The following is a 115,343-nucleotide window of genomic DNA, read 5'->3' on the forward strand; positions in this document are numbered from 1 at the left end:
CCTTCGATGAGCTATTTGAAATTCTGTGCTGGATGCAGATTGGTATTCATCAGAAGCCTATAGGGCTGCTGAATGTTCGAGGTTATTTTAATCCACTGCAAGCCCTGATCTCACATAGTGTGGCTGAAGGTTTTGCACCAAAAACTGCACTTCAAATGCTGCATATGAACTCAGAACCCGAATATCTGCTTGAACTGATGAGAGGGCGAGTGGATCATAATAATGATGAGAAGGGGAAAGCAAGGTTCCCGTCTCAGCGCTAGATTCAAGGTTTCCACTGCTCTAAGGTGCGAATAATTGGTTTAGCACGCTATTCAAAATAAGGACGCAAACACTTCACGGTGTCTACGTTCTTATTTTTTTTCTTTTTGTAAAATCATTTAGTAATAGGGGGAAGGCTTATGATTCGAAAATTAGGCTTTGCGGCTGACGACCGTCTGTTAATAATTAATGCCGACGATTTCGGAATAACTAAAGGAACTAATGAAGCTATTGTTAACTTATTTGAAGGACAAGCTATAACATCCACATCTATTATGATGCCTTGCCCAGACTCAAATGACGCTATAAAGATAATTAATTGGAAAGGAATAAAGAATATTGGAATTCATCTAACGCTAACGAGTGGCGAGAAATATCCGTATCAACCAGTATTCAAAGAAAAAATCTTGAGTAGCTTAATTACGGGGGAAGGGTATTTTCATCAAGATGCCACTCTTCTGGAAAGAAACGCTGCTGATGACGAGATTAGATTAGAGTTAGAATCGCAAATCCAAAGTGCAATCGTACAAGACATTGATCCAACTCATCTGGATAGTCATGGGGGGAGTATCATGGGGTTATACACTGGGCGAGATTTTATAGAAATAATATTTGATTTGTGTGAAAAGTACCGCCTGCCCTTTAATTTACCTATTAGGATATTAGAACAACCCTTTTTTAATAATGATCAGTTGAGATTGTTTCAAAAAAGAATTTCTTCAGCAAAAGAAAGGGGGATTTTATTAATCGATGATATAATTTCTCTTCCTTACTGTTTTTACCCTGCTGCGGAATATAGCAAAATGAAAATGAGATTAACTGAATTGTTAAAGAATTTAAAACCTGGAATAACACAGTTAACTATACATCCATCTAAAATAACAGATCAATTAATAGCAATAACGAAATGTTATACAGAAAGAGAATTGGAATATCGTCTTCTAAATGATATTGAAATTAAGGAATTGATTATTAATAAGGAGATTAAACTTATTTCGTGGAAAGACATACGTGATTTACAAAGATGTATTTAGCATATTCTAAAAGCTGCACTTTTTCATTTTTTAATATGAATCTGATAAAACTGTTTAAACTTTGGAGAAGCTGGGTAAATAAGCCGTAAGTAACCAAGCAGAAATGCAAATTTCAGGAACATCACGGAAGGAGGTTGAAATCCAATGAATGTGATCGTACATAATCTTATGGCTTACAATCATCAGTTTTTTAGACCTCAGCCCGTGGTCAATCCCAAGCAAGGAAAAGCAGACAAGAAGAGAATGAGTTTCCAGGAAGTTCTGAATGAGAAAATGAAAGCGTACAGCACCTACAACAAAAATTAAAGATGAAAGCTATACCCTATGTCTGTTAAAGAAAGCCGGAACGTGATGATCCTAGAGATCATTGCATTCCGGCTTTCTTTAGGGTCTGACCTCAAAAAATTCGCAGCTCTTGCGTGAGTAGTAAGTCAGATCACTAACTCTAGATTGAATAACAACATCGAAATCAGTGAAGCGGACAACGGTTGCTCCTGAATTTACTAAATGATCGTCCTGAAATACACGAACAGGTAATTTGCGGTCAACGGCTTCTTGGAAATCGCTGTCGCTTAGCAGCGGGCGGTTAATGGGCATGGGTAATAACTCCTTTGATCATGTAATGAAGTAAGAAATAAAAATAGTATACCTGCGGAAGCACAAGAAATCCAATTTAAGATGAAGTACACGTATTCTGTGAGGAACATATTTGGACGAAATTTTATACTCCCTCCTTAGACATAACATAGATATGAATGGTTTCGTAATTATTTCCACCATAAATCGGAAGTTTACCTCCTCAAAAAAAGAATTTAAACCCTGTACACTAATTCTTGTAAGAGAAACCTTTGAAAGGGGTACAGGGGAATGAATAAAGTAAAACACTTGGCGCTATCGTTAGTCGCTATCATGCTCGTAGGTTCACTGGCAGCATGCGGAGGCAACAACGCCGAGAACAACAACACATCAAACAAAAATGCAGGTAACAACGCAGCAAGCACAAGTGAACCTACTAAGGATGAGGGAACAGAACCGGCTGAGAAAATCGAACTTTCTTTCTGGACACTGGGCAACGTGAACTACGAGGATTTAGCGAAGGAGTACACTAAGGAACATCCAAACATTACGATCAAAGTGCAAAATACCGGTGACCAAACCGCTCACCATAATAATTTGACCACTGCTTTGTCGGCTGGATCGGGTGCGCCTGATATTTTCCAACTTGAAATCGGTTTCATGGAACGTTTCATCAACGCTCAGGACAAGTTCTATAACCTGAATGATCTGGGTGCCAAAGATATTCAAGCCAACTATCTGGATTGGAAATGGAAACAAGCTTCTTCCGTAGATGGCAGCTTCCAGCTAGGTCTTCCAACAGATATCGGTCCAACGGTTGTATATTACCGCACAGATTTGGCTGAAGAAGCTGGACTGCCAAGTGATTCAGAAGGATTCGGCGCTGCTATTGATACTTGGGATAAGTTCGCAGCTGTTGCCAAAGCTTTCAAAGAGAAAACAGGCAAACCATTTGTAGACCTTACGGATCTTACCTTTAATGCTTTGCGTGATCAATCTGCTGATGAAATCTATTTCAGCAAAGCTGATGGCAGCTTTATCGGAGATACCAATCCGCAAGTCAAAAAAGCTTATGATTTCACGGTTAAAGGTATTCAAGAAGGCTGGATCAGCAATGTTATGCTCTGGTCTCCTGAATGGGGTCAAGGCATGAACGACGGTTCATTTGCAGTAGTTATGGGACCGGCTTGGATGGCAGGAAATGTTAAGAGTAATGCTCCAGACTCCTCTGGCAAATGGAAAATTGCTCAGCTCCCTGAAGGTGCTGGTAACTGGGGTGGCTCGTTCCTGACGCTGCCAAAAGAAGGCAAACACTCGAAAGAAGCTTATGACTTTATCGCATGGATGGATAACAAGGAAAACCAACTGGAATCTTTCAAAACAAAAGGACTTATGCCTTCTATTCCTGCCCTGTATGAAGATCCTGCATTCGTAGACTTCAAAGATGATTTCTTCGGTGGACAACAAACCGCTGTAGAATTCGGTAAAGCAGCAAACCGGGTAAAACCTGTATACTACGGACCGCTTCATGACCAAACCGATACTTTCTTCAAAAACGCATTGAAAAATGTGTTGGAGAAAAAAGCAGATCCGACCAAAGAATGGAACGAAGCAGTAAAACAAGCGAAAACATTGGCTGAACGCAGCTAAGATTTCAAGCTTATGAAATTCAATTTCTAGAAGGTCCGGATTCATAGAGTGAAACATTCTCTGTGAATTCGGATTTGCACGTTAGATTACCTGGAGGTGTGACATGGCACAACCTGTTATTTCAAGTCCGCATGCCGAGAGCAAGCGCCGCTTTTTAACTGAACAAAGAAGGAGCCGCATCACTGCTTACACGTTTATTTCGCCCTTTTTTATTCTGTTCTCGATATTTGGACTATATCCGATCTTTTTCACGATCTATCTCTCGTTCTTTAAATGGGATGCCCTGAATCCTATGAAATTTGTAGGGTGGAAAAACTATGATCTGGTCACAAGTGATCCGACCTTTTGGATTTCTTTTAGCAACACGTTAATTATGGGGCTTATGGGTACTGTTCCACAGATATTACTAGCTCTATTGATTGCTGTTTTATTGAATTCGGCGATGACTCGCTTTAAGAAGACGTTCCGGGTTTTATTTTTTATGCCTAATATTACGTCTATCGTTGCGGTTACGCTCGTGTTCAGCACACTGTTTGGCAACAACGGAATGATCAACTGGATTCTAAACGGCTTGGGACTGGATAGTATGGCCTTCAACTCTGGCTGGTGGGGCGTTAAAATCGCCATTTCTACGATGGTAATGTGGCGCTGGACGGGATATAATGCCATTATTTTTCTATCAGGCTTGCAAAGTATCCCTACGGATCTATATGAAGCGGCACGTATTGACGGTGCGAACAGAAGACAACAGCTAACCTTTATAACGTTACCGCTATTGAAGCCATTCATTGTATTTGTTACCTTGCTTTCAACTATAGGTGCCTTGCAGTTGTTCACTGAGCCTTATGTATTTTTGGGCCAAGCGGGAACTGGATCTACACGTCAGGAAGGAATCACTATGGTTACTTATTTGTATAGCGAAGCATTCCGCAACGGATTTTTTGGTACGGCAGCAGCTACGGCAGTCTTGCTGTTCCTGGTCACGATTATTTTCTCTGTCCTCAATATGCTGGTCTCAAATCGCATGGGTGGAGATACGGGAGGGGGTAAAGCGTGAGTACGCTGCGTGTATTTAAAAAAGATCCGGATGATCTAGGGATCATCGGCAAGTTAGGATTTTATCTGCTGCTGGTTGTTGGTGCGCTCGTGTCCATCTTTCCTTTTTATTGGATGTTTGTAGTTGGCACTAATGACAGAGGCGCAGTATTCCATGTGCCACCTTTGCTTACGGTTGGAGACCAGTTTTTTGAGAATTTCCAGCGGGTACTGGACAAAACAGACTTCTTTCAAGCCTTGGGCAACTCTTTATTTGTCTCATCTATGGTTACAATATCAGTCGTGTTTTTCTGTACACTGGCAGGTTATGCCTTTGCCAAATATGAATTTCCGTTTAAAAATTTTCTGTTCTACTTTGTAATTGCTACATTATTTGTGCCACAGCAGCTTGGTGTATTACCTACTTACGTAATTATGGCCAAGCTCCACTGGATAGACTCTTTCAAGGCACTTATTGTTCCGGCGATGGTTAATGCCTTCGGGATCTTCTGGATGCGGCAGTATATCACTACAGCTGTACATACGGAATTGATTGAAGCAGGTCGGATCGATGGCGGCGGACATTTCCGGATCTTCTGGAACATCGCTATCCCGGTCATTACTCCAGCTATGGCTACACTAGGTATACTGAATTTTATGACCGTTTGGAATGACTTCTTCTGGCCTTTAGTGGTACTGAAGAATCAAGAGCATTTCACAATTCAAATTGCGCTCCAGCAGCTGTTCTCCAATCGCGATGGTCTAGACTACGGAATGATCATGTCAGCAACATTTACGGCAACCTTGCCACTGCTGATTGTATTCCTGTTATTTAGCCGCTGGGTGATTGCTGGACTTACTTCAGGAGCTATTAAGAGCTGATCTTACTTTTTGATCTTTACAGGGAATAGGCGGTTTTGTGAAGAATACTAGAGGACAGAGACAGCAGGGGGAAGGGGAATATCATGAAACTCCGCCGTAAAATCTTGTTCGCTATTATTCTTCTCGTCTTTATTCCGGTTATTCTGATGGGGATCGTCACTTACGTTAATTTTTCTAATGCAATGGAGAAAAAATCAAGCAACTTCTACTGGATTTCACTGCTTGAAACGGATCGAAAGCTTAAATTTGCGCTTAGTGAAATCACCTCGATCACGAATTCAAAAATTACGCAGCCGGTTGTTCAGCAATCACTGAAGCAGAAGAACTTTGTAATCACTTATGATCGAAAGCAGGAGCTTAGCAGTTATCTCATTGATCATCCAATGATTACTTCATTTAGTTTTTATAGTAAAGATCGTTTAATTTATCAATACAATGCATCGATGTCTTTTGAGGACTTGAAGAGACAAAGCTGGTTTGACGCGATGGAAGGCGCCGAAGGGCGGCCTGTGTGGTCAGGACCGGGAGAAAATGGCTCGGAGATCTCCGGCAATCCGGTACTTGTACAAGCAAGAGTAATCAAAGATTCATATTCTCTCGAAGATATCGGATATCTGGTTGTTAATGTAAAACCTGATTTATTGGATCAGATTTTCTGGGAAGCAGCAACCCTTAAGAAGGGGGATATTTTGCTGGTCAACAAGCTAGGAAATATCGTTTTTAATAAATCCGGTGAACATATTGGACAACGCACAGATTTCCCCTTTTTACAAAATGATTATGCTAAGGAACATGACTATTACATCGACAACTATCAGGGGGAAAAATCACTCATAACCTTCCTACCTTCTCATAATGCAGCCTGGTATTTAGTAGCCATTACACCTATGAATCTCATCTCGTCAGAATCTGTATCCATCCGGAATATTGCGATTATTTTAAGTACAGTTTCGCTGTTATCCGCCATTTTGTTCGACCGCTATTTCGTACGGAGGCTCGTTCATAGTATTAATAGTGCGGTTAACGGGATGAAGCGGGTGAAGCAGGGGATATTTACGCCGATCACTACACCCTATCGTGCTGATGATGAAAGTGATTTGCTGATTGATGGCTTTAATCGGATGAGCACGCAGATCAATGAGCTGCTTGTGCAGGTGGAGACTGAGCAGGGACGTAAGAAGGAAGCAGAAATGCAAGCGCTAATGGCGCAGATTAACCCTCATTTTATTTATAATTCACTCGAATCGATTAATTCGATGGCCGTGCTGCAAGGCAATAAAGATATTAGCAAAATGGTCATCTCACTCGGCAAGCTGCTGCGAATCAGCATCAGTCAGAATCAGGAGCTGATTCCGCTGCATATGGAGTTCGAGCATGTCCGTCATTATTTGGATATCCAGAAGTTTCGTTTTGAAGACAAATTCTCGTATATCATAGATCTTTCGGATGGTCTTAGGACGTTCATGACACAAAAGCTGATCGTTCAGCCGATTGTTGAGAATGCGCTGTATCATGCGATTGAGCAGATGGAGGACCCAGGGGTCATTGAGATTACGGCCTATGAAATGGGCATGGATATGATCATTATCGTAAAAGATAACGGCCCCGGCTTTGACCTTGCCAAGATGATGAGTCTTTGGGATAACGAGGGAAGTGCTCAGAAGAAATACAGTGATAGCGGCGTGGGGCTTAAAAATGTGCATGAACGCTTGAATATTCGGTTCGGCAGTCCATACGGCATACTAGTGTGTTCATCCCCCGGCTTTGGTTCAACCATCCGAATCCGAATACCAAAAATACTGCCGTAATCGACCGTACGGAAAGAAAGGGGGAGAATGTTATCAAAAAATGGTTATTGAAATGGGGCTGGATGTGGTTATATCTAGTGCTGATTTCGGGTGCGGTTTTATTTATAACTTTAGGAAAGCAAGAACCCATTGAAGATGATTCACCCGAGAAAATCACATTAACTTTCCGTCATTTCTGGATTAAAGAGCATGATCGGCCACTGTTGACTATTTATGAAGATATCGTGGACAAATACCAGTTAGAGCATCCAAATGTGAAAGTTAACTTTGAAGGTGTGGATCAGACGTTGCACCGTGATCAAAAGCTGAAGAACGAGATGGTTACTGGCACCCCGCCAGATATGTTTGTTTTGTTCGGTGGAGCGGAAATTGAGCCCTATGTGCGCTCTAAGCGTCTGATTGATCTGACGGATTTCGTCCGGGAGAATGCGCTAACCAATCAATTCAAGGATCTGGATCTCTGGACCTTTGACAACCATATTTATGGCTTGCCCATTGAAGGGAATGCTGAACCTTTATATTTTAATAAAACCATATTCGAAAAGCTCGGTTTGAAGCCGCCAGAAACGCTGCAAGAGCTTGATGCTGCCATACTAAAGCTGAAGTCGGCAGGATATATTCCATTTGCACTTGGCAACGAGGATCGTTGGCCCGCAGGAATTTTTGCACATTATTTAATGGATCGTTATGCCGGCGCCGACTTGATCGAGAAGCTGATCACTGGTGAAGATCAAGACAGCTTTCAGAATGAGGCGTATTTAAAGGCTTTTCAGCACTTGGAGCAATGGATCAAAGAAGGTGCCTTCAGTACGAAATCGAATGCGTTATCCACAGAAAATGCGGTGGGACTATTTACGAGCGGCAAGGCTGCGATGTATCTGAACGGAAACTGGGATATCAATTTATTTGCTGGAACAGCAGCTCCTACGGATTTTCAAAATGAGGTAGGTGTTATTCCGTTTCCCACATTGAAGAAGGGGGAACAACCTTCGATTGCCGGCGGTTATACATTTGGCATCGGTCTTTCCTCCGAACTAAGCGGAGCGAAGCGGGAGGCTGCACTCGATCTCATGAAAGCTTTTTACACCCAGGAGGTTCAGACTCGGATTGTATATGAAGGGTTGAGAATTCCGTCCATGCGCATCGCCTTTGATCCTGAGAAGACAGGACCCGTATTCGCGCAAGTTATGAATATGATGGAAGTTAACCGCAAGAGCTTTGTCCCTTATGATAATGTATTGTCACCAGAAGTGAAAAAAACGTTCCTGAGTGTTATAGAACAGATGATTAACGGAGAAATGTCTGCTGAGCAAGCGTTAAAGCAAGTGCAGGCATCCTCCATTCAATATTGGAATTTGATCCAAAGCTCAAGTGTACAATGATGCTGGAGGTGCAGGGAATGGATGAGTTACAAGAGAAATATAAAGTAATAATCGTGGATGATGAGCCGATTATTCTTCGTAGCTTAAAAGCAGCCATTCCATGGAATGATCTTCAGATGGAGATTGTGGGAGAGGCCCGAAATGGAGAATTAGCTCTCCGCTTGATAGAAGACACTTCACCACATATCGTGATTAGTGATATTCGCATGCCCGTAATTGACGGGATTACGTTGATGAAGGAAGTATTGTCTAAAAACCCGAAGCTGGTGTTTATTTTTATAAGCGGTTACGGAGAGTTCGAATATGCAAGAGAAGCATTACGTCAAGGCGCTTTTGATTATTTATTGAAGCCGATCGATCATGATGAACTGGTTGAAATGCTAAACCGCGCCAGAACCAAGCTGGATGAACAGAAGCAAAATGATCAGCTGATTCATTCTGTGCAGATGCTGTCACTGCTTGCACGTGAACGTCTGTTTGCAGAAATCACTTTGGGAAATGCAAGGCCGCTTGAGCATCTGAAATGGCTGGAGAACAGTGAACTGGAGAGCGGATATTTTATGGCTGTTGTCCAGTTAGATGACTACACCACACTGAGCAGTCAATGGAGTGTAGAAGAAAAACGGCTATGGCTGTTTGCAATCCGCAATATTGTGGAAGAATGGTCACTGGAGCATGGCGTGCTGACGGTTTTCCCGTTTCATAATGGAGAGTGGATACTACTGTTCCCTGGATCTTTAAGCGCCAGCAGGAGAGAACTTGGTGAACATTTGATAGCGGGAATCAAGAGATACTCCAAGCAGTCTTGTTCCGTAGGCATCAGCCGCACCACACAAGGCATTGATCAATTAAGTACGGTTTACCCTCTGGCCGCGAAGGCCTTATATCAACGGTTCTATTCGGGGCTTGCCGGGGTCTTTATTGATGAAGAGATATCGTTCCCAAGCAGTAAAGAGGTGAAATACCCAAAAGAGCTGGAAACCGCGCTGATTGAAAGTATACGTACCTTAAATAGAGACCGGATGTGGTCTTTATTTGATGAGCTTGCTTTATTTATTGAGTCACAAGCTGTTCCTAAGGATATGGCTGAACGTCTTCTTGTTGAATTGATCGTTGTGTTGTACAGAAATTATGAGTATTTGAATATAAATTCAGATTGGTCCTTGCATGGATTACTTAGCAAGATGCACAATCTCGGCACTTTAAATGAAGTGATCTCTGCTCTGAAAGAAGAGTTTGGTGTGCGATTGGAGCAAGGGAACAAGCCTGTGAACCGCGAGGATACGCGTAGCGCCATCGAGAAAGCGAAACGTTATATTGAGAGTAATTACCATAAAGATTTAAGTATTGAGGAAGTAGCGGAGCTGGCTGATCTCAGCATCAGTCATTTCTGCACTTTATATAAGCAAATAACGGGATATACCTTTTTGGAGTATGTTACACACTGCCGGATGGAGAGGGCAAAGTATATTTTGCAGAGCAGCAACGTAAAAGTGTATCAGATAGCTCCTCTTGTCGGTTATCAGGACCCGCGTTATTTTACACAGGTTTTTAAAAAGGCTAGTGGTCAAACACCAACAGAATACCGAGAAGAGCATACTAAGCAGAGCCATTAACGAGGAGGTAAGGGATGGAATTTCATTTGGAGATGATTGTTAAGTGTTTAACGAACCACAAGCTGCAGAAATATTGGAAAGGGTTCGAGGCTGTTTCTTTTGCATTTTATAATAAGGATAACGTGTATCTGTACAATCATCCCAAATTCAAAACGGTAGGATATCATCCACATTTGCTTTCTTGGAGTAATGAATTCTCAGGAGATACCATCATCTTATATGAGGATCACCCTACAGCCATCGTTAATCTGGAATTACATGAAGAATTCGAAGACTTGTACGCCATTTGTGTACACGAATTATTTCACGGTTATCAATTCCTGATGGGAGAAGAACGTTATGCAGATGAATTATTGATGATTACCTACCCTTTATCCCTCGAAAATATGGAATTGCGGATTCAAGAAAGACATCATTTATATCTTAGTGTAATGGCAGCTACTATTGAAGAGCGTAATCACGCAATGTACAGATTTATTGCCATCCGTCAACAAAGAGAACAACTGCTTGGGGAGTACGTGCTAAATGAATATCTTATCGAAACGCTGGAAGGACCCGCTTGGTATGTTGAACTAAATGCCTATGCCGAAAAATCCACCCTACCTAATGAGGAAGTATTGCACAAATTCAGTTCGTATTTAATAGATGAACTTGAATCTTCGGCTAATATCAGAAGAAGCTGCTACGGTTCTGGTCTGTTTATATGTTTGCTGCTGGATGAGCTTCGCTCCGATTGGAAAGAAGAGTTTATGAAGTCGGAGTTAAGTTTATATGCGTTTTTTAAGCAATTTGTGGATCAAGTCGTCATTCCCTTCGAGGAGATATCCATCAGCAAAGAAACGGAAGATATTATGCAATCGGTCAAAACAATCAGGGAGAAGGAATTCATTGATTTTATTAGCCTTGAAGGGTACCACCTGTATATTGAAGGAGATATAAAATCTACGGGTTTTAATCCTATGGGTATTATTGGTGGAGATGAGAAATGCATTCATAAGAATAATTTACGAATCCAAATCAATGATGCGGAGTATTTTCTGGAAAAGCCAGTGATTAGCTACTATACAGCTGACCTTCGAAATATTAATAAACTCCACCTCGTACTAGATGAACCTCCAACTTTTAATAAAGATTCGTTAATCCTTAATGGAATTGGTGAGATCAAAGGTCAATACGAAGTGAAGGAAGATGGATGTTGGCTGCAATGCTAACGTAATTTAAATGAGAAGGAGAGTATGACATTTGTCATACTCTCTACTTGATGTTTATGACTTATAGGATGACACTTCATCACCTATACTTAGAGTAGATGAAAAGATCCTTAGCCGGACACATCAAGGAGGAAACGATATAGATGACTACAAAACAGACATCACAGCTCTCCAGCCTTAAAAAGAGTGTAGCCCCTTACGAGAAAAATGACCGCAACGCAAGTATAAGACAGCTCATCAATACTTTAGGACCACTTGTGCTGTTATGGGGCGGAGCTTATTTCTCTTTATCCGTTTCCTATTGGCTCACCCTTCTGTTAGCTATTCCTGCAGCAGGATTTGTAATTCGAACCTTTATTATTTTTCATGATTGCACACATGGATCGTTTTTTAAGAATCGTAAAGCGAATGATATTATCGGAACGATCACAGGTGTACTGACACTGGTTCCTTATCGGCAGTGGAAACATAGTCATTCCATTCACCACGCCAGCTCCAGTAATCTCGATAAAAGAGGGATCGGCGATATTTGGATTATGACGGTCGAGGAATACGCAGCGGCTTCCTTCTGGAAACGTCTATATTACCGGATTTACCGCAATCCCATCGTGATGTTTGGTCTTGGACCGATTGCTGTTTTTATGATTCAGTATCGTTTCAATGTTAAAGGTGCTAGACGCAAAGAGCGGATGAATACCTATTTGACGAATATTTCAATCGCAGCGCTTTATGGCTTGCTAATATGGGCGATTGGCTGGCAGGCATTTCTTATGGTGCAGTTGCCTGTAGCATTTGTATCAGGGTTTCTCGGCATATGGTTGTTCTACGTACAACATCAGTTTGAAGACTCTTATTTCGAGAATGAATCTGAATGGAGTTATGTGATGGCCGCGGTTGAAGGTAGCTCATATTATAAGCTGCCGAAGGTGCTGCAATGGATTACGGGCAATATCGGCTTCCACCATGTGCATCATTTAAGTCCAAAGGTGCCAAACTATAATTTGGAAAAAGCGCATAACGCGACGCCACCGCTACAAAAAGCAACAACGATTACGATTGGTACCAGCCTGAAGGCCCTTAATTTCCGTCTTTGGGATGAGGAAAATAAACGATTCATTAGCTTCAAAGAGATGAAGTCCATATTAAATAAACCGAAAACTGCAGGCGAGGTCCTGCAAGTTCATAAGCCCAGACTCCAGGGAGAATAATAGCTAATTGTAATCAAATAGCAGCAAAATGGAAGGTTAGAGCCGGAGAACTCATTCGCGCTCTAATCTTTTTTCTCTTTATTGTTGTGGTTCACCGGATTTTACCGGATTTATGCTAGAATAAGGTGAGTGGCATATGGCAAAAAGGAGAGCGAACATGCAGAAGTGGCATCATATTTTTCATAAAAGTACAGGTCTTAGCCCTTATGTATGGGTCGTATTTTATATTCTACCGTTTTATTTCATCTTTCGGTCCTCTTCTCCCTACCAGGTAGTTTCGGGAATCTTGATGATCGCTGTGTTTTTTGTTTGTTATGTGCTTTCTTTTGTCTCCAAGGGTTGGTTAGTTTATTTTTGGACGAGCGTGCAGATACTGGTCTCTATAACGATGACGTTGTTGTTCGGATATATGTATTTTGCGCTTTTTTTAGCCTTTTTCATTGGGAATATCCAGAACCGAGTTGGGTTCTTCACCCTGTACTCCATTCATTTGCTGACTACGATTATTACGATCAATTATGAGCTGCTGTCGCGTAATCCCGTATTTATCAGCCAGCTTCCCTTTGTGCTTGTCAGTATGATTGCAGTGATCCTGCTGCCAATCAGTACCTATAACCGGAATAATCAAGGGAAGCTGCAAGACCAATTGGAGGATGCTAATAAGCGTATTTCAGAATTGGTTAAGCTCGAGGAACGCCAGCGGATTTCACGTGATCTTCACGATACATTAGGTCAGAAGCTTTCGTTAATTGGTCTGAAAAGTGATTTGGCAGGAAAGCTTATCGACAGTAATCCGACGCAAGCAAAAGCCGAGATCAATGATGTACGCCAGACGGCAAGAAGTGCGCTGAAAGAGGTCCGGGAGATGATTACGCGAATGCGCGGCATTCGGCTTGAGGACGAACTCGTTCATATTCAGCAGCTTCTTGCGGCTGCGGAGATCGACTATGTTTTGCAAGGCAATCCTAAACTGTCTAACACTTCATTGATTACGGAGAATGTGCTCAGCATGTGTATTAAGGAAGCTGTCACAAATGTTGTGAAGCATAGTAATGCACAATCTTGCGCAATTATCATTGAACCCACACGCACAGATCTCATCATTAAAGTGAAAGATGATGGAACTGGCATCCCGGGCAATGATCTTTATTTTAAAGGACATGGGCTGCAAGGTATGCGGGAACGTCTTGAATTTGTAAATGGCTGTATGGATATCGTGCGAGATGAGGGGACTACGATAGTGATTAAGGTCCCAAATGCATTTAAGCATCCGGAACAGGAGGTAACCGTATAATGATTAAGATTGTAATCGCTGAGGATCAGCGAATGCTCCTTGGAGCGTTGGCATCTTTGTTGGATTTAGAAGAGGATATGAAGGTCGTGGGCCGGGCAAGCAACGGGGAAGAAGCTGTAGCGATGGTTCAGCAGCATAAGCCGGATATCTGTATTATGGATATTGAGATGCCAGCGATGAGTGGTCTCGACGCTGCGGAAGCGCTGAAGAATAGCGGCTGCAAAACGATGATATTAACCACCTTTGCCCGTGCGGGATATTTCGAACGTGCGCTCAAGGCGGGAGTTCATGCTTATCTGCTGAAAGACAGTCCTAGCGAAGAACTGGCACTTTCGATACGTAATGTGATGGCAGGCCGACGCATGTATGCACCGGAGCTAATGGATGAAGCCTACAGCGGTGAAGTAAATCCTCTGACTCAGCGGGAGAAGGAAGTACTTGGACTCATTGCCGACGGTAAAAATACAAAAGAGATCGCCAGCCAGTTGTACATTACCACGGGAACAGTCCGGAATTACATCTCAGTTATACTAGATAAGCTGGATGTAGGTAACCGCATCGAGGCAATCACTCGATTTAAGGAAAAAGGTTGGTTTAAGTGAGCGGGGGTAAGAAACGATTAGTTGGTTGAAGCAGCTTGTAAACGCTAATCGCTGATCGCAGAGCGCTGATTGCTAATCGCTGATTGCTGATCGCTAATCGCTGAACGCTAATCGCTGAACGCTAATCGCTGAACGCTAATCGCTGAACGCTAATCGCTGATTGCTAATCGCTAATCGCTGAACGCTGATCGCAGATTCCTGATTTATGCTCACCAATCGCAAATAGATGTATTTCCTACAACTATATGCTATAAAATGCTCTGCAGATGCGATTTAGTTGTATTTCTTACATCTAAAAGTTCACTTAGAGGGCATTTCCATTATTTTTCGGGGAAATAGTTGTAGAGAATGCAGTTAAAGAGTTGTCTAAGCAGAAAATATACTTATAATTGTACTGAGTGCAGCTATTTCCTTCATTAGTATTAGTGAAATTCAATATAATCCGCTAAAAATAAAATTTTTAATGTTATTTTGATGTTAACACTCGCCAAATGTTCCCGCGCCGTATATCATTAATTATCGGCCTATTATTCACAATAGGACAGTTAATCAAAAGGAAGTGTATTTTCTGATGTCAAGAAAGCTAAGAGCCGGCATAGTTGGCGGCACAGGTATGGTAGGACAACGTTTTATTGCCCTTTTAGAGAATCATCCTTGGTTTGAAGTAACTGCGATTGCTGCCAGTGCTAGATCTGCTGGAAAAACGTATGAAGAATCGGCCAAGGGCAGATGGAAGTTATCTACTCCAATGCCTGAGAACGTAAAGAATATTATGGTCCAAGATGCTTCTAAGGTAGAAGAAGTTGCTGCGGACGTGGATTTGATTTTTTGTGCTGTAGACATGAAAAAAGATGAGATTAAAGCGCTCGAAGAGGCTTATGCTCGCACCGGAACACCAGTAATCTCCAATAACTCAGCGCATCGCTGGACGCCTGACGTGCCTATGGTCATTCCTGAGATTAATCCGGAGCATCTTGAGGTTATTGCACAGCAAAGAAAACGTCTGGGAACAGAGACAGGTTTCATTGCGGTTAAACCTAACTGCTCCATTCAAAGTTATGTGCCTGCACTTCATGCGCTCAAAGACTTCAATCCATCTAAAGTGGTGGTCACCACCTACCAAGCCATTTCTGGTGCAGGAAAGACTTTTGCAGACTGGCCAGAAATGCTGGACAACGTGATTCCTTACATCGGTGGCGAAGAAGAGAAAAGCGAGCAAGAGCCTTTGCGGATCTGGGGAAGCGTTGAAGAAGAGGGTATCGTAAAGAGTGAAGCGCCAACGATTACTTCGCAGTGTATACGTGTGCCTGTAGCGGATGGACATATGGCTGCTGTATTTGTTTCTTTTGAGAAGAAACCGTCCAAAGAAGAGATTCTGAATCTCTGGAAGAGCTTTAAAGGACGTCCTCAGGAGCTTGAACTGCCTAGCGCACCTAAACAGTTCATTACCTATTTTGAAGAGGACAATCGTCCACAGACTAAGCTGGATCGTGATATCGAGAACGGAATGGGCGTATCGACGGGCAGACTTCGGGAAGATGCCCTCTATGATTACAAATTCGTAGGTCTCTCCCATAACACCCTGCGCGGAGCAGCTGGCGGTGCTGTGTTGATCGCTGAGCTTCTGAAAGCAGAAGGTTATATTCAACCGAAATAAGTCCATGCATGAGCTGCAAAGCTGATGTGAATAGACACCTCATCAAAGCTTAGTCTTTGGTGGGGTGTTTTTTAATGGATTGATTTGGTAAAATAAGTTATCATCTGAGAAGGAGGAATTTAATTGAAGAAGTACTTATTTACTTTTATTTTGTTGTCATTATCAATCTTTGTAACTGGATGTACATCATCAACTCAAGAGGTACAAGAGTATGGAGTATGTTCCATTAATGCTGAAATTCCTATTCCTAAAAAAGCCAAAGAAATCGAAGTGACAACAACTTCAAGTAACCCCAATATAAAAATAGGTGTAAAGTACGAATTGGATAATATAGGAGGAGAACAAGGTCTTTATCGGCCTGACGGCTATTTTAATAAATTAAACGATGTTGGATGGATAGAGCTGGAGGACAAGCGGTTAGGACATGTGCAATTTTTTGAAAAAAAGGACACCGTCATCGCCATCGAAATACATCAGGATACCTTTGATATTCATGAAATGAATAAAGATGCTAAATTCTAAACAGTGGCTAGTTAGATGAAGCATTTGTTATTACTTAAACAGAAAGGTTGAGAGTGTGGTAAGATAGGTAAAGTGTATAAACTATACGAATTCTGAATGACTGACGGAGTGATATGATGGGTGCAAAAAGTAAAGGTGGCGGCACAGGCAGAGGTACGGGGAGTAAAGGCTGGACACGCTGGAACAAAACAGCAAAACCAGTTAAACCTGCTAAAAGTGATCCAACGACGGGTCCAGGTGCTAAAGGTGCAAGTGGAAGCAAGGGCAGTAACGTGAAAAAAAGCGGAAGCACCAAATAGCTCCCTTAAACTGGGTTATTCCTGAAGGTTAACATCTGATTTTGATCGTTAAAATCAGGTGTTTTTTTATGACTAGAGGTAAGGTAAGTATATAGAATGAAAGTAGGATCAGCAGTGAGAATCGATAAATATATAAGCGAAACAGGCTTTTGTTCCAGAAGGGAAACCAAACGATTAATTGCAGCAGGTCGAATCGCTGTAAACGGTATTGTCTGTGAGGCGAACATTCTTATAGAGCCAGAGGATATCGTATGGATCGATGGGGAGCCGATAACAAGCAGTAAAGGGGAGCCAGTGTATCTCGCTTTGAATAAGCCGATAGGCATTACCTGTACAGCAGCCCCACATGTGGCTGGGAACATTATTGATTTTGTAGGGTATCCTTCACGGATCTTTGCGATTGGCAGATTAGACAAAAACTCGGAAGGCCTCATTTTGTTAACCAACGATGGAGAGATTGTAAATAAAATGATGCGTTCCGAGAATGGGCATGAAAAAGAATATGTAGTTCATGTAGACAAACCGGTTACGTCAGAATTCTTACAAGAGATGTCTAGCGGCGTGAACATTCTGGGAGTCACAACGAAACCTTGTGAGGTCTATCGGATCACAGAATGTCAGTTTAGAATTATCCTAACTCAAGGTCTTAATCTGCAAATACGCAGAATGTGCAAGGAGTTAGGATATAGAGTACTAAAGCTGGAGCGCATAAGAATTATGAATATTACATTAGACGGCTTGGAGCTGGGACAATGGCGGCATTTAAGCAGTGAAGAGCTGTATGAGCTTATGTTCCGCTTAAACTGACTTTGTCAACAAAGCCTCTGGCAGTTGTGGTAATATCTTCAGCTCCGGCAATCGCTGAGATAACAGAAATCCCATCCGCACCAGCTGTTAATACTGATGCAACATTTTGCAGCGTGATTCCCCCAATGCCAACCAATGGGATGGTAATGCCTTTATTTCTTAGTTCTTCAATCATCGCAGTGCCTTGAACAGCTTTGGCATCCTCCTTGGATGACGTAGGATAAATGGGACCCACGCCCAGATAGTCGGCTCCATCGGCAATCGCCTGCTGAGCTTCAGCGAAGGAGTGAGCGGATACACCAATGATTTTATTCTCTCCAAGTAGCTGGCGGATCGCCAATGCAGGTGTATCCTCCTGTCCTACATGAATTCCGTCCGCATCAAGTGCGATCGCTAAATCAATGTCGTCATTCACGATAAAGGGCACGCCATTGGTATGACAGATCTTTTGAAGTCGTCTGCCAAGATTAAGTCGTGCCTTATCGCTTAAGGACCCGGTACCCTTCTCACGGAATTGAAACATGGTTATGCCTCCAACAACCGCTTCCTGCAGCACCTTAACAGGAGCTTTACGGCAATTTACGCTGCCCATAATGAAATAGACTTTTAATAGATCTCGCAGATGTTCACTGTTCATTCGTTGCATTGTTTATCCCTCGCAGTCTGTTCTGATAAGCAAAATGATTGGTTGGTCCATGCCCAGCCCCTATGCCCAACTCGTCCTCAATCGCCGCTTGTATAAATGCTTTGGCAGTTTGAATGGCCTCAGCTACGGATTTGCCTTTGGCTAGCTCGGCGGTGACCGCTGCTGAATAGGTGCAGCCTGTACCATGCGTATGTCTGGTCTGAATCCGGCTACTCTCCAATAAGGTATATTCCTGACCATCATATAGAAGATCGGTTACGGCTGTGGTTGAGGTATCATGCCCCCCTTTTAGCACTACATATTTGGAGCCCATGCCATGAATGATTTTGGCTGCTTTTTTGCGTTCTTCGATGGTGGAGATCGTCATCTTTGTGATCATTTCGGCTTCGGGAATATTGGGTGTCGTCACCAATGCTAAGGGCAGCAGATGGCTGATTAAGGATTGAACCGCCTCCTGCAGCAGCAGTGTGGACCCTCCTTTAGCGACCATCACAGGATCAATTACAAGATTAGACCAGCCGTAATACTTAATTTTATCTGCCACAATGCGGATGATGTCGCTGTTAAATAACATCCCTGTCTTTACGGCATCTGGTTGCAGGTCAAGTCCTATAGAATCAAGCTGCTGAATTATGGCGTCCAGAGTCACTGGATAAACCCCTTGGACACCCAGCGTATTCTGCGCTGTCACAGCTGTGAGGACGGACATGCCATAGACAGAAAGCTCTTGAAAGGTTTTTAGATCGGCCTGAATGCCAGCACCACCGCCGCTATCGGAGCCGGCAATGGTTAGAGCTTTGGATATAATCATCGATTTCACTCCTTTGAGGGTCATTAACTGAGCTGTTTGATACTAGATCTTTCTAGGAAGACTTCTGGCGTGACCCATGTCAGTTGATTTAGAAACTCAACCTGAAAGCTTCCTGGCCCTTGACCAGTTGTTAGTTCAGCGGCGATTTCAGCGGCTACTCCATAGAAGGAGAGGGCTTCCACTGCAGCCTCCAACGAGGCACCTCCACTTACCGCGAGAAATGCACCCACAACAGCGCTGAGTAAGCAGCCAGTTCCTGTAACCTTCGTGAGAATAGGGTGACCGTTGCTGGCAATATAAGTGTTTTTTCCATTCGTGATCACATCGTCTTTTCCAGTTATGATGACCACACAGCTTAACTTCCTCGCAGCAGCTTCAGCCAAAAGGACTACATCGCCTTCGCCTTCGCCAGCATCCACCCCTTTAATGGACCAACTCTCTCCAATGACATTAGCGACTTCAGCTACATTCCCCCGCAGTGCGGTGATTTGCATCTCATTCACTAGCTTTTGAGTGACAGCGGTCCGATAAGAAGTTGCGCCTGCACCTACCGGGTCAAGCACTAGGGGAACCCCGTGTTTATTAGCGGATTTACCAGCGAGCAACATAGATTGAATGGCGTAGTCATTGAGTGTGCCTATATTTAGAACTACAGCAGACGACATAGCGGCGATGTCGATCACTTCTTCGTGGGCATCCGCCATAAAGGGAGAGGCACCCAGCGCCAACAGACCGTTGGCTGAGAAATTGGCTACTACAATATTAGTGATGTTGTGGATCAAGGGGTTGGATTCCCGTACTTTGGCTAAGTAACTCATCATAATTCCTCCTCAAGCTTGTATGAATAACTAACTAAACGTTACAGATTGATAAAAGCTTCCTGTGCTTTAATATCTTCTGGTAGAAGATCGTTGGTGGATAACCACAGCTGAACCTTTTCCCAAGATGTCGGGTCTTGATAACCAAAAGATTGATCGCCAGCATTCATCAGTGGCAGTAGAATCTCAAGACTTTTTTTCTCAATCTCCTTGTCGAGCGGTGAAGTTGCATCTTCATGTGCAACCAGTAAATCCAGGGCTTGTTCAGGATTCTGCTCCACAAATTCCTGTCCTTTTGTTATGGCATTTAGAAATTTTTTAAAGTAGGCTTCAGAATTTTGCAATCCTTGTTCGCTGGCCACCAGCACAAGCTCATAATAGTCAGGTACTCCGTAATCCGTTGGATTAAGCGAGGTGACCGGATGTCCCTCTTTTTCAAGGATCAGTTGTTCATGGTTGATGAACCCGCCCATTATTGCGTCCACTTGTCCTGTAGAGATCGCAGGGATAAGGTCAAAACCTACGTCAATTAGCTTGGCGGATGAAGGATCGCCTCCATCACTCTGGATCATTGTCCGAATCATTGCTTCATAGAGCGGAATGGAGGAATAGCCGATTTGTTTTCCTGCGAGCTCTTTGGGACTATGAATACTGCCTGCCTGAGGAACCATCAGATGATTCAGTGGATGCCGCACGATAGCTGCAATCGAACGTACAGGAATTTTCTCGCCGCGTGCCATAAGTACCTGAGGCTGATAGCTGAGCGCTAGATCAATTTGATTTGCTGCTACAAGCTTTAGGGCGTCATTGCTGTCCGCAGGCATTTTGATCTCGACATCCAAACCTTCCTCTTGGAAAAAACCTTGCTGTTGCGCAGCGTATAGAAAGGAATGAACGGCATTGGGATACCAATCAAGCATAATCGTCAGCTTGTGTGACTGCTTATTTTCGGTGTTGGAGGAACCAGTTTGGGAGTTGTTATTTAGCTTGTCTGCCTTCCCGCAGCTGCTTAAGAGCAAAAGTGTGCATACTAGAAATACAGAAATAAGTCCTCGTTGTGGTGATTTTAAATGATTCATTGGTTAGATCCTCTTTTCTTTAAAAATAATTGTTCGAGTAAAGCTATCGCCAGAAAAAGCACAACACCAAGCGCGGACAGCAGAAATACAGCCGCGAACATTTCATCGCTCTGCATATTTCCGGCCATTCTGCGGCTGAAGTAACCGAGTCCTTTACTGCCGCCGAGCCATTCCCCGATAGTAGCTCCGATGACGCAGTATACAATGGACAGCTTTAAGCCAGAGAAAAAAGCAGGCAGCGCCAGTGGAATTTGGGTTTTGACAAGCAGCTGCCAGCGGTTTGCACCAAATGTTAATAATAAGTCCTTGTAAGTCTGGCCACTTGTACGAAGTCCATCATATGTACTCACTACAACTGGAAAAAAAGCCGTCAAAAACACCACAGCCACTTTGCTCCACAGCGAATATCCGAACCACATAATAAAAATGGGCGATAGCGCAATTAATGGGACCGTCTGGCTAATGATAAGGAAGGGATAGATGGCCTTTTCTACGGGGCGAAACAGGAACATTCCAATACCCAGCAATACACCAAAAATCACAGAAAGGACAAAACCTATCAGTATCTCCTGCAACGTCGCTAATAAATGCTGTCCAAATAATAATTGCCTGTGCTCGATCAATGCGATGCCAATAGATGAAGGTGCAGGGAGAATAAAGGCTGGAATCAAGTGAAGGCGAACAGCTGACTCCCAGATTACAAGAATGAGCAGTACCAGAAGAAGGAAGGGACCATAGTTGTCTAGATGTTTTTTAAAAGGTATAGGTTGCATGCAATCTTCGCTCCAACTCTGCCCGTAGTGCTATAAACCGGGGTTCATAGTTCATCTTATAATGTCTTGGTTTTGGTAGATCGACAATGATCTCCTGTAATTCGCTGTGCGCACCGCCAGATAATAAATAAATCCGGTCACTGAGCAATAGTGCTTCTTCCAGATCATGAGTGATGAGCATAATCGTCTGATTCAGTTCACCCCATAACTCCAACAGCCAACGGTGTATCTCACGTTTGGTCATGGCATCGAGAGCGCCAAAGGGCTCATCCAGCAGCATAAGGCCACTTCCGCCTCCAGCCACTAAGGTGCGCAGAAATGCGACTCGCTGTTTCATTCCTCCCGAAAGTTCATGGGGATAAGCCTTCTCTACATCTGTTAAGCCGAAGCGGGCCAACATTTCCCGAATCTGAGTGATTGTTTCCTGTTTACTAAATCTGGGCATGATCTCCCAGGGCAAAAGGCAGTTGTCGAGCACTGTTCTCCAAGGCAGCAATAAATCCTGCTGAGGCATATAAGCGATCTGACCTAAACGACTAGCGGTTGAGGGGAGCGTAGGGAGTTTTATTTTTCCATGAGTAGGTTCGAGTAAACCGGCAACCGTTTTGAAAAATGTGCTTTTCCCGCATCCGCTAGCACCTACTACGGAGACGAATTCCCCTTGCCTGATATCCATGGATAGTTTTGCGAATACAGGGGGTTGTTCAGTTTCCGGAAAAGAGTAGGTTAGGCCTTGAATAGATAAAATGGTCGTGATGATCTAACCTCCTAATATTTTTGTGGAGCGCCTAAACAAATAAAGACCCATCCATTTCCAGAGGAAATGAATGGGTCAAAAAGTTCATTCTGCATAATAACACTTAACATGCTTGATGAAAATTCTGCTCCACTTCCCTCCGCTGGTATGATCCAGATCAGGTTCCAAGGGTCCGGAGCTTAAAGCTCCGTCTCAGTCGGCCGACTCCCCTAGTGAAATAACAGGTCCATATTAATTTGTTTATAAATATACCATATCTTTCTGAGAAGTAAAGAGAGAAAGAAGTGAAGGATTAATCCAAGATTGGGTAAGATATAAGTAGAAATCTAGTTAATATTACAATTCCGATGTACATAATCGGAAAAAAGTATTGACGATCATGTGATGGCAGTGTACTATTCAATTTACCGGAAAAAAACCGGATAGAGAGAGGGGATTTAATAATGAAAAAATGGAGTTTAACTATTATATTGGCGTTAACCGTGGTCCTTGTAGCGGCTTGCGGCAATAATTCGAATACCAATACGGCTGCTGAACCAACAGCTGGAACGAATGGTGGAGCAGCATCTTCAGCGCAAAACAGTTTGGAGGCTGTGAAGGCCAGCGGCAAATTGCGGATAGGTACAGAAGGGACTTATGCACCTTTTACTTATCATGACACTGCGGGGAAATTGACGGGTTTTGACGTGGAAATTGCCGAAGAAGTAGCCAAACGTTTAGGTGTTGAAGCAGAATTTTTTGAAACTCAGTGGGATGGTATTTTTGCTGGGATGGATGCGAAACGGTTTGATGTCATTTTTAATGAAGTTTCCATTAACGAAGATCGCAAAGTGAAATATGATTTCTCTGAACCCTATATTGTATCCAAGGCAGTATTGATCGTGAGCGAAAACAATGAGGATATTAAGACCTTTGCTGATCTAAAGGGTAAAAAAGCCGGACAATCCCTGACCAGTAACTTATCCGACATCGCTCGTGAGAACGGTGCTGAAATCGTAGCTACGGACGGTTTCAATCAAGCGATGGATCTGCTGACTTCGGGACGTATTGATGCAACTGTGAATGATGGCTTGTCTTATCTGGATCTGAAAAAACAAAAACCAGATGCAAAAATTAAAGTGGTTGATGAGATTCCTGAAGGCTCACAAAGTGCTGCGGTATTCCTGAAAGGCAATGATGAGCTGGTGAATGCGGTCAGTGATGCGATTAAAGAGATGAAAAGTGATGGAACGTACTTGAAAATTTCCGAGAAATACTTTGGAGCTGACGTTTCAAAATAATACAAGGCTAGCAAGGCTAATTAAGCCTAGAAGCTAAAAAGGATGTCTGAATAATGGATGACCGCAAAATACAAATTTTCTTAGATACACTGCTACCCCTGCTTAAAGCCGGGGTGGCTTTTACCATTCCGTTGGCGCTACTTTCCTTTGTGCTTGGATTGATTTTGGCGATCCTAACCGCGTTGGCACGTCTTTCACCGTGGGTAATTCCGAAGCTAATCGCCCGTTTTTATGTATGGGTCATTCGGGGAACCCCGTTGTTAGTGCAGCTATTTATTATATTTTATGGTTTGCCGGCTGTTGGTATTGTACTCGACCCTTTCATTGCCGCCACCATTGGATTTACCCTTAGCGTAGGGGCTTATTCATCGGAAATCGTACGCGCTGCTATCCTGTCGATACATAAAGGCCAGTGGGAAGCTGCCTTCTCAGTCGGGATGACTCGTGGGCAGGCTCTGCGCCGCGTAATTCTGCCACAAGCTGCACGCGTTTCTGTACCGCCGTTATCCAATTCTTTTATTAGCTTGGTCAAAGATACATCGCTTGCAGCGATCATCACCTATACGGAGATGTTTAGAACTGCTCAGCAGGTAGCCTCTACCACTTATGAGCCTCTGTTGGTATACTCCGAAGCAGGATTGTTTTATTTAGTGTTCTGTTCTGTGCTGTCGGTGCTGCAAAATTACTTGGAGAAACGACTCGATCGTTACTCTGCGACCTAAAGGAGAGATACTTGTGATTGAAATCATTAATTTGCATAAATCCTTCGGCGCACTCCAAGTGTTAAAGGGTATTGATCTGAAAATGGAGCATGGAAAGGTACTTGTCATTATTGGGCCATCCGGCTCCGGAAAGACCACACTGCTGCGCTGTTTTAATCTGTTGGAAATCCCGGATCAAGGCAGCCTGTCACTCGGGGATATCACCATCAATTTTACAGATCATAAGAAAATTCCTCAGAATTCCGTATTGGCCCTTCGGCAGAAAACAGGGATGGTCTTTCAATCGTATAATTTATTCCCGCATATGACTGCGCTTGGCAATGTGATGGAGGGACAGGTAACTGTCCTGAAGCGATCCAAGGAAGAAGCGCGTAAGCGGGGGCTTCAGCTGCTGACTAAGGTGGGTTTGGCTGATAAAGCTGATAACTATCCACATCAGCTGTCAGGTGGACAACAGCAGAGAGTGGCCATCGCCCGGGCTATGGCAGTAGATCCAGAAGTGTTACTGTTTGATGAGCCCACTTCGGCGCTCGATCCCGAGCTGGTAGGGGAAGTGCTCAAGGTTATCAAACAATTAGCAGCAGAAGGTATGACTATGGTGATTGTGACCCACGAGATGAAATTTGCCGCCGATGTAGCGGACCGGATCATTTTGATGGATGGCGGTCATATCTTAGAGCATGGAACTCCGCAAGAAGTGCTGGAGCATCCGAAGAATCCCCGGGCTCTGCAATTTCTGAATAGACTGAATGGTGAAGAAGAGTAGAAAGACAATATACAAGAAAAAGCAGCTCGGGAATCATCCGGAGCTGCTTTTTCTTGTGTAGATTATTCAAATGAGAAGAGTAACTGAAATTTGGCTTATCCTCCAGTTTTCAGGAACTCCAAAGCGTTGTAGAGCATAATCGCTGCTTCGGCACGGGTGAGTTCGCTTTTTGGATTAAACTTTCCGTTAGCGTCTAGAGTATTGATCTTGTATTTCAGGGAGCGCTGAATACTGCCTTGATATGCAGGGGTCAGTGACGCTTCATCGGCGATATCTACTGGAACGATATTGATCATCGGCAGATTACCAACGCCTTCGATCGCTTGCACTAGATAGTTAGTGAATTGCTCTTTGGTCATAATTAGGCTAGGATCAATGTCTTTTGGAAGCTTAACTTGATTGTAATAAGCATTGATAAAGGCTTCAGCGTACCAGGCTTTGTCTTTTACTTTTGTGAACAAGCCGCTGGCAACAGGAGCTTTGTTAAAGTCAATGGCTGCGAGGCTGAGCTGGAGACCGCCGGAGATAAACTGAATCCCTTGGGCTGTAGTTACCTTAGAGCCAGGGAGAAATTGAGATTCGCTGACACCTTTAATTAACCCTTGATTTTTTAAAGAAATGATTTTTTCTTTGCCGTTTATGTTATCAATATCCTTAAAGGTGTTCCCAGCTGCAAACATCTGACCACCCAAAGAAAAGGAGAAAATGGCTACGGTTGTGATCGCTGCTAGTGTGCTCTTTTTCATGTTCATGTCTTTTCACCTCGTTGTATGGATAGGCTCCTTAGCCTTTGTCACTCCTTTAACGTTGTAAATTATGGAAAGGTTGCGGTCTAATCTGTATTATTTCACGAAAAAGTAGATTTTAATAGAAATATGGGCCAGATTGGGGTGTAGTACTTTGGATAAGTGGCATGAAATGATATAATGATGTCAGGCTCTTTTCATTCGTGGTTAATTTTGTTATGATTATATCGTAACGATTACTATTTATGGTTTGTCTTAACTGCATAAATAGGAGCGTCTCAGAGGGTACGGATGTTAAATCGTTCCGGGAAGGTAGGAGACCAAATGGATCAAATATCAAATATCAGTCAATTGTTTGCGGCGCAAAAATATAAATTAACGCCTCAGCGTGAAGCTATAGTGAACGTTCTGCTCGACAATGAGAAGGATCATTTAAGCGTAGAAGAAGTATATATGCTTGTTAAGAACAGCTATCCACATCTGGGCCTGGCAACGGTATACCGTACACTTGAGCTTTTATGTGAGCTACACATTGTAGAGAAGATGAACTTCGGAGACGGAGTTGCCCGTTACGATTTGCGCGGGAACGATCATTCGCATATGCATCATCATTTGATATGCAGCGTATGCGGTCGGTTGGAGGAAATTAAGGACGACTGGCTTGTGGAGCTGGAGAGAAGAGTGGAACGTGAATATGGCTTTAACGTCACGGATCACCGCCTTGACTTCAAGGGTACTTATGGAACATGTAAACGTACTGGCTGCAAAAAAGCAAAAGCAGAAGCAGATAAAGCAGTCTCGTAAGATTGCTTTCTAACCTAAAGACACAGGCTTTCTCTAAGCCTGTGTCTTTTTTGATTACTGCGTTCTAGGAAGTCTAGCTTCGAGTAGGTACAAAGGATTTGATCCACGTTCCGAAACTGCCAGGGTTACGGCTCTGAACGAGAATTACACCTTCTCCACGGAAGCGGCAGACAAGTGCTTCACCACTAGTTATGCTGTTAAGCCAGCCAGAGGCTGCCTTTTCCACCTTGTAGTCCATATAGTCTGGCCATGCTACGAGGTGTCCGTTATCGATAATCATTTCTTCACCAGGTCCTAAATTTATTGCATGGATAGCACCGAAGGAAGACAGGAACACCGTTCCTCTGCCACTGATTTCTACAATGAAGAAGCCTTCACCGGAGAAGAGCCCTCTGGTTAAATTCTGCATTTTAGTATTTACTTGAATGCCTTCAGTTCCGGCGAGAAATCCGTCTTTTTGAACTAACAGTTTATACGATCCGTCTAATTCTATCGCCTGAATATCGCCGAGTGATCCAGGCGACAGCAATACCTCACTTTGACCACGGGTCGCTTTAAGTTCTTGAAAGAAGAATTTCTCACCGCTCAGCATTCTCCCGAGACCGCGCATTAAACCACCATCCACGGTTCCTTTTAATTCTACGTTAGGTGACATCGCGACCATTGCGCCCATTTCAGCCTTTACGCTTTCACCGGGATTTAATTGGACCTTTAACATAGCAAAAGCACCTTCATACAAAACCTGGTAATTCATCCTTTAAACCTCCGCATCTATTTAGATAAGATAGAATACTAGCTTTGCTCTAAGTGTAACGGAATTCTTGCTTCGCTCATAGTCTGGAATATGTTAAAATGAAGTTGTCTTATAGATGTAAGATCTATAATCATTCACCCATGAATAGGAGAGTGGTGTCACATGGCACGAACCAAGACACAAAAAGCCTTGCGTAAGGCAGAGCGCTCCGGAGCCTGGTGCGCAGCACAGAGTCGTAGATTGAATAGTGATTATGGAGCCATTTCACAGCATGTACGATTAACACCAAGCAAGCAGGAACAATTGAATAAGAATAGATATAAGGGGCAGATCTTCCAAGATGATGCTCCTTTTTTATTGGCTATTTGATAAGAGAACATCGCTCAGCGTATAGTAATTGAAGAAATAATATATAGGAGATGTATCCCTGATGAAACAAAATAAATATGACGATTCGAATTTCTTCTCCGCCTACCAGCAAATGCCCCGTTCTATTGGAGGGCTTGCAGCAGCAGGAGAATGGCATGTATTAAAGGCGCTTCTTCCAGACTTACATAATAAAAGTGTGCTTGATCTGGGCTGCGGCTTTGGCTGGCATTGCCTATACGCCCGTGAGCAGCAGGCGAGTTCAGTTATAGGTGTGGATATCTCTGAAAAAATGCTGCAACAGGCGCGTGAAAAAACGAACGATCCTGCTATAACTTATATCCAGCTGCCGATTGAGGACATTGATTTTGCGAGCGAGCAATTTGATGTGGTTCTCAGTTCATTGGCTTTCCACTATATTGAATCTTTTGCAGCCATCTGCCGAAAGGTGCATTCGTTTCTTAAGCCTGGCGGGAGTTTTATTTTTTCAGTGGAGCATCCAATCTTTACTTCACGTGAAGAGCAAGACTGGTATGCCGATGAGCAAGGAAACCGCCTGCATTGGCCCGTAGATCATTATCAATCAGAAGGACTTCGTGAAACTAAATTCTTAACAGAAAATGTGATTAAATACCATCGCACGATTTCCACCTACTTTAATGACCTGATTGAAGCTGGCTTTACTATTAAAGCGGTTAAAGAACCAAAGCCTTCAGCAGAAATGAGTAATGATCCATGGATGAAGGATGAGGAACGTAGACCGATGTTCCTGATCATTTCGGCTGTAAAAGAATAATCTCATGCTCACGAGTTATGTTCGAATATAGAAGCAGGGGTTGTCCTAAAAGTAGCTTTTTCTACTAAGGGACAACCCTTTTGCAATGAAACGGGCTTTCTTCATTTACACCTGTTCTCTGCTGTGCACACGATATTCTCTTGGTGACATCCCGAAACGACTTCGGAAGACCCGGTGAAAATAGGTGTAGTTCGCAAAACCACAAGTTTCTGCTACTTGCTCCAGCGGCATGGGACTGAAGGTTATCCGTTCTCTGGCCATTTCCAGTCGGACATCGTTTACATATTTAATAATACTGGTCCCAAAGGCTTCCTTAAATAAATGAACGGCCCGCGAGACGGATATACCCACAAAACCTGCTACATCTTCCAATAGAAAGGGTAGGGTTGCGTGCTCCTCAACATATTGCTTCATTCGGTATGCCAGATAACCTTTTGGAGTAATAGCTGGCTGGTCTGTAATTAGCCGGTCGATTTCCATACATAGAATTTGCAGATAGCAGGCAGATATTTCTGGAGAGAAGTCGGAAAGTCGACGGTGCTCCAGAATCAATTGGCGAAACAAGCCAAGAAAATTCTCACTAAGCGGCACACTTAGGCGAGTGGGTCTTTGTGAACGTTGCCACCATTCATCAATCCATGTTCCTCCGCAAAAGATATGATAATCTCCGCTTTCAATTCGTGGCTTGCCTACAGGGTACTCTTCTTTATCTATGATCAAATAGTAAGGATCATTTGGAGCGAATAACATAATATCCCCGCTTTCCACAGGTGACATTACACCATCGATCAATGCACGGCTTCTTCCTTCTGTTTGCAGACGTATAAGAAAGTTCTGGTTCCCTTGACTTTGAGACATATGAAAAGGCTTGCGATGAAAAGAAAATCCGGCTGATAATACGTGACAGGTAGCAGAATGTGTCATAGGTCCTCCTGGGTGTATTGAAATGATAAGCAGATTGTTCATGTTTTAATCATATTATTCATTTTAATATATACGCTTTCATATTACTATGTAGCTAAGCAATAAAGAAAGAAATCGACCATCAACGCTAGAAACAGTCGGTATTAGCTGTGCTTACAAGAATGACAGTTTAAGGAAACTGATGAGAATCAGATTAGTCAATTCTGTTACAGCATTATTGTTCAAGTGATTGTCACTACAGAAAGCCAACTTTAAATCCAATTGGAGTGATTCGAAAATGCTGAAGATAGGCCTGCAATTGTATACGCTCAGAGAAGAACTGGAACAGGATTTTGAAGGGACACTGCGTAAAGTAGCAGCCCTTGGTTATAAAGGTGTGGAGTTTTTCCATTACTTCGGCCGTAGCGCAGCAGAAGTCAAACAATTGCTTGATGAACTTGGACTAGTAGCGCTGGGCGCACACCGTCCCTATGACGCGTTGTTGAATGATACAGAGGCAGAGATCGCGTACAACCTGGAGATTGGAAATCATCATCTAATTGTGCCGTATCTGTCAGAAGAACAACGTAACTATGAAGAAGTTGCTGCGAATCTGAAGATTATTGGAGAAAAGTGTAAGGCGCGTGGAGCGGTTCTTTTGTACCATAATCATGACTTTGAGCTAACTGATCGATATGGTGACCGTACAGCGTTTGACGGTTTGTTTGAAGAGGTGCCGGCTGATTTGCTGCAAGTTGAAATGGATACATGCTGGGTACATCACGCAGGTTATGATGCCGTAGAATATATCAACAAATACGCTGGCCGGTTGCCAATCATCCATCTTAAAGATTTGAAGAAACATGAGGATGGTTCACCGGAAACGGTTGTTCTAGGCGAAGGAGAAGTAAACCTTACAGCAATTCTTGATGCGGCTGTACAGGCAAAGGTAGAGTGGGCGGTAGTGGAGCAGGATTATTGCAGCCGTTCACCATTAGGAAGTGTAGAAGATAGTTTGAAATGGGTAAAAGCATACGCTAATCAAGGGGGAAATGTTCATGTCTAAAAAGTTGAGAATTGCTATTGTCGGTTGCGGTGGAATTGCTAATGGAAAACATATGCCAAGTTTGTCACGTCAAGCAGATGCTGAAATGGTAGCCTTCTGTGATATCGTCGAAGAACGTGCACAGGAAGCAGCAAAAACCTATGGTGCTGAAGGCGCGGCTGTATATACAGATTATCAAGAGCTTTTGAAAGCCGGAGGATTCGATATCGTGCATGTATGTACACCGAATGACAGTCACTCCGTGATCACAATCGCAGCATTGGAAGCTGGCAATCATGTAATGTGTGAGAAGCCAATGGCGAAGACTACAGCTCAAGCACAGGAAATGTTAGAGGCTGCCAAACGTACAGGCATGAAATTGTCTGTAGCTTATCAGAACCGTTATCGTGCGGATAGTGAATATCTTAAAGACGTTTGTGAAAACGGTGAGCTTGGTGAGATCTATTATGCAAAAGCGATTGCCGTTCGTCGTCGTGCGGTTCCTACATGGGGCGTATTCCTGGATGAAGAAAAGCAAGGCGGCGGTCCGCTGATCGATATCGGTACGCATGCGCTTGATCTAACATTATGGATGATGGACAATTATAAACCGCGTAGTGTTATGGGCTCGACTTTCCATAAGCTTGGTAACCGTAAAAACGGCGGAAATGCTTTTGGTCCATGGGACCCTGAACAATTTAAAGTAGAAGATTCAGCATTTGGATTTATTACCATGGAAAATGGTGCTACAATTGTACTGGAATCAAGCTGGGCTCTTAATGTATCTGAATTTGGAGAAGCGAAGACGCTCCTAGCAGGTACAGAGGGTGGCGCAGATATGAAGGACGGGTTACGCTTAAATGGTGACCGTGGTGGCCGTCTATACGAGACTAAAATTGACTTGTCCGCAGGGGGAGTAGCTTTCTTTAACGGAGGACAAGAGAGTGAATCCGATCGTGAAGCTCGCTTGTGGCTTGAAGCAGTTCGGGAAGATAAAGAACCAGTAGTTAAACCTGAACAAGCCCTTGTCGTTACCCAAATTTTGGAGGCTATTTACGAATCTTCCCGTACAGGTCGTGCTGTGTATTTTGACGGAACATCAGATAACTAAACGAGAAGCAGGTGTGAAGTTCATGAGTTCAAACAGACATTCTGTAGTCATTGTTGGTTTTGGAGGAATGGGAAGTTATCACGCAGGATTGATAAAAGAGACCTCTACCTTAATCGTAGTTGGAACGTACGATGTGCTTGAAGCACGTCGTACCAATTCCAACGACGCTGGCTACAAGGCGTACCAAAGTTATGAAGAAGTATTGGCAGATTCTTCGGTCGAAATTATTCTAATTGCCACACCGAACGATGTGCACAAAGAAATTGCGATTCGTGCATTACAAGCTGGCAAACATGTCATTTGTGAGAAGCCAGTTGCTCTATCTAAGGTTGAATTTCAAGAAATACTGGCGGCGGCTGATCAAGCTGGACGTGTGTTTATGGTGCATCAGAACAGACGTTGGGATGAAGATTTTTTAACCATCAAAAAAATGTACGACGAGGAGACGATTGGATCCCTATTCCAGATCGAATCCCGCGTGCACGGAGCGAACGGAATTCCTGGTGACTGGCGTCATGTTAAGGCACAAGGCGGAGGGATGCTGCTGGATTGGGGCGTTCACTTATTGGACCAGCTATTATTCATGATTGATAGCAAAATTACCAGTGTGAGCAGTAGTCTAAGCTTTATTTTAGGAAACGATGTCGATGATGGTTTTGAAGCTATTCTGCAATTTGAGAATGGAATTAAAGCGATCGTAGAGGTTGGGACGACTAACTTTATTACATTGCCAAGATGGTATGTGAAGGGTATCGAAGGCACTGGAATTATTGAAGACTGGTCTTTAACTGGAAGATTGGTGACCAGAAATAACGCAGGTGAAAAAATCGAACCGAAGCCGATTCGTGCAGGTGTAGGACTAACTAAAACTATGGCACCTCCATCGGAGGGGGCAACGATCACTGAGGAATTACCTCAGCCGTCGGAGTTAAGCTCTAGCTTTTATGATAATTTCGCTGCTGTCATTGAGGGAACTGCAGAACCTATCGTTAAGAACGCTGAGGTTATGCGGGTACAGAATTTGATTGAAGTTATTTTTGAAGCTGCTGAGAGTAATCAAGTGGTGAAGAATTTTGATATCTACGATAAATAATAAGTAAACTATTTCCTAGAGGAGGTGGCCTACAATGAAACTTGGAGTATTTATGGTCTTGTTTGGAGGTCGTAAGCTGGAGGATGCTCTTGATTACGTAGTATCCAAAGGGCTAAAGGCGGTAGAAATCGGTACGGGAGGCAATCCTGGCAACAGCCACTGCGACCCTAGAATGCTGCTGGAGAATGAAACAGCCTTACAAGAATTCAAACATGCCGTGGAATCTCGCGGACTTACAATCAGTGCTTTGAGCTGCCACGGTAACCCATTGCACCCGCAAAAAGAACTTGCTCAAAAGGATCATGAGGATTTCGTAAACTCGGTCAAATTGGCGCAGAAGCTAGGGGTTCCGGTTGTGAATACCTTCTCTGGATGTCCTGGAGATCATGAGGGTGCTAAATATCCGAACTGGCCTGTAGCTCCATGGCCCAATGATTATCAAGAAATTCTGGACTGGCAATGGGAGAACAAGGTTATTCCTTATTGGAAAGAATGGGGTGCCTTTGCCGCTCAGCATGATGTAAAGGTAGGTCTTGAGCTGCATGGCGGATTCTCTGTACACACACCAGGTACTCTGCTGCGGCTGAGAGAAGCAGCAGGTGAAGTGATCGGTGCGAACCTTGATCCGAGTCACATGTGGTGGCAAGGAATTGATCCTGTGCAAGCGATTCATATTTTGGGACGCCAAGGTGCAATCCATCACTTCCATGCGAAGGATACCGTTATTGATCCTGTGAATGTCAATATGCACGGATTAACTGATATGCAGTCGTATACCAAGATGCTTGACCGTGCTTGGCAGTTCCGTTCTGTCGGCTTTGGACATGATCTTAAGACTTGGGCTGACATTATTAGTGCACTTCGTTTGGTTGGGTATGACTATGTGGTTAGTATTGAGCATGAAGATGGGCTGATGTCTATTGAAGAAGGTTTCTCCAAAGCTGTAAGTAACCTTCAACAAGTATTGATTGAGGAGCCACTGACAGAAATGTGGTGGGTTTAAACGAAATGGAGAGCTTCACGAAAGTTAAATTAAATGATGAACAGCTGGATATTTTGGTGAAAGCGGTTTTCGGTTCAGAAACTGCGGTTAACCTTAGTTCAGAACTTACGGGAGGCTTTTTTAATACAGCCTATGATTTGGAACTCAGCACTGGGAAATCTGTCATTCTAAAGGTTGCCCCTGCTGTAGAGACAGATACGTTAAGTTATGAGAAGAACATTATGCGAACTGAAGTGGAAGCTCTCCGTATGGTTGCAGATAAGGGTGTTGTGCCCGTGCCTGCCGTCTACCATTATGATGAAAGTCTGCTGCTTATTCCTATTCCGTATTTCTTTATGGAGAAGGTGGAGGGCCAGCCCTACAGTGATGTAAAGGAGAGTCTTTCGCTTCCGGAGAGAGACGCTATCGAAACTGAGCTGGGGCGTTACAATCGCATAATCAATGAGATACGCGGAGAACGTTTTGGCATTTTTGGAACGGATTCAGAGGAGCCAAGAGCCTCGTGGAGAGAGACCTTTTCATGCCTGATGGAAAGTGTACTTGCTGATGCCAAGAGGCTGAATGCACAGCTCCCTGCGTCCAGTGAAGAGATTATGCAGGAGGTTTCCAAGTATCTCCCTGCATTAGATGCCGTAACCGAGCCACGACTGGTGCATTGGGATTTATGGAATGGGAATGTATTTGTGAAGGATGGAGTCATCGTATCGCTGATTGACTGGGAGAGAGCCCTATGGGGCGATGTGCTGATGGAGTATTATTTTAGGCATTTTGAGAATTCTGCCAGTTTCTATAAGGGGTACGGAACAACCTACGACAGTCCGAACGAGATTCAGCGGAAGAAGCTTTATGATCTTTATCTTGATCTTATTCTTGCTATCGAATGTTATTCACGCAAATATGCAGACGAAGGTTATGTCCGTTGGACGCATGATAACTTGACTGAGGGTTGGAACCGTTTTAAAGGCAGCAGTGAATAAAGGTTATAGGTGTGAAAAATGACGTGCGAAAGCACGTCATTTTCCTGTATCTAATTAGATTGGAGGATTACCATGCAGCCGTTAAAAATACCGAGAGAACATAAGCTTCAGATTACAGCTAGTATTCAAGAATATTTTGACACAGAGCTGTCCAGTGAAATTGGGCAATTAGCCAGCGAGAACCTTCTCGATTTTATGCTCAAAGAACTTTCGCCTTATATTTACAATCAAGCGTTGGCAGATGCACGAAAAATGATTGAGCAAAAGATGATTTCTCTGGAAGAGGAGATTTATGCTCTCGAACAACCCTTATCCTCAGGCAGAAGATAATCCAAAAACACGATTAATTTTAGCGCAGATTTATAACAGTTACGTCTGGATCAGTATCAGCTTCGTAATCTACACCTTCAGTCTCGAATCCAAATAGCTGGAAGAATTCCTGTTTATAGCTATGCAGATCCGTTAGGTCGTAGATATTGTCTGAAGTAAGCTGGTCCCAGATTTCTATAACTTCTTGCTGGACTGCCGGAGACAATTCCCAATCATCTATACGGATACGCCCTTCTTCATCCACAGGAGTTCCTTTCGCTGCGTAGAGATGTTCAGCAAACAACCGATAGGTTTGCTCAATACAACCTTCATGAAGACCGTGCTCTTTCATGACTTTGTAAAGGGCGGAAATATAGAGGGGCACGACAGGAATCGCCGAGCTGGACTGTGTGACAAGACCTTTTGTGACCGCTACATAAGCTCTACCGTGAGTAACAGATAACGCTTCGTTAAGTGTTCTTGCCGTAGCTTCGAGATGGTCTTTAGCAAGTCCAATCGTTCCCTGGCGATATACGGCTTGAGTAAGCTCTGATCCGATATACGAATAAGCAATAGTGGTTGCGTGATCAGCTAATACTCCGGCTTGCTGGAGTGCTTCTATCCATAACTGCCAATCATCACCGCCCATCACCCGTACGGTATCATGAACTTCCTTATCGGTCGCGGGTTCGATGGAGATTTGAGTGACTTCACCCGTATGAAAATTTACAGTTTTGTTGGTAAAGGTGTCGCCAATAGGTTTGAGAACAGAGTTATATACTTCACCTGTCTCCGGGTCTGTACGGCGCCCAGAAGCAACACTGTAGATGACCAAATCGACTTGTCCTAATTCGCTGCGGATCAGCTGAATCGTTCTTTCTTTGGTCTCTTTGGAGTAAGCATCTCCCGTAACGCTGTAGGATTGCAGGCCTGCAGACTCCGCAAGTTGTTCGAAGGCGGCGGAATTGTACCACCCAGCAGAGGCTGTACGGGCTCCATTGCTGCTGCTCGGCCGATATACGCCTACTGTGCTGGCTCCAGCCCCAAAGGCGGCTGTAACCCGTGAGGCGAGGCCGTAGCCTGTGGATGCGCCAATGACAAGTACCTTCCGGGGTCCTTTGATCGCGGGTTGTGCCTTAATATACTCAATTTGCCGCTCGACTTGACGAGCGCAGCCTTGCGGATGTGCGGTTGTACATATAAAGCCACGTGTTCTAGGTTTTATGATCATAATAATAGTTTCCTCTCTTTCATGAAAAGCAGCTAATGATACGTGTTATTTCTAATTTTAACAATTTTCATTCCAATGGAGAAGGATTGTTTATCTTTCTTATATCAAATACAATGAATCCCGGGCTTTTATGAGGTTGGATTTTTGCATTTTTACTTAACTCTGTATGGTGGTGAAGTCTTGGAAAGTCAGACTAAAACAAAATTGACGGTTGAGCAGCAGGACATCCTGGTGGGTGCTGCTTTTGGAAGCCATGTGAAAATCATTCAAAGTACGGAATTGACGGGAGGTTATTTCAACGCAGCTTATGACCTCCTATTGTCAGATGGCAGAGCTACGATCCTTAAAATATCGCCATCCGATGAGACAGACACGCTAAGTTACGAGCACGATATCATGGCTACAGAGGTTGCGGCAATGCAGCTAATGAAGTCTAAAGGAACGGTACCTGTGCCTGAGGTATACGCTTATGATAACAGCAGAAATTTAATATCTAGTGACTTTTTTTTCATGGAGAAAATAATCGGCCAGCCCTATAATGAAATTAAGGAAGAGCTTAGTCCGCAGCAAAGAAGTTGTATTGAGGAAGAATTAGGTCGTTATAGCCGGATTATCAATGAGATTCAAGGGGATCATTTCGGATTATTTAATGTATCCTCGAAGATAAAGGGGACTTCTTGGCGGGAAACCTTTCAAAATTTGATTGGCAACCTCCTTGATGATGCTCGGCGCTTAGAGGCAAAGATGCCCATTCCTTTAGAAAAGATTGAGGCGGAGATCAACAGCCGTATACATGTGATGGATGTGGTCACTGAGCCACGTTTAGTTCACTGGGATCTATGGGATGGGAATGTGTTTGTGCGAGAGGGAAGCATTGTTGCCTTAATCGATTGGGAACGGGCGTTATGGGGCGATCACCTTATGGAATATTATTTTCGCTATATTGAGGATTCTGAGCATTTCTGTAGAGGTTATGGGGACAGCTTTGATAGCCCTAATGAATGTGTACGCAAAAAGCTCTACGACTTATATATCGATTTAATTTATTTCATTGAGTGTTATTCGCGTAAATACGATAGCCAAGGCCATTTCCAGTGGGCACAGGATAATCTGCTGGAAGGTTGGGAACGTTTCATGGGTTAGGACATTTTCAGCAAGATTACAACATAAGAAGGTAAGGAGGCTGAGCAGGAGAAGGGAGAGGATTCTCATGTTTGAGTGGCTAAGTGTACATATAGATATCGTAAGTTTGCTGTGGCTGTTGCCGATCCTATTTATGTTTCATGATTTTGAAGAAATATTAACGATTGAAGCATGGGGGGCAAAGTATAGAACCAGGTTAGAGGACGCTATTCCTTCGTTTATGCGCAAGACGTATCATTCGATGTTACAAATGACTACACGTAATTTTGCAATGGACGTATTATTCGTGTATATTTTTATAGTGACGGTAACTTGTATTGCAGTATTCTTTTCTAATTACTTATTGTACTTGGCAGTGCTTGCGGTATTTTTCTTACATGTATTTACTCATCTAGGACAGACGATATATTTAAAGATATATACACCAGGGGTAGTTACAGCAGTACTAGTAGTTCTTCCCTATTCTCTTTATGCGTATTATCGACTATTGAATGACAACTTGGTATCCCTTGGAGATATCGGATGGTCTCTGCTGTTAGTTCTTTTGCTGCTTCCGCCAATATTGTGGTTGTTAGTGAAGAATAGAACTCGCATTAAACAGAACTAGTACATAAGGCTGCTGCTGGCCATATCTTTTTCAGAAAAATCTTGACTAGAACCCTTAGAACTAGATAAAATAATACTTATTGCTTACAACTTGGTGAGAATCATTATCATAATTGACGAGGAAATGAGAGGGTGACAAGATGGAGCGCCTTTTAGAGGTAAAAGATCTAGCGATATCATTCAAAACACACGGTGGAGAAGTACAAGCGATCCGTGGTGTTAGCTTCCATGTAGATAAAGGTGAAACTCTAGCGATAGTTGGGGAATCCGGTTCCGGTAAAAGTGTAACTTCACAAGCGGTAATGAAGTTAGTTCCAACGCCGCCAGGAGAATATAAACGTGGACAAATTTTATTTGATGGACAAGATTTGATCGGTAAGTCTGAGAAGCAAATGCAGAAGATTCGTGGTAAAGAGATCGGTATGATTTTTCAGGATCCGATGACTTCCTTGAACCCGATGATGAAGGTCGGCAGACAAATTACTGAAGTACTGCACAAACATGAGAAAATCTCCAAAGAAGCTGCCAATAAACGTGGGGTTGAACTGCTTACGCTAGTAGGTATTCCTTCACCAGAGCGCCGCTTCAATCAATATCCGCATGAGTTCAGTGGCGGTATGCGTCAACGTGTCGTTATCGCAATGGCACTTGCAGCAAACCCTAAGCTTCTGATTGCGGATGAGCCAACTACAGCGCTCGACGTTACCATTCAGGCACAGATTCTTGACCTGATGAAGGAATTGCAGAAGAAGATTGATACGGCGATTATTTTTATCACCCATGATCTTGGTGTTGTAGCAAGAATGGCGGATCGTGTAGCAGTAATGTATGCCGGACAAATTGTTGAAATGGGAACTGCAGAAGAGATCTTCTACGATCCAAGACATCCTTACACTTGGGGATTGCTTGCGTCCATGCCAAGTTTAGAGAGCAAAGGTTCTTTGCTTACCGCTATTCCTGGTACCCCTCCAGATTTGATCAAACCGCCTAAGGGTGATGCCTTCGCACTTCGCAGCACCTATGCTATGCAAATCGATATGGAGAAAGAGCCTCCAATGTATAAGGTTTCGGATACCCATATGGTGAAGTCTTGGTTAATGCATCCGATGGCACCTAAGGTGGAACCACCAACAGTCGTTAAGAATAGACAACGTATACTTAAGAACGCTTATCCAGAGCCAGTTTTAGTGCAAGAAGGCGCTAAGTAAGCAACTTGTTTTAACTAAATAATAAGAGGAAACGCTAGGCCATTTAGTTGGCTTAGCGTTTTTTTTATTTTCTACAATGTTCACTATTATTTAAATAAATATGAATTAATACGAACTTAATTAAATAAAAGGGTTGACTATTTATCGTTTTCATCTCAAAATGAAAAGGCATACATAGGGGGTATAACGATGAAGAAGATAATTATTACTACTTTACTTAGTGTTTCATTATTAGCTGTAACCGCGTGCAACAACGACACGGCTAATTCTGGCAACATAAACAGCGGACCTGAGCCTGTTCAGCCTGTCTTCAAGAATGTTTCTGTACATGATCCTTCCATTATTTTGGCTGATAATAAGTACTATGTGTTTGGCTCGCATTTGGCTTCTGCTAAATCCGACGACCTGATGTCCTGGACTCAATTGTCCTCAGGAGTTGTTGATGGAAACGTACTCATCCCGAATGTCAAAGAGGAATTAAAAGAGGCCTTGACCTGGGGAAAGACGGACACTTTATGGGCACCGGATGTCATTCAATTGGCGGATGGCAAATATTATATGTATTACAACGCGTGTAAAGGTGATTCCCCATTATCAGCACTTGGTATAGCCGTGTCAGACCAGATTGAAGGTCCTTATAAGAACAAAGGGATCTTCTTAAAGTCCGGTATGGTGGGCGTAGGCGATGACGGAGAAACTTATGATGCCACACAAAAGCCGAATGTTGTAGATCCGGATGTGTTCTTTGATAAAGAAGGAAGATTGTGGATGGTGTATGGTTCTTATTCCGGTGGTATTTTTATTATGGAACTGGATACAAGCACAGGATTCCCACTGCCAGATCAAGGTTATGGCAAAAAGCTTCTAGGCGCAAATCATGCGCGGATAGAAGCTCCCTATATGCTGTACAGTCCTGAGACGGATTACTACTACCTGTTCCTATCCTACGGGGGGCTGGCTGCTGATGGCGGATATAACATCCGTGTAGCTCGCTCGAAGACACCTGATGGACCATTTGAAGATTCTGAGGGCCAGGATATGATCGATTCACAGGGCACAGCTGGCGTATTGTTTGATGATCCTGCTTATGCTCCTTACGGAGTTAAACTCATGGGGAATTTCGAATTCCTGAATAATGACGATGAGCTCCCAGTAAGTGGGGAAGGATATGTATCACCAGGACATAACTCCGCATTTTACGATGAAGAGACTGGCAAGTATTATTTGATCTTCCATACACGGTTCCCGAATCGTGGTGAAAAGCATGAGGTTAGAGTACACCAGATGTTCATGAACGCTGATGGCTGGCCGGTGGTCGCACCACACCGTTATGGTGGCGAGACCATTGATAAATATACGAAAGAGCAAATCGCAGGCGAATACAAATATGTGAATCATAATAAAGAAATTACGGCAGATATCGTGCAATCGGAGCTAATTCAATTGACGAAGAGTGGTAAAATCAAAGGCGCAGTAAAGGGCAAGTGGAAGCTTATCGACGATCATACTGCAGAGTTAACGATAGGTGGTTCTACTTATAAGGGTGTGTTCCTGAAAGAGTGGAATGAAGCTACAGCCAGTAATGTTATGACGTTCACCGCGGTTTCTAATGAAGGGATCTCTATCTGGGGAAGTCATGTATCACCTTCGGAATAAGATAGTTTAAAAGGATTAACAGCAGAAGGGGTTTCAACTAGTCATGTGTAATGGCTAAGTTGAAACCCCTTTTATAATGTAGGATTAGTCTACGAACTTTCGGATCACAATAACAGCATTATGGCCGCCGAAGCCAAATGAATTGGAGATGCCTATTTCGAGATTAGCTTTTCGTGCATTGTTAGGTACGTAATCTAAATCACAGATGGAATCAGGCGTGCCCTGATTGATGGTAGGAGGAATGATCCCTTCTTGGATACTCTTAACTAAAGCGATGGCTTCTAAGCCGCCAGCGGCCCCTAAAGCATGTCCAGTCATGGACTTATTAGCGGTTACGGGGATGTGGTAGGCATGCTCGCCAAATAATTTTTTAATCGCTAGGGTTTCAGAATGGTCTCCTACTACTGTACTTGTCGCATGCGCACTGATTACATCTACGTTGTGGGGCTGGAGATTAGCTTCATTTAGCGCTAACTTCATAGCTTGATAGGCACCAATCCCCTCTGGATGAGTGGCAACCATATGATAAGCATCAGAGCTAGCACCATACCCGATCACTTCACCGTGAATCTTGGCGTTTCTACGCTGAGCATGGGAGAGTGACTCAAGAATGACTATGCCGCCACCTTCACCGATTACAAAGCCATCCCGTCCTCCATCGAAAGGGCGGCTCGCTTTAGTAGGCTCTTCATTTCGTGTAGATAAAGAGGTGGCATTCCCGAAGCTGGCCAACGAGATTTCAGTAATAGCAGCTTCAGAACCCCCGGCTATAACAATGTCCGCACCGCCATAACGAATTAAACGGAAGGCCTCACCAATCGCAGTATTTCCAATAGAACAAGCTGTTACTGGAGACATGGTCGGGCCGAGAGCTCCAAATTTAATGCTGATCATCGCCGCAGCCATATTGGAGATCATCATGGGAATTAAGGTAGGGCTGACTCGATCAGGTCCACGCTCTTTCAGGACCGTACCTTGATCCATCAAGGTCTGAATTCCTCCAACACCAGATCCTACATAAACGCCAAGTCTCTCCTTGTCAATCTTATCAAGCTGGAGGCCAGAATGTTTCCAAGCCTCTTCAGTAGCTGCGAGGGCAAACTGACTGAATCTGTCCATTCGCCGTGCCTCTTTACGCCCAAATCTGCCCTCTGCATCGAAATCACGTACTTCGCCGGCAATTCTCGTCTTAAAACCTGTTGTATCAAATGAAGTGATCGGGGATATACCCGATTCACCAGAAATTAGCCGATCCCAAAATTGTTCGATTGTATTTCCAAGTGGTGAGATTAAGCCCATGCCTGTAATCACTACGCGTTCCATAATGAACCTCCTCAGCTAGTGTATACTAGTATTTTTCCACTTTATTTATCCTATTACAAGTTATCGTTTATCCTAGTATAATTTGTACTATACTAAAGGAACAGAAATCCCAAAGTGGAGGTAGCTTATGGCTAATCAAACAAGATTACAAGCATTATCCGATTTTTTGAAAGCACGTCGTGCGGCAATTTCACCAAGCTCTGTAGGCTTGCCAGAAGGCACACGCAGAAGAACGCCAGGACTCCGCAGGGAAGAGGTTGCACAGCTTGCAGGGGTAAGCAGTACCTGGTATACGTGGCTTGAACAAGGCAGAGATATAAAAGTCTCGTCCTCTGTTTTGGACTGTATTGCCACTGCACTTAGGCTGACTAAAGATGAGCGGAAGTATCTTTTTGCACTGGCTTTAGAAACTGGAACCGGAACCACACCCTATCCGCAAGATGAATCTTCCGTAATTAGTCCTTCGCTGCAGAAAATTTTACAGGAACTTAAATATTGTCCTACGATTATTTCTGATAGACGTTGCGGAATCGTCGGTTGGAATGAAGCTGCCGCCCATGTTTTTCTTGATTTCTCAAAGCTGCCTATCGAAGAGCGGAATATGATCCGATTGTTATTTGTTCGTAAGGAGTTTAGGCGCTTAGCAGTGAATTGGGAACAATTCGTCAGCGGTTATCTTTCTATCTTCAGAGCGTATTACGGACAGTATGTAGAGGATCATTGGTATGATGAATTTATAGAGGAATTGAAAGAATTGCATCCGGCTTTTAATGAGATGTGGGAGCAAAGTCGGGTTAGCTCGGCCCCGGATGTGTTACTAGAATTCAGACATGCCAAGGCGGGAAAAATGTTATTTCATCTAACCTCTTTGCAGGTTCATGGCAGTGCAGATTTACGCTGCAGCATCTATACTCCTGCGGGAGATTCGAATACTGAAACCAAGCTGAAGCAGCTTATGGAGCAGCATACAATAGAAGGATTAAGCTAGATTCACATAGAGAAGCATCCCTAGCTGAACTTCCAGCTAGAGATGCTTAATGCTACACTATTAGAAATCTGATGTTGAAATTTCAATAGTTCCGAATGTGGTGCCAGCAGGAGTACTTAAGAGTGCAGCTACCAAAAGGGCATGAACTGCAAGCGTAAGGCTATTGAATGCTGGAATCGTGTATGTGATAACTGGAGCATTCACACGAGTGATTACTAAATCTACTGGGAAGTTGGAGTTGTTGTTCACAGTAACAGCAGCGTTAATTCCACCTGCAAGGTTTTCATAATAAGATTTACCAATGACAGGGGCTAAATTGAAATATTGAAGCGGTAATACGATGGCCATAGTAACGACCTCCTTTTCGTTTGATAGGATATTCTATGTTGAAAATCTATTAATGCTAGAGCGAATGCCATGGTGAATTAGCACTTTTTAATAGAAAAAACCGGGGATGTCCAATAGCCACTTAGAAAGCGGCTGGGACATCCCCGGTTTATTTTCGTACGCTTATTCCGTTTTTTTACGATAAATCAGATACAGTATCAATCCGAATAGCATGCCGACAAACGACATTGCGGAGATCGTTAAGTAAAGAGCTTTACCCCCAAAGGCATCATATAATGCCCCACCAGCATAAGAAGCCAGGATACCTGATACACCGAAGAACAATAGTGCAAGGACGGTTTGCCCTGTAGCACGCCATTCCTCGGGTACAATGCTGTAGAGGTATTGAATAGCAGCCGAGTAGAACACAGGGAAGGTAAGAATTTGCAGAATCTGCAAATACGCTAACAAGTGTGGATCAATGATCCAAGCTGAAATCAAGAAACGAAGGAAATAGAAGGCTCCGGAAATCGATATGATAATCAGTTCTTTTCCTTTTCGCAACCACCAGAAGCTTAATGCAAAGACAATGATTTCACTTATTGCCGCGAGGAAAAATGATTGGCCTACCAGTTGAGGACTGCCACCAAGCTCACGAATATAAACTCCAATAAATGTATCGTTCATTCGTGCGGGTACAGAGCTAATAAATATGAGCACCAGAAACATCAATGTCTTTTTGTTGCCAAAAAAGTGCTTGAGGCTATCCAGCGTGACCGGCTTACCTGTGACGGGGGCATCTGGCATGTTCCAGCTTACTATAAAGCTTATAAGGCAAATGGCAACAAACAGAAGAGCTATTCCATGAGAGCCGAAAAAACCAAGCACATAGCCAGTAATCAGAGCCATTACACCATAACCTAGCGCACCATATGTACGGATAGAACCATAGCTAATTCCAGCCGCCTCAGAGACTCGGAAATTCAAGCTTTCTGTCAGCGGATCAATGGGCATCAAGAAGAAATACAGCAGCATAGCAAAAAGAATGAGAACAACGTAACTGCTGGAATCGAACAAAAAGTATCCGGTTACCGCTGAGCATAACAGCAGAGCTAACAGCACTTTGCGGATGGTTTTTGTTTTATCACTGATCATCCCCCATAAAGGCTGGGCAACGATGGTAACAAAACCACCAGTTCCAATAATGAAGCCGATTTGCGATGGGCTTAGACCTTGTTCACTTAGATAGACTGGCAGAAAGGGAATAAACATGGCTAGCAGAGCAAAATACAAAAAGTTAAACCCTCGTAAAAGATTTGGTGCATTCATAAGTTTTTTTACCTCACGTGTTAGAAAATTTGTATAGAGTCAATTTTGCTATTGTATCATGGATAATAAATGATTAGGATATAAATCTATTCGCGGAACTGCTCAAGATGACCCTAACCCTCTATAAATTTCTGGCCGTAATATGATAAACTGGTTACTATTAAAGCAAAATGCAAGGAGAAACGTTAATGATAAAGTTGGTATCATGGAATGTGAATGGTCTTCGGGCCTGTGTGAAAAAAGGGTTTGATGATTATTTTAAGGAAGTAGAAGCAGATATTTTCTGTGTTCAGGAGACGAAGCTGCAAGAAGGGCAGATTGTTCTGGAACAGGGTGAAGAATACTATCAATATTGGAATTATGCAGTGAAAAAAGGGTATTCAGGCACAGCTATATTCACCAAAATCAAGCCGATCTCTGTGAGATACGGAATGGAAGAGGATGAAGAAGCGGAAGGCCGGATTATTACGCTGGAGTTCGAACATTTTTATCTAGTGAATGTGTATACACCAAATGCCAAACGAGATCTGGCTAGATTGGATTACAGAATGGAATGGGAGGACCGTTTCCGCAATTACCTTCTGGAACTGGACAAGCTAAAACCAGTCGTTGTATGCGGCGATATGAACGTAGCCCATCAGGATATTGATATCAAAAATGCTAAAGCTAACCGCGGAAACTCTGGCTTTACCGATGAAGAAAGAGGAAAAATGAGTACGCTGCTGGAGTCCGGCTTCATAGATACCTTTAGATATTTTCATCCAGAGCTTGAAGGTGTTTATTCATGGTGGTCTTATATGCCCAAGGTGAGAGAACGGAATGTAGGCTGGCGGATTGATTATTTCCTAGCTTCTTCTAGACTTGCACCTAATCTGCTGGATGCCCAAATCGATTGCCACATTATGGGGAGCGATCATTGTCCGGTCATCCTCAAGCTTGCTGATTTCACAGATTAGAATCGAATATTTAAAAGGCCGCTAAGTCTCTTTAAAGGACGAAGCGGTCTTTTGTATTCATTAAGAATTATAGTCTGCCAATGATCTCAGGGAATTCAGTCGGTCCCATATTCACATTAAACTTTTGTTTAAGAATTAGCTGATTCTCTAGTAAGATTATTTCAAGAGTTATGCAGAAAGGCATTTCAATAAACAATAAAGTAAGCTGTAGCTGATCATCAGCAACCCAAGTAAAGCTGGACATGATTCGGTTCAAGGAAGCATCAATGACCTGTGCGAAGCTTTCGAGCCATTTCCCTCGACCAAGACAGATCACAGAATCCTCTCCAGTCTTAAATTGTAAAGTAACTGCAGCTTCGTTGTTATTGAAAGAGATAGAGAAGGTGTCCAAGGCAAATTGGTTGTCATCGAGCTTATAGGTTAAGCCGTTTATTCGTTCTTCTTGTGATGAAGAGGGCTGCAGTTGTGGCGGTTGGATAGATAAATTCTTTAATTGTTCAACCAAGTGGGCAGAAGCAGCCGGCTCTAATGGCAAGGGAGCTGGCTTCATCGCGGGAAGCAGATGTTCCCACACAGCATTCAACATTCCTTGTATACTGTCTGATGCAGCAGTAGTAATAATTACGGCATCTTGCTCCGGAAGCACAACACAGAGTTGACCGAAGGCGCCATCTGCCCGGTAGCCACCGTGCTGGCATTGCCAGAACTGATACCCATATCCCATTGCCCAGTCATGATCACCTTCGCCATTGGAAATATGTTTGGAAGTAGCCTCATTAATCCACTTTTCAGGCAGAACCCGTTGATTATTCCAGATTCCTTTTTGTAAGTATAGCTGGCCGAATTTAGCGATATCCTCGGTTGTAATGTTTAAGCCAAATCCCCCTGTGTTAATTCCACGTGGACAAGACTCCCACGTTGCACCGTGAATGCCCAGAGGAACGAAGAGGCGCGGTTCTAAATATTCTAGCAGTGTTTGGCCAGTAACCCGTTGAAGGATCGCGGCCAGCATGTAAGTAGCACCGGTATTATATAGGAAATGTGTACCCGGTTGTTTCTCGACGGGGACGGAGAAGAAAGCTTTCACCCAATTCCCGTCGGTACTTTTGCGAAGGGTGTCCATAGTATCCACGACATGCCCGGTACCCATCATCAATAGATGTCTGATTGTCATATTGGATAGATTCTCCGTGATAGTCGAAGGAGCCTCTTCAGGGAAAAAGGAGAGGACAGAATCATCGAGGGTGACAAGTTTCTCAGTAACAGCAAACCCGATTGCGGTTGAGGTGAAGCTTTTGCTTAGGGAAAATAACATATGCGGAAGAACGGACCTGTAAGGAGCCCACCAGCCTTCAGAGACCACATAACCATGTCGTAATAGCATAAAGCTGTGCAGGCCTAAATTTTGTTCTTCTACTGCACTAATAAAGTTGGATATTGCGGTTGATGAAATCCCCTGTTCTTCTGGAAGACTTCTAGATAACTGCAAGCTGCTTGTGGTTTCCATACGCTCATCTCCTAAATTTTGAGAATGCTCACCTCCTAATTCTATAATAATTTCCAATGTAAAAATACCATTTAAATAATAACTAGTTTAGCTTTCTACAGGGCTGTTGCTGGATACATCAGATTGGAGCCGTTTCTCTGGCCAAGAAATAACATGAGAAGTTCGACTTAGTTTCTCATATATTAGCTGAGTTTCTTTTTTGAATATACTAATGACTAAATGAATAAAGAAAGCCAAGTCTATCAATAGAACAAACAGATGAATAAGCATATTCCATACGGAGGAAAGATGCCCTAGAAGGGCGGAATCAAGCAAAAGAGCGTGAATCCCAAGCAGCACCCAATATAGCAGGCCATATCTGATCATCAGAGCCCAGAAAAAAGCATGATTCCCGCTGCTCTTCACCCGAATCCGCACCATCCATTTCCCTAAGGTCCGTCCGCCCGTGAGAGCCGGAACAAGCATGAAGTAAATACCAGTTACAATCCAGAAGGCAGCTTTTATATCGAATCCGAAGAGTACCCCAAACCCGATGCTCCACACCATACTATCGATTAGAAAAGCTATTCCTCTGCGGGTATAGGAGACTCTTTTGGCAGAGCGGTCAATGTTTGTATCCAGTTGTTCTATACGTGGCAATAGCCCGGAGATCCAAATGGAAATTCGAAATCCAAAAATCCCTCCGATTGTGTTGGTAATGAGATCATCGACATCAAAAAGACGGTAAGGATGATCGAAGAAACCATAAATTCCTGTAATCTGCGTGATCTCAAAGGACAAGGAAAAGGCAAAGGATAGTAGAATGCACACGACCCAGCGTGTACGAAAATAATAGCCCAAAAACATTCCAAACGGTACGGTCAATGCAACGTTAAAAATGACCTGTAAAAATGCAGGCTCACGCAGTAATGACCAGTAGGTCGAGATTTGATCAGAGATGATTGACGATCCATCCACAATATCCTGAATAAACTGAAGGGGAATGAATTGGACGATACTCCCAGAAGGTGCTGCATTGTGCCGGGAGGATGGAAAAGGAAGCAAGACAAGAAAATAAGCGTTCATCAGATAGAGCAGCAGCAGATATAGGATTAAAGCTCTAAGCTTATGTATATAGCCATGTCTGCGGTATTGCACGATAAGAAAAGGTAGTGTGAAGACCAGCGCTGCTATTGGAAACATCATGAACGCATACGAAATTGGAAAAAAGTACGAATGAAACATAAGTCACCTGCCGTGGAATTGTTTTTATAAGAAATTTGACTCTACTTGGAAATAAGCTATCCCCGGCTCATTATAAGTTTTTATGATAGGGAACTCAACTAATTTATCGAACGTTTCCGGCATACATATGTCTATGAAGGAGCGTGAAGTGGATGGAGAAAAAGGTTCAGCAGTATTATCGGCTCAAGCAAAAGCAAAAGGATATTGAAAAAGAATTGGCCGAGCTTCGTCAGGATATTTTAAATTATTGTAGTCAGCAGGAAACTAACGAGACTGAAATTGGCAGCTATAAAGTGAAGCTGGTCGTGCAAAACCGCAAAGAATATGATGATGCAAAGTTATATGAGACCTTATCAGACCCCGAAGTGTGGCGTTTGCTCTCCAAATCAGATCCGGCAAAGGTGGCAAGCTTGACCAAGTTGAATGTAATTTCAGAGGATAAAATCATGCATACTTATGCTTTGAAGACAGTGACACTGTTACAGGTGGATAAAAAATAGGGATTGAAGTGAGCGGTTCCTCGCGGGAGCCGCTTTATTTGGCTCATAACTGTCCAGATTAAGGAAATATGTTACAGTATTAGGGTGGAAGGGAGGTTGAATAGTGAAAAAAATAATCATCGGGGGCGTCATGGGCTTAACGATTTTACTTTTTTTCTTCTTTATTTTGCGGCATAATAATCAATCACTTGAGGTGAAACCGGATATTATGTTCCCAACAACGGAATACAGGGTGACTGATAGTAGTGCTCCAGGATTACCTATACTTATAACTGCTGAAGGGGCGGATGTTATTAAGATACAGGCTACATCCGGCAATTTATTGTTATGGAACCCCCCTGACTACAAGGTGCATAACAAAGGTCTTGAGCTGAAAATCAAATCTGGAGATCAAATTTATTGGAGTCCAATGGATGGGGAGAATAAGCAAATAGATGAACCTCAGGATACCAAGATCACAGTGATGGCTTACCACAATAACAAGCAGATCGGAACGTCCATTGTAGAGATTCATAAGAATGATCTAGGTGTCTATACAGGCGAAATACCTGAAGTGAAGTAGCTGAGAATCTAAATCGAATCGCAACTATCCTCGTTTTGCGTTAAAATAAGAAGTGAAGCTGACCGAGTGCTTATAGCAACCCTAGAGATGGAGGAAGAGAATTCATGAAAGATTTTGAAGTAATGCTGGAGAAATATGCGAACCTAGTTGTAAAAGTAGGAGTAAATGTACAGCCTGGACAAGTCCTTATGGTACATGCACCGATAGAAACCGCAGAACTTACTCGCTTGATTGTAGCGAAAGCCTATGAAGCGGGAGCTAAATATGTAATTGTTGACTGGGACGATGAAGCAACTACACGGATCCGTTATGAAAAAGCCCCAGAGGATTCTTTCGATTACTATCCACAGTGGCAGGCTGAGATGATGGAGAAATTCGCGGAAGAGAATGGTGCCATCTTACATATTAAAGTACCTGATCCTGAACTGTTTAATGGCATTGATTCTTCTAAGGTATCTAGAGCAGTCAAAGCAGCGGCTGTTGCTCGCAAGAACTACTCCAAATATACTCGGAACAGCAAAATCAGCTGGTCTCTGGTCAAAGCGCCAACACGTGCTTGGGCGAACAAGGTTTTTGCCGATCTTCCTGAAGAAGAGCGGGTAGAGGCGATGTGGGAAGCTGTATTCCAGATGAATCGTGTGGGCAGCAATGATCCGGTAGCTGCTTGGAGAGAGCATATTGGTCAGTTGAAAGAAAGTCAGGACAGAATGAACGCTAAACGTTATAAAAGCTTACATTACCGTGCTCCGGGAACGGATCTGCATGTAGAGCTTCCGGAAGGCCATTTATGGCGCGGGGGTGGCGGTGAGAATGATAAAGGCGTATATTTTGTAGCTAATATGCCAACGGAAGAGATTTATTCCATGCCCCATCGTACTGGCGTTAATGGCACAGTTAGAAGCACGCTCCCTCTTAATTTGAATGGACGGTTGGTTGAAGGACTTTCATTCACTTTTGAAAAAGGGAAAGTCGTAGCTTATGAAGCTGAATCCGGACGCGAACATTTAACCTCACTGCTGGCAACGGATGAAGGTGCATCTTATCTAGGAGAAGTAGCCTTAGTGCAGCATGATTCTCCAATCTCTCGCTTGAACCGCATTTTTTACAATACAGGGATTGATGAGAATGCCTCCTGCCATTTCGCGCTAGGAAGTGCTTATCCTGTAAATATTGAAGGCGGCACAAAGCTTACGAACGAAGAGCTTGTGGCTAGAGGAGCTAATGTCAGCTTAACTCATGTCGATTTTATGATCGGTTCAGCAGAGCTGGATATTGACGGAGAGCTGGCGGACGGCACGATTGAACCCGTATTCCGTAAAGGAAATTGGGTGTTGTAAGGAGAAGAAAAAAGCCGGATCTCTTCCAATGAGATTCCGGCTTTTTTTGAGTGCCTATACTGGTCATTTTTAGATTGAAAAATAGTTAAGACACATAGCCTCACGTATTTCGGCCATTGTTTCTTGAGCAATGCTGCGGGCATGCTGTGTTCCAGAGATTAAGATTTCCTGCACAAGCTTGGGCTTAGTAGCATAATAGGAACGACGCTCTCGCATCGGTTCTATAAGCTGATCTAGAGCTGTCGAAATCAACTGTTTGCAAGCAGAACAACCCATGGTACCCCGCTCACAGCCTTCACGAATTTCGGTTACCCCCGCTGAGCGAAAAGCACCATGATAAGCAAAAATAGGACAGATATCTGGATGTCCAGGATCATTTTTATGCACACGCGCTGGATCGGTTGTGGCTTTTCGTATCTTAAAGATAATCTCTTCCTTAGTGGAGTCCAGCTCGATGGCATTGCCAAGGCTTTTACTCATTTTAGCGTTGCCATCCGTACCCACAAGCCTCGGAGTCTCACTGATCAGCGCTCTGGGTTCCACCAGTATCGGGCTGTACAGCTCGTTGAATCTGCGGACGATTTTACGGGTTAATTCCAGATGAGGGAGTTGGTCTTCCCCTACAGGAATTATCGTTGCTTTACAAAATGTTATGTCAGCAGTCTGACTAACTGGATAACCAAGAAAACCGTAATACAATTCATCTAAGCTCGAATTTTTCGATTCGGCTTTAATCGTGGGATTATGCCGTAAAGAATTCACAGTAACAAACATAGAGAACAAGAGGGTCAGCTCTGCGATTTCAGGGATCATCGATTGAATAAATATAGTTGTTTTCTCCGGATTTATACCCGCAGATAAATAGTCCAGTGTGATCTCATGCAGATGTTGACCCAGCAGCTGTGGACGATCAAAATGGGTCGTTAGGGCTTGAATATCCGCTAAAAACACAAAAGTTTCATATTGCTCCTGAAGGGCTACTCGGGTCTGCAAGCTGCCGGCGTAATGGCCAAGGTGAAGCTTTCCAGTCACTCGATCTCCAGTTAAGACACGTTCGTTCATCATATAAATTCCTCCTGTTATTTAGCATTTGGTTACACTCGAGTCGCCACCACCAGCCATCATCCATGGCCATCACCTCCTTTAAATGACAAAAAAACCTCATCCAATAAGGACGAAGTTGTCGTGGTACCACCTTAAATGATCGTGTCACCTTACGATTCTTGGCTTTCGATCTTCTCTTACCTGTACGGAGAGGTTGAATTTATTCTCGATACAGGTCCCTTGATAACGGCGGGAACCCCGGTTTTCCCTACTGCATCCATTAGATAGTTCGGAAAAACAACTATAAAGGCCATTCGAGCATACGCTGGTCACCGGTTCGCACCTACCACCGGCTCTCTGAAGACCATGTTCGTCTGTCTACTTACCCTTTGTCATCGTTGTTCATGATATGTGAATTATTGTAATGCTGAACAGGGGTGTTGTCAATGAGTAGAAATCGTATGGTGATTGACGAGGTATCTAGGTTTATATGATCTAGCAAAGTATACCTTAAATGTATATAATCATCAGGAATTAAGTCCAATCTATCATTGTGGATTCACAATATACTACTCTATAACCTTGAAATGGAGTGATGATAAATGGCGACAATAATAAGTTATGGGTCACAGGCAAAAATCCCGTTAGATCCGTTTACTACTGCTATAACGGTTGCAGGGATTCCTGGAGCTGGAGCGGGTTTAGCTACAGCGCAAGTAAATATTAGTCCGGCTAATCCGGCTTCTTTCTCCAGTAGAGTCGAGTTAAATGGAAGTTTTAGTCTTACTGCACTTGCTAATAGCCAATTTCTTGTTATCATCCGACGAGCTGGAGTCGATATTTATAGATCCTTTTATCGTTTTACTACAATTACTGATATTCAATTAAGTGCTCAGTGGGTCGATGGTGCTTATATTGGAGTCCACAACTATGAATTGGTAATTCAGAATGATAGCAACTTGCCTATCAATCTATTTGGACCCATATCATTCACAGCAACTGCTATTGGAGGAGAGGGCGTAATTTAAGTTATGTCTCTGTGCGCCATTTAAGGGACGGGTGAATCAAAGCTTTGGACAGTTGAATCGATCTGATTCAGCTGTCCTTTTTTCGTGGGCATATAATTGAAGTACAACTCTCACAGCATAAATCTCCAACCATTTCCTTGATATAGCGGTTTATTTATTTAAGATGTTATCCTCTAAAACAGCGTATTTATCACCGTATTGCTTAATGATATGTTGTTCTCCCCAATTACATAATGCAGTCAAAATATCGCTTAAACTATCCCCATATTCACTAAGCTCGTATTCTACTTTTGGTGGAACCTGATTATAAACAATTCGGTTGATGATTCCGTCTGCCTCAAGCTCGCGTAGCTGCTGGGTTAACATTTTTTGAGTAATGCCGGGCATCAACTGTTTTAACTCGGAGGTGCGTTTTTTGCCATGAGTTAAATGACATAGAATTACGCATTTCCATTTCCCTCCGATGACCTCTAGTGTGGCTTCAACAGAAATATTGTATTTTTTCTTGACAGTTGTTGTAGATGTTGTTGTCATGATAACCTCCAAGGTATGGGTACTTTTTAGCACCTATGGCACTTTTGAGTGCGTACTATTAATTATGTCCAATTTAACTCATCATAACATTTTTCGTTCAATTTTTATAGAATGCTATAATTTAGAGAGCTTTGGGCGAAAAAAAGTTAAGTGAAATAAAAACCGTTTCTATACCTCCCCCGTCTTAATCTATGAAAGGTTGAAGAGAGGAGGCTAAGGAAGGACATGACGATGACTAATGCAGAAATGAAAAAAGTAACGATTCTTGATACTCGGAGCGAGACGGATTTTTACGATTCGATATTGGTACATAGAGAACAATTGTACAGTATTGCTTATAGTTACTTGCGGAACCGAAACGATGCGCTGGAAGCGATGCAGGAAATGACTTGCCGGGCTTGGATTAAAAGAAAAACTTTAAAGGACCCCAAAGCATTCAAATCATGGATTATTCGCATTCTAATTTATGTCTGTATAGATGAACAAAGACGAAGAAAACGTTCCATGCCGCTGGTAGATGAAAGAATAGGAGAACAGGTCACACACATTGGCCATCATCGGATGGAAATGCTGTGGGCACTCGAGCAGGTTAAGCCCAAGTATCGCCATGTGCTGCTGCTAAAATACTACAACGATATGACCTTGACTGAGATCGCTAACATTATGAATAAACCCGAGGGGACGGTTAAGACTTGGCAGCATAAGGGGCTGAAGCAGTTGCGAACCATCATAAAGAATCGGGGTGAATGGAACAATGAGTAGTCAAGAGGAGCTTGCCATGTTAAGCGATGCCGAACGTATCCCACAAGAACAAAAAATAGAGAATGCAGCCGCTCAAATCTATGCGATCCAAGCAGGTTTGGAATTAGGCAAGAAACGTGGCAGAAGGTTAATGTTCACAAAAAGTGCGATGTCTGTGCTGGCGGCTGCAGTGATGATAGCGGGCTTGCTGTTCTTCAATCCAACCCAGTTGTTGCCACAGCAAGGGACTTCGAGTGTTGAAACGTTCGATTGGGGCGTATTGGAGCCTTTTAAAACATTGGCTGCAGCTGATATTGATGCTCTTACACTAGAGTCTGCAATCCGGAATGATTATGTACAAATCGTTAATAAGAGTGCTGAATCAAATGGATATAAAATTACTCTAAATGCTGTGCTTGCTGATGAAAATAAAATCATGCTGCTGTATACAGGGACAACAAGTGATGGTCAGGAAGTGTACAGTGTAAATAGTGTGAAGCTGACAGATGCTGAAACTGGACGAGACGTAATGGAGGAGAATGGGAATAGGGGCGGAATGGGAGCACACGCAGAGGGAACCATATATACTTGGCTCGGTAAAACTGTATTCTCACTGGACCGAAATAAACCAAGGCCAACAGATGTAGTGGCGGATTTTCAGATTGCCTCTGTAGACCCGGGAATGTTAAGTAAACCGAAAACAGGAACGGTTTTATCCGACATGCGGTATTCTGATCGTTTAAAAGTGAACTTCTCTATTGATCCTAAGTTTTGGGAGCAGAAGACGGAGACATTAGTTGTAGACCACCCCTTCATAATTGACGGACAGGAAGTAAAACTAGCCGAAGTCGAGCTTTCTCCGTTAAGCATAGCGCTCAAATTTACGATAAATGAGGAATTGCAAACGGATTGGATCGTCCGAAATGAACTGTTTCAAAAGCTCCCCTATGAGTTAACCGCGCAGGTTGGGAAGCGCGACATTAAAATTAATCCGAATTCTGGTAGTGGATCTGATGATGGATTTATAAGTTACTTCAGCAGTAATGTGTTGGATCACCCGAAGTCACTGCGACTGAAACTTAATGCGGGGGCAGATCGAGAGAAAGAAGAGTATATTGGTATTCTGAAAAAATGAGCGGTAAGCGATATTAGTGAATATGCGTTGGGAGTTGTAATATAGAAAAAGGCCGCAGGTTGCGGCCTTTTTGTTATTGTTGGGACATTATACTAACTTTGCGAGTTACCTTGTAACACCAAACACGCCACTTGTTAAATGAGAACAAACTCCTGATGCTCCTATCGGGACTGTATGTGCATAATGCTCCTCACGGGGTCTATAGGCGCTTAATGTTCCTCAGGCTTCTCATGTTCCTCACGTTTCTCATGTTCCTCAGGCACCTCATGTTTCTCACGCTTCTCACGTTTCACAGGCTCCTCACGTTTCTCAGGTTTCTCATGTTCCTCACGCGCGTAACACTCCTAACGGACCATATTGCAGCTATTTTCGCTTTTTGGACCAATTTGCTTAGTTTTCGGACTGCATAGCTCTTATTGGTCTAAATCCACACCAAAATTGAGCATATTGGGTTGAATAGCTGCATCTGTGTCCGATAGCACTGCGAAATGCCCGGATTCTTCGAAATAAGGGCTGCTGAGTCCGAACCATCTGGCCTCGTAAATACTGCACTGTAAAATCGTCATCTGAGCGTCTTAGCTATTTCGGGTGTACAAAAGTGGCGTTAGTGTGTCATTAGTGCGGTACAAATGAGTTGCTAATGTGGCAACTAAGTTAATAACGCTCATCAGGTTTCTCATGCTCCTCACGTTTCTCATGCTCCTCATGTTCCTCACGCGCGTAACACTCCTAACGGACTGTATTGCAACTATTTTGGCTTTTTTGACCATTTTGCTGAGTTTTCGGACTGCATAGCTCTTATTGGTCTAAATCCACACCCAAAATGAGCATATTGGGATGAATAGCTGCATCTGAGTCCGATAGCACTGCGAAATGCCCGGATTCTTCGAAATAAGGGCTCCTGAGTCCGAACCATCTGGCCTCGTAAATACTGCACAGTAAACTCACCATCTGACCTCGTAAATACTGCACTTTAAACTGTAAATCACCGTCTGAGCGTCTGAGTAATTTCGGCGTACAAAAGTGGTGCTAATGTGGTCCTAATATGGCGTTAATATGGCGCTAGTAGCACTAATATGGCACTAATTTGGTGCAAAGGTGACGCTAGTGTGGCAACTACTAAGTCAGTAACTTTTCTCGTTGTAGTTATGGGAGTATGTGTTCAGTAATTAGTTAGTCGAGTTAGTTGCTGTAATTTGTTTTCAACCATTCCTTGTTTGACCAGGACAATTTGCCTGCCCCTGAGCCGTCAACAGCGGTAAGTCTAGATTTTAGACTAGCTGGGTCATCTGAAGTGTAGCTGTAAGGTAGTGTTGTGAATCCGTTCCATGCAAATGCTTTAACGGCAGCGGGTGCAGGGGAGAGAGGGCTGTTCTTTGCTGTACTGTCTCCTCTGAATGTTGCTCCATCAAGTGAATAGATCGTATCTAAAGCTGCGATTGCACCCGTATATTTGCTATTATTTGCATCCGCTTGATTGTTGCGAAGAGGATACACTACATCAATGATTACAGAACTTTCAAGTAATACAGCTCCTCCTTCTGTCGAGATGGCTCCGTTACTTGTAACCCCGAAATGATACCCCTTGCTTGAGATCGCTTTTTCCATAGCGGAGGTTAGACGTTTTTTAGCCAATCTGGTATCTTCGTTGTCCATTACAATGTTATAGGCATGCGCATTACCACTACGAAGGCGGGGCATGCGGTCTTGTATATCTTTATAGTAGTTGTGATGGAGCGTTACAGAAAGAAGCGCATTATCAGCTGCAAACTCTGTTGCGCCTATTAAGTGGCCCTTTTTTTGACTAGCGGCAATCGCAATGATGTCGTCTTTACTTAGGCCAACTGAGCTGCTTCTTAAATAAGCGTACATGGGATAGGCAGCCTTGTTGGCTTCCATAGCATTAATTTGCTGAGTAACCCAGCTGTGTGCGTTTCTATCATCCCCTAAGAAGGATGACCATGAAATGGTGACGCCGTTGCTGCCTTTTTTAACATCGACAACTCCGTCATAAGATTTATTGAAAGTGCAGTGGTCGATCCATACGTTGTTGCTGTTTTCAATGGTGATGTAGTCCCAGTCGTTTTTATCGTAATTCCCTTTGGTTGCTTCATCCCATTCCCACAGCTCATCAAATTCAAGGTTGCGGATGATGACGTTAGAGCTTCTTTTAAAGGTAAAAGCGGCATGTTTAATGGTTGCACCCTTAGCAGAGAAAATGGTCAAACCGTCGAAGTTGTCCATAGACACTTTGCTGACACCAGTCTCTATTAATACGGGATGTGTTAAAGCATTGTTATGAGCGCTAAATGGGGAGATCTTTGCTGCATCAGAAATTTCATTCCATCCCAGATCCAAGTCGTTCATAATTTCAATAACCTTTATTTTGGATCCTTTTCTCAGTGCAGTGGCAAGATCTTCTGCGGTATATACCTTTTTATAGAGTGGACTGGTTTCTTGGATATTTCCACCACCTGTTGTTCCTGTGGCAAACCCAGCCAAATCATATTCACTAACCTGAACCGGTGTCGACGTTGGTGAAGCAGTCGGTGTCGGTATAGCAGTAGACGTTGGTGAAGCAGTCGGTAATGGCGTAGCAGTAGGCGTTGGTGAAGAAGTCGGTGTCGGCATGTCAGTTGGTGTTGGTGAAGCAGTCGGTATCGGCGTAGCAGTTGGTGTTGGTGAAGCAGTCGGTATCGGTGTAGCAGTAGGTGTCGGTGAAGCAGTAGGCGTTGGTGAAGAAGTCGGTATCGGTGTAACAGTCGGTGTCGGTGTAACCGTCGGTGTTGGTGTAGCAGTAGGTAATGGCGTAGCAGTAGGTGTTGGTGAAGCAGTCGGTAATGGTGTAGCAGTAGGTGTTGGTGTCGGCGTAGTGCCAATGGTATCAGAAACGGTCACATTGTCGAACATCGTAATTGTCTTAAAGGTAACGAGCCCTGCTGCACCTTTTTTTAATTTGGAATCGGAAGCTGAGAGCTCCAGCGTATCATTTACATACATGTTGATGGTATTTCCGCTCATTTCGAGTTTTACATTATACCAAACTCCTGTTTGCAGAGCGTAAGGTTTGCTGGACAAAGTTGAAGTAGATCCAGAAACTTTCTTTCTGATTTCCAGCATGCCATCATTATTATTATACAAAGAAGCTGCATAAAAATTATTTCCATCTATGTATCTGCCTGCAACATAAGTTCTGTTTGAGCCATTAAAATCAACAACTTTTACATCCGCTTCCACAGTGTAATCGCTCCAGGCTGGATCACCTGCAGAAGTACGTCCTTCTTTTGTGGCAGACTGGTAATATACGCTGTTGCCTTCGTCCTCAACAATAGTCCAATTCCCACTAGTGGATGTCCATAGATTATCGCCCTCTTCAAAACGGTCTTGGAAGAAGGTAGAAGCACTTGCCGGATACACAATAAAAAGAGAAAAGAGCAGGGTAATGCACATAATAACACTAGCATTTTTCTTGAATGATTTTAGCAAACTCATTGTAATCCTCCTTATGTATTTATAAATTTATATTAATATAAATACATATATCGGAAATAAATATAAGTAATAATATGATTATAAAGTCCTTTTTTTAATTAGTGCTATAATAGCTTTTTGGGTATTCAACGATGAATTCTGATCTATACGAACTAGGAGTGATAGACTTGAGCGTAATCCGAATGGAGAACGTAACTAAGAAATATGAGAATACATTGATCTTTCGAGATATTTATTTTCGTGTGAGCAAGGGCGAACGTATTGGCTTAATCGGACGAAATGGAGCAGGTAAATCTACTGTTTTTAAGCTAATCATGGGAAAAGAGGAGCCAACGGCAGGAAAAGTAGAATTAGATCCCAATGTGAAGATCAGCTACTTCTCTCAATTTTCGGAGCTTTCCGGGTCTTTGTCTGTACAACAAGAGTTAGAACTTTGCTTCGAAGAGGTAGCACGCATTGAACAGGAGCTTAACCAAATAGGAGAACAGCTTGGGCAGGTGTCGGATGATGTCCAGATGAATGCACTTTTAGAGCGCCAAGCTGAGCTTTTTGAACAAATGGAGCATTTGGATGGCTGGAATGTATCTGTAGAAATCAATACGGTGCTGACTAAATTAGGATTTGATGAGAGATCGCGGCATCAACCTGTAGAGGAGTTATCCGGAGGCTGGAGGAACCGCGCGGCACTGGCTAAAGTCTTAATTGAAGCGCCCGATGTTGTATTGCTCGATGAGCCTACTAATTTTTTGGATATGGAAGGGATCGTATGGTTGGAGCAGTGGTTGCACCGTTTCAATGGGGCGATGCTTCTGGTTTCTCATGATCGGCAATTTATTGACAGAGTGGTCACGCGGACGATAGAAATCGAGAACTATCATTTTCAGGAATATGAAGGCAATTATACCGATTACGTTCGTAAAAAGAAGATGCGTAAAAAAGTGCTCGATCGGCAATTTGAGTGGGAAGAAGAACTTCTCCTTATGGAGTCCGAGGCCATTGAAAACCGTGGTAGTAAGAAGTCTTCTAAGGATCGTCTATCCCGTAAGCTAACGGATATGAAAAAACGAGTGGAACCTCATCCAGTTAACGTATTAATCACTGATATTTATAGTAATTTACGTTTTCCTGACAAGCTGGGGGAAGTGAAGCGGATTGGACAAAGTTATGATGGCCGCTCCATTTTCCAGAACATTAGCTTCGATATTCAAAAGGAAGACCGGATAGCTATCGTAGGTCCGAACGGCAGCGGAAAATCGACACTAATCAAAGTACTGACTGGACAAGAAGCACCGGAATCGGGGGAAGTGACTTGGGAACGCGGGGTCGGTTATGCGTACTTTAATCAGATGTGGGATGAGCTGGATCATAAAGATACCGTCAGCCATGCCGTAAATGTTTATGGACTGGGACTGGACGCACCGCGGAAAAAGGTGAATAAATTTCTAGCGATGCTGCAATTCTCGGAAATGGATCTGAGTAAAACGATTGGCAGCCTTTCAGGCGGACAGCAGGCCAGAGTGGCTTTAGCGAAATGCCTTCTCTCCGGAGCTGCTGTCATTATTTTAGATGAGCCCACTAACCATTTGGATTTAACCAGTATTCAGGTGATGGAGCAGGCGTTGATTCATTTTCCTGGCGCTGTAGTAACAGTTAGTCATGATCGGTTTTTTATTGATAAAATAGCGACGAAAATGCTCACCTTTGATCCTGAATTAGGCATTACTGAGCAAAATGTTTAGGATTACGCGGGAAGTCGGATGATCACTGTCGTTCCTTCACCTACGTGACTGGAAATTTCAATTCCATATTTTTCGCCAAAATGAAATTGAATACGATCATGAACATTTTTAATGCCAATATGTTCTTCATCTAAGGTATCTGAGGGTTGAGAGAGACGGAAACGCAGCTGTTTAAGTTTCTCTTCCTCGATGCCAATGCCGTTATCTTTAACGATAATCAGCATATCCTCCCCCGATATCACCGAGGATACCTCAAGCAGACCTGGTTCACTGCGGCTTTCTAGGCCGTGTACGATAGCATTCTCTACGATGGGCTGCAAGGAGAAGTGCATGACCTTAACGATTTCGCATTGCGGATCTAGCTGCTCCATGTACTGTAATTTATCCCCAAAACGCAACTGCTGAATCTTCACATATAGCCGGACATGCTCAAGTTCTTCGCGCAGGGTAACGGTGATTTTTCCAGTCTGGATATGAATCCGAAACAATCTGCCCACGATCCCCACCATCTCGCCAATCTCTCTTTGCCCATTGATGATGGCTTTCATTTGAATAGATTCAAGGACATTTGCCAGAAAATGCGGATTGATTTGGCTTTTGAGCGCACCATACTGGGCTACTTTTTGTTGAGCCTTGGCCATCGAAGATCGCTCAATATAGTTTTGCAAATCTTTTACCATCTTACGAATTCCATTATATAGAACCCCAAATTCATCTTGACGATTACTATACAAATCTACATCGAAATTCCCCATCCCCACCAGCTTCACCTTCCGGCTTAACAGAATAATAGGTTTGGTTACGCGTTCCGAGAGGATATACATAAATAAGAGTGCAGTGACAAGCGATAAGAGCGCCAAGGTTAAAATGATTTTGCCAAGAAAAGAAGCCTGCTTAGTCATCTCTTTTTCATCAATATATTGAATGACCTTCCAGTTGGAGTAAGGAGAGGTAACAAAATTAATGTACGAATCCTTGTCATCAAAAGTACCATATAAGCTCCCGGCGTCATTGTTCATAAAAGTGTTAAGCGCCTGTTTGTCGATAGGGACTGGCTCTAAAGGACTCGTCTCCAATGAATCTGAGCTGTAAACGTTGCCCCCCTTATCGTCTAAAATAATAAATTTCCGCTTGCTATTCTCGGACAGCTTTAAGATTTCCCGTAATGAATCCAGCCGGATATCGATTAACATGACACCTAAGGGCTGTTTGCTTCCTTTTTTATTAATGACTCTGGCGATGGAGATGACGGATTGTTTGGAATTGGTGCGATAGAAGGGGAGATGACTTCCAAACAGGATTACGCCCCCCTTTTTTTGCTGCGTCTGTAAATACCAATCCTCTTGGGTGTAGTCCTTCACATCATAATCCGCACGATTGAAATTGGCGGAGTAGAATACACGTGACCCCGCGAAAATCTGCACACTGTCGACATTTTTAATCGTCATTTCAATCCCGCTGATGAACTGTTCAATCGTGTTTCCATACTGAATACTTAGATCATTCCCGATATTATCTTTGTTGATAGTCCAATGCTCGAGAGCGGTTTGTAATTGACTATCTACCTGGGCATTAAGGGTCCCTTTTTCAATACTTTGCAGATACTGGTCGATGTTGAAAGAAAGATTATTAAGGATGAGATTAGAGCTGCTTTGATATTCATTTTTGACGGCTTGATTTGAAAAAATATAGATAATCGCGGATATAATCAGCAAAGGAATGGTAATGGTCAGGATCATCAGCACAAAAATCTGCCGATTGACATGCCGCATCCGATAGCTTTTTTTTGGCTGGTTTATTTGCATCATTTTGCTTACCACCCCGATTGTTTTCTATAGTCTGATGGGGTCATGTTGGTGAAGAGCCGGAACGTTTTAACGAAATGCTTATAGCTCTTGTAACCACACATTGTGCAGACATCGGTCACTAGAATTTCCGGTTTTTTTAAGCATTCCTGCGCGTATTCCATACGGATTTCGGTTACAAATCGCATATAGTTCTTATCGAGTTTTCTTTTGAACAGACGGCTTAAATAAGAAGGGTTATAGAAAAAGCGATCCGCTACCATTTGTAGAGTAATATCTTGATCAATATTAGCTCTAATGAAGGATTTAATATGTTCAAAGATAATCACATCCTGCTGATGGTTATCCGTCAGACCTTCGGTATATATGTTCCCCAGATGAACCATCCAATTCCCTAGCCACTCGAACATGACCTCAAGGGAGTGAAAATCCTCAACAAAAGTAAGGTTTAATAGTTTATCACTGTACACACCCTCCCTATGAATGTGGTTTTTATTAGCGAAGCGGATAATGACACTTATGATTTCTTGTACATACGCAAGCCATAGATCAGGTGAAGGGCCATCTGCTTTATGCAAAATATCTTGTGCCAATCGTTGCATTAATTGTAGAATTTCTTGTTTATTGGCGTTTTCGATGCAGGAGATTATTCGTTTCTTATCGTTGTCATCTAGTTGGATAAGCATTGGTTTAGTAGCTGTGGCGCCTGCCTTTATGGAAGAGATATGGAATATATTCTGTTCATTCTGATAGAAGCGTTGATATAACAGCTTTTCAGACTCGTGAAGTAATGAAGTGATTTGAGACAGTTCGTTCGTCACTGTACCTATGGCAAGATAAAGGGCAAGATGATGTTCTAACGTAAGCTTGTTCAAATGCTGATCGAGTTCAGTAAGTACTTGGGTCTCAAAAGGGACAATGCTCGTTGCAGTCTGTGATCCCATGACTATTAGCCCGTATAGTTTGGATTTAGCAGCATATGTAAAAATAGATCGTGGCAGACTTGCCGGGAGATAGGCCTCCGTTGCAAGATGTATGAACTTAGTCGCCTGTTCTCGCATCCACCTTGTGGATGGTGAAGGTGTTTCTCTGATAGGGAAACCTGCCAAAACAAAAGGGAGATACAGATAATGTTTACTTTTGAAAATACATAATTCAGCGATTAAATTAGTGTCAATTGCAGGTTGTTCTTCTTCGAGTATTAGCTTTATAAGTTGTGAGCCTTCCAGAGTAGAACGTTTCCTTTGTTCTTGTTGTTTAAGTTGCAGCTTGTTCATGCATTCTTGAATCACGGTTAGGCTTTCTTCATATTCCAGAGGTTTGAGTAAAAAAGCATGCACACTCCCAAGTTTGATGGCTCGTTGAGCGTATTCGAAATCATTAAATCCTGTCAAAATAATAAACAAAGTATCAGGAAGGAATTGGCGAAGCTCTTCTATCATCTGTAGACCATCCATTTCGGGCATGCGAATATCAGTGATCACTAAATCTGGCTGCTCACGTAGTGCGGTAGCGACGCCTTCTTTTCCATTCTCCGCTTCAACAATACTCTGAACACCAAGCTCCTGCCACGAAAAGTAATGTTTTAATCCCGTCCGTATTAACGGTTCATCCTCTACAATCATAAGCTTGTACATGAAATCCCTCCGGAAGACTAGATTTATAGTGGATTTTTCAACAACGATATCATCAAATGTAAGTTATAAGCTAAAAATTAAAATAATTATAGGTGAAATATGTAATGTATTATAACATTGAAGAGGGGCTGAAAGAAGGTATAGGTCAGAATACGACCCTAAATGTAAAAGGAGTGGGATTCTCCTGAATTTATAATTGATTTATGATTAGCGCAAGGAATGAGAAAGCATTCTATTCCACAAAAATAATAGGGGGTAGCACATGAGAGCAATGAAAAAAGGGCTAATGAGCATTGTTGGTGTCGCACTTTTAGGTACACAGTTAGTTGCATGCGGAAATACGAATACAGCGAATTCCGCCAATGAACCAAGTAATAATACTGATAAGAGTGAGCCCGCGGCCACTGAGACTGCTGCTAAACCAGTAGAAATAACATGGTGGAATTTTCCGAGCTTTCAAGCTTTAGATGGTGAAGTTGGCAAATATGAGAAGGAAATCATTGCAGCTTTTAATGAGAAGAATCCGGAAATTAAAGTCAACCTTGAGATGATCACCTTTGAAGGCGGCCCTGAAAAACTGAATGTGGCAATTGCTTCGAATACCGCACCTGATGTAATTTATGATGCTCCTGGACGGATTATTGACTGGGGTAAAAAGGACTTATTAGCACCTCTTAATGATATGGTGACCGATGAAGTGAAAAATGATATTTCGGAAGCCTTTTGGAAACAGTCTAGTGTTGGCGAAGAGATCTTTATGTACCCGATCAATACAGCTCCTTTTATGATGGCGGTAAACAAGACTGTTTTTGAGAAGATTGGCGCGCTAGATTTGCTTCCTCTGGATAAGGAAGACCGAACTTGGACGTTTGAAGAATATAAGAAAGCGCTGGAAGCTGTTAAAGAAAAAGCACCTGATGTTATTCCTACCGGATTCTTCGCGAAGAGCCAGGCTGGAGATCAAGGAACTCGTGCATATCTTGCTAACTTAGGTGTATCCAGATTTCTAAATGAAGATAATTCCGCAGTCGCTATCAATACTGATAATGCTGCAAAAGCGTTGGATTGGATCGTTCAAGCTACAAAAGATAAACTTAGCGTTTCTGGTGCGGCTTCCCTTGCGGCTGCTGACGTGAACGACTTATTTTTACAAGGGAAATTAGCCTTTACACTCAACTATTCTGCAGTACTTAAAGCTCAGAACGTATCTAAAAAAATGGTTGAATTCGAAGATGTTCTGCTTCCATTCCCTACTTTAGATGGATCGGAACCTAAGCTTGAACCTTACCTCGGCGGTATGGCTGTATTCAATAATGGTGATGAAGCTAAGATTGCAGCTTCTAAGAAGCTGATTGATTTTATTGCTAATGATCCTGTATGGGGGAAGAAAAACTTGATTCAAACAGGTGGTTTGTCTGTTCGTAATTCGATTACAGGCCTCTATGATGATGCAGAGTACAAATACGCTGAGTATGCTCGTAAATTCACAACAGATGCACCTACCATTGCCGATGGATATGCTGATATTCGTACTTTCTGGTTCCCTGAATTACAACGTGCTTTAACTGGAGGAGCAACCGGTAAAGAAGCTTTGGACAGCTTTGCTGCAAAAGCAAACGAAGCGATTACGAAAGCAAAGGCTGCAATGAAATAAAAAAAGTGAATGGTGTCCAAAAGAATAGAGTGCGGGAAGCACTCTTTTCTTTTTAAATCATCGAAGAAATGGGGAAGGACTGTGGGGACAACGGTTCGCAAAATAAAAGGTTATGTGATTCGTGACTGGATGATGAGTTATCTCTTTTTAGTGCCGGCATTTGGGTTTTTCCTGCTTTTTGTAGCTTATCCGATGGTGAAAGGGGTCTATATTAGTTTCTTTGATTACTCCTTGAGAGATTTCAGCTTTATTGGCCTCGATAATTATATCTCCTTAATAAAAGATGATAACTTCAGGAAGTCGATGGGAAATACATTATTGCTTGTACTCATCACCGTACCCATCGTTATTATTTTCTCGTTATTTATCTCTATGAATATTTATAAGAAAAAAGAGTTTGCCAGATCGTTTTTCCGTGGAGTGTTCTATTTGCCGGCTGTATCCTCGGTTGTAAGCATCACAGTCGTTTGGGGCTGGATTTATCATCCGAACTATGGGATTCTAAATTATTTAACCAGCTTTTTGGGAATGGAGCCTATATCCTGGTTAGGAGATACGAGGACTGCACTGCTTGCAATTATCGTGGTTCTGATAACGACCTCTGTAGGGCAGCCGATCATTTTATATGTGGCATCTATTGGGAACATTCCTACTTCTTACATAGAAGCAGCTGAGATTGATCGAGCGACGCCTTGGCAGATTTTCCGGAAAATATTATGGCCAATGCTAATGCCAACGAACTTATATATTATCGTGATTACCACGATCAACACCTTTCAATGTTTTGCACTAATTCAGTTGCTCACCTCGGGTGGACCTGTGTATAGCACATCGACTGTTATGTATGGCGTTTACGAACAAGCCTTTATGCTCGGTCATTTTGGATATGCCTCGGCGATGGGTGTCATCCTTGCGATTGTGATCGGGATCATTTCTATCATTCAATTCAAATACTTTGGCAGTGATGTTGAGTATTAAGGAGGGGACATCATGAATTCTACGAATCCGTTAGAACTGAGAGCACCTATTGGCCAATCTAAGAAAGTAAGCAAATGGAAAAAAGAATTGACGATTCCAAAAATATTAGCGACCATCCTGTTGATTCTAGCAACGTTGTTTTTTATCTTCCCTTTTTATTGGGTGGTTTCAGGGGCATTTAAGCTTCAGACTGTAGCAACAACGATTCCCCCGGAATGGTTTCCGGCTAAGCCGACTCTGCAAAACTGGACCGAGTTATTTAAGAATCCCGTTGAGCGCTGGATGTTTAACAGTTTCATCATTGCTTTTTGTGAAATGGCAGCGATTTGTATCGTTTCTTCCTGTGCTGGATATGTGCTAGCCAAAAAGTCTTTTCCTGGCCGAGGGATTATCTTTACGATGTTTGTTGCCGCTATGGCATTGCCTAAGCAAGTTATTCTTGTCCCGCTGTTTACGATGCTTGCAGATTTTGGGTGGGTCAACACGTATAAAGGGCTTATTTTACCAGCGATTGGCTGGCCATTTGGAGTCTTCCTAATGAAGCAGTTCGCGCAGACGATTCCAGGAGAATTAATTGAAGCAGCCAAAATAGATGGCAGCTCTGAGATTCGTTTGTTCGGAACCATCATTTTACCTTTGTTAAAGCCCGCAATAGGGGCACTGGCAATCTTTACCTTCATCACTTCTTGGAATGATTATTTCAGTCAGCTGATCATGACCAGATCGACTTCAATGATGACATTACCACTTGGGGTAGCGACTCTTCGGGGTGAATTCACAACAAACTATGGATTGCTTATGGCGGGTGCTGCGTTAGCCTCTATTCCTATGATTGCAATTTTTCTAATGTTCCAAAAAGCCTTTACCCAAGGGATTACTATGGGGGCTGTAAAAGGCTAATTATTCTTATAACAACGAAAATTAATAGTAATGAATTAAACGATGGAGGCTGTAATTTATGAAATCATATGATCTTGAATCCTTTAAAGGCATTATTATTGCTATGTACTCCAGTTATGATGCTGAGGGGGAAATCGATAAAGAAGCAGCCCGAAAATTAGCTCGTCAGTATGCTTCTACGGGAGTAAAAGGTCTTTATATTGGCGGAAGCTCTGGCGAAGGTATGCTGCAATCTGTAGAAGAACGCAAACAAATGCTCGAGGCAGTTATAGCAGAGGTTGGAAAAGAGCTTACAATCATTGCTCACGTGGGTGCCCCATCTACAAGAGACAGTGTTGAACTAGCTATCCATGCTGAGAAAGTTGGCGCACATGCCGTATCGGCTGTTCCAGCGATCTATTATCGTCTGTCTCCGGACAGTGTTGAAAGTCATTGGCAGGCGATTATTGATAGTACGGCGCTTCCATTTATTATCTATCACATCCCACAAACTACAGGCTTTCAATTATCGAAAAGCTTGCTGATTAAGATGGCAGCTCAGGATAAAGTAATCGGGGTGAAAATTTCGGTGGAGAGCACGTTTGAGCTTCAGCAATTTAAAGCCGCAGGGGGGAAGGATTTTCTAGTCTTAAATGGACCTGATGAGCAGTATTTGGCGGGCCGCAGTATTGGGGCAGATGGCGGGATTGGTGGAACTTATGGGGTGATGCCAGAGTTATTCCTAAAAGTGGAACAATGTTATGTGCAAGGAGAGATGGCTGAGGCGCAGAAATGGCAGTTTATCATCAATGATCTCATTGTTGAATTGCTATCCTTTCCTTCATTATATGGTGCGTGTAAAGCGATCCTTAGTGTGCGCGGATTTGAAACAGGTCAGCCAAGAATGCCACTTTTACCGATTAAGGATTCCGATCAGGAGCGGGTGGAAGCTCTGAACAATAGAATATTAGATTATATTCTTGAAGCGAAGGGATAGGGTTAATAATGACTCGAATAAGTGATATCTTTCCGGTGAAAGGTCTGATTGTTTCCTGTCAGGCACTTGAGCATGAGCCGCTTCATGGTGGGGATACAATGGCTAAAATGGCAAGAGCAGCGGTTCAATCAGGAGCTATAGGAATCCGGACAAATGGTGTTCCAGATATTGTAGCTATCAAAAAAGAAGTAAATGTACCGGTCATTGGACTTATTAAACGGGATATTCCCGGATCAGCCATATTTATAACACCAACCTTAGATGAAGTGAAGGCGATTGTTTCTGCAAAAGCAGAGATTGTTGCGCTTGATGTAACGAATCGGGAAGAACGCTTAGAGTCAGTAAAGCCATTAATAGAATATGCACATCTGAGAGGTGTGCTGGTTATGGCGGATATTTCGACATTTGAGGAAGGGCTTGCCGCTGAGAAATTAGGTGTGGATTTCATCGGTACCACGCTTTCAGGCTACACCCCATACAGTACACAGCAGGAAGGACCGGACCTTGTCTTAATTCAACAATTAAGCAAATTAGTGAACATTCCTGTTGTTGCGGAAGGACGGATATGGACACCGGAAGACGCAGCAAAAGCTAAGAATGCGGGGGCATCCTATGTTGTTGTAGGAAGTGCAATTACTAGGCCACAATTGATCACTTCGAGATATGTTAAGGCCGTGAGCAATTTCAATGACTGACGGAGGTGAGTCCGCGATGGAAGGGTATGATCCTCATATAGAATATGCGATCGGAGTAGATATTGGCGGCACGAAAATTAATGCCGGACTCGTCTCTTCACAAGGGGACGTTTTACATACTGTAAGCCTAAGCACATTGACAGGACAGACGAAAACAATGGATCGTATTATACTAGCTATTCGGACATTAATGGATGAAATAACAGCACAACAAGCGGGAATTCAGCTCCAAGGAATTGGCGTAGGATCAGCAGGGCAAATGGATTGGGAGGCGGGGCGTGTCCGCTCCGCTTCGGAGCTTATTCCAGGCTATGCTGGCACAGCTTTGAAGGAGTTGCTTCAGACACAGTTTCAACTTCCGGTAATCGTTGATAATGACGTGAATGTATTAGCAATAACAGAGAAATATTTAGGTTCAGGCAAAGTGGTAAAAGATTTTATCTGTCTTGCCCTTGGTACGGGCGTGGGTGGAGCGATAGTCGTAGACGGCCATCTTGTCCACGGTTCTTGGGGTGGGGCTGGAGAGTTAGGCCATATGTCCGTAGATTTCAAAGGGCCTGCATGCGTTTGTGGTGGAACAGGCTGCTTGGAGCAGTATGCTTCAGGCACAAGTATCGCACGTCGCATGCGCGACAAGCTTTTATTACATAACCAGTCCCCAGAGAACGTAGACTCACGGGAAGTGATAGCGAGATGGCGGGCAGGTGACTCTCTGGCTACAGCGTTAATGGAAGACACGATTGCTGCGCTCGGATCCGCGATTGCTTCATTAATCCATATTTTTAACCCTAAAGTCATCGTCATTGGCGGTGGAGTTGCTGAAGCAGGCGAACTTTTGTTTGAAGGCATTAGAAGGGAAGTAAAGGGCAGAGTAATGCCATCGATGCTGGAAAATGTTCGTATTGAAGCAGCCTATTATGGTAATTTATGTGGAATGATCGGTGCGGGGCTGCAGATGTGGGAGTATAGTCCCGATAAAGTAAAGAGAGCAGAGTTATAAGGGGCTATTCACCATCTATCTGTATAGAAAATCACGGGGAGCAATACGTAGAAGCGAGTTTAATTGTACATCGTACAACTATATTTCTCGAATCCCTCCAGCCGATGGGTATAAGTGTATTTTGTACAGCTATTTTCTTGATTTACAGCCTTAGTGGTGGCTTCTCGTGTTTTTAGTTGTAGAAAATGCAACTAAAGTCAAAATGATTGCATTTGCCTACGAAATAACTGTATAGAATACATTTATTCTATTTCTCAGATTCCCCTGAGATCCGGTGTAATTGAGCCATTGAAGATTGATTAGTGTTTTGGGATGGTTAAATTTTAAAATAATTTAGTTAGAACCACATGTGAATAATACTCCATGTGGTTTCTTTTATTAGTTATAGCCCGCCCCAGTACCCAATGCCGAATGAACCCTTCTTCGTTCAACCATCAACACAACTAACCCATGTTATGGGAAGTAGTTTTTCGCTTTTTACGTTGAATTTATGATGGTGATTCATTAATGTGAGCATATCACACGATATCGCTACGACGAATTCAATGTGTCCAAAGACTCGGGGAAATTCGACCTTAACTGGTCCGGCTCGGATAACTTGTTTGACCAAACCAGCCTAGCTAAGATTTTAATTAGGCTTAAGAAATACAAGATATCCAGTTTGTATCCCTTAACTTATATAACAAAGGATGGGAAAATTATGGTCGGTTATAATAACAACGAAGGAATAGGCGGTTTTCAACAAGGTAGCTATCGTCCATTAGCCATTCATCCCATTGAGGCGAATTGGACCAGACAATCCCGATTCAGAGCTCCAACATCGCTTTCAGTTTTGAAGCGAGTTGTTGACTCGGGGCGACCGGATTTTTCATATGGATTAAGCTCGTTTACAGTGGATGAACAAGGGAGAGCCATTTTAGCTGTGGGGCAGGGTGATTTCGAGCTTAATCATCAATACGGCAAACTGTTTCGGGTTTGCTTTGAATCTGACACTGTGGAGCTGCTATTGGAGACTAAGGCATCCCTTATGTCTCCCCTGCTGATCAGCCCAGCCTCCATTTTGGTTGCGACCAATAGCATTCGAGATAATCAGCTCATTTCGGTTAACGAAAACGGCCGGATAAATTGGAAGACTGCAGTGGATGGTGTGCCGTATGGCCGGCCGGTGGTAAGCAGCGAAGGGTATATTTACCTGTGTACATATGAAGATGAGTCACAAATTATTGGGAGACTCTATGCTTTTGATGCGGATGGAACCATAAGATGGGTTTACAAGTGCTCGTCCATATTTTGGTGCGATCCGGTTATTTCCCGTGAAGGAATCATATATATTGGTCAAAATGTGAATTCCAAACTTTATGCTTTTAGTCCTGATGGAGAGTTGTTGTGGGAGAAACCGATGGGTCAAGGAGAAGGGCACCGTCCCCCTGTCATAGATCAGGATGGGGTTATGTATGGGTGTCTTTCTAGCCAGTTATATGCCATTGCTCCGGATGGCGAAGTGAAATGGATATACCAACCGGAGGAAAGCTACGTTGACACCAGCCCTTCCCTGGGCGCAGACGGTAATTTATACGTAAATTTGACCGGCGGGGAATTCATTTGTTTAACGCGAGACGGTGAACAGCTATGGAGAGCGGAAACTAAAGGTTTTGCAATAACTCAGCCAATTCTCGGCCGATGCGGCAACGTTATTCAAAGTCGCTTAATGGATAACTCGATTGAAAGCTACTCCGTTGTTGATATTTTTTTCCAAAAAGGAGTGCATTTAGCGGAGACCGCAATCAAAGGTTCCATTCATTCGGTGATTTTGGCAAATGATGACGTGATTTACGTCCTGTCCTCCTATTGGACGGCTAAGATGGAGCCTAAATGGGAACTTCATTTGCAAATCTCCATCGGGCAGTCCCAAGGTTGGACAACAGTACTGGGGGAGAAATTCAACTGGGAAACGATTGGTGAAAGCGCCAGATCTTTGTCTAACTTGATCTCTTCCCTTGTACTTGCTATAGGATACTTTGATGATGATGTGCGGGAGAGTGTAGAGCAACTGGAGACTATTGTACCTGCTCCGCTTATTCTGAAATATGACTGGGTAGAGGACGATGAGTCGCTTGGTCGGAGATTTGCTCCGGCACAGTGAATTATATAGTCCTAATTAGAAAAGTGTTTTTTTATAAAATGCTATAGATATGGTGGAAGAGCAAAAGCTCTGCCTATCAAATTCCCTTGATTTAATAGAATAATTTACCGATAATGTTAATGGGGGAACCCAGAATCAAATCCGTCATGAAGCAGGAGGCACTATCGGACAATGATGACTTTAATGAACATGGTGCGGGGAACGGAGAACGATCTTCCTGCTAAAGAGATGATTAAGTATTGGAATCATGAGCCTGGAACCTTAAAGATGGTAAGGGCCAGCAGCAATTTTATTTATACCTTTCAGTGGAATGGTAACCGCTTTTATTTAAGGTTTACTCATGAAGAGGATAATTCTCCAGACAATATCCAGGCAGAGCTGGATTTTATGATGTATTTATTAGAACAAGGTTATGAGACTGTCTCTCCAGTGCGTTCTAAGTCTGGCAATTGGATTGAAACGTTGTTAACGGATCACGGGCGATACCACGGGGTAGTTTTTGAACAGGCCCAGGGTGAATATGTTTCACTTGATGAGATGAAGGAACCTCATTTTTATCAATGGGGCCAATCGCTTGCACGTCTGCATAATTTTTCGGAAACCTATGCACCGAGCACACCTTATCGCAAAAGCTGGGTCGATTCATTGAATTTTATTTATTCCGTATTGAGCAGGCATCCTGAGGAGCATAAGGCGCTTAAGGAATATGAGCGGATTGAAGCTTGGCTATCAGAGCTTCCTTTTGGAGTAGGGCATACTGGGCTCGTGCATTATGATTTTGAGATGGATAATATCTTTTATATGCAAGAAGAATCCCGCTACAGTGCCATCGATTTTGATGACTCTATGTATCACTGGTTTGCGATGGATATTACATCGGCGTTAAGAGACCTGACGGAATCGGATGATAATGAGAGTAGAAGAAACATTGACCATTTTATTAGTGGATATAGATCGGTTAAGCAGCTAGATGATGAGTATATGAAGTTGATACCTGAATTTCAAAGATTTGCAGACTTATACAGTTTTGCTAGATTACTTCGGTGTATGGAGAATACGGATGATTCTATTTTCCCGGATTGGGCGAAACAGCTTAAACTGAAATTAGAAAGAGTTTGTGACCGATTACGAACCGGCTTTCAACCACATATAGTGCTGAAGGATATTACTGAAAAAAACTGGTACGCTTGTACTCAATTAGAAGTATCGGATGAGCAAAAGGCTATTTTTCCTGTACCGGTGGTCTATTGGTTAGCAGAAGCAGCTTATTGTGGTATGACCCCGCTCGCTTTATACGCAGATGAAGAATTGGTAGGTTTCTCTGTGTATAGCGTAGATCCTGAGGATGGAAGTTATTGGATTATGGCTTTTATGATTGACCAGAAATATCAGAACAGGGGTTTAGGCAGAACGGGTATGGATACCTTAATTCGTTATATTAAAGCAGAACATCATTGCGACAAAATCGTTATTGGCCATCGGATCGAAAACGAACGTGCTACGAATTTATATACATCACTCGGGTTCGTTGAAGTCAGTAGGGACGAGTTTGAAGTTATACGAGGGTTGGTAGTGTAAAAAGGGAAAAGCCGCCAAGGGTTTGGCGGCTCTTTTTTATATTAGGAAATAAATTAATCTACAGAGCCGGTTGTCAGCAGCTGATCAAAAGAGACAGGGAATAGTGGCTCAATTAGCGATAAAATTGCTTTTGCATACTCCTGAATTTCTTTCTGAGCGTCATGCTCCAGTCTTTGATTTAAAAAATGGGCTACAGATTGAACTGAAGCTGTCCAGTACCAACGAACGAATAATCCATAAGCAGGTAGAAACAGTCTTGCTTGTTCAGCACATATACCATCTGCTAAAGCTGCTTCATACTTAGATAATCCTAACTCGGTGTATTCTTGAAGCTCACGGGTGTATTTTTCACCAAGCTCCCATGCAATGATGTCACCACTGCCTTGTTTGGAATTCTCTGGTTTGGATCTCCATTCTCCCGCAGCAGGTTGATAAAAAACGGGTTCTTCTGTTATGTATCTTCGGCTGGATTCGTTCCAGGCTTCCAAGCTATCTCCAGTACCTTCGTAATGGGCAGAACCGACTACGTATTTCCACCACTGTCTCGCAACCATTAATGGGGCATAAACCTCAAATTGAGTGATGGCATGGCGGAAAGGAGAGGTATGTCCTTCACGGGCAAGGAATTTTATTAGTTTAATATCCCGATCACTAAGCTCAAAAGATTGTTTTGCATAAGAAACACGCGCAGCGTTAGCAACCGTTAAATCTGAGCCCATATGATCTACTAATCTTACATAACCTTCATTTAAAACTTTGATTGTTGTCAATTTAATGTAGCCTCCTTTTCCAAAGCAGAGTAAATGAGTTCGTCACACCATTGTTGATTGCAAAATCTAGTCTCTCTGAGGATTCCATCCCTAATCATTCCTGCTCTAATCATAACTTTTTCAGATTGAAGATTCTCTGCATTGGCATAGGCAACGACTCTATGGGCATTAAGAGAGCTAAAGGCGTAGCCTATCAGTGTTTTGACGGCTTCTGTCGCATAGCCCATTTTCCAGTATTCCGGCAGTAGGACCCAGCCAATCTCCCACTCTCTGATCTCTTCCCAATTTAACTTTATACTTACGTTGCCTATGGGGGTTCTATTTTGCTTTGTACATACTGCTAGATCATAATGCTCACGCGGATCGCTGGTAGTCTGAGTCAGAATCGAAAGGAAGTTCTCTTTAATTTGTTTTGCATCTGGTGCGGTGTTTTCATATTTGTGAGACAAAGGATTAAGTTCCAGTTCTTCATAAAAAGAAAAATCATCGCTTGTATAATCTCTTAATATCAATCTGTCGGCTATTATTTCCATGAGTTAATACCTCCTAATCCATGATTATAATGGAAGACTCTGTAATTATCACGGAGTAAATTCACTAGAAATACAAAAAAAAATTTCTGTAAATTTTTCTCTAGTAAAATTGTGGAATTGTGATACAGTAATTAAGGTTTATATATTTAGAGGGGGATGTAAGGGAAATGAAAGCTATTAAATGGAGCATCACTGCAGCGTTAGCAGTATCTATGTTGGGTCCAATACATACAGTGAAGGCGGCAGATACGCGTAACGTCGATTACGATCAAGGTAGTATTTTACGGAGTGCCCGTTCAGTTTCGTCATCATACAATGAAGGCAATCCGCAGGTTGAAGATTTGATTTTTCAGATGGATGCGACCGAAATCACTGTTGGGGACAATGTTCCGGTACAAATCTATGCTAAAGATGCCGATGGCATATCTGAACGCGTTCCGTTAGCTCAAGCAAATGTCGTAATTGAAAAACCTTATTTGCTGCAAAAGCAAGCCGATGGCACAATGAAAGCCTTAGCGGTAGGAGAAACGAACGTAACGGTCATTTCAGGATCAGATTCCAAAACAATAAAAGTTTCGATCAGTGCGGACCATGATATTGATCAAGGTGCATTTGTTAATGGAACAATGTATTTGCCGGTTCAATCGGTTTTTCAAACGTTGGGAGCAACAGTCCAAGTTAATACAGCAACTAAAATCTTTAGCATTCGCCTAGGAGATTTACCAATACAGCTTCAACTCGAAAGCGATATTGCAATGGTGAATGGTGCGAAGGTCAAAATGAGTGGTAACGTGCAAAAGATCGACGGATCTACAGTTTTTCCTGCCACGCTTTTAAAAACTGCACTGTCAGCAGAGTTAATTTGGGATGGAAATTATCAGACGATGGAGATCTACTTCGGCAAAGCAGAGTTGTTCGCCTATACGAAACAAACCGCGCAGATTTTTAAGAAGGAAGAACAAGGAAACCTCGTTAAGTTCATTGGAAAAACATATTGGCTCAATCAATTCGACTCCGATTATAAGTTCCAAAAAGTCACTATTGTAGATATTTTACCTGATTATGAAGGTGAATTCGCCATTTCATTTAAGGTTTTATCAACGGGGCAAATTCTTAACTCTTATACAATGTCGGGGGATGAGTTGATCCGTACATTAGGAAATAAAGAATATTTCTTAACAACGGATCCATTTAAGACCTATAAGTGGTCGGATGCGATTTGGAGTAAGATTAAAAAGAGCATAGTTGCTACTGGGATGACCAAGCAGCAAGTGGAGTTTAGTTGGGGTAAGCCTATAAGTAAATCCACATTATCAGGTAGTGGCATTCAAGTGGAGACCTGGCAGTATGGTAATTATAACTATGTTACCTTTACGAACGGTGTTGTCTCCATGATTTATACGAATTAATTCTTCCTAACTTCTGCGTTACTTTAGTCATAGAGCCTGTCTTTGCGACATATCATTTTGGAGAAGCACTTTCAGAATTAAAGTGTTGACTATTGTTGGCCGAAATGAGGGGTTTATTCATGGCAAAGTCAAAACGTGGACATGCACTTTGGAATTTACCATCAAGGGGCAGGGGGACTTGTCCAATCTGTCAGAACACCCGTATTAAGCTGCTTTATCCCAAGAAAAAAACGGATGGAGCAGTCGTTAAGGTCTGTAAACGCTGTGACAAGGCTCCGCAGACGAAAGTGGATGCCGTGTTGATTTAAAAAGAGTACACAAAAAGAGGCTGTCTCAAAAGTGGATTTTTCTACGTATGAGGCAGCCCTTCTCATGAATAAAACAAAGAAGCACTTCTCTAATAAGAGAGGCGCTTCTTTTAAATTTTACAGAGATTTAGTACGTATATGATTATTTCGTTATCCGATTAATGACCTGTTCGCGTCTAGGACCCACGGAAATCGTAGTAATACGCGTGCCAATAGAGGTTTCAATAAAATCAATGTAAAGCTTAGCTTGTTCTGGCAGATCTTCGAAGTCGGTGATCTGAGAGATATCGCAGTTCCAGCCAGATAAATGCGTGAATATCGGTTTTGCAGAGTTCAGTTTATTCGTAGCCGGGAACTTGTCGGTGATCTCTCCATTTTCAAGCTCATAAGCCACACAAACTGGAATCTCTTCCAAATAACCAAGCACGTCAAGATTAGTCAACACGACTTCAGTGGCACCCTGCATTTGGCAACCGTAACGAGTAGCTACAGCATCAAACCAGCCCATACGTCTAGGACGGCCAGTCGTAGCCCCGAATTCCCCGGCATCGCCACCTCTTGTACGAAGTTCATCCGCAACGGGCCCTTCTAATTCTGTAACAAAAGGTCCAGCGCCGACACAACTGGAATAGGCCTTGGTTACAGCGATGACATTCGTGATAGCTGCTGCAGGAAGACCGGCACCGACAGGTGCAAACCCGGCAAGTGTTGAAGAGGAGGTGGAGTAAGGATAAATACCGTGATCAGGATCACGCAGAGCCCCAAGCTGACCTTCAAGTAAGATAGTCTCTCCCTTAGCATAAGCCTCTTGTAGCAAGTCTGTTGTATTGGCTACATAAGGCGCTAGCTGTACAGCTTCTTCTTGCAGCTGAATCATTAATTCCGAGATTTGGATCGGCGCTTTCTTATATAAATGCTCAAGTAAAATATTTTTGGAAGCGAGTAATTGTTCAAGACGTTTCTCAAGTCGGGCGGTATCAAATAAATCCGCTACCTGTATGCCTAGCTTTGCATATTTATCTGCGTAAAATGGTGCAATTCCCCGTTTTGTTGAACCGAATCCTTGAGATCCCAGACGTTCCTCTTCTAGTTCATCAAACAAACGATGGATTGGAAGCACGATTTGCGCCCGTTCGGATACGAATAATCTAGGCTTTGGCACACCTCTATCCGTTAAAGCTTTCAATTCTTTTATTAAGACTTCTGTATCAAGTGCTGTTCCGGGTCCAATAATGTTTGTAACGGAAGGATAAAATACCCCAGATGGCAGCATATGCAATGAAAATTTTCCATATTGGTTTATGATGGTATGCCCAGCATTACTACCACCTTGAAAACGAACGACAAAGGAAGATTGTGCAGCTAGCACATCCGTCATTTTTCCTTTTCCTTCGTCGCCCCAGTTTGCTCCTACAATTGCAATTACGGTCACGCGTTTTCGCCTCCCAAGCTTGTTTTTGGCTACAGGACTAAGTATAATGCTAGTTAAATCATTAGAAAAATTGATATAAGTTATATCTATTATAAGGTGGAGTAATGACGTGGGGATGGACATTAATTTGGAGTGGTATCGCTCTTTTTATTGGGTAGCGAATACTGGGAGTTTAACTGCTGCGGCAGAACGACTCAATATTACACAACCGGCAGTAAGTCACACGATTAAACAATTGGAAGAAAAAATGGGCGGCCCGTTATTTTTTCGCACTTCTCGCGGGGTCGATCTAACAACAGAAGGAAAAGTACTGCTAAGCTTTATTGAGCAAGCCTTTCATCATGTAGACATGGGCGAAAGAGCGATCGCAGATATGAACAATCTGAACAGCGGCGAGATTCATATCGGAGCAAGTGACACCTTATGCAAATATTATCTGTTACCTTTTTTGGAGCAATTTCATGAACAATTTCCCAATATCCGCATTCATATTACGAATCGTACGACACCAGAAACACTTACGCTTTTAAAAGAAGGGAAAATTGATTTTGGTATCGTCAGCTTGCCGACATCTGATAAACAGATTGATTTTCGCAAAAGTACTCAGCTTCAAGATTGCCTGGTAGGGGGCAAAGGTTTTCGTCATTTGGCGGACAAGACCATGCCGCTTGCAGACATTCAGCAGTATCCGTTGTTATGCTTAGAAGCGGGTGGCAGCACCAGAAAGTATATGGATCAGTTTTTAGCTTCTAATCATCTGACGATTACACCTGAATTTGAACTGGGAAGTGTGGATTTGCTTGTTCAGTTTGCGAAACGTGGTTTTGGCCTTGCTTTTGTTATTCGTGATTACGTAACCGAAGAATTGAAGAAAGGTGAGCTTGTCGAGATTCCTCTGGACCCACCTTTGCCAGAACGTAACATAGGAATTGCTACCCTGCGTGGAGTTCCTCTTACAGCTGCTTCAAAGTCTTTTCTAACATTATTAGAGTAGAATCAGGAAAGAGCTATTAGAGCATACCTAGTGAAGAGGAGGAAAGGTAATGAATCCTTTACTGGCTCGGCTGCGCAAGGGATACGGGAAAAAGCTTCGGGCGCTTCATACCTGGAATGGCTGGCTGGTTGTGTTGCTCACACTCACAGGACTTGTACTTGTAGGTGGCTTCTGGCGTGGCTTCTTAGGGGAAGGCAGAGTATGGATCAAAGGGCTTCATATCGTGGTCGGTGTCGCTTCGATCATTCCGGTTATTTATTATTTGCTGCTGGCAGGGAAACATTGGAAACAACTGAAGGAGCGGCCTTGGCAACGTTTTAATGTAATCGTTGTACTTTCATTGCTGCTCGGCTGGTTCGTTTCAGGAGTACTACTCTGGCAATTCCGCGTGGTGGGTCCACATGTATCGAACGTTGCTCTGATCGTCCATGACTTATTGACCTGGATAGGCCTTCCTTATATTATTTATCATTCTTTGACTCGGGTAAAATGGCTTAAAGAACCGAGCCGGCGGATAGTGAAAAGTGGCATTGAGACAGGCAGCCCTTCGAATCATCGGGAAACCCCGCAGCCGGTTTATACACGTAGAGCTTTCATACGCGGATCGATTGGTGTTGGGCTTGCGGTCACTATAGGTCCATCGTTTATAAAATGGCTCGGCAGTTCAATTGGAAATATCGGAGGCAGCGAAACAATTGATAAGCTGATCGAAAGTGATCGTAATCAGTTGTTGCCTGCACCCCAGCCACTGGCGGCATCCTCACCCCCTCTCGGAGGAGGGGCGCAAGGACAATTCCGTGTTTACACAGTCACTCCGATTCCAGAGTTTACGAACAACAATTGGTCTTTTACGATAGATGGGCTTGTGGAGCAGAATTTCAAGTGGAACTGGGAACAGTTCGTAAAGCTGAAGCGGACCGTTCAGGTGAGTGATTTTCACTGTGTGACAGGCTGGTCAGTCTATAAGAATACCTGGGAAGGAATCAAGCTAAAAGATCTTTTGAGTCAGGCCGGTGTGAAGCCCACAGCTAAGACTGTGAAATTCTATTCGGGTGATGGTGTATACACGGATACGCTCACATTGGAACAAGCCGACATGGATGATGTGCTGGTCGCGGTAATGCATGATGGAAAGCCGATTCCAAGCGATCTCGGCGGTCCTGTACGGTTAATCGTTCCGAAGATGTTCGCATACAAGTCTGTGAAGTGGCTGAACCGGATTGAGCTGATCGAAGGCGATCATACGGGATATTGGGAGCAACGCGGGTATTCAAATGATGCGTGGGTATAAAATAGGGATCGTTAACCTTAATGGGCTTATTGCCTGTTAAGGTTTTTTTGTTGATTAATTCCTTATTTTTTTAGCATATAGCAAATGAAGAGACGTAATAACAGAAATTGCTCCATACAATAGAAGTGACTGGATGCAGGAGGTGGTTGTGATGAACGGGGTTAGAGCCATAAAGCTGTTGGGACTTATTCTCGGTGTGGTACTACTGAACATTATCGTGTTGTCACCAGGTTTATTAGGGGTGGAAATCGGAGGAACCAGTGTATTTGAAACAGCTTTAGGTGTGACATTGTTGTTTGTTAGTCTACTTGTTGTTCTTTATGAAAGTTATATTTTATTGTTTAAACCTTCATCTATCCCTGCTGTGAAAACACTGAAATCTTATGAGGATTATATAGCCGCGCTTACTCAATACAAAAATGTCAAAGTGTTGAAAAAAGACATTGCGCTTGCTCTAGATCAGATATCCCGGATGGAAAAGAAGAGAAGTACCTTGTTAGATGTTTTAGGTCAGAGATTCGAATCCACTGAACTTAGCTTCAAAAAATTTAATGCAGTCAGTTATGAAGTAGCAAAGCTTTTTTACCTGAACATTCGAGGGATTCTGAATAAACTCAGTGTATTTGATGCCTCAGAGTTCACCCTTTTCTCCAGCCAGCATAGACCCTCGCAGTTCTCAGATAAACTGGTGCAAAAAAAGACAGCTTTGTACAATGAATATTTAGCCTATGTAACAGGGTATCTTGGGGCAAATGAAGAGATTCTGCTGAAGCTGGATAAGCTGCTGCTGGAAATATCGCTACTTGACAGTACAGATTATACAGATGTTGAAGAGATGCCTTGTATGAAGGAAATCGATGAGCTGATCAAGCAGACGAAATTCTATAAGCAATGAAGGGGAGATGTGTATGGCTAATAAAGGAAAAACAGTAGCAGTTTTAGGGAGCATTACGGTGGTAGTTTTTGCTCTCGTGTATTTTGGAATCACCTTGACTTCTAATATAGGAAAAACCAAAACCCAGATTTCTTCCGAAGATGCGGGGAAGCAGCTTGAGAAGCTATATAAGAACATAAACGTGACCACTGCTGAGCAAATCAAAGGCCAGATTGATCTGGATCCTGTCGCGATTGGGGATTCACTACCAGATATCTCAAAGTTTCCTGTATCCGTAGACAATACAACAGATAGCTTTGTAGAGATATTTTCTTCTACAGAGAAATCAGGAACGGGTAATGATGGTTGGCTAAATGAAGTTGCTACAGATTTTAACAACTCTAATATTGAGGTGAACGGGAGTCATGTTTCTGTGAAAATCCGTAATATTGCTTCAGGTACAGCGACAGATTACATAAGATCTGGGAAGTATGTGCCAGATGCCTTTACCCCTTCAAATGAGCTGTGGGGCGAAATGGTAAAAGCAAACGGGATGAACACTCAGCTAATCACTAAACGTCTTGTAGGTAATGTAGCTGGTATTGTTACCAGTAAGGCGAAATATGATGAACTAATAGAGAAATACGGTTCTTTAAACGTCAAGACGGTTACAGATGCCATAGCAAATAATGAGTTATCAATGGGCTATACCGACCCTTTTGCCAGTTCTACGGGTTTAAACTTTCTGGTAACAGCGCTTGGGACGTTTGGCGGTTCAGACTTACTTGGTGAGCAAGCGGTGCAGGGCTTTGAGAAATTCCAAGCAAATGTTCCCTTTATTGCCTCAACCACTTTACAGATGCGAGAGGCTGCAAAAACCGGTAAGCTTGATGCTTTTGTCTTAGAATACCAGATCTTTTTGAATGCAGCAGATTTGAAAGGGGGGTATGTATTCACTCCTTTTGGTGTAAGACATGACAGCCCGCTTTATGCTTTAGGTGATCTTCCTCAGGAAAAACTCGATATTATTAAGAAGTTTGCTGAGTTTGTTGAACAGGATAAATACCAGGAGCTGGGTGAGAAAAAAGGCTTCAATGGTCTTAATGATTACCAATCAGAGCTTAGTACAGTGGATGGCAGTCTCATATCCTCAGCTCAGAAGCTGTGGAAAGAGAAGAAAAATGGCAATAAACCTATCGCCGCAGTATTTGTGGCAGATGTCTCAGGAAGTATGAACGGGGAACCCTTGAACCGCTTAAAGCAATCTTTATTAACAGGCCAGAAGTACTTGGGCAAGGATAACAGCATTGGTTTTGTCTCTTACTCTGATAACGTTACAATCAATCTTCCGATTGGAAAATATGACACGAACCAGCAGTCCATGTTTGTTGGTGCGATTGATAGTCTTCAAGCAAATGGGGGGACGGCTACTTTTGACGGGATCGCGGTAGCCATCCATATGCTTCAAACGGAATTACAGCTAAATCCGGATTTGAAGCCGTTGATCTTTGTATTAAGTGATGGAGAGACCAATGAAGGGCATTCCTTGAATGATATCAGAGGTCTTATTGAGACCTACAAAATCCCGATTTACACGATTGGCTACAATGCGAATATCAAGGCGCTTGAGAGTATTTCGAGTATAAATGAAGCGGCCAACATCAATGCAGATACAGATGATGTGGTCTATAAAATCGGCAACCTGCTCAATGTTCAAATGTAAGCTATTTTTTATAGGAGGGGTTCTATGTCGTTTACTATGGAAGTCGTAAGTCAGGAAAAGCTGAAATCAGTAATTGAAGAGCAGGTCAAACCTGAGCCTGAGGAAGTATCACAACTGAAAACACTGGCAGTAAACAATGTCTCCGCCATTCTGGATCTGAATTTAGAGTCACTGGATAAGCGGAAAGCGGTGCTGCAATCCATTGATAGCTTCGGTTTGGAAACGATGAGATCCTCTTCGGACAAAAACTCCCTGTTGCAGGTTTCAGTGGGGAATTTATCAAAGACAGGGGATGAAGGCGGCCAAGTAGCAAAAGGTTTGACGGAGCTTAATCTCCAGCTGAAGGATTTGGATCCCAGTGCAGTAGATTTTGCCAAGACGGGTTTTCTTGGGAAGTTCTTTAATCCATTACGTAGTTATTTTGCTAAATATCAAAAGGCGGATGCTGTCATTTCAGATATTATAATTTCTTTAGACAAGGGTAAGACCGTTTTGAAGAACGATAATACTACGCTGGAATTTGAGCAACAGGCACTTCGGGAACTTACAAAAAAGCTACAAAAAGAAATTCAGCTCGGCATGCTGATGGATCAGGAGATAGAGACGCAACTGGAAGCCGCTAAGCTGCGTGATGAGGATGAGGAGAAAGTTCGGTTCATTACAGAAGAAGTGCTTTTTCCGTTGCGGCAGCGTGTCATGGATTTGCAACAGATGCTTGTAGTGAATCAACAAGGAATTATGGCCATAGAAGTGGTTATTCGAAATAATAAAGAGCTGATCAGAGGGGTGGACAGAGCTAGAAATGTTACCGTGTCTGCCTTGAAAATATCGGTTACGGTAGCTAGTGCGCTGTATAATCAACGAATTGTTTTGAAAAAGATCGAACTTTTAAATCAAACCACCGATAGCCTGATCAGCGGTACCTCAAAAATGTTGAAAAACCAAGGGGCGGAAATCCATAAACAGTCGTTAGAATCAAGTATTTCAGTGGATACATTAAAGCAAGCTTTTACAGATGTGCTATCCGCTCTCGATTCCATCAGTACTTATAAGCAGGAAGCTCTCCCCAAAATGCGTGAAACCATTAATCAGTTCAGAGAGCTGGCAGATAATGGCGAACAGCAGATTGTGCGGCTGGAAAAGGGAAATAAGTTGGGGTTGTAGCCTAGCAAAATCATAAATCTGTTTAATTATGCGCTTTGAAGCAACAAATCCTAGCCTTTAGTCTGGTATGACTCCAGCCCCAAGACTGTTTTGAGCCTTCTTTTTCCCACGTATAATGAGATTAATTGAAAAACGTGAGAGAAAGGACAATAGAAATGAATGATAAGTTATACACTATGCCGATGGGAGCTCTTGATTCCATGCATATTCCAGCAGAATCCCAACCCCAATCTAAAACGCGCAAACGTGGAGCAAGTCCAAAGACATATCGGAGTATTTTATACTTCTTAATCTCTTTACCGCTTACGATTGTATATTTCGTGTTTATGGTGACAGGGCTGACGTTATCCATTGCGTTAACCCCAATATTCATCGGAATTCCTTTGTTTTTTGCAGTAGCTAAGGGATTGGATTACATCGTACAATTTGAGCAAGAGCTGGTCAGATCATTGTTAGATATTCCTAGACCTAGTGAAGAGACCAGATCGGATATGCAGCTAGAGGGAGCGGGCTTCCTGCAACGAATGAAGTTAGGTTTTCATGGAGCGAAGTTTGCCCGTAACGTTATGCTGATTATGGGTCGATTCGTATCCAGTATTATTTTCTTTTCAATAACAGTAACTGTAGTAGCGGCTGCACTGGGCCTGATTACACTACCTGTGCTGCACCAGATTTTCTTGCAAACCATGGATTTGAACATTTTAGAGAATAGTGTGTTTGCTTTGTTCCAGATCGACTGGACATTATCCCAACAATATATCTCCTATGTAGTAGCTGGATTTGTTGTTGCCTTGTTAGCAAGTTGGGTAATTCGTATGCTTATGGATGTGCAACGTAGAATGCTGTTCGTATCCTACGAGGAAAGACAACAGTACTAATTGAAAAGAAGAGATTGTCTCCAAACAACCCTTACTGAATCTGAATAAAACACCAGACAATGATCCTTCAGTTCGTGGAGAATCACTGTCTGGTGTTTTTGGTCTGCGGGGAGGTTTGCTTTTGCAAATGATGAGCTAGTGGAGGCTGCCTGATTGCTTCATTGATTTTTTTTAGTGTCGGTTACTGGTGAGGGATGTTGATGGAATCTGCGAAATAGCTGTACTTTGTGCAGTTATTTCGAGTGCCCAAAGAATAATCCTGACTTTAACTGCACTTTATACAACTAAAAACTAGAGAATCCACTTATAAGGGAGTAATTTCAGAAAATAGCTGCATGAAATACACTTATATCCAGTGATCGAGCGTTCTATTGGATTATAGTTGTATGAAATACAATTAAACTTGAGCGCTTTTACACATTGCCCCAAATTGTGAAAAAATGTTCATAATACCATATAAATCCTGTATAATAAGAGTTGTGAAAACGTTTGAACAAAAATCAGGAGGGGTTCTATGCATTCAAATGGATTATTTAGATGGAGCTTTTTGGGGTTTGCAGTATTAGTTTTGTTAGCGCTTTCGGGATGTTCCAGTTACGAAAATGTAAATGAAAAAGTTGCTACATCACCAACCCCCAATCCAACGATAAGCAATACTTCTAATGCATCGGAGAACCCAACCAATGTGGGGGCGGCAAAAGGTACTGTGCACATAGAAAATATAGGTGAGCGGAGAATATTTGTTTATTTACCTGCAGGGTATGAAGCTGACAGTGAGCGTTATCCTGTTGTGTATATGCACGATGGGCAGAATGTTTTCAATACAAATACCAGCTCTTTAGGCAAAGAATGGAGAGTTGAGGAGATCATTGATCAGCTCGTTGCTGATGGAACCATGGAGAAGGTTATCGTGATAGGAGTCGCTTCAAGTGATGGATCAGAACGGGGAATGGAGTATGTTCCATTTCCGGACGAGTCTATTCCTTCGGATGGAGCGAGTGCAGCCGAATTTACCCAATATTTTATCAATACAGTTATTCCCTATGTTGATGGTGCTTACCGGACCATTCCCGATCGGGATCACCGGATGATAATGGGATCGTCGTTCGGTGCTATTCAGGCTTTATGGATGGGGTATCAGCACCCGGAGACCTTCTCAGCGATAGGGGCTTTATCCCCTGCCACTTGGGTAAGCAATGGGCGTATATTGGATGAATTGGCGAAAGAGTCCGGGAAGCCTGCATTGAAGATTTGGCTCGACATGGGCGTAACCGAAGGAATGCCAATTGATCCGCTTGTGACTGTACTAAAGTCGAAGGGATTTGTATTAGGGAAGGATCTATTCTTTCTGATGGACCCTTTGGGTACACATGAAGAGAAGTCATGGAATAGACGTGTACATAGTCCATTGATTATGTTCGCCGGGAAAGAGGCTGGACAAACGATCAAGCATGAAGTAAGTGACTATCTGACATTAATCGGACCAGAAGCTATCGATATACGTCTTAATTTACTAGTCACTATGGATAATGGGATGGATTTTACAATCCTTGACGGAGTTGAATATCAAGTGTTGAATCCTGAAGTAGGGCAGGTAGACAAGGCAGGTAAGGTGAGCTTCCTGAAGCCGGAATCCTTGAAAGTAAATGTTTCATTTCAAGGTGTTACTGAAGAACATTTGGTTAACTATGAGCATTATGTAAAGGTATTTAAAGTTTATGTGAAATCTCTTGATGTTGACGAGCATGGGGATGAGTTCTCCATTAACCTGAAGCTTTCTGCTCGGAAATTAAATTCAACTCCTGAGTATATCTCAGCGTTAGTGAGCGCTGCTGAAAAAATCGGTGTATATACAATTAAGGAGATTCAGGAGGATTCCATAAGTATAATCTTTAATACGAAGTAGTCATAGAAATTAAAATTCAACTGAGATTATGCTCCTTTTTTGAATTTACTATGATCGTAACTAAGGGGAAATGATCCCCTGGCTGATAATCAGGGAATTTCTCCCTGATTCTTTCAACTAAAAGAAGCTGAGTCAATAAGTAGCGGTTCCAACTTATTGACTCAGCTGTTTTTTATCGCAAAATATATCCCCCATCCGGAAATAAAGTACTTCCTGTTGTATAGCTATTGGTCATCAAATAAATCGTTGTATGTGCTGCTTCGTCGGCATGACCCACCCTGCCAAGGATATTGATATTCGTATATTTGTCGTAAGCCTTGTCTCTAGTTTCCTGTTCTGCGCCTTCCCAATTAAAGTTGGTATGAATGGTTCCAGGGGAGATGACATTTACCCGAATCGGAGCCAATTCTACTGCTAATGCTTTTCCCAGACTTTCAATCGCGCCGTTACAAGCTGCATAGGAGGCACCGTCTGCAAGTGGACGTTGGCTGAATGCGCCGGACATAAGAACAATGGAGCCTGTTGGGTTGATAAAAGGGACGGCATGCTTTACAGCATTATATTGCGGCCAGAACTTTGCATTAAAGCAACTGTGTGCAATCTCCAAGCTAGAAGTAATCGGTCCTCTAACATAGGAGGCTCCCGGAGTGAACAAATGGTCAAAAACGCCGATTTTTTCAAAGAAATCCTTCAAGTCCTGTTCATTTTGATTATCTAGTGAATGAATTTCAACAGAATCGAATCCCAGAAGGTGTTGAGCTTTCTCTAATTTATCTTGTGAACGCCCAGCGATTATGACAGCTGCGCCTTGTTCAACCGCTTGTTTGGCAGTCGCAAGCCCTATTCCGGAGCTTCCTCCGATAATGACGATGCGCTGGTTTTTTAATGAAATAGTGGACATATTTATCTTCTCCGTTCATAGTTAATTGGACTTATTAAGTTCTGTTTTTTATTATTAGCTATAAAATATAACCTGCACAGTACGCACTTTTCTCGTACTAGGTACGATTTTTCGTACTAGCTGGTTCGAACATACAGTTATATAACTATCGAAAGAGGGGATCGCATGGATTTGCTGGAGCCGAGATTAACCGGGGTTCTTACAACACTTGAAAAGATCGGTGGAAAGTGGAAGCCGCTCATTTTATTTATTTTATTGATAGATGGCACAAAACGATTTGGTGAACTTAGACGGATTATCCCAGATGTCTCCCAAGGTACGTTAGCTAAACAATTACGGGAGCTTGAAGAGGATCAGCTTATCGACCGGGTGAGTTATCATGAGCTTCCACTCAGGGTGGAATATAGTATTTCAGAACATGGCAAATCCCTAATTACAGTTTTGGATAGCATGTGTGGCTGGGGTAGGATGCATAAAGAATATTTGAATAATACAAATAAGTAGAGGGGGTGCATTATTATTCATACTATTTTGCAGGAACCAACGGGTCAGACCTACAAGACGCTGGTACAGGTAGCTATGGAAGTATGTGATGAATTTATTCTAGTAAAACGTGATCAGATGGAGTTGGAGCCAGAAGGATATGAACTGCTTGAACAGCTGGAACCTTTTCTCAAAAAGGTCATAAAAGATGACTATTGGCCGGGGACTCGGCTTATGGGGCATTATGCAGATGTTTATTTTTTTGATTGTTCACCTGAAGCGGTCAATATTCTTTTATCCTATTCCACCAGCTTGTACTCGTGGGTACAGACCAGGCTGCCTGATGATCTTTGTTTTCTAAAACAGGGACAACCGTGGCTAATCAATACAGCCCATGAGAGAGAAAGCAATTTGCTCACTGATGTGGATGAGGAACTTAATAGACTAGAGGCGTGCGGATTGTTGTTCCGTGACTTATCTGAGTTTTATAACGCTGATTAAAAAAAATGGACTCATATTTATAGTGCAGAAGAACCCGCAGTTGGTGCGGGTTCTTCTGCATGTTCACTAATCATTCAACGCAACTGTTAAATTACAAGATTTCATATAATCAAAGAAAAGTATTGATAATTATTCTCATATGATTTAATATGATAACGATTCTCATTATCATTACTTTAGTTTGAAGAATGATAAATAAAATATAGATGGGGAGATTGATTATGAATCAGAAAAAATATTTATTAGCTGGGGTATCAGCAGTTTTAGCTTTGAGTTTGGCAGCTTGCGGTAACAATGAAAAGGATAAGACAGCTTCAGAAAAAAGCACAAATAATGCTGCAGTAGCAACAGAAGGAACTGCAAATAACAAAGGAAATGCGGCTCAGGAGGCTGTTGCCACTGAACAAACCGTTACATATTTGGGCAAGGATTATGTCGTGCCTGCAGAGATTAATAATATTGTAGCAGCAAGTCTCGAATCTATGGAAGATGCTGCCATACTGGGAGTGAAACCTGTAGGTGTACTTGCAATAGCTGATGCCATTCCAGGTTATCTGTCAACTGACCTAGCGGGTGCATCCTTAGTGGGGGATAAATTTGCTCCAAGTAATGAAGCGATTCTGCAACTGGATCCAGATGTTATCTTAGGGTCTTCCAAGTTTGGGGAAGATGTGGCCGGCGCACTTAATAAAATTCAAACGATGATTCCTTATTCACATATTTCAACAAACTGGAAAGATAACTTGCTCTTATTAGGCCAATTATCCGGTAAGACCACAGATGCAGAAAAAATTATTAGTGATTATGAATCTAAAGCTGCGGGTGCAAAGGCTGAAATTGGAGAAAAGCTGAAAGATCAATCCATTCTAGTCATTCGCATTCGTCAGGGCAGTATGTGTGTGTATCCTGCTGGCGTTTATTTGAATCCGGTTATTTATGAAGATCTGGGTGCTGCCATTCCTGAGGTGATCTCCTCTACAGAAGCACAAGCAGAGCTTTCATTAGAAGCTTTGGCGGATATTAATCCGGACTATATTTTCTTGCAGTTTGAGACTAGTGAGAATACTGATAATGCAACAGCACTTGATGATTTGCTCAAGAATCCGATCTTCAAAAGCGTAACTGCTGTCAAAAATAATCATGTGTTTGTAAATGCAATTGATCCGTTGGCACAAGGTGGAACGGCTTGGTCTAAAGTAAGATTCCTGGATGCGGCAATTGAAAACCTGTTGAAGTAAAACCGAAGGTGCGATGAATAAGATGAATACAAAAAATTGGAAAGTTATATTGATCCTATCAACTTCTCCATTATTCATCGTATTAGCAATGGTTGTATCCGTCTTATATGGTGTTAAAGATATTGGAATATTGACAATATGGCAGGCGATTACACACTTCGATGCTAATAATGTGGACCACAACATTATTATGACATCTAGATTTCCGCGTGTAATCGCCGCTTTATTAGTTGGAGCGGCTCTGGCTGTTTCAGGGGCGTTAATGCAGGGGGTTACACGTAACTATCTTGCATCACCATCGATTATGGGAGTAAATGACGGATCGGCATTTGTTATTACGTTGGCTATGGTGTTTTATCCGGGATTATCGAATGTTCAGATGATTATTTTATCTATGGTGGGTTCAGCCATCGGAGCAGGTTTGGTTTTCGGATTTGGTTCATTGGTTAAAAACGGTTTATCACCAGTCAGGTTAGCTATTATTGGGACTGTAATTGGTACTTTTTTAAGTAGTATCGCCTCAGCAGTAGCGATGTTTTTTCAAGTCTCACAAAATGTTAGCGTTTGGTATAGCTCGAAAATACATACCGTTAATCCAGATATGCTAATATTATCAGTTCCTTTTATAATCGTTGGACTGCTCTTGGCGGTTAGTATTTCTAAGTCAGTAATGGTTGCTTCCCTGGGGGATGAAACCGCGATTAGTTTGGGTCAACGAACAAAATGGGTGAAAATTGTCAGTATTATATCTGTTATATGTCTGACCGGGACAGCAGTAGCTTTAGTCGGCAAGATAGCCTTTGTGGGTCTAATCATTCCTCATATTACACGTTTTATCGTAGGTATAGACTATCGCTTTATCATTCCTTGCTCAGCGGTGATTGGAGCTGTTTTTTTAGCGTTTTGCGATGTCTTAAGCCGTTATATTAACTTTCCGTTTGAGACGCCAATTGGTGTTGTAACAGCCTTTATTGGCATCCCTTTCTTCCTTTATTTAATTCGGGTTAAAGGGGGAGAGCAGCGTGGATAGAAGTAAAGTACAGTTTAGCCGCTATATGCTGACACTATTAGTTTTTATCCTGTTAACCCTTGTGGCCGGGTATTTTCATCTTACGAATGGCGTGTTTGATATGTCTGTAATGGACGTGATAAAAACACTGCTGCGAATAGATCCTAATGCTAAATTTGACCTGGTTATTTTTCAGTTTCGGTTACCACGGATCATTATTGCCTCATTAGTAGGAATAGGTCTGGGGATGGCGGGAACTGTCATTCAAGGGATTACCCGTAACGGGCTGGCTGATCCAGGTATCCTTGGGATTAATGCAGGCGCAGGAGCTGCCATCGTTGCATTTATGTTTTTCTTTCAGATGTCGGGAGTTACTTTTTTTAAAGAAAGCTGGTTCTCGATACTAGCCATGCCGCTGTTTGGTTTTGTAGGTGGGCTTGCCGCAGTTGTCATTATCTTTATTTTTTCATGGCGGAATGGTGCACTCGATATGCAACGCTTGATTTTGACAGGGATCGCGATTAGCAGTGGTTTTGGTGCGTTGTCGTTGTATATTTCTCTGAAAATGAATGCAAGTGATTATGAGATGGCTGCGGTTTGGAGTGTCGGAAGTATTTACAGCGCGAACTGGACTTATATCATTACGATCGCACCTTGGGTGCTTATTTTAGGATTTATAATGTATCGAAAAAGCTATTTACTCAATTATTTTCAATTGGAGGATTCCAGTACAAAGAGCTTAGGGATCTCTGTAGAAAAAGAAAAGCTGATCTTTCTGTTATGCAGTGTGGGGATCGTAAGTGTTTGTGTATCTGTATCCGGTTCTATAAGTTTTATAGGCTTGATGGCTCCTCATATCGCCAGAAGATTAGTAGGGATTAATCACCGCTATATTATGTTATCCAGTGCAGTGGTCGGGATGTTTTTGCTGGTGATCTCGGATTATTTTGCCAAAACAATATTTCAGCCGGCAGAGTTACCCGTGGGTATAGTCGTTTCGATTATTGGAATTCCTTATTTCTTATATTTATTAGCAAAGTCAAGAGTGTAGGGGAGAGTGTACAGAAAAAATGACAACACAAGTAGAGCTCGAACACACAGAATCATGGAAACTTGAATCTCAGTATACGGGTTACACGTACGATATAAAGGTTTCTCTTCCCAGAGAAGCAGCACCAGAAAAGGGCTTTCCCGTGTATTACATGCTCGATGGTAATTCATATTTTCAATTGGGTCGGGATGTTGTGAAATTGCAGTCAAGAAATGCCCCGAAAACTTTTATTGCACCAGCAATTGTAATTGGCATTGGACATTATGGTTCAGATGAAGAGGTCTCCAAAAGAAGATTTTATGATTTCACACCTCCGGCGAAGCAGTATGTATATCCGGACCGATTGAAAGATGCTGACATAGGACCACATGGTGGAGCTGAGAAGTTTTTGGCTTTTTTAGAATTAGAGTTAATGCCAGCAATCATCAAGAAATATAATGTGGATCAGCATAAACAATCCTTGTTTGGTCACTCTCTCAGTGGTTTATTTGTCCTCTGGACGTTATTCACTCGTACGAAGCTATTCCAGTATTATTTGGCCTCTAGTCCATCCATTTGGTGGAATGATCATGAAGTCCTGACGTATGCGGAGCAGTTCTATCACAAGGGTCAAGAGCTGACGGCCGATAAACAAAAGTTATTGATTACCGTAGGGAGTGAAGAGTCGTTTATGGTCGATGACGCAGCAATATTATTTTCAAAATTGAATGAGTATGCTTTGCCTAATTTAGAGGTTAAGCACTATGTCGCACCCAATGAAAATCACGCTTCTGTAGTACCAACGATTATGAGTAGAGCGTTTCGAGTGCTGAACTGTTAAGGAGTGGGGATATGACGCAAATGAGGGCAGGCGAGCTTGTGCTTTTTGAACATATGGATCGTCAGATTACCGTGTATTTACCGAAAGAATATCATCTATTTCCGGAGCGGATGTTCCCAGCGGTTTTCTTACAGGATGGAGATTTTTTGTTCAAAGAGGCGATTACAGCTATAGAGAAAGATGTAGAAGAGGGAGTAACAGAGCCGGTTATTTTTATCGGGATTGATTCTCAGCTGCGGAATGATGAATATACACCTTGGGAAATGCCTGCTCTTTTTAAGGATTGGTCCTTTGGGGGCAAGGGCGATGATTATTTGAATTATGTCTATCAGGATCTTGTACCCTATATCAAAAGCTCCTATCGCATCTCCAACGAGCCGGAGAAATTGGCTTTGGGTGGTGTTTCACTAGGTGGATTAATAAGTCTGTATGCGATGTACAAGACTGAAGTTACTGTTGGAAATTTTATATTGATATCTGCGTCTGTATGGTTTAAAGATTTCATTCATTTCATGGAGACTTCAAGACTAGATAGGGAATGCAGAATTTATATGTATGTTGGTGAAAAGGAAGGGATCCACAAGACAAATGCCCAGAAGGACATGGTGCCTAACAGCAAACGTGCTTATGATATTTTAAAAGAGAAGATTGTTGGAGCGGATCAGCGAGTGAAGTTTGAGACGGATCCGCTGGGCACGCATAATGATACGTTTTTCCTGCAATATTTTCCGAATAGTATCAGGTTCTTATTTCCAGCAAAATAAACATAATAGGACGAGCAGGAGAGAGTATCCTTGCATCGTCCTACTTATCGTGTGATAGCTGCTCTAGTTATTCTTCTGTAAATTCTCAAGATGGGCGTCCAAATTATCGAAGGTTTGGGAAATCCCCTCTAACATCCCCATATCAATCACTTGTTGCAAGGCTTCCGGAGAAGTGTATTTACCGGAATTCACCAGCTTCGTTTGACCCTCCAGGTCGATAAAATCTAGCTGGACAAGCGTTTCAGGCAAATCTTTTGAAATATTACCCTCTGCATCTGAGAATCCATCTGTATAAATGACTTGTTCTGGGACTGTAATTTCCTTATACAACGCCTTGCCCCAAGACTCCATACCGTAGAAATCCCCTTGATTCTTATCCACGCACTTCATGCAATAATGCCAAGTACCCCCTGGACGGAAATCGACATTACATACGGGAAGCGTCCACCCTTTTGGACCCCACCAATGCTTCAAATGCTCAGCCTCAGAAAAAGCCTTGAATACTAGCTCACGTGGAGCTTGGAATACGCGCTCTAATACTAATGTGTTGCCATCAACAACTTTGGATACCACTTGGTTGGACGGGTTAGAATTTGTCATGGGATAGATCCTCCTCAAATTTGTTTGCTTCCTGCCAATTTCGACCTGAGGCTATGATTTATTATTGTTTTCATTGCTCTGTAGCTTTTGTAAATAATCATCCAGTCGATCGTATCGTTCTTCCCATATATGGCGGTAGGAGTCTAACCAATCGTCTATTTCCTTAAATGGATCAGGACGGAGCTTGCAAATGCGCTTGTTAGCAACAGCTTGAACTTCAATTAAGCCCGCTTCACTAAGGACGCGCAAATGCTTGGACGCTTGAGGCTGCCGTAGCTGAAGACTTTCTGCAATCTCCCCAACGGTTAGAGGATTCTCGCGTAATAGTTCAACGATCTGCATGCGGTGGGGCTCAGCTAAGGCACTCATAACGTTAGTATTCATAAACAAGGATCACTTCGATTCATTAAATTCATTCGTATCTCTATTATGACATACTGTGGTTAAGCGGCTCTATAGCGCCTCCTTTTTGGTATTTCCTGTTTGTGATGATAATATACCACGGAGGGAATATTCCTGTAAAGGAATATATAATAACCATTGTATGACAACTGCTAGAGAAGGGCATGATACAAGCATTAAAAAGAAATATGTTCCATGATAACCAACAAACTTTACAAAAAACATAGGAATAGATATAATTAAGTATAACTTATCGGGTTTTAGAATTACGCAAGGGGCCTAACGCCAGTGGGCTCCTTTTGTATTTCTTGGCCATGTTACAGGAGGGTGAAGGTCATACACAATGAAAAGATTATGGTTTGTGTTCATTATGGTCCGCATGGGGAGCGTTTAATCCGGCGTGGTGTCCAACTATCTGAAATTATAGGGGCGCCATTGTTTGTATTAAATGTCGATAGTTCGGATATTGATGAATATAATCAGAGCAAAGAAATGTATATGACGGTCTGGAAACGTCTTGCCGATGAAGCTGGCGCTGAGTTTATCATTCGGAAACGTGAAGGCCGAAAAACAACAGATATTATTGTAGAAGTTGCTGAAGAGAATGAGGTCACACAGATCGTCATTGGACAATCTGCTCAAACTCGGTGGCAGGAGCTTACCAAACGTAATTTCATCAATGAACTCATTGGTAAAATGAAAATGATGGATCTGCATGTCGTGGCTGTGCAGCGGATGCGTGCAGGGCTGGAAGAAACCCATGAGGAAGGCGTTATCGCTTACCTGGTCAAAAACGGGGCTGAGTACCAGCTCAGTGATGAACCTCAGGGAGAGTATTCGCTTAAGGGAAAGTTCTTTCACGAACTACACACAGAATTTGAGAACGGTTTATTCAGAATTGAGCAAGAAGATGGAAAGGCTAGATATCTGCATATTTGTGATGGCACATTGACCGATTCTTTATAATCGGGCTTGCCCTTATCAACATTGGGGCCTTGTATAAAAGGCCCTACCAATCATATGATCTTTGGCTTTTGGTAAAAAAGTAAGTACTAAAGTTCACAACTTGATAAGCTCAAGTGGAAAAGGAGGACTGCCTTTGCTGCATGTAATCATACTTGTTCCGTTTCTAATGGCCTTAGTAATCGCACTTTTGTCCAAGAGAGCACCCAACCTTCATAGAGGATGGCTTGTTTTCCCTGGTTCACTCGTTTTGTTTGTTTATTTCTTAACCCGGATTCCCGTTATTAAAGGTGGGGATTTGGGATATGAAACCATTTCATGGATTCCTTCACTAGGAATTGATTTGGTTTTCCATCTGGATGGATTAAGTTTGTTGTTTGCTTTGTTAATCACTGGGATGGGTAGTCTTGTAATTATCTATTCAATTTATTATCTGGACCGGCGAAAAGAAGCGTTAACCCCTTTTTATATTTATCTAATGTTGTTTATGGGGGCAATGCTTGGCGTTGTGCTCTCGGATAACTTGATGGTGTTATACGGCTTTTGGGAATTAACAAGTGTTTCGTCATTTCTGTTAATTGCCTTTTGGCATCGGCGGCAAAAATCGCGGTATGGTGCTCTCAAATCTATGTTGATTACCGTATTTGGTGGTTTAGCGATGTTTGCCGGCTTTTTAATGCTTTATGTAATGACAGGCACCTTTAGTATCCGGGAAATTTGGAGTGAGGTTGGCGATATTAGCGGGCATGCTTTATTTATTCCGGCGATGCTACTAATTCTCTTAGGCGCCTTCACCAAATCAGCTCAGTTCCCGTTTCATATCTGGCTGCCGGATGCCATGGAGGCACCGACACCCGTCAGCGCCTATCTGCACTCGGCAACGATGGTTAAAGCTGGATTGTATCTTGTCGCCCGTTTCAGCCCTGTTTTTGCGGGGCAATATGAGTGGTTCTGGGTTGTGTCAGGCGTCGGTTTGATCACCTTGATTTATGGCTCCATCCAGGCGATGAAGCAGACGGACCTGAAGGCTCTATTAGCCTATTCAACGATTAGTCAACTTGGACTGATTATGGGATTGCTGGGAATGGGATCGGCAGCGGCATTTTATGTAGGGGAAGATTCAGTCTTTTACACTGCTGCAACAACAGCGGCTATCTTTCACCTTATTAACCATGCCATCTTTAAAGGCTCTTTGTTTATGATGGTCGGTATAGTTGACCATGAGACGGGTACCCGCGACCTGCGAAAGCTGGGCGGATTGATTTCCATTATGCCGGTTACCTTTACGGTAGCGATGATCGGCAGTTTCTCGATGGCTGGTTTGCCGCCATTTTCCGGGTTTTTAAGTAAAGAGATGTTTTTTACGGCTGTTCTGAATATCCGAAACCTGGATATATTGTCTATTCCCTCGTTGTTTACGCTCTTCCCGGTTTTGGCCTGGATTGCCAGCGTGTTTACTTTTGCATACAGTATGATTTTGGTTTTCCACACCTTTTTCGGAAAATATCAGCCTGAGAAGCTGGACAAAAAACCGCATGAAGCCCCATTTGGACTTCTGCTTGCCCCGTGCCTGCTAGCAGTGCTGTCTATATTTATCGGTTTTTTCCCGAATATATTATCCAAAACACTTATTATCCCTGCAATGAATGCTATTCACCCTATCTTGCAGACCGGAGAACCCTTTGTTGTGAATATTCATTTCTGGCACGGCTTTACACCAGAAATATGGATGACACTTGGTGTTGTGATTCTTGGTATTATTGTATACCGAATCTATGGCCGCTGGAGTCTGGTCGATAAAGAATGGGGCAGTGGCTACACTTTAAATCAAGTCTATGACGGAGTAATCCGGCTGGTCGAGAAATCGTCTAGGGCGTTGACTGGCACCTATATGACAGGTTCCATGCGCCATTACTTGATGTATATCTTCGCTTTCCTGATCGTAGCCATTGGTGGAGCCGTGTGGTATACCGATGGAATAACGCTTGGGACAACTGAATATGCTCCGTTTTCTTTGTTTGAAGTTATTGTTGTTATGGTTATGCTTGTGGGCGCTTTGGCTATCCCCTTTGTTCGTTCCAGAATCACAGCCATTTTGTTAACAGGAATGGTTGGTTATATGGTTACTTTACTCTTTGTTCTGTTCCGGGCACCTGATCTGGCGCTTACCCAGATGATTGTCGAAGTAGTATCCGTTACATTGTTCCTGCTATGTTTTCGGCATTTGCCTAAGCTGGAGAAAGAGCCGCTCAAACTTCGGTCCCGCTTGCCTAAGCTAATTATTTCCATCGGGATGGGAATAACTATGACATTGGTTGCACTTGCTGCTTTAGGCAGTAGCCCGTTCGAATCCATCTCGAAATATTATGTGGAGAATAGCTATACCTTGGGTGGCGGTAAAAATATTGTTAATGTTCTGCTCGTTGATTTCCGCGGCTTTGATACCATGTTTGAAATTACAGTGCTTGGCCTTGCCTCACTTGCTATTTATTCCATGATCAAACTGCAGTTGGATACGGATGGAACTATTGCCCCACTGAAGCGGGCTGTGAAGGATAATAAACCACGTTCTTCTGTAAGTGATGATGTGTTACTACAAGCGGTAGCTAAAGTAGCCTTCGTTATGATACTAATATTTTCGCTTTATCTGTTTTTCGCCGGACATAATAATCCGGGAGGCGGATTTATTGGAGCATTGATGGCATCAGCCGCATTGGTACTGCTCGCCATTACTTTTGGGATTGATATGGTTGAGAAGGTATTGCCTATCGACTATCGTAAGTTAATCGCGGTTGGGATATCTGTAGCTTTTCTTACAGGAATAGGTTCGTTTTTATTCGATGTACCTTTTCTGAGCCAAGCGTTTGGCTATTTCCAACTGCCACTTATGGGCAAAACAGAACTGACCACAGCAATGTTCTTTGATCTCGGTGTTTTCTTAGCTGTTATTGGTGTCACTATGAATATCATATTTACGATCGGGAGGGATAGCTAATGGAGCTTATTATTGCCCTGGCGATCGGTGTACTGTTTTCCGTAGGTGTTTATCTAGTTCTTTCCAAAAGCTTGCTGCGCATCCTTCTGGGAACCACTTTAATAACGCACGGCGTTCATTTGTTGTTACTGACAATGTCTGGCCTCAAGACAGGTGCTGCACCATTGCTGGGTGAGGAAGCGGAAGCTTATGTCGATCCTTTGCCGCAGGCGCTCATTTTGACCTCTATTGTAATTAGCTTTGGAGTAACAGCATTTTTTATTGTTTTGGCATACCGGACTTACCGCTCGACGGGTACCGATGATGTGGAAGGAACCAAGGAGGAGAGACGATGAACAACTTGTTAGTGCTGCCTCTGCTGATTCCGGCCATTACGGCAGTAATACTCATTTTTCTGAAAGAACGAGTACGTCTGCAACGAATCATAAGTGCCGTGAGTGTGTTTTTAAATATCTTTGTTGCAGGATTCATTGTGTATCAGGTAAATACAAACGGTATCCAGACTTTATATATGGGGGGATGGCGTCCACCTTATGGCATTGTGTTTGTTGCCGATATGTTTTCGGCATTGCTCGTGTTGACTGCGGCCATTGTTGGCGCGGCTTGTCTGTTTTTTTCCTTCGCTAGCATTGGGGAAGACAGGGAACGGTTTTATTACTATCCGTTTTTCCATTTTTTATTAACCGGGGTATTTGGCTCTTTCCTCACCGGGGACCTGTTTAACTTGTTTGTCTGCTTTGAGGTGCTGTTAGTTGCCTCTTACGCTTTGATCGTACTTGGTGGGTCCAAGGGTCAACTGCGAGAGACATTAAAGTATGTATTAATTAATGTGATTTCCTCTTCCTTGTTTGTGGCGACGATTGCTTATTTATATGCCGCGACAGGAACACTGAATATGGCGCATCTATCTATGCGTGTAGCAGAGGCGGGACAAGGCGGTGTAATGAACGTCATTGCGGTTCTGCTGCTAATTGTATTTTCGATTAAGGCAGGTTTACTGCTCTTTTTCTGGCTTCCCGATTCTTATAGTGCACCGCCATTGGCTGTTAGAGCCCTGTTTGGGGCTTTGCTAACCAAGGTCGGATTGTATGCAATTACTCGTACCTTTACTTTGATTTTTATTCAAGAACCGGGACTTACCCATACATTGATTGCCTGGATGGCGGGGGCGACGATGATACTTGGGGCAATCGGGGCATTGGCATACAACGATTTGGGCCGAATATTTAATTATAATATCATCATCAGTGTAGGATTTATTGCTTTTGGGATCTCTGTTGCGACTCAGGATTCGTTAAATGGTGTAGTGTTTTATTTAATGCATGACATGGTTGCCAAAGCATTATTATTCTTCCTGGGTGGGATGATTATCTCAGCTTCAGGCACTGACCGCTTAAAAGAAATGGGTGGTTTAATCCGACGTTATCCGTGGACCGGCTGGATGTTTTTTGTACTGACTTTGGCATTGGTTGGTGTTCCACCCCTTAGTGGTTTCGCTGGAAAAGTGATGATGGTGCGGAGTGGATTTGGCGAGAATCACGTGGCTCTGGCGCTGATTGCACTTGCATCCAGCTTCGTAGTGTTATATTCCTTGATCAAGGTATTCCAGCAAGTGTTCTGGGGTGGCGAGAAAAGGGAAGAACAAGTCAAACCGCTTCATTATAAAGCTATGATGGCACCGGCAGCTGTTCTGTTCGCGATTGTAATTCTGATGGGTGTGGGTGCGGAGACGGTAAACGGACTTGTCAGCCAAGCCGGAGCTGTACTGGCTGATCCAGCACTATACATTAACGCTGTCATGAAGGAGTGATACTATGGCTTTTCAACTATTATTGAATTTCATGATAGCATTCCTGTGGATGTTCCTGCACAATGACTGGACTGGGCCACGTTTCGTCATTGGTTTCTTGATCGGTATCCTCATTCTGCTCGGAATGCGACGTTTTTGGCCCAGATTATATCTAGGAAAAGTGTGGGCAATTATTAAGCTAATCCTGTTGCTGCTGCGGGAGCTGGTCGTTTCAAGTTATGTAGTAGTAAAAGCTGTTCTGAGACCGGAGCTTAATATACGTCCAGCAATCTTAAAATATACTACAGAGCTGAAATCGGATTGGGAAGTGGCTACGTTGATCACATTGCTCTGCCTTACTCCCGGATCTGTGGTACTTGAAGTTTCGGATGATAACCGGACTTTGTATATTCATGCCATGGATGTTGAGGATCCCGCACAGTTCAGAGCGAATATCCGTGACACCTTTGAGCGTGCGATATTGGAGGTGACCCGTTAATGATCCAATTTATTCTTATGCTCTCGCTTACGATTATGGCGCTGGCGATTGGTGTATGTGCCTGGCGGTTGTTGAAGGGACCTTCTTTGCCCGACCGGGTAGCGGCACTGGATACGATTGGAATTAATCTGTTAGCCATGGTAGCCGTTCTTTCTGTTTTACTCCGAACGCAGGCTTTTATCGAAATTATTTTGTTAATAGGCATTCTTTCCTTTATCGGCACGACGGCATTTGCCAGATACATCGAAAGGGGAGTGGTGCTAGAACATGGAAACGATCAAGACAGTCGGTGAATTGCTGTTTGCCTTATTAATACTGATGGGGGCATTGCTTAGTGCTGTAAGTGCTTATGGTCTGATTCGGCTGCCTGATGTTTATCTGAGATCACATGCCGCTGCCAAAAGTGCCACCCTTGGTGTTTTATGTGTTCTGAGCGGGGCCTTTCTATATTTTGCATTTTTTCTAGATCATATAAGTGCTAAGCTGCTACTGGGGATTGTCTTTGTATTTATGACCTCACCTTTATCTGCACATTTGACGGGCAGAGCTGCTTATCGCTCAGGGGTTCCCTTATGGAATCGCAGAATTCAAGATGATTTAAGAGAGGTACTGGAGAAAGAAAAAGCTGTAGCAGCATCCCCTGAACGGGATGTGCCTCAAGAATAAAATCCATGGAATGGTGATCTGCGATTTCGGATTACAACAATAAGTTTGGATCGCAATAGCTAAAAAGCAACAACCCTGCATGAAAACGCGGGGTTGTTGCTTTTTTAGATTAAAACTACTCTTTTTTGTTATCTTAACGAACTAATATTTTGCCTTCTCCAGCAAGTATGCGAAGTACTCTTGGGAGTCGATCACCATCATTCTCAGGGATGTCCAATTGAATGCCGTAGTGGAAACTGCCTTGTTGTTCTTTGTTCCATTTCAATATTCCTTCTATGTACATAGATTCATCCGTAAGATTCATTTCCATGCCAATGCGTACTAAGTTATTTTCTGGGTTGATATTGAGGGGTAACGATAAGTGGCAACCCGATCGACTGATATCGAACAATACAGCCCTTACAGGCTTGGAAGGAACCTGGATTCCGTTAATAGTAAGAATATGAAGATCAAATGTTACAGGTTCTTTAAGGGTATATCGAAAAGGTTCGGTTCTGCGATTAGTGTTCATATGCTCCTCCATACTTTTCCATGTAATATAAATTATCGACATAAAAGTAGGATTAGTGAAGAGCTGATTCTATTTTTGATTATTTCAGTACTTGAGCAGTCTCGTAGGTAAGGCAGCGCAGACTTTGATCAGGATAACGCATTTCTGCCGTGTAGCTGCTGCCATCTTCCAGCATCATCTGAACAGCGACCATGCCGCGTTTATCATTGGTTTCAGTGTTGATCAGTGTTGCTGTAGCAATTTTCCGGCTTTCTTTTTGTTTATCTGTAAGGATAGTTATGGCCGCATTGATCCAACGGGCATCTTTATAGATAGTGCTGGCAGCAGAAGCGCTAATTGGTGTTCTTTTCAGAGCATTATTAATCGCGGTCGTATTCACTACCATACCGTTTATGGGATCAATTAGTACATCATATTCCCAGAATTCCTTACCTTGCCCTTCTAGCGTCTTGGCGTTATATGGACTGAAATGTACAGCCCATGTCCACGGCAGCGAGGTTCGGGTATCACTCAGAATAACCCGCATCTGCAGCTTGGCAATGTCCACATCGAATAATTTGCGAACGCTTGAAGCAGCCAGAATAACGGCATCAGTTTGACTCAGATCCCCTGCAGCAGGTGGTGTGACAATGGTCCGTTTGGATTCAGAAGTCTCATGACCAGCCATGTCTATGAAATTGTTAATGGGTTGTATTTCTTTAGGACTCATCTGCGGTTGTAGATCGTCATTCACTGTGGAGGACACCTGCGTTGGTGCTTCCAACTTCATCCCTGGGGTTTTGGTGCTGGTTAAAGCTAAATGGGTGGTGTTTTGAATGACTGCACTGACGATTAGCAGACTCCCCGAGAACAGGAGTACAGCTAAAGTAGTGGGGAATTTTTTGTTATTCACTTGAATAACCTCCATTTGCTTCGGATGATGCTGAATCTTCCTAACCTTAAACTATAGATGTTATAGAGTAGGTGAACAGATGTTATGGAGTTGTAAAAAGATGCGGATACTTGTTCCTTGACCTAAAGTAGAATTGAGTGAAATTCTAGTTTGATGCGCATCTGCGATTTGCTTGCATAAAGATAAACCAAGACCCGCACCCCCGTATTCGCGTGTGCGCGATTTTTCACCTCGATAAAAGGGTTCAAATACACGCGCGCTCTGTTCCGGTGTCATCCCAAATCCTGAATCACATACTTCCAATATGGCTTCATTTTGCAATACATAGGCAAGCAAGCGGATGGTGCTCCCTTGCGGAGATGCATGAATGGAATTTTCGACAAGGTTAACCAAGAAGGAAGTTAGCAGATCATGATCACCCCAAACCGCAGGGATGGAATAATCCATTTCTAGTTTGATGCCTGCTTCGTCCAATTTAAGCTGCTCAATCTGTTTAACCGATTTGAACAAATCTGATATGTCTACTTGTTTCAGAGTCAGAGGATGATGCCGTAGGACGGACAAATCCAGCAGTTTGAAGGCTAAATTCTTCAGGCGTAAAGTTTCACTAAGGATATATTGACCAGCCTTCTGCTGTTCTTCCTGGCCTATATTCGCGGAAGTCAGAAATTCAGCAAATCCCTGCATACTGGTTAAAGGTGTGCGCAGTTCGTGGGCGAGGTTATCGACCATTCTCTGCTTTTCATCGGCCATATTAGACAGTTCGATCACGTGCTGCTCCACTGCGTTTGCCATTCGGTTAAAGTTCAGGGCTAACTCACCAAATTCATCTTTACTGCGCAACTGCACGCGCTCGGTATATTTGCCTTCAGCGATCGTTTTTGTAGTCTTTGAAAGCTGTTTAAGTGGTTTGGTCAACTGCCGGATCAGCAAGTAGAGTAATAGGAGCAGAATTGGACCGATAATCCAGTTAATCATTACAAAAAAACGGTTCAGCTCATGCTGCTTAGCATACAGGTCACTGATATCACGTTGATAAACGATCGACAAAGCTTGATAGGGAGCAGGGAGCTCAGTAGAGAGTTGAATAGAATGTGACTCCGGTGTTGAGACTGATGGGACTCCGGCATTCGGATAAACCAGCTGGTCATTCTCCCAGAGCTGTAGTCCGATTCCCTGCTTATGATAAAATTCACCATAGGATTGAGCCACACTTGAGATTAAAGTAGAGGTAAGTGTGGCCCCACGGGTCTGAATCGATTCAAGATTTTCATAAATGTTGTTTGCAATTAATAGCTGTTCGCTTGAAGCACGCTGCATTTCGCTGTCCATGTTCAGCTGCCAGCTTTTTTTCATAATCATGATTACACTCACATCTAGGGCGACGATGAAGAAAGCGAGGACTGACAGCAGAATTTTATGCCAGAATCTCATACTAGACCTGAACTTCCAAGCGGTAACCAAGCTTAAATACGGTTTTAATTCGTTCTTCCCAGCCTAGTTTTTTGCGCAGCTGTCTGATGTGAACATCTACGGTACGGGTATCTCCTTCAAAATCATAGCCCCAGGCTAATTCCAGCAACTTTTCCCTTGATAAAGCAATATTTCTGTTGCGGATAAGGACCTCAAGCAGCTCAAATTCCCTAGCGGTTAAATCTACGGGTATCTGATCCACCATCACAAGCCTCTCAAGATAACGTACCTCAACGTTTTCACAGAGAAAATTGGAAATGCCTTTTTCGCTCCTACGTAACACTACATTGATTCTTGCCAACAATTCAAGGATTTCAAAAGGTTTAATAATATAATCATCGGCGCCCAGTTCAAAGCCTTTGATGCGATCAGCCAGTGAATCTTTTGCGGTGATCAGAATCACCGGAATTTGTAAGTGAGCAATCCGCTGCATGATCTCAAAACCGTCCAGTTCGGGCAGCATTATATCGAGCAGAATTAAATCGGCCTTTTCACGTTCCAACAGTTCAATAACCTCCAGCCCGCGATAAGCCTTGCTATAGGTATGTCCGACTAATTTTAGATTCATAGTAATTAAGTCACTGATTGCACGTTCATCTTCTACGACTATGATATGGCCCATAGTTCATTGTTCCCTCCTAAGCTAGCAAATCACTTCCTAATGCTAATAAACTATAAACAACTTATTACAGAATTGTCCAGTGCAGGTATGAAAAAGCATCTAGTTCTTCCTAATTTGGTTTGTTGATACAGCTCAAAAAGGACTGAAAAAGAGAGCTGAAGCAGTCTCTTAATCAATCCTGAAAAACATCATTATAAACCTTCGCAACTCTTGATTAATTGGAAATTCCATCTGTTGTTGACTTAGACAAGTGGGCATCAGGGGCAATAAATTCGTGAACGATTTGACGAAAATACTCGTGATTATCATAGCTGTTGTACATACGCCAGGCCACTGTTTGGGAGTTGCCGAAAAATAACCGCTCGAACTGGGTTTGACGACCTCCGAATGCACCCGCTCCTAGTTCCCAAGCCAGCCGGAATAAGGCATTTCGATACCACGCATCCGAGACATTTCCCTTCAAATACTCATAAAGATACGAACCAGCGCTTGATGTAAAGTCGGCTTCAGAGGGGATCATGATGAGACCGCTTGAACTGAGGTTTTGAACCATTTCAACCATCTCTGGATAAAACTCTGAAAAGTGAATGGTTGAAGCCAACAGTGGCCCTTTATCTGGAACGAGATATCCAAATTTGTCGAGCGAAGCCCCTATTTCCGCTGCAAGTCTTAAGGCTTTGAAAGTTTCTAAATATGCTAATATTCTGGAAATAGGCAAAATCGTGTAGGACTCAAGGACAGCGTTTTGTTCTTCAGCCAAAGACTCTAGCATACCAAGAAAAAACTCGGTTTTTGCAATATAGCGGGTGACAATTTGGTGGGCCATATGCGTATGAAAGTTACTCTCGCCGAATAATCGGGAACAGTACCTCTCATCGCCATAATAAAATATACGAACATGAGGGATAAGTACACGGTCAAAGATAACAAGGGTATCCATTTCTTCATATCTTGAACTTAACGGATGGTCGTAAGTAGATGAGGCAGCGTAGCTTTCACGGCAAAAAAAAGTCATTCCCGGCAGATCATTAGGCACCGCAAAGGCAAACGCAAAGGGATTATCATCATCCACAAGTGAGGGTGAGGGAGTCGGGAATACAAGCATTTCATCGCAGGTAGCTCCCTGTGTTGCCATCATAAAAGCACCGGTAACAATCATCCCCTCATCATTGATTTCTACGACTTTAGCAGCGATAGAATCCTCTGTAGCATCAATCTGGCCGGATATTTTGCTGGCTTGAGGCTGGATGAAAGCATGGGATAAGGTAATATCATGATCTCGACAGAAGGCATAGTATTTTCTGAGGTTCTCAGCATATTTCGGATTATGATCCTCAAGGATATCAGCAGCTGTGAACAGAGACATGATGGCCGTATTCATATAATCGGGGGAACGTCCTAAAAATCCGTGATGTCTGTTGGACCAGAGTTCAATCATTTTTCTCCGGCGTTCTAAATCTTCAGCATTTTTGGGTGGAAGAAAAGATAAACCAACCGGATCTCCAGTATCAGGTGAAGGATAGGTCATCTGCGCCAAATAACGTTCATCACACTGCATGTTATACATTTCGGCTTGTGTTTGTATGAGACCTTGAAAGGCAGGGTGTTTGGATAAAGGACCTTCAACACGTGTTCCTTTGTACCAGATATTGATCTTTTGCCGGTCGATTCGTTCGATGTATTGATTACCTGTTTTTATAGGCATAGGTTCCACCTCTTTTGAAGTCATCTTTGACTAATAAAGCCGTATTATTGCTATTAATGTACGTAATCATGAATCTCCGTGTACATTGTCCATAAACCGTGGTGAGCTGGGAGTTTAGGGTTGACATAAACGATGCTGACTTGTATATTTTGGATATTGGATTACAAGTGTAGTCATACGGAGAAAAGAAAGGCGGATAGAATGATGTCTACGGAAACTCCAAAGATCTCGGATGCCGAGTGGGAAGTGATGAAGGTGCTGTGGGCAAGTGCCCCACGCACTGCAGGTGAGATTGTTGAAGCACTAGAAGGCAACAGGGACTGGAACCCAAAGACGGTACGGACGTTGATTAAGCGTCTGACAGAGAAACGGGCTATTGGTTATAACCAGACAGGTAGGGTGTATTCCTATTATCCGCTGGTGCGGGAAGAGGAATGTGTCCAATCGGAGACAAGATCCTTTCTGAAGCGGATCTACGGTGGAACTCTGCGCCCGATGTTGGTCAATTTTTTGCAGGATGAAAAGTTGTCCCGGGAAGATATTGAAGAACTGAAGAGAATTTTGGATGAACGAAAGGACTGAGCCGCTTGCTGGAAGCTGCATACAATCTGTTCGTCAAGGTATTGTCGCTGTCTGCCATGGCGAGCGTGCTGGCTCTGCTGATCTTATTGACCCGCTTCCTGTTCAAGGATCGTCTTAAACCTACTTGGACGTATCTTCTGTGGATACCATTGATCGTGAGGCTGGTTATACCTTGGGCACCTGAAAGCACATTTAGTATTTTTAATCTGTTGCCGCTGGAGAAAGAAACGGCGCAGAGTTCCTTTATTTCGTCAGCGCAATCGGAAGTTGGCTTTACTTATGTCCCAGAGTTGACCGGAGGGGAAAAGGAACCGCCGTCAGTTACTGGAATTGCAAAAACTGGACCTTTGCCGGGAGAATCGACATCGGATGTTATGGCACAAGTCAATCCGCAAACCGATTCAGGATGGCAGCCGATACATGTACTGGTTTTGGTGTGGTTTGGCGGAGCGGCGGTGGTGCTGGGCATGTCGGTTCGAGCGCAACTGCGATTTACCGCACGGGTTCGACAGGAAACGGAGATCCATTCCTCACAAATCCAACGGTTGTTCGTATCCTGTAAGCAGGAGATGCAGGTGCGTCGCCCAGTCAAGCTGATCGGGACGAAGCAGATTGCCGTACCGACACTACTTGGCGTTATGCGGCCCAAGTTGCTGCTGCCCACCTCTACTTTACACACTCTGGAGACGAACGGACTCCGTCATATATTCCTTCATGAGCTGGCACATGTGAAGCGCCATGACATTTCGCTAAATCTGCTGACAGGTCTGCTGCTGGCCATGCATTGGTTTAATCCTCTGTTGTGGTATGCCGTACGCCAAATGAAAGAGGATCAAGAGGTTGCCTGTGATGCTCTGGCCTTGAAGCATCTTGAACCAGCTTGCCACAGAAGTTATGCCTTGACACTTCTTAAATTGTTAGAAACCTTACCCGATCCGATCCGGTTGGCAGGTACAGCTGGCATTTCAAGCAGTAAAAAGGAAATGGAAAGAAGGATTATTATGATCACCAGGCACAAAAAATTTACGGCAAAAAGCTCAATGCTGGGCCTCGCTGTAATTATGATCTTAAGTGGCTGTACCCTTACAGGAGCAAAGCTGAATTCTGCATCAGCTCCGGCAATGAGCGCTCCTGCTACTTTTCAGGCAGAAGTGCAGGATAAAAATACCACGGCTTCCGGGGTTAAAGGCACTCTTTTGGCGGAAAAAAACGGAATCACGGTATTTGCTAATCCCACTGGGGAGAATACACTTTTGCATAAAGTCACGGTAGATGTGCGTGGTGAAGTAAGCCGTACGTTCTTGTGGAATGCAGGAGAAGATAAAACTCGGCCTCCATTGATTGAAGAAGCAGATGTGAACGGAGATGGAACGAAAGAAATTTTCATACGCATTACGACCGGCACGGGTACTGGACTTTCTATGAGTGAGATTCATGTGCTCCAGCCTGCTAGCTTGGAAGAGCTTGTGGTCGAAGATCCGATCGAAACGTTGAATCAGAAGCTGAAATCATCCATTACACATCGAAATAACCACACTTATGTATCTGCTGAACTGGACGGAAAGCATTTGACCAAAGTGTATGATTACACGGAGGGAGCTTGGGGAGAGAAGGTCGGATTTGGCTCTATAGTTTCATACGAACTGATAGATGACCAAATTGTAGCCCATATGTCCGGTGCGGCGTCTATGTCTGAGTTTCCGCTCGAAGTTATTGCCGTTTACGGGAAGAATCTGACCATTGAGAGCGCACAGATGTACTATGGATCGTTTATATCTCCACCACTCAGTGAACAGGATATCAAGTCCATGATGGAAAAACAGCTTCCGGCAAGTGGTTGGACCTTTAGCAAAGACGGAGATCAGTATAGGGTGGATATAGATCCACTGAATGGCGTAGGGGAAGGCAATAGCTATAAAATAAATCCGCTTACCGGAACGGTTCATGACGTAACTTCTGGCAGTCCACTGAGAAGTCTTGTAAACCGAGAAGCGATAGATCTGCGGAACATCTCTAACGGTACAGAATACCAGAAGGAACTGTATAAGTTACTCCAACCTATCTTTGATACAGAGGGTTTCAAGCCAACAGATACGGACTGGATTTCAGGCTTTATCGGGGATGGTTATTTGTTCAGTGATGTTAGGCAAGGAAGCAGGGAATTCACGATTAAAGTAGATGTCTTTACTGGTCAGTGGGAGGAAATTCCTGACCCGTATCAATAGTTAAGTTTCAAGGTCTGTACCGTATTATTGAAGAGACCATTACTAGCGAATTGAAACTAAAAGCAGCCAGTACGCGCCGATAGATTATCGGCATGCACTGGCTGCTTAATTTTTCTAGAAGGGAGGACAGTCTTACGACTGTGTAAATTACGGATGACTAAAGGACTATTCGACCTGGAACTGGTTTAATTCGTCCTGAAGCTTTTTGGACAACTGATTGAGCTGCAGGGACAGTTCGGCAACCTGTTCAATGCTGTCCAATTGTTCTTGCGTACTTGCGCTAACTTCTTCCGTTGAAGCGGAATTCTCTTCTGTAGTTGAAGAAATGATTTCGAGTGCCTGTAGGATTTCATCTTTGTGTTTATGGACTTTGGAGGTGTTGCTGCTGATTTGAATCATACGTAATCTTAAAGCCTCCAAATCGCTGTTGATGCTAAAGAATACCTGTTTCGTAGCCTGCACGGATTTTGCATTTTCTTCGGCAATTTCAAGTCCTTGGGCTGTGTATTCCACAGATGCTCTAGTTTTCTCTTCGATTTCATGAACCTTTCTGCCAATCTCCTGTGTAGCCTGTGCAGTCTGCTCCGCCAACTTGCGAACCTCTCCGGCAACAACGGCAAATCCGCGTCCCTGTTCTCCCGCACGTGCTGCTTCTATGGAAGCATTTAGTGCCAGCAGATTGGTTTGCGTAGCGATTTGATGTACCGTGTCCACGATGCTCGAAATTTCATGACGGCTTTGATCAATATCATGGATGGCAGACGATATCGAATGAGTGGAGTTATGATTTTCTTCTGCCCATTTTGATAACTGATCTAATACACCCAACCCCAGTTCGCTCTGGTCGGCAGAAGCCTGCACCATCGTCTCTATGGCTATGGCATCATTTGCGATTTCGTCAATTTGACCAGATAATGATCCGGTTTTTTGCAAAATCGTATCCGTTTCGATCGACTGATAGTTGGTTGCATTCGCAATCTCATTAATGGCTGTGGCTGTATCGTTCATCGTTATAGCTGTGCGGGAAGAAATAGATTGCAGATCCTTTGAGGACTGGTTTAATACCTGAGCGGAGGTACCCACTATTTGGAGCATCCCTTGAATTTTCTGGACCATGTTGAATATTCCGTTGGAGATTTGTCCAATTTCGTTGTTGGAATAGGCATCAAATTGAACCGTCAAATCCCCATTTTCCACCCGTTTGATTTTGGTAAGCAGCTTCGGTATGGATCTGAGCAGATAACGGAGCGTGATATACGAAAATAGAACGAGCAGAATCGCCGCTGCAACAAACCCGCCAATCGTAATCCAGGTGAACTTTTTTAATTCGGAGAGCACTTCCCGCTCTGAAATAGTTAAACCTACGGACCAGCCGGTATCTTTACTTGTAGCATAGCCGATGTAACGGCGTTCTCCGTTGTCATTAATCAGATGTACTCCGGATTCACCAGCGATCATTTTCTTGCCGATTCCCCCAAGATCACCTGGCAGCTCATTAATCTTTTCCTTTGTGACCTTAGACTGGTCTGGGTGATACAGAATATCACCTGTTTTGGAGGCGAGAATCGAATAACCTGTGCTGCCTAGCTTATAGCTTTCCATTATCTCAGGGATATTTTTAGACGCTATATCAACCGCGACAAAACCGATTAATGTATTGTTGTCATTTTTTATCGGATAGAAAATACCCATCAGCATATCACCTGTAGTGATGTCAATATAAGGATCGGAGTAGTACAGGCCGTCTGCTTCGACTGCTGGCTTATAATACGGCCGTTCTTTAATGTTAAAAGCAGCATCTGATGTCGTACCATTGTTGAGGATATAAAAACCTTTGCCGGCAGTACTAGCAATCCATGCATCTGCAAAAGTGGGTTCCACCTTTACAATGGCAGCTAGTGTCTTTGCTACTTCAGCGGCATGCGGAGAAGTCTTGGCCATTTCAGGAACTTCGGTGGTTTCGATGTATTGTTTGAATAAGTTATTCGTTGACATTTGCTTGACCAGTGAACCCTTTTCCTTAAATAGTGCATCAAATTGACTGACAAGTGCCTGTGTTTTGGACTGAAGCATAGATTCTTGTTGTTTCACAAGTATGCTGCGAGTGCTGGAAAACATAAAGGTTCCCAAGATTGAGAAGACGACAACAATAATAACTAAAAGTACAATGGACAAAGTATTTGCTATGCTTGATGAACCAAACCGCCTTTTTTTTAGTTGTTGTAACATGCTACCATCTCCCCCAAGTTGTCTCTGAGCAAATAGCTCATAAGAACATATCGGAAGATAGTGAGATTTTCGAAATAGTAATTTTGAGAATGAAAAAATTAAATTAAAATGGATGATGCACAGGATAAATCCTTGACTGGTGCGGGATTTCAAGATGGTGGGGGGAGAGGGAGATCTTAACAATTAGCCTGTAGCTTGGCACATTGCAGCTACTGATTAGAGGCGAATTGTTGTTTTTTTAGGTGATGCTTAACTGCCTTTATCAGACTTCTTGTTTGTAGATTGCTTCCAGCTCTTGCGGTTGATAATGATTATCAATTATACTTCCGATAGGAAGGAGGCGAGTGAAGATTTTAAATGCTGATGATAATTTGATGCTCTGGGATTATGCACATATCCGGCTGATTGATATTCGCCATATGTTGTTTAAGGCAGGAGACAAGCTGAACTCCTATAGGTTCCCGGCTGCAGGTTTTTTATATATGGTTCGCGGCAACGTGGTTTTTCGGCTCAATGGAAATAAACATGCTGCAGAACGTTTTCATATCCTACACAGCGGAAAAGGAGGGCAACTGGATATTGATTGGGTCAGGGAGGAAATGGAGTTTTATTTTATTTTCTATAAAGCCTCGCTTTCGCTAACGTCCGGATCAGGTGTACGTAGACTTTTTGAAAGAAACAGTCCTTTTCAAAAACAATATGAATTTGCTCCGAATGCTCCAGTGGCTTTGCTGTCTCAAGTAAAGGAGATGCACCGGAAATGGCTGGACTCAAGTTCACTTGAACGGATTCAGATCAAAGCAATGCTTTATCAATTTGTCTACGAAGTTGAGCGGCAAAGACAGGCATATGGAGTCTATTCCGTCAAGCCGGATCTGGTGGAGCAAGCAGTTCGATACATACGAGAATATTACAGTCAGCCTATTACCTTATCCTCTATTGCAGAGCAGCTTAATTATAGTGTGGCCTATGTGGCGAAGCAGTTCAAAAGCAAGACGGGTACCAGTCTGATTGATTTTCTTATTCGGACGCGAATAGATGAGGCGCAGGAACTGCTGCTAAATACCGATGCATCATTGCAGGAGGTTGCCGCCGGAGTGGGGTACACGGACCTGTCCTATTTCATCCGTATTTTCAAGAAAACAACCGGTGTGACTCCGGGTAATTTTAAGTCATTGGCCCTAGGCTCTGCCAAAGGATCAGATCGTCCTAAAATCAGGCTAAGATTGTCTAATGCAGGATGGGCTGAGCCAAGTTATATTGATAATGATCATGATAATCATTATCAATATAGAAGAAAAGGGGATTTACCGATGGTTAGAAATACAAAAATGTCAATGGGAGCAGCGATGCTGTTATGTCTGGTTTTAATGCTTAGTGCTTGTTCTTCAGGGAACAGTCCTGTTAATTCTGTGAATGCTGGCCCTAGTCCAGTATCCTCTGTGCAAACAGAGACAAGTCCACCGGACTCAGCCACCAATTCAAAATCTACAAGAGTATATAAAGACAGTCAGGGGCATGAGGTTGATATTCCAGAGCGTCCACAGCGGATTGTGCTGCAAGGTAATTCGATCGGAGACCTGCTGGCACTCGGGATTCAGCCGGTCGGTGTCGACCGCCGGTTTATTGAAGAATCAGTCTATTTGGATAAGGAGACAACCCCGGCACAGGATATTGGATTTCCTACAAATCTGGAACTTGTTTTGGATCTGGAACCGGATTTGACAATGCTGGGTTATGTGATGGACAAACAATATGAAGAAGTGTCCAAAATATCACCTACTGTTGTATTTGACCAGAGTAAACCCTTGTCTGAGCGTCTGCCTGTCATTGGTGAGATAGTGGGTAAAAAGGCTGAAGCAGAGCAACTGTTGTCCGAATATAATCGCAAGGCCGAGAATATGTGGAGCGGATTGCGTCAGGAAGGCAAACTTGCCGAAGGAGAAACAGCGGTAGTGCTGATTTATTATTGGAACAAGACAATGTATTTGATGAAAACTGGTGGTATTCCTGCACTGCTGTATCAGCCGCAGGGCTACAAAATGTCCGAGGCAGTGAAGGAAATCGAGCCGGCAGAAGGTGCACCCTATATTGAGGTCTCCCCTGAGCTAATGCATAAGATGCTTATTGGTGACCATTTGTTTGTCATCTATCCGGCCAATGCTGATGCGGAAAATTCCTTTAATGAGTTAATGAAAACTGCGTTGTGGAGCTCGCTCCCTGCTGTAAAGAGCGGAAAAGTTACTTTTGTGGAGACTAAATGGAATTATGACGATATGTTGACCAGCAGCATGCTGCTGGATGAGTTCCCTAAACTGCTGGCTAAATAAATGAGATCTCAGGTTAATCCGCAACAAAGAAGCAGAGGAGGAACTCGCTGCTTCTTTATTTTGTTTATAAAGTAAAGAGGGTTGAATATAGAATAGTAATCGGTCATTGTTTTTTGTTGATTAGCTAGACTCCACGAGTAGCATCGATTAATCTGAAGAAGTGGAATGCGGGTTATGATTGAATCGTCGACATAGATAAACGGAGGCTGACTATGACTTACTCACAGATCTGGAACAACTCAGGAAATGAAGCCGATATTCTTTATTTGGAGCAGCAGATTAAGGCCGTTAAAAAAGAAATAAAACGAGCAGAAGCTGCAGAGCTTCAAGAAATATTGGATCAAGCGAATCGTAAGCTGGCTGAATTGGAAGCGAAGCTGGACGAGCTTGAGGATTAGGAGCTCACCGCCCTTTTGTACCGTTTGAACTTTA

At 42.9% G+C, this 115,343-nt stretch carries 111 protein-coding genes, 1 riboswitch and 1 other annotated feature (1 of these 113 running past the window's edge); of the genes, 77 read left to right on the top strand and 34 right to left on the bottom strand.

Going from position 1 to position 115,343, the window contains the following annotated elements; translation table 11 throughout:
* From MKY54_RS13160 to MKY54_RS13170, 3 genes are all read left to right on the top strand, one after another.
* A protein-coding gene (locus MKY54_RS13160) for a TIGR00730 family Rossman fold protein (RefSeq protein ID WP_076125930.1) crosses the window boundary here: on the top strand, positions 1-263 show its 3' end. 331 nt of this gene lie to the left of the window's left edge; the window shows 263 of its 594 coding nt (coding positions 332-594); the start codon falls outside the window, past its left edge; the stop codon is at positions 261-263.
* 138 nt (positions 264-401) lie between these two features.
* Positions 402-1,295 (top strand): polysaccharide deacetylase family protein, encoded by an 894-nt coding sequence (locus MKY54_RS13165; protein WP_076304178.1) that lies wholly within the window; start codon positions 402-404, stop codon positions 1,293-1,295.
* A 144-nt stretch (positions 1,296-1,439) separates the two neighbouring features.
* Complete coding sequence (locus MKY54_RS13170) at positions 1,440-1,601, top strand: hypothetical protein (RefSeq protein ID WP_172628809.1); 162 nt, start codon at positions 1,440-1,442, stop codon at positions 1,599-1,601.
* A gap of 78 nt (positions 1,602-1,679) precedes the next feature.
* On the opposite strand, the gene MKY54_RS13175 is transcribed toward MKY54_RS13170, so the two are convergent.
* Positions 1,680-1,892: a hypothetical protein gene (locus MKY54_RS13175; protein WP_076125931.1), complete on the bottom strand. Its 213-nt coding sequence runs from the start codon at positions 1,890-1,892 to the stop codon at positions 1,680-1,682.
* A gap of 270 nt (positions 1,893-2,162) precedes the next feature.
* Between MKY54_RS13175 and MKY54_RS13180 the strand changes: the two genes are divergently transcribed.
* From MKY54_RS13180 to MKY54_RS13245, 14 genes are all read left to right on the top strand, one after another.
* Entirely contained in the window at positions 2,163-3,521 is a 1,359-nt protein-coding gene (locus tag MKY54_RS13180; protein ID WP_076218205.1) for an extracellular solute-binding protein, read from the top strand.
* A gap of 103 nt (positions 3,522-3,624) precedes the next feature.
* On the top strand, positions 3,625-4,578 hold the full coding sequence (locus MKY54_RS13185) for a sugar ABC transporter permease (RefSeq protein WP_036686279.1): 954 nt from the start codon (positions 3,625-3,627) through the stop codon (positions 4,576-4,578).
* Positions 4,575-5,438 (top strand): carbohydrate ABC transporter permease, encoded by an 864-nt coding sequence (locus MKY54_RS13190; RefSeq protein ID WP_076304180.1) that lies wholly within the window; start codon positions 4,575-4,577, stop codon positions 5,436-5,438. Before MKY54_RS13185 ends, MKY54_RS13190 begins: the two co-directional genes overlap by 4 nt.
* An 83-nt stretch (positions 5,439-5,521) precedes the next feature.
* On the top strand, positions 5,522-7,246 hold the full coding sequence (locus tag MKY54_RS13195) for a sensor histidine kinase (RefSeq protein WP_076304181.1): 1,725 nt from the start codon (positions 5,522-5,524) through the stop codon (positions 7,244-7,246).
* A 62-nt stretch (positions 7,247-7,308) separates the two neighbouring features.
* Entirely contained in the window at positions 7,309-8,628 is a 1,320-nt protein-coding gene (locus MKY54_RS13200; protein WP_076218212.1) for an extracellular solute-binding protein, read from the top strand.
* A gap of 17 nt (positions 8,629-8,645) precedes the next feature.
* A complete protein-coding gene (locus MKY54_RS13205; RefSeq protein WP_076125936.1) occupies positions 8,646-10,244 on the top strand; it encodes a response regulator in 1,599 nt (532 codons plus the stop codon).
* A gap of 14 nt (positions 10,245-10,258) precedes the next feature.
* Positions 10,259-11,455 (top strand): hypothetical protein, encoded by a 1,197-nt coding sequence (locus MKY54_RS13210; protein WP_339190702.1) that lies wholly within the window; start codon positions 10,259-10,261, stop codon positions 11,453-11,455.
* A gap of 143 nt (positions 11,456-11,598) precedes the next feature.
* The gene (locus MKY54_RS13215; protein WP_076125939.1) at positions 11,599-12,663 is read left to right on the top strand and encodes a fatty acid desaturase; all 1,065 of its coding nucleotides are present in this window, start codon (positions 11,599-11,601) and stop codon (positions 12,661-12,663) included.
* Positions 12,664-12,820: 157 nt separating this feature from the next.
* Positions 12,821-13,957 (top strand): sensor histidine kinase, encoded by a 1,137-nt coding sequence (locus tag MKY54_RS13220; RefSeq protein WP_076125940.1) that lies wholly within the window; start codon positions 12,821-12,823, stop codon positions 13,955-13,957.
* A complete protein-coding gene (locus MKY54_RS13225) occupies positions 13,957-14,559 on the top strand; it encodes a response regulator transcription factor (protein WP_036686291.1) in 603 nt (200 codons plus the stop codon). The genes MKY54_RS13220 and MKY54_RS13225 overlap by 1 nt, the downstream gene beginning before the upstream one ends.
* Before the next feature lie 571 nt (positions 14,560-15,130).
* A complete protein-coding gene (gene asd / locus MKY54_RS13230) occupies positions 15,131-16,216 on the top strand; it encodes an aspartate-semialdehyde dehydrogenase (RefSeq protein WP_038570412.1) in 1,086 nt (361 codons plus the stop codon).
* Between the two features lie 123 nt (positions 16,217-16,339).
* Positions 16,340-16,738, top strand: coding sequence for a hypothetical protein (locus MKY54_RS13235; RefSeq protein ID WP_339190705.1), 399 nt, complete (start codon positions 16,340-16,342; stop codon positions 16,736-16,738).
* A 116-nt stretch (positions 16,739-16,854) separates the two neighbouring features.
* Positions 16,855-17,037, top strand: coding sequence for a DUF3934 family protein (locus MKY54_RS13240; RefSeq protein WP_076218200.1), 183 nt, complete (start codon positions 16,855-16,857; stop codon positions 17,035-17,037).
* A 114-nt stretch (positions 17,038-17,151) separates the two neighbouring features.
* A complete protein-coding gene (locus MKY54_RS13245; RefSeq protein WP_339191190.1) occupies positions 17,152-17,844 on the top strand; it encodes a pseudouridine synthase in 693 nt (230 codons plus the stop codon).
* Here the strand turns inward: MKY54_RS13245 and thiE are convergent.
* From thiE to MKY54_RS13275, 6 genes are read right to left on the bottom strand one after another with little or no spacing between them, the layout of a single operon-like run.
* Positions 17,825-18,490 carry a thiamine phosphate synthase gene (thiE, locus tag MKY54_RS13250; RefSeq protein WP_339190707.1) on the bottom strand — a complete coding sequence of 222 codons (666 nt, stop codon included), beginning with the start codon at positions 18,488-18,490 and terminating at the stop codon, positions 17,825-17,827. The two genes, MKY54_RS13245 and thiE, sit on opposite strands and share 20 nt — an antisense overlap.
* Positions 18,471-19,301 (bottom strand): bifunctional hydroxymethylpyrimidine kinase/phosphomethylpyrimidine kinase, encoded by an 831-nt coding sequence (gene thiD, locus MKY54_RS13255; protein WP_339190709.1) that lies wholly within the window; start codon positions 19,299-19,301, stop codon positions 18,471-18,473. Before thiD ends, thiE begins: the two co-directional genes overlap by 20 nt.
* 23 nt (positions 19,302-19,324) lie before the next feature.
* On the bottom strand, positions 19,325-20,119 hold the full coding sequence (thiM, locus tag MKY54_RS13260; protein ID WP_076183472.1) for a hydroxyethylthiazole kinase: 795 nt from the start codon (positions 20,117-20,119) through the stop codon (positions 19,325-19,327).
* A gap of 41 nt (positions 20,120-20,160) precedes the next feature.
* Complete coding sequence (locus tag MKY54_RS13265) at positions 20,161-21,198, bottom strand: ABC transporter substrate-binding protein (RefSeq protein ID WP_339190712.1); 1,038 nt, start codon at positions 21,196-21,198, stop codon at positions 20,161-20,163.
* Positions 21,195-21,971 carry an ABC transporter permease gene (locus MKY54_RS13270; RefSeq protein WP_081387718.1) on the bottom strand — a complete coding sequence of 259 codons (777 nt, stop codon included), beginning with the start codon at positions 21,969-21,971 and terminating at the stop codon, positions 21,195-21,197. Before MKY54_RS13270 ends, MKY54_RS13265 begins: the two co-directional genes overlap by 4 nt.
* Positions 21,952-22,647: an ABC transporter ATP-binding protein gene (locus MKY54_RS13275; protein WP_179086241.1), complete on the bottom strand. Its 696-nt coding sequence runs from the start codon at positions 22,645-22,647 to the stop codon at positions 21,952-21,954. The genes MKY54_RS13270 and MKY54_RS13275 overlap by 20 nt, the downstream gene beginning before the upstream one ends.
* A 198-nt stretch (positions 22,648-22,845) precedes the next feature.
* A riboswitch (TPP riboswitch) is annotated at positions 22,846-22,949 on the bottom strand.
* A 222-nt stretch (positions 22,950-23,171) separates the two neighbouring features.
* Here MKY54_RS13275 and MKY54_RS13280 point away from each other — a divergent pair.
* From MKY54_RS13280 to MKY54_RS13290, 3 genes are read left to right on the top strand one after another with little or no spacing between them, the layout of a single operon-like run.
* Positions 23,172-24,008: an amino acid ABC transporter substrate-binding protein gene (locus MKY54_RS13280; RefSeq protein ID WP_076183478.1), complete on the top strand. Its 837-nt coding sequence runs from the start codon at positions 23,172-23,174 to the stop codon at positions 24,006-24,008.
* Between the two features lie 53 nt (positions 24,009-24,061).
* On the top strand, positions 24,062-24,730 hold the full coding sequence (locus MKY54_RS13285) for an amino acid ABC transporter permease (RefSeq protein WP_076125956.1): 669 nt from the start codon (positions 24,062-24,064) through the stop codon (positions 24,728-24,730).
* Positions 24,731-24,743: 13 nt separating this feature from the next.
* Positions 24,744-25,496: an amino acid ABC transporter ATP-binding protein gene (locus MKY54_RS13290; RefSeq protein WP_076125957.1), complete on the top strand. Its 753-nt coding sequence runs from the start codon at positions 24,744-24,746 to the stop codon at positions 25,494-25,496.
* A gap of 95 nt (positions 25,497-25,591) precedes the next feature.
* Here MKY54_RS13290 and MKY54_RS13295 read toward each other — a convergent pair whose 3' ends face one another.
* Positions 25,592-26,248: an S-layer homology domain-containing protein gene (locus MKY54_RS13295; protein ID WP_076125959.1), complete on the bottom strand. Its 657-nt coding sequence runs from the start codon at positions 26,246-26,248 to the stop codon at positions 25,592-25,594.
* A 318-nt stretch (positions 26,249-26,566) separates the two neighbouring features.
* Here MKY54_RS13295 and MKY54_RS13300 point away from each other — a divergent pair, with 318 nt between their 5' ends.
* The gene (locus MKY54_RS13300) at positions 26,567-27,046 is read left to right on the top strand and encodes a transcriptional repressor (protein ID WP_036686314.1); all 480 of its coding nucleotides are present in this window, start codon (positions 26,567-26,569) and stop codon (positions 27,044-27,046) included.
* Between the two features lie 73 nt (positions 27,047-27,119).
* Here MKY54_RS13300 and MKY54_RS13305 read toward each other — a convergent pair whose 3' ends face one another.
* Entirely contained in the window at positions 27,120-27,800 is a 681-nt protein-coding gene (locus MKY54_RS13305; protein WP_076125960.1) for a TIGR00266 family protein, read from the bottom strand.
* 162 nt (positions 27,801-27,962) lie between these two features.
* Between MKY54_RS13305 and MKY54_RS13310 the strand changes: the two genes are divergently transcribed.
* Positions 27,963-28,169, top strand: coding sequence for a hypothetical protein (locus MKY54_RS13310; protein WP_076125962.1), 207 nt, complete (start codon positions 27,963-27,965; stop codon positions 28,167-28,169).
* Positions 28,170-28,230: 61 nt separating this feature from the next.
* Positions 28,231-28,962: a class I SAM-dependent methyltransferase gene (locus MKY54_RS13315; RefSeq protein WP_076218191.1), complete on the top strand. Its 732-nt coding sequence runs from the start codon at positions 28,231-28,233 to the stop codon at positions 28,960-28,962.
* Positions 28,963-29,067: 105 nt separating this feature from the next.
* Here MKY54_RS13315 and MKY54_RS13320 read toward each other — a convergent pair whose 3' ends face one another.
* On the bottom strand, positions 29,068-29,886 hold the full coding sequence (locus MKY54_RS13320) for an AraC family transcriptional regulator (protein ID WP_076135544.1): 819 nt from the start codon (positions 29,884-29,886) through the stop codon (positions 29,068-29,070).
* A gap of 277 nt (positions 29,887-30,163) precedes the next feature.
* Here MKY54_RS13320 and MKY54_RS13325 point away from each other — a divergent pair, with 277 nt between their 5' ends.
* The 6 genes from MKY54_RS13325 to MKY54_RS13350 all read left to right on the top strand — a co-directional run bounded on the left by MKY54_RS13325 (position 30,164) and on the right by MKY54_RS13350 (position 35,424).
* The gene (locus MKY54_RS13325) at positions 30,164-30,931 is read left to right on the top strand and encodes a sugar phosphate isomerase/epimerase (protein ID WP_076125967.1); all 768 of its coding nucleotides are present in this window, start codon (positions 30,164-30,166) and stop codon (positions 30,929-30,931) included.
* Entirely contained in the window at positions 30,924-32,021 is a 1,098-nt protein-coding gene (locus MKY54_RS13330; protein ID WP_036686323.1) for a Gfo/Idh/MocA family oxidoreductase, read from the top strand. Before MKY54_RS13325 ends, MKY54_RS13330 begins: the two co-directional genes overlap by 8 nt.
* A 22-nt stretch (positions 32,022-32,043) precedes the next feature.
* Positions 32,044-33,114, top strand: coding sequence for a Gfo/Idh/MocA family oxidoreductase (locus MKY54_RS13335; RefSeq protein WP_076125969.1), 1,071 nt, complete (start codon positions 32,044-32,046; stop codon positions 33,112-33,114).
* 34 nt (positions 33,115-33,148) lie between these two features.
* Entirely contained in the window at positions 33,149-34,117 is a 969-nt protein-coding gene (locus MKY54_RS13340) for a sugar phosphate isomerase/epimerase (RefSeq protein WP_339190717.1), read from the top strand.
* A gap of 5 nt (positions 34,118-34,122) precedes the next feature.
* Complete coding sequence (locus tag MKY54_RS13345) at positions 34,123-35,094, top strand: aminoglycoside phosphotransferase family protein (protein ID WP_076301955.1); 972 nt, start codon at positions 34,123-34,125, stop codon at positions 35,092-35,094.
* A 72-nt stretch (positions 35,095-35,166) separates the two neighbouring features.
* Positions 35,167-35,424: a DUF2164 domain-containing protein gene (locus MKY54_RS13350; protein WP_076125970.1), complete on the top strand. Its 258-nt coding sequence runs from the start codon at positions 35,167-35,169 to the stop codon at positions 35,422-35,424.
* Positions 35,425-35,443: 19 nt separating this feature from the next.
* On the opposite strand, the gene fabV is transcribed toward MKY54_RS13350, so the two are convergent.
* Positions 35,444-36,634 (bottom strand): enoyl-ACP reductase FabV, encoded by a 1,191-nt coding sequence (fabV, locus tag MKY54_RS13355; protein ID WP_076275831.1) that lies wholly within the window; start codon positions 36,632-36,634, stop codon positions 35,444-35,446.
* Positions 36,635-36,778: 144 nt separating this feature from the next.
* Between fabV and MKY54_RS13360 the strand changes: the two genes are divergently transcribed.
* The 4 genes from MKY54_RS13360 to MKY54_RS13375 all read left to right on the top strand — a co-directional run bounded on the left by MKY54_RS13360 (position 36,779) and on the right by MKY54_RS13375 (position 41,247).
* On the top strand, positions 36,779-37,777 hold the full coding sequence (locus MKY54_RS13360) for an aminoglycoside phosphotransferase family protein (protein WP_256716492.1): 999 nt from the start codon (positions 36,779-36,781) through the stop codon (positions 37,775-37,777).
* A gap of 67 nt (positions 37,778-37,844) precedes the next feature.
* Positions 37,845-38,384: an HXXEE domain-containing protein gene (locus MKY54_RS13365; RefSeq protein ID WP_076125975.1), complete on the top strand. Its 540-nt coding sequence runs from the start codon at positions 37,845-37,847 to the stop codon at positions 38,382-38,384.
* Positions 38,385-38,523: 139 nt separating this feature from the next.
* Positions 38,524-39,591 (top strand): ABC transporter ATP-binding protein, encoded by a 1,068-nt coding sequence (locus tag MKY54_RS13370; protein ID WP_076125977.1) that lies wholly within the window; start codon positions 38,524-38,526, stop codon positions 39,589-39,591.
* Positions 39,592-39,780: 189 nt separating this feature from the next.
* Positions 39,781-41,247, top strand: a complete 1,467-nt coding sequence (locus tag MKY54_RS13375; RefSeq protein ID WP_076219163.1) for a family 43 glycosylhydrolase — start codon at positions 39,781-39,783, stop codon at positions 41,245-41,247.
* 84 nt (positions 41,248-41,331) lie between these two features.
* Here MKY54_RS13375 and fabF read toward each other — a convergent pair whose 3' ends face one another.
* The gene (gene fabF, locus MKY54_RS13380) at positions 41,332-42,570 is read right to left on the bottom strand and encodes a beta-ketoacyl-ACP synthase II (protein WP_339190721.1); all 1,239 of its coding nucleotides are present in this window, start codon (positions 42,568-42,570) and stop codon (positions 41,332-41,334) included.
* A gap of 127 nt (positions 42,571-42,697) precedes the next feature.
* Between fabF and MKY54_RS13385 the strand changes: the two genes are divergently transcribed.
* Complete coding sequence (locus MKY54_RS13385; protein ID WP_076125982.1) at positions 42,698-43,558, top strand: helix-turn-helix transcriptional regulator; 861 nt, start codon at positions 42,698-42,700, stop codon at positions 43,556-43,558.
* A gap of 60 nt (positions 43,559-43,618) precedes the next feature.
* Here MKY54_RS13385 and MKY54_RS13390 read toward each other — a convergent pair whose 3' ends face one another.
* Together MKY54_RS13390 and MKY54_RS13395 are read right to left on the bottom strand one after the other, a co-directional pair.
* The gene (locus MKY54_RS13390) at positions 43,619-43,906 is read right to left on the bottom strand and encodes a hypothetical protein (RefSeq protein ID WP_076125983.1); all 288 of its coding nucleotides are present in this window, start codon (positions 43,904-43,906) and stop codon (positions 43,619-43,621) included.
* 162 nt (positions 43,907-44,068) lie between these two features.
* A complete protein-coding gene (locus MKY54_RS13395) occupies positions 44,069-45,214 on the bottom strand; it encodes an MFS transporter (protein WP_076183499.1) in 1,146 nt (381 codons plus the stop codon).
* Between the two features lie 191 nt (positions 45,215-45,405).
* Between MKY54_RS13395 and MKY54_RS13400 the strand changes: the two genes are divergently transcribed.
* Complete coding sequence (locus MKY54_RS13400) at positions 45,406-46,170, top strand: exodeoxyribonuclease III (protein WP_076279814.1); 765 nt, start codon at positions 45,406-45,408, stop codon at positions 46,168-46,170.
* A 67-nt stretch (positions 46,171-46,237) separates the two neighbouring features.
* Here the strand turns inward: MKY54_RS13400 and MKY54_RS13405 are convergent, their stop codons facing one another.
* Positions 46,238-47,677 (bottom strand): serine hydrolase, encoded by a 1,440-nt coding sequence (locus tag MKY54_RS13405; RefSeq protein ID WP_339190722.1) that lies wholly within the window; start codon positions 47,675-47,677, stop codon positions 46,238-46,240.
* Between the two features lie 87 nt (positions 47,678-47,764).
* Positions 47,765-48,862, bottom strand: coding sequence for a VanZ family protein (locus tag MKY54_RS13410; RefSeq protein ID WP_339190723.1), 1,098 nt, complete (start codon positions 48,860-48,862; stop codon positions 47,765-47,767).
* A gap of 191 nt (positions 48,863-49,053) precedes the next feature.
* On the opposite strand from MKY54_RS13410, the gene MKY54_RS13415 reads away from it, so the two are divergent.
* From MKY54_RS13415 to MKY54_RS13425, 3 genes are all read left to right on the top strand, one after another.
* A complete protein-coding gene (locus MKY54_RS13415) occupies positions 49,054-49,401 on the top strand; it encodes a hypothetical protein (protein ID WP_076125990.1) in 348 nt (115 codons plus the stop codon).
* A gap of 103 nt (positions 49,402-49,504) precedes the next feature.
* Positions 49,505-49,963: a hypothetical protein gene (locus tag MKY54_RS13420; RefSeq protein WP_076125991.1), complete on the top strand. Its 459-nt coding sequence runs from the start codon at positions 49,505-49,507 to the stop codon at positions 49,961-49,963.
* Between the two features lie 104 nt (positions 49,964-50,067).
* Positions 50,068-51,300, top strand: a complete 1,233-nt coding sequence (locus tag MKY54_RS13425) for an aminopeptidase (RefSeq protein WP_076189916.1) — start codon at positions 50,068-50,070, stop codon at positions 51,298-51,300.
* 69 nt (positions 51,301-51,369) lie between these two features.
* Here MKY54_RS13425 and trpS read toward each other — a convergent pair whose 3' ends face one another.
* Entirely contained in the window at positions 51,370-52,365 is a 996-nt protein-coding gene (gene trpS, locus MKY54_RS13430) for a tryptophan--tRNA ligase (protein WP_339190726.1), read from the bottom strand.
* Between the two features lie 102 nt (positions 52,366-52,467).
* Positions 52,468-52,749, bottom strand: a binding site (T-box leader).
* 197 nt (positions 52,750-52,946) lie between these two features.
* Here trpS and MKY54_RS13435 point away from each other — a divergent pair.
* Complete coding sequence (locus tag MKY54_RS13435) at positions 52,947-53,372, top strand: hypothetical protein (RefSeq protein ID WP_036686349.1); 426 nt, start codon at positions 52,947-52,949, stop codon at positions 53,370-53,372.
* A 150-nt stretch (positions 53,373-53,522) separates the two neighbouring features.
* Here the strand turns inward: MKY54_RS13435 and MKY54_RS13440 are convergent, their stop codons facing one another.
* Positions 53,523-53,906 carry a winged helix-turn-helix transcriptional regulator gene (locus MKY54_RS13440; RefSeq protein WP_076125996.1) on the bottom strand — a complete coding sequence of 128 codons (384 nt, stop codon included), beginning with the start codon at positions 53,904-53,906 and terminating at the stop codon, positions 53,523-53,525.
* A 225-nt stretch (positions 53,907-54,131) separates the two neighbouring features.
* Here MKY54_RS13440 and MKY54_RS13445 point away from each other — a divergent pair, with 225 nt between their 5' ends.
* Together MKY54_RS13445 and MKY54_RS13450 are read left to right on the top strand one after the other, a co-directional pair.
* Positions 54,132-54,668: a sigma-70 family RNA polymerase sigma factor gene (locus MKY54_RS13445; RefSeq protein WP_036686352.1), complete on the top strand. Its 537-nt coding sequence runs from the start codon at positions 54,132-54,134 to the stop codon at positions 54,666-54,668.
* Positions 54,661-55,782: a DUF4179 domain-containing protein gene (locus MKY54_RS13450; RefSeq protein ID WP_339190729.1), complete on the top strand. Its 1,122-nt coding sequence runs from the start codon at positions 54,661-54,663 to the stop codon at positions 55,780-55,782. Before MKY54_RS13445 ends, MKY54_RS13450 begins: the two co-directional genes overlap by 8 nt.
* Positions 55,783-56,195: 413 nt before the next feature.
* Here the strand turns inward: MKY54_RS13450 and MKY54_RS13455 are convergent, their stop codons facing one another.
* A complete protein-coding gene (locus tag MKY54_RS13455; protein WP_339190731.1) occupies positions 56,196-56,348 on the bottom strand; it encodes a hypothetical protein in 153 nt (50 codons plus the stop codon).
* Positions 56,349-56,964: 616 nt separating this feature from the next.
* Positions 56,965-59,274, bottom strand: a complete 2,310-nt coding sequence (locus MKY54_RS13460) for a hypothetical protein (protein ID WP_339173720.1) — start codon at positions 59,272-59,274, stop codon at positions 56,965-56,967.
* A gap of 167 nt (positions 59,275-59,441) precedes the next feature.
* Here MKY54_RS13460 and MKY54_RS13465 point away from each other — a divergent pair, with 167 nt between their 5' ends.
* Positions 59,442-61,013 carry an ABC-F family ATP-binding cassette domain-containing protein gene (locus MKY54_RS13465; RefSeq protein WP_076126001.1) on the top strand — a complete coding sequence of 524 codons (1,572 nt, stop codon included), beginning with the start codon at positions 59,442-59,444 and terminating at the stop codon, positions 61,011-61,013.
* A gap of 2 nt (positions 61,014-61,015) precedes the next feature.
* Here MKY54_RS13465 and MKY54_RS13470 read toward each other — a convergent pair whose 3' ends face one another.
* Positions 61,016-62,821, bottom strand: coding sequence for a sensor histidine kinase (locus tag MKY54_RS13470; protein WP_339190732.1), 1,806 nt, complete (start codon positions 62,819-62,821; stop codon positions 61,016-61,018).
* A gap of 5 nt (positions 62,822-62,826) precedes the next feature.
* Complete coding sequence (locus MKY54_RS13475; RefSeq protein WP_339190735.1) at positions 62,827-64,455, bottom strand: response regulator; 1,629 nt, start codon at positions 64,453-64,455, stop codon at positions 62,827-62,829.
* A 262-nt stretch (positions 64,456-64,717) separates the two neighbouring features.
* On the opposite strand from MKY54_RS13475, the gene MKY54_RS13480 reads away from it, so the two are divergent.
* From MKY54_RS13480 to MKY54_RS13515, 8 genes are all read left to right on the top strand, one after another.
* Entirely contained in the window at positions 64,718-66,109 is a 1,392-nt protein-coding gene (locus MKY54_RS13480; protein WP_076183515.1) for an extracellular solute-binding protein, read from the top strand.
* Between the two features lie 129 nt (positions 66,110-66,238).
* A complete protein-coding gene (locus MKY54_RS13485; RefSeq protein ID WP_052097471.1) occupies positions 66,239-67,087 on the top strand; it encodes a sugar ABC transporter permease in 849 nt (282 codons plus the stop codon).
* A 12-nt stretch (positions 67,088-67,099) separates the two neighbouring features.
* On the top strand, positions 67,100-67,987 hold the full coding sequence (locus MKY54_RS13490; RefSeq protein WP_051491452.1) for a carbohydrate ABC transporter permease: 888 nt from the start codon (positions 67,100-67,102) through the stop codon (positions 67,985-67,987).
* A gap of 58 nt (positions 67,988-68,045) precedes the next feature.
* Positions 68,046-68,963, top strand: a complete 918-nt coding sequence (locus MKY54_RS13495; protein ID WP_339190738.1) for a dihydrodipicolinate synthase family protein — start codon at positions 68,046-68,048, stop codon at positions 68,961-68,963.
* A gap of 8 nt (positions 68,964-68,971) precedes the next feature.
* On the top strand, positions 68,972-69,658 hold the full coding sequence (locus MKY54_RS13500) for an N-acetylmannosamine-6-phosphate 2-epimerase (protein WP_038570497.1): 687 nt from the start codon (positions 68,972-68,974) through the stop codon (positions 69,656-69,658).
* Positions 69,659-69,674: 16 nt separating this feature from the next.
* Positions 69,675-70,658, top strand: a complete 984-nt coding sequence (locus MKY54_RS13505) for an ROK family protein (RefSeq protein WP_339190739.1) — start codon at positions 69,675-69,677, stop codon at positions 70,656-70,658.
* 700 nt (positions 70,659-71,358) lie between these two features.
* The gene (locus MKY54_RS13510; RefSeq protein ID WP_339190741.1) at positions 71,359-72,801 is read left to right on the top strand and encodes a PQQ-binding-like beta-propeller repeat protein; all 1,443 of its coding nucleotides are present in this window, start codon (positions 71,359-71,361) and stop codon (positions 72,799-72,801) included.
* 171 nt (positions 72,802-72,972) lie between these two features.
* Positions 72,973-74,379 carry a GNAT family N-acetyltransferase gene (locus MKY54_RS13515; RefSeq protein ID WP_081388252.1) on the top strand — a complete coding sequence of 469 codons (1,407 nt, stop codon included), beginning with the start codon at positions 72,973-72,975 and terminating at the stop codon, positions 74,377-74,379.
* Positions 74,380-74,432: 53 nt separating this feature from the next.
* Here MKY54_RS13515 and thyX read toward each other — a convergent pair whose 3' ends face one another.
* Positions 74,433-75,149 (bottom strand): FAD-dependent thymidylate synthase, encoded by a 717-nt coding sequence (gene thyX, locus MKY54_RS13520; protein ID WP_038570515.1) that lies wholly within the window; start codon positions 75,147-75,149, stop codon positions 74,433-74,435.
* Complete coding sequence (locus MKY54_RS13525) at positions 75,146-75,682, bottom strand: GNAT family protein (protein WP_076275817.1); 537 nt, start codon at positions 75,680-75,682, stop codon at positions 75,146-75,148. Before MKY54_RS13525 ends, thyX begins: the two co-directional genes overlap by 4 nt.
* A gap of 167 nt (positions 75,683-75,849) precedes the next feature.
* On the opposite strand from MKY54_RS13525, the gene MKY54_RS13530 reads away from it, so the two are divergent.
* Entirely contained in the window at positions 75,850-77,091 is a 1,242-nt protein-coding gene (locus tag MKY54_RS13530; protein WP_339190744.1) for a stalk domain-containing protein, read from the top strand.
* A 119-nt stretch (positions 77,092-77,210) separates the two neighbouring features.
* A complete protein-coding gene (locus MKY54_RS13535) occupies positions 77,211-77,399 on the top strand; it encodes a hypothetical protein (protein ID WP_036686376.1) in 189 nt (62 codons plus the stop codon).
* Between the two features lie 142 nt (positions 77,400-77,541).
* Here the strand turns inward: MKY54_RS13535 and MKY54_RS13540 are convergent, their stop codons facing one another.
* The gene (locus tag MKY54_RS13540; RefSeq protein ID WP_339190747.1) at positions 77,542-78,831 is read right to left on the bottom strand and encodes an adenylosuccinate synthase; all 1,290 of its coding nucleotides are present in this window, start codon (positions 78,829-78,831) and stop codon (positions 77,542-77,544) included.
* A 115-nt stretch (positions 78,832-78,946) separates the two neighbouring features.
* On the opposite strand from MKY54_RS13540, the gene MKY54_RS13545 reads away from it, so the two are divergent.
* The 7 genes from MKY54_RS13545 (at position 78,947) to MKY54_RS13575 (ending at position 87,661) form a co-directional block, all read left to right on the top strand.
* Positions 78,947-79,825: a LysR family transcriptional regulator gene (locus tag MKY54_RS13545; RefSeq protein WP_036686616.1), complete on the top strand. Its 879-nt coding sequence runs from the start codon at positions 78,947-78,949 to the stop codon at positions 79,823-79,825.
* Positions 79,826-79,874: 49 nt separating this feature from the next.
* Positions 79,875-81,116 carry a molybdopterin-dependent oxidoreductase gene (locus MKY54_RS13550; protein ID WP_339190749.1) on the top strand — a complete coding sequence of 414 codons (1,242 nt, stop codon included), beginning with the start codon at positions 79,875-79,877 and terminating at the stop codon, positions 81,114-81,116.
* 151 nt (positions 81,117-81,267) lie between these two features.
* Complete coding sequence (locus tag MKY54_RS13555) at positions 81,268-82,011, top strand: hypothetical protein (protein WP_339190750.1); 744 nt, start codon at positions 81,268-81,270, stop codon at positions 82,009-82,011.
* A gap of 13 nt (positions 82,012-82,024) precedes the next feature.
* Positions 82,025-83,713: a VWA domain-containing protein gene (locus MKY54_RS13560; protein WP_339190753.1), complete on the top strand. Its 1,689-nt coding sequence runs from the start codon at positions 82,025-82,027 to the stop codon at positions 83,711-83,713.
* A gap of 24 nt (positions 83,714-83,737) precedes the next feature.
* Positions 83,738-84,877 (top strand): toxic anion resistance protein, encoded by a 1,140-nt coding sequence (locus MKY54_RS13565; RefSeq protein ID WP_076280780.1) that lies wholly within the window; start codon positions 83,738-83,740, stop codon positions 84,875-84,877.
* A 155-nt stretch (positions 84,878-85,032) separates the two neighbouring features.
* A complete protein-coding gene (locus tag MKY54_RS13570; RefSeq protein WP_076280779.1) occupies positions 85,033-85,755 on the top strand; it encodes a sensor domain-containing protein in 723 nt (240 codons plus the stop codon).
* 514 nt (positions 85,756-86,269) lie between these two features.
* The gene (locus MKY54_RS13575; RefSeq protein WP_339190756.1) at positions 86,270-87,661 is read left to right on the top strand and encodes an alpha/beta hydrolase-fold protein; all 1,392 of its coding nucleotides are present in this window, start codon (positions 86,270-86,272) and stop codon (positions 87,659-87,661) included.
* 172 nt (positions 87,662-87,833) lie between these two features.
* Here MKY54_RS13575 and MKY54_RS13580 read toward each other — a convergent pair whose 3' ends face one another.
* Positions 87,834-88,562 (bottom strand): SDR family oxidoreductase, encoded by a 729-nt coding sequence (locus MKY54_RS13580; RefSeq protein WP_339190758.1) that lies wholly within the window; start codon positions 88,560-88,562, stop codon positions 87,834-87,836.
* Positions 88,563-88,727: 165 nt separating this feature from the next.
* Here MKY54_RS13580 and MKY54_RS13585 point away from each other — a divergent pair, with 165 nt between their 5' ends.
* The 7 genes from MKY54_RS13585 (at position 88,728) to MKY54_RS13615 (ending at position 94,428) form a co-directional block, all read left to right on the top strand.
* On the top strand, positions 88,728-89,066 hold the full coding sequence (locus MKY54_RS13585; RefSeq protein WP_036686390.1) for a winged helix-turn-helix transcriptional regulator: 339 nt from the start codon (positions 88,728-88,730) through the stop codon (positions 89,064-89,066).
* A 27-nt stretch (positions 89,067-89,093) separates the two neighbouring features.
* A complete protein-coding gene (locus MKY54_RS13590; RefSeq protein ID WP_081392446.1) occupies positions 89,094-89,546 on the top strand; it encodes a hypothetical protein in 453 nt (150 codons plus the stop codon).
* Positions 89,547-89,767: 221 nt separating this feature from the next.
* Positions 89,768-90,784: an ABC transporter substrate-binding protein gene (locus MKY54_RS13595; protein ID WP_076280775.1), complete on the top strand. Its 1,017-nt coding sequence runs from the start codon at positions 89,768-89,770 to the stop codon at positions 90,782-90,784.
* 13 nt (positions 90,785-90,797) lie between these two features.
* Positions 90,798-91,814 (top strand): iron ABC transporter permease, encoded by a 1,017-nt coding sequence (locus MKY54_RS13600; RefSeq protein ID WP_076126037.1) that lies wholly within the window; start codon positions 90,798-90,800, stop codon positions 91,812-91,814.
* Between the two features lie 25 nt (positions 91,815-91,839).
* Positions 91,840-92,844, top strand: coding sequence for an iron ABC transporter permease (locus tag MKY54_RS13605; protein ID WP_076279113.1), 1,005 nt, complete (start codon positions 91,840-91,842; stop codon positions 92,842-92,844).
* 19 nt (positions 92,845-92,863) lie between these two features.
* A complete protein-coding gene (locus MKY54_RS13610) occupies positions 92,864-93,664 on the top strand; it encodes an alpha/beta hydrolase-fold protein (protein ID WP_339190761.1) in 801 nt (266 codons plus the stop codon).
* 11 nt (positions 93,665-93,675) lie between these two features.
* Positions 93,676-94,428: an alpha/beta hydrolase-fold protein gene (locus tag MKY54_RS13615; RefSeq protein WP_339190763.1), complete on the top strand. Its 753-nt coding sequence runs from the start codon at positions 93,676-93,678 to the stop codon at positions 94,426-94,428.
* Between the two features lie 63 nt (positions 94,429-94,491).
* Here the strand turns inward: MKY54_RS13615 and MKY54_RS13620 are convergent, their stop codons facing one another.
* A complete protein-coding gene (locus MKY54_RS13620; protein WP_339190766.1) occupies positions 94,492-95,028 on the bottom strand; it encodes an SRPBCC domain-containing protein in 537 nt (178 codons plus the stop codon).
* Positions 95,029-95,079: 51 nt separating this feature from the next.
* Positions 95,080-95,412: a metalloregulator ArsR/SmtB family transcription factor gene (locus tag MKY54_RS13625; RefSeq protein ID WP_076126043.1), complete on the bottom strand. Its 333-nt coding sequence runs from the start codon at positions 95,410-95,412 to the stop codon at positions 95,080-95,082.
* 345 nt (positions 95,413-95,757) lie between these two features.
* On the opposite strand from MKY54_RS13625, the gene MKY54_RS13630 reads away from it, so the two are divergent.
* The 7 genes from MKY54_RS13630 (at position 95,758) to mnhG (ending at position 102,342) form a co-directional block, all read left to right on the top strand.
* On the top strand, positions 95,758-96,396 hold the full coding sequence (locus tag MKY54_RS13630; RefSeq protein WP_232061321.1) for a universal stress protein: 639 nt from the start codon (positions 95,758-95,760) through the stop codon (positions 96,394-96,396).
* 127 nt (positions 96,397-96,523) lie between these two features.
* Positions 96,524-99,388 (top strand): Na+/H+ antiporter subunit A, encoded by a 2,865-nt coding sequence (locus MKY54_RS13635; RefSeq protein WP_339191192.1) that lies wholly within the window; start codon positions 96,524-96,526, stop codon positions 99,386-99,388.
* A complete protein-coding gene (locus MKY54_RS13640) occupies positions 99,388-99,723 on the top strand; it encodes a Na(+)/H(+) antiporter subunit C (protein WP_036686402.1) in 336 nt (111 codons plus the stop codon). Before MKY54_RS13635 ends, MKY54_RS13640 begins: the two co-directional genes overlap by 1 nt.
* On the top strand, positions 99,720-101,198 hold the full coding sequence (locus MKY54_RS13645) for a Na+/H+ antiporter subunit D (RefSeq protein ID WP_076183579.1): 1,479 nt from the start codon (positions 99,720-99,722) through the stop codon (positions 101,196-101,198). The genes MKY54_RS13640 and MKY54_RS13645 overlap by 4 nt, the downstream gene beginning before the upstream one ends.
* 4 nt (positions 101,199-101,202) lie before the next feature.
* The gene (locus MKY54_RS13650) at positions 101,203-101,676 is read left to right on the top strand and encodes a Na+/H+ antiporter subunit E (RefSeq protein WP_076126047.1); all 474 of its coding nucleotides are present in this window, start codon (positions 101,203-101,205) and stop codon (positions 101,674-101,676) included.
* Entirely contained in the window at positions 101,676-101,969 is a 294-nt protein-coding gene (locus tag MKY54_RS13655) for a Na(+)/H(+) antiporter subunit F1 (protein WP_076135632.1), read from the top strand. The genes MKY54_RS13650 and MKY54_RS13655 overlap by 1 nt, the downstream gene beginning before the upstream one ends.
* Complete coding sequence (gene mnhG, locus MKY54_RS13660; RefSeq protein ID WP_036686408.1) at positions 101,944-102,342, top strand: monovalent cation/H(+) antiporter subunit G; 399 nt, start codon at positions 101,944-101,946, stop codon at positions 102,340-102,342. The genes MKY54_RS13655 and mnhG overlap by 26 nt, the downstream gene beginning before the upstream one ends.
* Positions 102,343-102,475: 133 nt before the next feature.
* Here the strand turns inward: mnhG and MKY54_RS13665 are convergent, their stop codons facing one another.
* The 5 genes from MKY54_RS13665 to MKY54_RS13685 form a co-directional block, all read right to left on the bottom strand.
* Complete coding sequence (locus MKY54_RS13665; protein WP_076126051.1) at positions 102,476-102,853, bottom strand: PilZ domain-containing protein; 378 nt, start codon at positions 102,851-102,853, stop codon at positions 102,476-102,478.
* A gap of 79 nt (positions 102,854-102,932) precedes the next feature.
* On the bottom strand, positions 102,933-103,745 hold the full coding sequence (locus MKY54_RS13670) for a hypothetical protein (protein WP_339190772.1): 813 nt from the start codon (positions 103,743-103,745) through the stop codon (positions 102,933-102,935).
* A gap of 60 nt (positions 103,746-103,805) precedes the next feature.
* Positions 103,806-105,179 carry a HAMP domain-containing sensor histidine kinase gene (locus MKY54_RS13675; protein ID WP_339190774.1) on the bottom strand — a complete coding sequence of 458 codons (1,374 nt, stop codon included), beginning with the start codon at positions 105,177-105,179 and terminating at the stop codon, positions 103,806-103,808.
* Position 105,180: 1 nt separating this feature from the next.
* The gene (locus MKY54_RS13680; protein WP_076135640.1) at positions 105,181-105,840 is read right to left on the bottom strand and encodes a response regulator transcription factor; all 660 of its coding nucleotides are present in this window, start codon (positions 105,838-105,840) and stop codon (positions 105,181-105,183) included.
* 214 nt (positions 105,841-106,054) lie between these two features.
* Complete coding sequence (locus tag MKY54_RS13685) at positions 106,055-107,545, bottom strand: 4-hydroxyphenylacetate 3-hydroxylase N-terminal domain-containing protein (RefSeq protein ID WP_339190775.1); 1,491 nt, start codon at positions 107,543-107,545, stop codon at positions 106,055-106,057.
* 204 nt (positions 107,546-107,749) lie between these two features.
* Between MKY54_RS13685 and MKY54_RS13690 the strand changes: the two genes are divergently transcribed.
* Complete coding sequence (locus MKY54_RS13690) at positions 107,750-108,127, top strand: BlaI/MecI/CopY family transcriptional regulator (protein WP_076189933.1); 378 nt, start codon at positions 107,750-107,752, stop codon at positions 108,125-108,127.
* A gap of 5 nt (positions 108,128-108,132) precedes the next feature.
* A complete protein-coding gene (locus tag MKY54_RS13695; protein ID WP_339190779.1) occupies positions 108,133-110,352 on the top strand; it encodes a M56 family metallopeptidase in 2,220 nt (739 codons plus the stop codon).
* Between the two features lie 165 nt (positions 110,353-110,517).
* On the opposite strand, the gene MKY54_RS13700 is transcribed toward MKY54_RS13695, so the two are convergent.
* Positions 110,518-112,581 carry a methyl-accepting chemotaxis protein gene (locus tag MKY54_RS13700; protein WP_339190782.1) on the bottom strand — a complete coding sequence of 688 codons (2,064 nt, stop codon included), beginning with the start codon at positions 112,579-112,581 and terminating at the stop codon, positions 110,518-110,520.
* A 344-nt stretch (positions 112,582-112,925) separates the two neighbouring features.
* On the opposite strand from MKY54_RS13700, the gene MKY54_RS13705 reads away from it, so the two are divergent.
* Both MKY54_RS13705 and MKY54_RS13710 read left to right on the top strand, forming a co-directional pair.
* On the top strand, positions 112,926-114,911 hold the full coding sequence (locus MKY54_RS13705) for an AraC family transcriptional regulator (RefSeq protein WP_339190784.1): 1,986 nt from the start codon (positions 112,926-112,928) through the stop codon (positions 114,909-114,911).
* Positions 114,912-115,123: 212 nt separating this feature from the next.
* Complete coding sequence (locus MKY54_RS13710; protein ID WP_076126066.1) at positions 115,124-115,309, top strand: hypothetical protein; 186 nt, start codon at positions 115,124-115,126, stop codon at positions 115,307-115,309.
* Positions 115,310-115,343: the final 34 nt, after the last annotated feature.

Origin of the sequence: Paenibacillus sp. FSL P2-0121 (assembly GCF_037975345.1) — a bacterium.
GTDB classification, from domain to species: domain Bacteria; phylum Bacillota; class Bacilli; order Paenibacillales; family Paenibacillaceae; genus Paenibacillus_AQ; species Paenibacillus_AQ odorifer.

Coding starts and splice junctions, on each gene's coding strand:
- MKY54_RS13675 (WP_339190774.1), bottom strand. CDS start 105,179: ATGAGATTCTGGCATAAAATTCTGCTGTCAGTCCTCGCTTTCTTCATC.
- MKY54_RS13495 (WP_339190738.1), top strand. CDS start 68,046: ATGAAATCATATGATCTTGAATCCTTTAAAGGCATTATTATTGCTATG.
- MKY54_RS13225 (WP_036686291.1), top strand. CDS start 13,957: ATGATTAAGATTGTAATCGCTGAGGATCAGCGAATGCTCCTTGGAGCG.
- MKY54_RS13440 (WP_076125996.1), bottom strand. CDS start 53,906: ATGACAACAACATCTACAACAACTGTCAAGAAAAAATACAATATTTCT.
- MKY54_RS13485 (WP_052097471.1), top strand. CDS start 66,239: ATGATGAGTTATCTCTTTTTAGTGCCGGCATTTGGGTTTTTCCTGCTT.
- MKY54_RS13310 (WP_076125962.1), top strand. CDS start 27,963: ATGGCACGAACCAAGACACAAAAAGCCTTGCGTAAGGCAGAGCGCTCC.
- MKY54_RS13455 (WP_339190731.1), bottom strand. CDS start 56,348: ATGACGATTTTACAGTGCAGTATTTACGAGGCCAGATGGTTCGGACTC.
- MKY54_RS13645 (WP_076183579.1), top strand. CDS start 99,720: ATGAACAACTTGTTAGTGCTGCCTCTGCTGATTCCGGCCATTACGGCA.
- thiM (WP_076183472.1), bottom strand. CDS start 20,119: ATGAGTTACTTAGCCAAAGTACGGGAATCCAACCCCTTGATCCACAAC.
- MKY54_RS13300 (WP_036686314.1), top strand. CDS start 26,567: ATGGATCAAATATCAAATATCAGTCAATTGTTTGCGGCGCAAAAATAT.
- MKY54_RS13665 (WP_076126051.1), bottom strand. CDS start 102,853: ATGAACACTAATCGCAGAACCGAACCTTTTCGATATACCCTTAAAGAA.
- MKY54_RS13345 (WP_076301955.1), top strand. CDS start 34,123: ATGGAGAGCTTCACGAAAGTTAAATTAAATGATGAACAGCTGGATATT.
- MKY54_RS13280 (WP_076183478.1), top strand. CDS start 23,172: ATGAAAAAATGGAGTTTAACTATTATATTGGCGTTAACCGTGGTCCTT.
- asd (WP_038570412.1), top strand. CDS start 15,131: ATGTCAAGAAAGCTAAGAGCCGGCATAGTTGGCGGCACAGGTATGGTA.
- MKY54_RS13490 (WP_051491452.1), top strand. CDS start 67,100: ATGAATTCTACGAATCCGTTAGAACTGAGAGCACCTATTGGCCAATCT.
- MKY54_RS13710 (WP_076126066.1), top strand. CDS start 115,124: ATGACTTACTCACAGATCTGGAACAACTCAGGAAATGAAGCCGATATT.
- MKY54_RS13480 (WP_076183515.1), top strand. CDS start 64,718: ATGAGAGCAATGAAAAAAGGGCTAATGAGCATTGTTGGTGTCGCACTT.
- MKY54_RS13640 (WP_036686402.1), top strand. CDS start 99,388: ATGGAGCTTATTATTGCCCTGGCGATCGGTGTACTGTTTTCCGTAGGT.
- MKY54_RS13570 (WP_076280779.1), top strand. CDS start 85,033: ATGAATGATAAGTTATACACTATGCCGATGGGAGCTCTTGATTCCATG.
- MKY54_RS13425 (WP_076189916.1), top strand. CDS start 50,068: ATGAAAGATTTTGAAGTAATGCTGGAGAAATATGCGAACCTAGTTGTA.
- MKY54_RS13375 (WP_076219163.1), top strand. CDS start 39,781: ATGAAGAAGATAATTATTACTACTTTACTTAGTGTTTCATTATTAGCT.
- MKY54_RS13220 (WP_076125940.1), top strand. CDS start 12,821: ATGCAGAAGTGGCATCATATTTTTCATAAAAGTACAGGTCTTAGCCCT.
- MKY54_RS13625 (WP_076126043.1), bottom strand. CDS start 95,412: ATGAATACTAACGTTATGAGTGCCTTAGCTGAGCCCCACCGCATGCAG.
- MKY54_RS13655 (WP_076135632.1), top strand. CDS start 101,676: ATGATCCAATTTATTCTTATGCTCTCGCTTACGATTATGGCGCTGGCG.
- MKY54_RS13205 (WP_076125936.1), top strand. CDS start 8,646: ATGGATGAGTTACAAGAGAAATATAAAGTAATAATCGTGGATGATGAG.
- trpS (WP_339190726.1), bottom strand. CDS start 52,365: ATGATGAACGAACGTGTCTTAACTGGAGATCGAGTGACTGGAAAGCTT.
- MKY54_RS13575 (WP_339190756.1), top strand. CDS start 86,270: ATGCATTCAAATGGATTATTTAGATGGAGCTTTTTGGGGTTTGCAGTA.
- MKY54_RS13435 (WP_036686349.1), top strand. CDS start 52,947: ATGGCGACAATAATAAGTTATGGGTCACAGGCAAAAATCCCGTTAGAT.
- MKY54_RS13275 (WP_179086241.1), bottom strand. CDS start 22,647: ATGGATATCAGGCAAGGGGAATTCGTCTCCGTAGTAGGTGCTAGCGGA.
- MKY54_RS13685 (WP_339190775.1), bottom strand. CDS start 107,545: ATGCCTATAAAAACAGGTAATCAATACATCGAACGAATCGACCGGCAA.
- fabF (WP_339190721.1), bottom strand. CDS start 42,570: ATGGAACGCGTAGTGATTACAGGCATGGGCTTAATCTCACCACTTGGA.
- MKY54_RS13395 (WP_076183499.1), bottom strand. CDS start 45,214: ATGAATGCACCAAATCTTTTACGAGGGTTTAACTTTTTGTATTTTGCT.
- MKY54_RS13340 (WP_339190717.1), top strand. CDS start 33,149: ATGAAACTTGGAGTATTTATGGTCTTGTTTGGAGGTCGTAAGCTGGAG.
- MKY54_RS13335 (WP_076125969.1), top strand. CDS start 32,044: ATGAGTTCAAACAGACATTCTGTAGTCATTGTTGGTTTTGGAGGAATG.
- MKY54_RS13500 (WP_038570497.1), top strand. CDS start 68,972: ATGACTCGAATAAGTGATATCTTTCCGGTGAAAGGTCTGATTGTTTCC.
- MKY54_RS13330 (WP_036686323.1), top strand. CDS start 30,924: ATGTCTAAAAAGTTGAGAATTGCTATTGTCGGTTGCGGTGGAATTGCT.
- MKY54_RS13285 (WP_076125956.1), top strand. CDS start 24,062: ATGGATGACCGCAAAATACAAATTTTCTTAGATACACTGCTACCCCTG.
- MKY54_RS13460 (WP_339173720.1), bottom strand. CDS start 59,274: ATGAGTTTGCTAAAATCATTCAAGAAAAATGCTAGTGTTATTATGTGC.
- MKY54_RS13580 (WP_339190758.1), bottom strand. CDS start 88,562: ATGTCCACTATTTCATTAAAAAACCAGCGCATCGTCATTATCGGAGGA.
- MKY54_RS13385 (WP_076125982.1), top strand. CDS start 42,698: ATGGCTAATCAAACAAGATTACAAGCATTATCCGATTTTTTGAAAGCA.
- mnhG (WP_036686408.1), top strand. CDS start 101,944: ATGGAAACGATCAAGACAGTCGGTGAATTGCTGTTTGCCTTATTAATA.
- MKY54_RS13565 (WP_076280780.1), top strand. CDS start 83,738: ATGTCGTTTACTATGGAAGTCGTAAGTCAGGAAAAGCTGAAATCAGTA.
- MKY54_RS13325 (WP_076125967.1), top strand. CDS start 30,164: ATGCTGAAGATAGGCCTGCAATTGTATACGCTCAGAGAAGAACTGGAA.
- MKY54_RS13475 (WP_339190735.1), bottom strand. CDS start 64,455: ATGTACAAGCTTATGATTGTAGAGGATGAACCGTTAATACGGACGGGA.
- MKY54_RS13195 (WP_076304181.1), top strand. CDS start 5,522: ATGAAACTCCGCCGTAAAATCTTGTTCGCTATTATTCTTCTCGTCTTT.
- MKY54_RS13405 (WP_339190722.1), bottom strand. CDS start 47,677: ATGGAAACCACAAGCAGCTTGCAGTTATCTAGAAGTCTTCCAGAAGAA.
- MKY54_RS13210 (WP_339190702.1), top strand. CDS start 10,259: ATGGAATTTCATTTGGAGATGATTGTTAAGTGTTTAACGAACCACAAG.
- MKY54_RS13315 (WP_076218191.1), top strand. CDS start 28,231: ATGAAACAAAATAAATATGACGATTCGAATTTCTTCTCCGCCTACCAG.
- MKY54_RS13515 (WP_081388252.1), top strand. CDS start 72,973: ATGATGACTTTAATGAACATGGTGCGGGGAACGGAGAACGATCTTCCT.
- MKY54_RS13410 (WP_339190723.1), bottom strand. CDS start 48,862: ATGATGTTTCCAATAGCAGCGCTGGTCTTCACACTACCTTTTCTTATC.
- MKY54_RS13510 (WP_339190741.1), top strand. CDS start 71,359: ATGGTCGGTTATAATAACAACGAAGGAATAGGCGGTTTTCAACAAGGT.
- MKY54_RS13180 (WP_076218205.1), top strand. CDS start 2,163: ATGAATAAAGTAAAACACTTGGCGCTATCGTTAGTCGCTATCATGCTC.
- MKY54_RS13305 (WP_076125960.1), bottom strand. CDS start 27,800: ATGAATTACCAGGTTTTGTATGAAGGTGCTTTTGCTATGTTAAAGGTC.
- thiE (WP_339190707.1), bottom strand. CDS start 18,490: ATGCAACGAATGAACAGTGAACATCTGCGAGATCTATTAAAAGTCTAT.
- MKY54_RS13700 (WP_339190782.1), bottom strand. CDS start 112,581: ATGTTACAACAACTAAAAAAAAGGCGGTTTGGTTCATCAAGCATAGCA.
- MKY54_RS13620 (WP_339190766.1), bottom strand. CDS start 95,028: ATGACAAATTCTAACCCGTCCAACCAAGTGGTATCCAAAGTTGTTGAT.
- MKY54_RS13650 (WP_076126047.1), top strand. CDS start 101,203: ATGGCTTTTCAACTATTATTGAATTTCATGATAGCATTCCTGTGGATG.
- MKY54_RS13270 (WP_081387718.1), bottom strand. CDS start 21,971: ATGCAACCTATACCTTTTAAAAAACATCTAGACAACTATGGTCCCTTC.
- MKY54_RS13690 (WP_076189933.1), top strand. CDS start 107,750: ATGTCTACGGAAACTCCAAAGATCTCGGATGCCGAGTGGGAAGTGATG.
- MKY54_RS13470 (WP_339190732.1), bottom strand. CDS start 62,821: ATGATGCAAATAAACCAGCCAAAAAAAAGCTATCGGATGCGGCATGTC.
- fabV (WP_076275831.1), bottom strand. CDS start 36,634: ATGATCATAAAACCTAGAACACGTGGCTTTATATGTACAACCGCACAT.
- MKY54_RS13350 (WP_076125970.1), top strand. CDS start 35,167: ATGCAGCCGTTAAAAATACCGAGAGAACATAAGCTTCAGATTACAGCT.
- MKY54_RS13170 (WP_172628809.1), top strand. CDS start 1,440: ATGAATGTGATCGTACATAATCTTATGGCTTACAATCATCAGTTTTTT.
- MKY54_RS13175 (WP_076125931.1), bottom strand. CDS start 1,892: ATGCCCATTAACCGCCCGCTGCTAAGCGACAGCGATTTCCAAGAAGCC.
- MKY54_RS13415 (WP_076125990.1), top strand. CDS start 49,054: ATGGAGAAAAAGGTTCAGCAGTATTATCGGCTCAAGCAAAAGCAAAAG.
- MKY54_RS13320 (WP_076135544.1), bottom strand. CDS start 29,886: ATGACACATTCTGCTACCTGTCACGTATTATCAGCCGGATTTTCTTTT.
- MKY54_RS13550 (WP_339190749.1), top strand. CDS start 79,875: ATGAATCCTTTACTGGCTCGGCTGCGCAAGGGATACGGGAAAAAGCTT.
- MKY54_RS13265 (WP_339190712.1), bottom strand. CDS start 21,198: ATGAATCATTTAAAATCACCACAACGAGGACTTATTTCTGTATTTCTA.
- MKY54_RS13555 (WP_339190750.1), top strand. CDS start 81,268: ATGAACGGGGTTAGAGCCATAAAGCTGTTGGGACTTATTCTCGGTGTG.
- MKY54_RS13585 (WP_036686390.1), top strand. CDS start 88,728: ATGGATTTGCTGGAGCCGAGATTAACCGGGGTTCTTACAACACTTGAA.
- MKY54_RS13200 (WP_076218212.1), top strand. CDS start 7,309: ATGTGGTTATATCTAGTGCTGATTTCGGGTGCGGTTTTATTTATAACT.
- MKY54_RS13365 (WP_076125975.1), top strand. CDS start 37,845: ATGTTTGAGTGGCTAAGTGTACATATAGATATCGTAAGTTTGCTGTGG.
- MKY54_RS13450 (WP_339190729.1), top strand. CDS start 54,661: ATGAGTAGTCAAGAGGAGCTTGCCATGTTAAGCGATGCCGAACGTATC.
- MKY54_RS13165 (WP_076304178.1), top strand. CDS start 402: ATGATTCGAAAATTAGGCTTTGCGGCTGACGACCGTCTGTTAATAATT.
- MKY54_RS13535 (WP_036686376.1), top strand. CDS start 77,211: ATGGCAAAGTCAAAACGTGGACATGCACTTTGGAATTTACCATCAAGG.
- MKY54_RS13525 (WP_076275817.1), bottom strand. CDS start 75,682: ATGGAAATAATAGCCGACAGATTGATATTAAGAGATTATACAAGCGAT.
- MKY54_RS13505 (WP_339190739.1), top strand. CDS start 69,675: ATGGAAGGGTATGATCCTCATATAGAATATGCGATCGGAGTAGATATT.
- MKY54_RS13295 (WP_076125959.1), bottom strand. CDS start 26,248: ATGAACATGAAAAAGAGCACACTAGCAGCGATCACAACCGTAGCCATT.
- MKY54_RS13185 (WP_036686279.1), top strand. CDS start 3,625: ATGGCACAACCTGTTATTTCAAGTCCGCATGCCGAGAGCAAGCGCCGC.
- MKY54_RS13595 (WP_076280775.1), top strand. CDS start 89,768: ATGAATCAGAAAAAATATTTATTAGCTGGGGTATCAGCAGTTTTAGCT.
- MKY54_RS13240 (WP_076218200.1), top strand. CDS start 16,855: ATGGGTGCAAAAAGTAAAGGTGGCGGCACAGGCAGAGGTACGGGGAGT.
- MKY54_RS13615 (WP_339190763.1), top strand. CDS start 93,676: ATGACGCAAATGAGGGCAGGCGAGCTTGTGCTTTTTGAACATATGGAT.
- MKY54_RS13370 (WP_076125977.1), top strand. CDS start 38,524: ATGGAGCGCCTTTTAGAGGTAAAAGATCTAGCGATATCATTCAAAACA.
- MKY54_RS13610 (WP_339190761.1), top strand. CDS start 92,864: ATGACAACACAAGTAGAGCTCGAACACACAGAATCATGGAAACTTGAA.
- MKY54_RS13390 (WP_076125983.1), bottom strand. CDS start 43,906: ATGGCCATCGTATTACCGCTTCAATATTTCAATTTAGCCCCTGTCATT.
- MKY54_RS13680 (WP_076135640.1), bottom strand. CDS start 105,840: ATGGGCCATATCATAGTCGTAGAAGATGAACGTGCAATCAGTGACTTA.
- MKY54_RS13560 (WP_339190753.1), top strand. CDS start 82,025: ATGGCTAATAAAGGAAAAACAGTAGCAGTTTTAGGGAGCATTACGGTG.
- MKY54_RS13605 (WP_076279113.1), top strand. CDS start 91,840: ATGCTGACACTATTAGTTTTTATCCTGTTAACCCTTGTGGCCGGGTAT.
- MKY54_RS13545 (WP_036686616.1), top strand. CDS start 78,947: ATGGACATTAATTTGGAGTGGTATCGCTCTTTTTATTGGGTAGCGAAT.
- MKY54_RS13600 (WP_076126037.1), top strand. CDS start 90,798: ATGAATAAGATGAATACAAAAAATTGGAAAGTTATATTGATCCTATCA.
- thiD (WP_339190709.1), bottom strand. CDS start 19,301: ATGATTATATCCAAAGCTCTAACCATTGCCGGCTCCGATAGCGGCGGT.
- MKY54_RS13445 (WP_036686352.1), top strand. CDS start 54,132: ATGACGATGACTAATGCAGAAATGAAAAAAGTAACGATTCTTGATACT.
- MKY54_RS13215 (WP_076125939.1), top strand. CDS start 11,599: ATGACTACAAAACAGACATCACAGCTCTCCAGCCTTAAAAAGAGTGTA.
- MKY54_RS13530 (WP_339190744.1), top strand. CDS start 75,850: ATGAAAGCTATTAAATGGAGCATCACTGCAGCGTTAGCAGTATCTATG.